The sequence below is a fragment of the Flavobacterium sp. UBA2787 genome, assembly GCA_002352205.1.
Taxonomy (GTDB): Bacteria; Bacteroidota; Bacteroidia; order Flavobacteriales; family Flavobacteriaceae; genus Flavobacterium.
Map to the genome: position 1 here is coordinate 173015 of DEHZ01000005.1, position 115343 is coordinate 288357.

Annotated in this window: 105 protein-coding genes and 1 tRNA gene (1 of these 106 cut by a window edge); 60 read left to right on the plus strand and 46 right to left on the minus strand. The window is 34.4% G+C overall.

Going from position 1 to position 115343, the window contains the following annotated elements; all coding sequences use genetic code 11:
* Nucleotides 1-945: 945 nt before the first annotated feature.
* Nucleotides 946-2598 carry a hypothetical protein gene (locus B4N66_RS04820; protein WP_291092754.1) on the minus strand — a complete coding sequence of 551 codons (1653 nt, stop codon included), beginning with the start codon at nt 2596-2598 and terminating at the stop codon, nt 946-948.
* Between the two features lie 170 nt (nt 2599-2768).
* Between B4N66_RS04820 and B4N66_RS04825 the strand changes: the two genes are divergently transcribed.
* Entirely contained in the window at nt 2769-3185 is a 417-nt protein-coding gene (locus B4N66_RS04825; RefSeq protein WP_291092755.1) for a helix-turn-helix domain-containing protein, read from the plus strand.
* 28 nt (nt 3186-3213) lie between these two features.
* On the opposite strand, the gene B4N66_RS04830 is transcribed toward B4N66_RS04825, so the two are convergent.
* Nucleotides 3214-3480 carry a hypothetical protein gene (locus B4N66_RS04830; protein WP_291092756.1) on the minus strand — a complete coding sequence of 89 codons (267 nt, stop codon included), beginning with the start codon at nt 3478-3480 and terminating at the stop codon, nt 3214-3216.
* 4 nt (nt 3481-3484) lie between these two features.
* The gene (locus tag B4N66_RS04835) at nt 3485-3676 is read right to left on the minus strand and encodes a hypothetical protein (RefSeq protein ID WP_291092757.1); all 192 of its coding nucleotides are present in this window, start codon (nt 3674-3676) and stop codon (nt 3485-3487) included.
* 109 nt (nt 3677-3785) lie between these two features.
* Here B4N66_RS04835 and dcm point away from each other — a divergent pair, with 109 nt between their 5' ends.
* Nucleotides 3786-5021: a DNA (cytosine-5-)-methyltransferase gene (gene dcm / locus B4N66_RS04840; protein ID WP_414654089.1), complete on the plus strand. Its 1236-nt coding sequence runs from the start codon at nt 3786-3788 to the stop codon at nt 5019-5021.
* A gap of 2 nt (nt 5022-5023) precedes the next feature.
* Here the strand turns inward: dcm and B4N66_RS04845 are convergent, their stop codons facing one another.
* The 6 genes from B4N66_RS04845 to B4N66_RS04870 all read right to left on the minus strand — a co-directional run bounded on the left by B4N66_RS04845 (nt 5024) and on the right by B4N66_RS04870 (nt 11140).
* A complete protein-coding gene (locus B4N66_RS04845; RefSeq protein WP_291092760.1) occupies nt 5024-5731 on the minus strand; it encodes a PmeII family type II restriction endonuclease in 708 nt (235 codons plus the stop codon).
* A 23-nt stretch (nt 5732-5754) separates the two neighbouring features.
* A complete protein-coding gene (locus B4N66_RS04850) occupies nt 5755-7164 on the minus strand; it encodes a hypothetical protein (RefSeq protein WP_291092761.1) in 1410 nt (469 codons plus the stop codon).
* 15 nt (nt 7165-7179) lie between these two features.
* A complete protein-coding gene (locus tag B4N66_RS04855; protein WP_291092762.1) occupies nt 7180-9354 on the minus strand; it encodes an ATP-binding protein in 2175 nt (724 codons plus the stop codon).
* Entirely contained in the window at nt 9354-10571 is a 1218-nt protein-coding gene (locus B4N66_RS04860) for a DNA cytosine methyltransferase (protein ID WP_291092763.1), read from the minus strand. Before B4N66_RS04860 ends, B4N66_RS04855 begins: the two co-directional genes overlap by 1 nt.
* Nucleotides 10572-10648: 77 nt before the next feature.
* On the minus strand, nt 10649-10897 hold the full coding sequence (locus B4N66_RS04865; RefSeq protein ID WP_291092764.1) for a hypothetical protein: 249 nt from the start codon (nt 10895-10897) through the stop codon (nt 10649-10651).
* 36 nt (nt 10898-10933) lie between these two features.
* On the minus strand, nt 10934-11140 hold the full coding sequence (locus tag B4N66_RS04870; RefSeq protein ID WP_291092765.1) for a hypothetical protein: 207 nt from the start codon (nt 11138-11140) through the stop codon (nt 10934-10936).
* A 149-nt stretch (nt 11141-11289) separates the two neighbouring features.
* Between B4N66_RS04870 and B4N66_RS04875 the strand changes: the two genes are divergently transcribed.
* Entirely contained in the window at nt 11290-12741 is a 1452-nt protein-coding gene (locus B4N66_RS04875; RefSeq protein ID WP_291092766.1) for a carboxypeptidase-like regulatory domain-containing protein, read from the plus strand.
* A gap of 415 nt (nt 12742-13156) precedes the next feature.
* A complete protein-coding gene (recO, locus tag B4N66_RS04880) occupies nt 13157-13870 on the plus strand; it encodes a DNA repair protein RecO (protein WP_291092769.1) in 714 nt (237 codons plus the stop codon).
* A gap of 219 nt (nt 13871-14089) precedes the next feature.
* On the opposite strand, the gene B4N66_RS04885 is transcribed toward recO, so the two are convergent.
* Complete coding sequence (locus tag B4N66_RS04885; RefSeq protein ID WP_291092771.1) at nt 14090-14650, minus strand: helix-turn-helix domain-containing protein; 561 nt, start codon at nt 14648-14650, stop codon at nt 14090-14092.
* 48 nt (nt 14651-14698) lie between these two features.
* Complete coding sequence (locus tag B4N66_RS04890) at nt 14699-15052, minus strand: cupin domain-containing protein (protein ID WP_291092772.1); 354 nt, start codon at nt 15050-15052, stop codon at nt 14699-14701.
* Between the two features lie 505 nt (nt 15053-15557).
* On the opposite strand from B4N66_RS04890, the gene ileS reads away from it, so the two are divergent.
* Genes ileS through B4N66_RS04905 form a run of 3 tightly spaced genes read left to right on the plus strand, consistent with a single transcriptional unit; the run spans nt 15558 to nt 19967 of the window.
* Nucleotides 15558-18959 carry an isoleucine--tRNA ligase gene (gene ileS / locus B4N66_RS04895; protein ID WP_291092774.1) on the plus strand — a complete coding sequence of 1134 codons (3402 nt, stop codon included), beginning with the start codon at nt 15558-15560 and terminating at the stop codon, nt 18957-18959.
* Between the two features lie 6 nt (nt 18960-18965).
* Nucleotides 18966-19346, plus strand: a complete 381-nt coding sequence (locus B4N66_RS04900) for a TraR/DksA family transcriptional regulator (RefSeq protein ID WP_248436497.1) — start codon at nt 18966-18968, stop codon at nt 19344-19346.
* Nucleotides 19347-19355: 9 nt separating this feature from the next.
* Nucleotides 19356-19967, plus strand: coding sequence for a hypothetical protein (locus tag B4N66_RS04905; RefSeq protein ID WP_291092777.1), 612 nt, complete (start codon nt 19356-19358; stop codon nt 19965-19967).
* A gap of 25 nt (nt 19968-19992) precedes the next feature.
* On the opposite strand, the gene xrtN is transcribed toward B4N66_RS04905, so the two are convergent.
* The 3 genes from xrtN to B4N66_RS04920 form a co-directional block, all read right to left on the minus strand.
* Nucleotides 19993-21234 carry an exosortase N gene (xrtN, locus tag B4N66_RS04910; RefSeq protein WP_291092779.1) on the minus strand — a complete coding sequence of 414 codons (1242 nt, stop codon included), beginning with the start codon at nt 21232-21234 and terminating at the stop codon, nt 19993-19995.
* Nucleotides 21235-23733 carry an XrtN system VIT domain-containing protein gene (locus tag B4N66_RS04915; protein WP_291092781.1) on the minus strand — a complete coding sequence of 833 codons (2499 nt, stop codon included), beginning with the start codon at nt 23731-23733 and terminating at the stop codon, nt 21235-21237.
* 265 nt (nt 23734-23998) lie between these two features.
* Nucleotides 23999-25246 carry an LVIVD repeat-containing protein gene (locus B4N66_RS04920; RefSeq protein WP_291092783.1) on the minus strand — a complete coding sequence of 416 codons (1248 nt, stop codon included), beginning with the start codon at nt 25244-25246 and terminating at the stop codon, nt 23999-24001.
* 171 nt (nt 25247-25417) lie between these two features.
* Here B4N66_RS04920 and B4N66_RS04925 point away from each other — a divergent pair, with 171 nt between their 5' ends.
* Nucleotides 25418-26053 (plus strand): lipoprotein signal peptidase, encoded by a 636-nt coding sequence (locus B4N66_RS04925; RefSeq protein ID WP_291092785.1) that lies wholly within the window; start codon nt 25418-25420, stop codon nt 26051-26053.
* Here the strand turns inward: B4N66_RS04925 and B4N66_RS04930 are convergent.
* Together B4N66_RS04930 and B4N66_RS04935 are read right to left on the minus strand one after the other, a co-directional pair.
* Nucleotides 26050-26616 (minus strand): 5-formyltetrahydrofolate cyclo-ligase, encoded by a 567-nt coding sequence (locus B4N66_RS04930; RefSeq protein WP_291092787.1) that lies wholly within the window; start codon nt 26614-26616, stop codon nt 26050-26052. The genes B4N66_RS04925 and B4N66_RS04930 overlap by 4 nt on opposite strands.
* Complete coding sequence (locus B4N66_RS04935) at nt 26609-27847, minus strand: pyridoxal phosphate-dependent decarboxylase family protein (RefSeq protein ID WP_291092789.1); 1239 nt, start codon at nt 27845-27847, stop codon at nt 26609-26611. Before B4N66_RS04935 ends, B4N66_RS04930 begins: the two co-directional genes overlap by 8 nt.
* Nucleotides 27848-27954: 107 nt before the next feature.
* On the opposite strand from B4N66_RS04935, the gene uvrC reads away from it, so the two are divergent.
* From uvrC to B4N66_RS05035, 21 genes are all read left to right on the plus strand, one after another.
* Complete coding sequence (uvrC, locus tag B4N66_RS04940; RefSeq protein WP_291092790.1) at nt 27955-29751, plus strand: excinuclease ABC subunit UvrC; 1797 nt, start codon at nt 27955-27957, stop codon at nt 29749-29751.
* A 137-nt stretch (nt 29752-29888) separates the two neighbouring features.
* Entirely contained in the window at nt 29889-32078 is a 2190-nt protein-coding gene (locus tag B4N66_RS04945) for a patatin-like phospholipase family protein (RefSeq protein ID WP_291092791.1), read from the plus strand.
* 296 nt (nt 32079-32374) lie between these two features.
* On the plus strand, nt 32375-33529 hold the full coding sequence (locus B4N66_RS04950) for a homogentisate 1,2-dioxygenase (RefSeq protein WP_291092792.1): 1155 nt from the start codon (nt 32375-32377) through the stop codon (nt 33527-33529).
* Nucleotides 33530-33698: 169 nt separating this feature from the next.
* The gene (locus tag B4N66_RS04955; RefSeq protein WP_291092794.1) at nt 33699-34064 is read left to right on the plus strand and encodes a four helix bundle protein; all 366 of its coding nucleotides are present in this window, start codon (nt 33699-33701) and stop codon (nt 34062-34064) included.
* A 90-nt stretch (nt 34065-34154) separates the two neighbouring features.
* A complete protein-coding gene (gene hppD, locus B4N66_RS04960; RefSeq protein WP_291092796.1) occupies nt 34155-35315 on the plus strand; it encodes a 4-hydroxyphenylpyruvate dioxygenase in 1161 nt (386 codons plus the stop codon).
* Between the two features lie 1029 nt (nt 35316-36344).
* A complete protein-coding gene (locus tag B4N66_RS04965; protein WP_291092798.1) occupies nt 36345-37943 on the plus strand; it encodes a T9SS type A sorting domain-containing protein in 1599 nt (532 codons plus the stop codon).
* Nucleotides 37944-37989: 46 nt separating this feature from the next.
* Nucleotides 37990-40974 (plus strand): hypothetical protein, encoded by a 2985-nt coding sequence (locus B4N66_RS04970; RefSeq protein ID WP_291092800.1) that lies wholly within the window; start codon nt 37990-37992, stop codon nt 40972-40974.
* Between the two features lie 6 nt (nt 40975-40980).
* Nucleotides 40981-44658 (plus strand): DUF6443 domain-containing protein, encoded by a 3678-nt coding sequence (locus B4N66_RS04975; protein WP_291092802.1) that lies wholly within the window; start codon nt 40981-40983, stop codon nt 44656-44658.
* Between the two features lie 12 nt (nt 44659-44670).
* The gene (locus B4N66_RS04980) at nt 44671-45054 is read left to right on the plus strand and encodes a hypothetical protein (protein ID WP_291092803.1); all 384 of its coding nucleotides are present in this window, start codon (nt 44671-44673) and stop codon (nt 45052-45054) included.
* Between the two features lie 96 nt (nt 45055-45150).
* Nucleotides 45151-45282, plus strand: coding sequence for a hypothetical protein (locus tag B4N66_RS04985; RefSeq protein ID WP_291092804.1), 132 nt, complete (start codon nt 45151-45153; stop codon nt 45280-45282).
* Between the two features lie 106 nt (nt 45283-45388).
* The gene (locus B4N66_RS04990) at nt 45389-45826 is read left to right on the plus strand and encodes a transposase (RefSeq protein WP_324522799.1); all 438 of its coding nucleotides are present in this window, start codon (nt 45389-45391) and stop codon (nt 45824-45826) included.
* Nucleotides 45796-45990 (plus strand): hypothetical protein, encoded by a 195-nt coding sequence (locus B4N66_RS16360; RefSeq protein WP_324522797.1) that lies wholly within the window; start codon nt 45796-45798, stop codon nt 45988-45990. Before B4N66_RS04990 ends, B4N66_RS16360 begins: the two co-directional genes overlap by 31 nt.
* Nucleotides 45991-46208: 218 nt before the next feature.
* Nucleotides 46209-46754 (plus strand): hypothetical protein, encoded by a 546-nt coding sequence (locus tag B4N66_RS04995; RefSeq protein WP_291092806.1) that lies wholly within the window; start codon nt 46209-46211, stop codon nt 46752-46754.
* Between the two features lie 447 nt (nt 46755-47201).
* Nucleotides 47202-47594, plus strand: coding sequence for an RHS repeat-associated core domain-containing protein (locus tag B4N66_RS05000; RefSeq protein WP_291092807.1), 393 nt, complete (start codon nt 47202-47204; stop codon nt 47592-47594).
* 121 nt (nt 47595-47715) lie between these two features.
* On the plus strand, nt 47716-48414 hold the full coding sequence (locus B4N66_RS05005; RefSeq protein ID WP_291092808.1) for an IS1 family transposase: 699 nt from the start codon (nt 47716-47718) through the stop codon (nt 48412-48414).
* A 141-nt stretch (nt 48415-48555) separates the two neighbouring features.
* A complete protein-coding gene (locus B4N66_RS05010) occupies nt 48556-49347 on the plus strand; it encodes a DUF3108 domain-containing protein (protein WP_291092809.1) in 792 nt (263 codons plus the stop codon).
* On the plus strand, nt 49347-50282 hold the full coding sequence (locus B4N66_RS05015) for a tryptophan 2,3-dioxygenase family protein (RefSeq protein ID WP_291092810.1): 936 nt from the start codon (nt 49347-49349) through the stop codon (nt 50280-50282). Before B4N66_RS05010 ends, B4N66_RS05015 begins: the two co-directional genes overlap by 1 nt.
* Before the next feature lie 19 nt (nt 50283-50301).
* Entirely contained in the window at nt 50302-51540 is a 1239-nt protein-coding gene (locus B4N66_RS05020; RefSeq protein ID WP_291092811.1) for a M23 family metallopeptidase, read from the plus strand.
* 2 nt (nt 51541-51542) lie between these two features.
* Nucleotides 51543-53186: a glucose-6-phosphate isomerase gene (gene pgi / locus B4N66_RS05025; protein WP_291092813.1), complete on the plus strand. Its 1644-nt coding sequence runs from the start codon at nt 51543-51545 to the stop codon at nt 53184-53186.
* 100 nt (nt 53187-53286) lie between these two features.
* Nucleotides 53287-53718, plus strand: a complete 432-nt coding sequence (locus B4N66_RS05030; protein ID WP_291092815.1) for a hypothetical protein — start codon at nt 53287-53289, stop codon at nt 53716-53718.
* 83 nt (nt 53719-53801) lie between these two features.
* A complete protein-coding gene (locus B4N66_RS05035; protein ID WP_291092816.1) occupies nt 53802-54308 on the plus strand; it encodes a septal ring lytic transglycosylase RlpA family protein in 507 nt (168 codons plus the stop codon).
* Between the two features lie 2 nt (nt 54309-54310).
* Here the strand turns inward: B4N66_RS05035 and B4N66_RS05040 are convergent, their stop codons facing one another.
* The 3 genes from B4N66_RS05040 to B4N66_RS05050 are packed head-to-tail and all read right to left on the minus strand — an operon-like array spanning nt 54311 to nt 55702.
* On the minus strand, nt 54311-54763 hold the full coding sequence (locus B4N66_RS05040) for a YciI family protein (RefSeq protein WP_291092817.1): 453 nt from the start codon (nt 54761-54763) through the stop codon (nt 54311-54313).
* A 1-nt stretch (nt 54764) separates the two neighbouring features.
* Nucleotides 54765-55232: a hypothetical protein gene (locus B4N66_RS05045; RefSeq protein WP_291092818.1), complete on the minus strand. Its 468-nt coding sequence runs from the start codon at nt 55230-55232 to the stop codon at nt 54765-54767.
* Nucleotides 55229-55702, minus strand: a complete 474-nt coding sequence (locus tag B4N66_RS05050) for a CYTH domain-containing protein (protein WP_291092819.1) — start codon at nt 55700-55702, stop codon at nt 55229-55231. The genes B4N66_RS05045 and B4N66_RS05050 overlap by 4 nt, the downstream gene beginning before the upstream one ends.
* A gap of 69 nt (nt 55703-55771) precedes the next feature.
* On the opposite strand from B4N66_RS05050, the gene B4N66_RS05055 reads away from it, so the two are divergent.
* From B4N66_RS05055 to B4N66_RS05090, 8 genes are all read left to right on the plus strand, one after another.
* Nucleotides 55772-57853, plus strand: coding sequence for a recombinase (locus B4N66_RS05055; protein WP_291092821.1), 2082 nt, complete (start codon nt 55772-55774; stop codon nt 57851-57853).
* Nucleotides 57813-58895 carry a DNA polymerase IV gene (gene dinB, locus B4N66_RS05060; RefSeq protein ID WP_291092822.1) on the plus strand — a complete coding sequence of 361 codons (1083 nt, stop codon included), beginning with the start codon at nt 57813-57815 and terminating at the stop codon, nt 58893-58895. The genes B4N66_RS05055 and dinB overlap by 41 nt, the downstream gene beginning before the upstream one ends.
* 90 nt (nt 58896-58985) lie before the next feature.
* Complete coding sequence (locus B4N66_RS05065; RefSeq protein WP_291092824.1) at nt 58986-59546, plus strand: hypothetical protein; 561 nt, start codon at nt 58986-58988, stop codon at nt 59544-59546.
* A 4-nt stretch (nt 59547-59550) separates the two neighbouring features.
* A complete protein-coding gene (locus B4N66_RS05070) occupies nt 59551-59988 on the plus strand; it encodes a hypothetical protein (RefSeq protein WP_291092825.1) in 438 nt (145 codons plus the stop codon).
* Between the two features lie 101 nt (nt 59989-60089).
* Complete coding sequence (gene hemF, locus B4N66_RS05075) at nt 60090-60992, plus strand: oxygen-dependent coproporphyrinogen oxidase (protein WP_291092827.1); 903 nt, start codon at nt 60090-60092, stop codon at nt 60990-60992.
* Complete coding sequence (locus tag B4N66_RS05080) at nt 60983-61924, plus strand: DUF4421 family protein (RefSeq protein WP_291092829.1); 942 nt, start codon at nt 60983-60985, stop codon at nt 61922-61924. The genes hemF and B4N66_RS05080 overlap by 10 nt, the downstream gene beginning before the upstream one ends.
* A gap of 23 nt (nt 61925-61947) precedes the next feature.
* Nucleotides 61948-62937, plus strand: coding sequence for a porphobilinogen synthase (gene hemB / locus B4N66_RS05085; protein WP_291092830.1), 990 nt, complete (start codon nt 61948-61950; stop codon nt 62935-62937).
* Nucleotides 62938-63002: 65 nt separating this feature from the next.
* Entirely contained in the window at nt 63003-63401 is a 399-nt protein-coding gene (locus B4N66_RS05090; RefSeq protein ID WP_291092831.1) for a c-type cytochrome, read from the plus strand.
* Nucleotides 63402-63408: 7 nt separating this feature from the next.
* On the opposite strand, the gene B4N66_RS05095 is transcribed toward B4N66_RS05090, so the two are convergent.
* Complete coding sequence (locus B4N66_RS05095) at nt 63409-64092, minus strand: response regulator transcription factor (protein ID WP_291092833.1); 684 nt, start codon at nt 64090-64092, stop codon at nt 63409-63411.
* On the minus strand, nt 64089-65357 hold the full coding sequence (locus B4N66_RS05100) for a sensor histidine kinase (protein ID WP_291092834.1): 1269 nt from the start codon (nt 65355-65357) through the stop codon (nt 64089-64091). Before B4N66_RS05100 ends, B4N66_RS05095 begins: the two co-directional genes overlap by 4 nt.
* Nucleotides 65358-65535: 178 nt before the next feature.
* Between B4N66_RS05100 and B4N66_RS05105 the strand changes: the two genes are divergently transcribed.
* The 4 genes from B4N66_RS05105 to B4N66_RS05120 all read left to right on the plus strand — a co-directional run bounded on the left by B4N66_RS05105 (nt 65536) and on the right by B4N66_RS05120 (nt 67562).
* Nucleotides 65536-65991, plus strand: coding sequence for a DUF1573 domain-containing protein (locus B4N66_RS05105; protein ID WP_291092836.1), 456 nt, complete (start codon nt 65536-65538; stop codon nt 65989-65991).
* A gap of 137 nt (nt 65992-66128) precedes the next feature.
* Nucleotides 66129-66605 (plus strand): hypothetical protein, encoded by a 477-nt coding sequence (locus tag B4N66_RS05110; protein ID WP_291092838.1) that lies wholly within the window; start codon nt 66129-66131, stop codon nt 66603-66605.
* Nucleotides 66595-66795: a helix-turn-helix transcriptional regulator gene (locus B4N66_RS05115; RefSeq protein ID WP_291092839.1), complete on the plus strand. Its 201-nt coding sequence runs from the start codon at nt 66595-66597 to the stop codon at nt 66793-66795. The genes B4N66_RS05110 and B4N66_RS05115 overlap by 11 nt, the downstream gene beginning before the upstream one ends.
* Before the next feature lie 53 nt (nt 66796-66848).
* The gene (locus B4N66_RS05120; protein ID WP_291092841.1) at nt 66849-67562 is read left to right on the plus strand and encodes a 3'-5' exonuclease; all 714 of its coding nucleotides are present in this window, start codon (nt 66849-66851) and stop codon (nt 67560-67562) included.
* A 29-nt stretch (nt 67563-67591) separates the two neighbouring features.
* On the opposite strand, the gene B4N66_RS05125 is transcribed toward B4N66_RS05120, so the two are convergent.
* Nucleotides 67592-70855 carry a S8 family serine peptidase gene (locus B4N66_RS05125; protein WP_291092843.1) on the minus strand — a complete coding sequence of 1088 codons (3264 nt, stop codon included), beginning with the start codon at nt 70853-70855 and terminating at the stop codon, nt 67592-67594.
* Nucleotides 70856-71043: 188 nt separating this feature from the next.
* Between B4N66_RS05125 and B4N66_RS05130 the strand changes: the two genes are divergently transcribed.
* Nucleotides 71044-72732, plus strand: a complete 1689-nt coding sequence (locus tag B4N66_RS05130; protein ID WP_291092844.1) for an ABC transporter ATP-binding protein — start codon at nt 71044-71046, stop codon at nt 72730-72732.
* Nucleotides 72733-72746: 14 nt separating this feature from the next.
* Nucleotides 72747-73136: a hypothetical protein gene (locus B4N66_RS05135; protein WP_291092845.1), complete on the plus strand. Its 390-nt coding sequence runs from the start codon at nt 72747-72749 to the stop codon at nt 73134-73136.
* 2 nt (nt 73137-73138) lie between these two features.
* On the opposite strand, the gene B4N66_RS05140 is transcribed toward B4N66_RS05135, so the two are convergent.
* From B4N66_RS05140 to B4N66_RS05175, 8 genes are all read right to left on the minus strand, one after another.
* A complete protein-coding gene (locus tag B4N66_RS05140) occupies nt 73139-74311 on the minus strand; it encodes an esterase (protein WP_291092846.1) in 1173 nt (390 codons plus the stop codon).
* A gap of 19 nt (nt 74312-74330) precedes the next feature.
* Nucleotides 74331-74990 (minus strand): CoA transferase subunit B, encoded by a 660-nt coding sequence (locus B4N66_RS05145; RefSeq protein ID WP_291092848.1) that lies wholly within the window; start codon nt 74988-74990, stop codon nt 74331-74333.
* Between the two features lie 97 nt (nt 74991-75087).
* Nucleotides 75088-75786 (minus strand): CoA transferase subunit A, encoded by a 699-nt coding sequence (locus tag B4N66_RS05150; RefSeq protein WP_291092849.1) that lies wholly within the window; start codon nt 75784-75786, stop codon nt 75088-75090.
* A 90-nt stretch (nt 75787-75876) separates the two neighbouring features.
* Nucleotides 75877-78156: a penicillin-binding protein 1A gene (locus B4N66_RS05155; protein ID WP_291092851.1), complete on the minus strand. Its 2280-nt coding sequence runs from the start codon at nt 78154-78156 to the stop codon at nt 75877-75879.
* Between the two features lies 1 nt (nt 78157).
* Nucleotides 78158-78643 carry a gliding motility lipoprotein GldH gene (locus B4N66_RS05160; RefSeq protein WP_291092855.1) on the minus strand — a complete coding sequence of 162 codons (486 nt, stop codon included), beginning with the start codon at nt 78641-78643 and terminating at the stop codon, nt 78158-78160.
* Nucleotides 78627-79802 (minus strand): PSP1 domain-containing protein, encoded by a 1176-nt coding sequence (locus B4N66_RS05165; protein ID WP_291092857.1) that lies wholly within the window; start codon nt 79800-79802, stop codon nt 78627-78629. The genes B4N66_RS05160 and B4N66_RS05165 overlap by 17 nt, the downstream gene beginning before the upstream one ends.
* Before the next feature lie 375 nt (nt 79803-80177).
* Nucleotides 80178-80609, minus strand: coding sequence for an IS200/IS605 family transposase (gene tnpA, locus B4N66_RS05170; RefSeq protein ID WP_291092859.1), 432 nt, complete (start codon nt 80607-80609; stop codon nt 80178-80180).
* A 17-nt stretch (nt 80610-80626) separates the two neighbouring features.
* The gene (locus tag B4N66_RS05175) at nt 80627-81985 is read right to left on the minus strand and encodes a rhodanese-related sulfurtransferase (protein WP_291092862.1); all 1359 of its coding nucleotides are present in this window, start codon (nt 81983-81985) and stop codon (nt 80627-80629) included.
* Nucleotides 81986-82150: 165 nt separating this feature from the next.
* On the opposite strand from B4N66_RS05175, the gene B4N66_RS05180 reads away from it, so the two are divergent.
* Together B4N66_RS05180 and B4N66_RS05185 are read left to right on the plus strand one after the other, a co-directional pair.
* Complete coding sequence (locus tag B4N66_RS05180) at nt 82151-82393, plus strand: hypothetical protein (protein WP_291092865.1); 243 nt, start codon at nt 82151-82153, stop codon at nt 82391-82393.
* Nucleotides 82394-82410: 17 nt separating this feature from the next.
* Nucleotides 82411-84474, plus strand: a complete 2064-nt coding sequence (locus tag B4N66_RS05185) for a glycosyltransferase family 9 protein (protein WP_291092867.1) — start codon at nt 82411-82413, stop codon at nt 84472-84474.
* A 52-nt stretch (nt 84475-84526) separates the two neighbouring features.
* Here the strand turns inward: B4N66_RS05185 and B4N66_RS05190 are convergent, their stop codons facing one another.
* Nucleotides 84527-84937, minus strand: a complete 411-nt coding sequence (locus tag B4N66_RS05190) for a BrxA/BrxB family bacilliredoxin (protein WP_188361462.1) — start codon at nt 84935-84937, stop codon at nt 84527-84529.
* A 113-nt stretch (nt 84938-85050) separates the two neighbouring features.
* Entirely contained in the window at nt 85051-87351 is a 2301-nt protein-coding gene (locus B4N66_RS05195; protein ID WP_291092870.1) for a TonB-dependent receptor, read from the minus strand.
* An 86-nt stretch (nt 87352-87437) separates the two neighbouring features.
* Between B4N66_RS05195 and B4N66_RS05200 the strand changes: the two genes are divergently transcribed.
* Nucleotides 87438-88091: a metal-dependent transcriptional regulator gene (locus B4N66_RS05200; protein WP_188361460.1), complete on the plus strand. Its 654-nt coding sequence runs from the start codon at nt 87438-87440 to the stop codon at nt 88089-88091.
* Nucleotide 88092: 1 nt separating this feature from the next.
* Nucleotides 88093-88914: a ZIP family metal transporter gene (locus B4N66_RS05205; RefSeq protein ID WP_188361459.1), complete on the plus strand. Its 822-nt coding sequence runs from the start codon at nt 88093-88095 to the stop codon at nt 88912-88914.
* 190 nt (nt 88915-89104) lie between these two features.
* Here B4N66_RS05205 and B4N66_RS05210 read toward each other — a convergent pair whose 3' ends face one another.
* The gene (locus B4N66_RS05210) at nt 89105-91345 is read right to left on the minus strand and encodes a TonB-dependent receptor family protein (RefSeq protein WP_291092871.1); all 2241 of its coding nucleotides are present in this window, start codon (nt 91343-91345) and stop codon (nt 89105-89107) included.
* A 291-nt stretch (nt 91346-91636) separates the two neighbouring features.
* Here B4N66_RS05210 and B4N66_RS05215 point away from each other — a divergent pair, with 291 nt between their 5' ends.
* The 3 genes from B4N66_RS05215 to B4N66_RS05225 all read left to right on the plus strand — a co-directional run bounded on the left by B4N66_RS05215 (nt 91637) and on the right by B4N66_RS05225 (nt 94554).
* The gene (locus B4N66_RS05215; RefSeq protein ID WP_291092872.1) at nt 91637-91795 is read left to right on the plus strand and encodes a hypothetical protein; all 159 of its coding nucleotides are present in this window, start codon (nt 91637-91639) and stop codon (nt 91793-91795) included.
* A gap of 91 nt (nt 91796-91886) precedes the next feature.
* Entirely contained in the window at nt 91887-93920 is a 2034-nt protein-coding gene (locus B4N66_RS05220; RefSeq protein WP_291092874.1) for a tetratricopeptide repeat-containing sensor histidine kinase, read from the plus strand.
* Entirely contained in the window at nt 93892-94554 is a 663-nt protein-coding gene (locus B4N66_RS05225) for a response regulator (protein ID WP_291092876.1), read from the plus strand. Before B4N66_RS05220 ends, B4N66_RS05225 begins: the two co-directional genes overlap by 29 nt.
* 75 nt (nt 94555-94629) lie before the next feature.
* On the opposite strand, the gene B4N66_RS05230 is transcribed toward B4N66_RS05225, so the two are convergent.
* From B4N66_RS05230 to B4N66_RS05250, 5 genes are all read right to left on the minus strand, one after another.
* Complete coding sequence (locus B4N66_RS05230; protein WP_112085242.1) at nt 94630-94824, minus strand: hypothetical protein; 195 nt, start codon at nt 94822-94824, stop codon at nt 94630-94632.
* An 18-nt stretch (nt 94825-94842) separates the two neighbouring features.
* Entirely contained in the window at nt 94843-95028 is a 186-nt protein-coding gene (locus tag B4N66_RS05235; RefSeq protein WP_291092877.1) for a Thivi_2564 family membrane protein, read from the minus strand.
* Between the two features lie 132 nt (nt 95029-95160).
* Nucleotides 95161-97266 (minus strand): ferrous iron transport protein B, encoded by a 2106-nt coding sequence (feoB, locus tag B4N66_RS05240; protein WP_291092879.1) that lies wholly within the window; start codon nt 97264-97266, stop codon nt 95161-95163.
* Between the two features lie 8 nt (nt 97267-97274).
* On the minus strand, nt 97275-97508 hold the full coding sequence (locus B4N66_RS05245; RefSeq protein ID WP_291092880.1) for a FeoA family protein: 234 nt from the start codon (nt 97506-97508) through the stop codon (nt 97275-97277).
* A gap of 77 nt (nt 97509-97585) precedes the next feature.
* A complete protein-coding gene (locus B4N66_RS05250) occupies nt 97586-98257 on the minus strand; it encodes an SCO family protein (RefSeq protein WP_291092881.1) in 672 nt (223 codons plus the stop codon).
* Between the two features lie 116 nt (nt 98258-98373).
* Between B4N66_RS05250 and B4N66_RS05255 the strand changes: the two genes are divergently transcribed.
* Both B4N66_RS05255 and B4N66_RS05260 read left to right on the plus strand, forming a co-directional pair.
* Entirely contained in the window at nt 98374-101757 is a 3384-nt protein-coding gene (locus B4N66_RS05255) for a T9SS type A sorting domain-containing protein (RefSeq protein ID WP_291092882.1), read from the plus strand.
* Nucleotides 101758-101761: 4 nt separating this feature from the next.
* Entirely contained in the window at nt 101762-103816 is a 2055-nt protein-coding gene (locus B4N66_RS05260) for a M13 family metallopeptidase (RefSeq protein WP_291092884.1), read from the plus strand.
* 176 nt (nt 103817-103992) lie between these two features.
* On the opposite strand, the gene B4N66_RS05265 is transcribed toward B4N66_RS05260, so the two are convergent.
* The 7 genes from B4N66_RS05265 to B4N66_RS05295 all read right to left on the minus strand — a co-directional run bounded on the left by B4N66_RS05265 (nt 103993) and on the right by B4N66_RS05295 (nt 109353).
* The gene (locus B4N66_RS05265; protein ID WP_291092886.1) at nt 103993-105159 is read right to left on the minus strand and encodes an iron-containing alcohol dehydrogenase; all 1167 of its coding nucleotides are present in this window, start codon (nt 105157-105159) and stop codon (nt 103993-103995) included.
* Between the two features lie 119 nt (nt 105160-105278).
* On the minus strand, nt 105279-105860 hold the full coding sequence (gene nadD, locus B4N66_RS05270) for a nicotinate (nicotinamide) nucleotide adenylyltransferase (protein WP_291092888.1): 582 nt from the start codon (nt 105858-105860) through the stop codon (nt 105279-105281).
* Nucleotide 105861: 1 nt separating this feature from the next.
* Nucleotides 105862-106440 (minus strand): guanylate kinase, encoded by a 579-nt coding sequence (gene gmk / locus B4N66_RS05275; RefSeq protein WP_291092890.1) that lies wholly within the window; start codon nt 106438-106440, stop codon nt 105862-105864.
* Nucleotides 106433-107143 (minus strand): hypothetical protein, encoded by a 711-nt coding sequence (locus B4N66_RS05280; protein ID WP_291092892.1) that lies wholly within the window; start codon nt 107141-107143, stop codon nt 106433-106435. The genes gmk and B4N66_RS05280 overlap by 8 nt, the downstream gene beginning before the upstream one ends.
* A 13-nt stretch (nt 107144-107156) precedes the next feature.
* The gene (locus B4N66_RS05285) at nt 107157-108017 is read right to left on the minus strand and encodes a YicC/YloC family endoribonuclease (protein ID WP_291092893.1); all 861 of its coding nucleotides are present in this window, start codon (nt 108015-108017) and stop codon (nt 107157-107159) included.
* 105 nt (nt 108018-108122) lie between these two features.
* On the minus strand, nt 108123-109004 hold the full coding sequence (locus B4N66_RS05290; protein ID WP_291092896.1) for a DMT family transporter: 882 nt from the start codon (nt 109002-109004) through the stop codon (nt 108123-108125).
* The gene (locus B4N66_RS05295; RefSeq protein WP_291092899.1) at nt 108997-109353 is read right to left on the minus strand and encodes an arsenate reductase family protein; all 357 of its coding nucleotides are present in this window, start codon (nt 109351-109353) and stop codon (nt 108997-108999) included. The genes B4N66_RS05290 and B4N66_RS05295 overlap by 8 nt, the downstream gene beginning before the upstream one ends.
* Nucleotides 109354-109505: 152 nt before the next feature.
* Between B4N66_RS05295 and B4N66_RS05300 the strand changes: the two genes are divergently transcribed.
* Both B4N66_RS05300 and B4N66_RS05305 read left to right on the plus strand, forming a co-directional pair.
* Nucleotides 109506-109579 (plus strand) — tRNA-Ile (locus B4N66_RS05300).
* Nucleotides 109580-109849: 270 nt separating this feature from the next.
* A complete protein-coding gene (locus B4N66_RS05305) occupies nt 109850-110083 on the plus strand; it encodes a PID-CTERM protein-sorting domain-containing protein (RefSeq protein WP_291092901.1) in 234 nt (77 codons plus the stop codon).
* A gap of 20 nt (nt 110084-110103) precedes the next feature.
* Here the strand turns inward: B4N66_RS05305 and B4N66_RS05310 are convergent, their stop codons facing one another.
* Nucleotides 110104-110694, minus strand: coding sequence for a riboflavin synthase (locus B4N66_RS05310; RefSeq protein WP_291092903.1), 591 nt, complete (start codon nt 110692-110694; stop codon nt 110104-110106).
* Between the two features lie 58 nt (nt 110695-110752).
* On the opposite strand from B4N66_RS05310, the gene pdxA reads away from it, so the two are divergent.
* The 6 genes from pdxA to accC all read left to right on the plus strand — a co-directional run.
* The gene (gene pdxA / locus B4N66_RS05315; RefSeq protein WP_291092904.1) at nt 110753-111802 is read left to right on the plus strand and encodes a 4-hydroxythreonine-4-phosphate dehydrogenase PdxA; all 1050 of its coding nucleotides are present in this window, start codon (nt 110753-110755) and stop codon (nt 111800-111802) included.
* An 84-nt stretch (nt 111803-111886) separates the two neighbouring features.
* Nucleotides 111887-112426, plus strand: a complete 540-nt coding sequence (locus B4N66_RS05320) for a YceD family protein (protein ID WP_291092907.1) — start codon at nt 111887-111889, stop codon at nt 112424-112426.
* A gap of 9 nt (nt 112427-112435) precedes the next feature.
* A complete protein-coding gene (gene rpmF, locus B4N66_RS05325; RefSeq protein ID WP_026709628.1) occupies nt 112436-112630 on the plus strand; it encodes a 50S ribosomal protein L32 in 195 nt (64 codons plus the stop codon).
* A gap of 163 nt (nt 112631-112793) precedes the next feature.
* Nucleotides 112794-113792, plus strand: a complete 999-nt coding sequence (locus B4N66_RS05330) for a beta-ketoacyl-ACP synthase III (protein ID WP_291092914.1) — start codon at nt 112794-112796, stop codon at nt 113790-113792.
* A gap of 24 nt (nt 113793-113816) precedes the next feature.
* A complete protein-coding gene (gene accB / locus B4N66_RS05335) occupies nt 113817-114314 on the plus strand; it encodes an acetyl-CoA carboxylase biotin carboxyl carrier protein (RefSeq protein ID WP_291092916.1) in 498 nt (165 codons plus the stop codon).
* 96 nt (nt 114315-114410) lie between these two features.
* Nucleotides 114411-115343, plus strand: the 5' portion of a protein-coding gene (gene accC, locus B4N66_RS05340; RefSeq protein WP_291092918.1) for an acetyl-CoA carboxylase biotin carboxylase subunit. 414 nt of this gene lie beyond the right edge of the window; the window shows 933 of its 1347 coding nt (coding positions 1-933); it begins with the start codon at nt 114411-114413; the stop codon falls past the right edge of the window.

A 115343-nucleotide genomic window follows, 5' to 3' on the forward strand; every position in this document is an offset into this window, starting at 1 on the left:
ATGGTATGGAGGAAATAGCTCTGTGCTTCGTCGTGAAATAACTTAACCTTTTGTATCTCTATACGTAGCACATTTTGTAGTTGTTGCATCTTTTTTTTAGTTTCTTTCTTCTGATTGCATGAAGTTGTTTTACAACTTGGCAGTTTGGTTGTTGCTTTTTTCTTTTTCTTCTTTGATTTTCTTTTAGTTTTTGATTCACTAGGGTGTAAAACACCACTCATTTACCGGATTCATCGATTGTAATTTTTTACTGTGCTGTTTTTTCGACGCGAGGCTATACATTTTTGTTTGTCAGTCAGTTAACACGTTTTTGCAGGTACTAAATTCGGGAATTTGGGGTATTGGATTCTAGAATCCAGCACTACATCAGTTGCGTTGTTGGGGAGGTTGCCCTAGTTTTGCTCTGCATTCGACACAATTTAGCAGTGGTGCACTTCACCACAAAAAAATTGTAAAATGCAAAAGCCGTAGTTGATTTGGAGGAATAGTATTTTGCTATTTTTTATGACTTGATTATTCTACGCCATACAGACATTTGTTAGTTGGAAAAGGCTGCTCTTCGGAGTGGCTTTTTTTGATGTGGCAATGGGGTAATTAGACAATGGGGCAATGTGGCGATGAGGCAATGTGGCGATGAGGCAATTGGGCGATGAGGCAATGTGGCGATGAGGCAATTGGGCGATGTGGTGATGGGTTAATTGGGGCTGGGAAGTGGTGGACTGTTGTTTGATTAACGATAATTTGACTTACAAATGACATGTTTTATTTGCTTTCTCTGTGATCTAAAATCTGTCCTAATCTGTTTTATCCGTTCGATCTGTGGCTTTTTTTGGTTGTGGGCTGTTGGTAAAGCGGAATAGAGAGCACTTTTAGGGGTAATTCACCACGGATTGAACGGATGAAACAGATTTAGGCGGATAACAGACAACGGATAACAGACAACCGTTACCTCTTTTCTGCGGTGGTTTTGCATTGTTCTATAAAGGTTAGGCAATGGGTTTGGAGTGTTTCATAGTCTTGTTGTGCTATTTCGGTGAAGTCATTGGCATGCCATTGGTCAAGGTGGCTGGAGAGCAGTTTAAGGAGGGTTTTGTCTTTTTCGTTATGGCGAGGGAAAGCGGTGAGGCGGTGTGGCGAACAGAAGTCGCATAAGTCAAGCAAATAGGGCAGTGAAAAGTGATTGGGGCGGTAACCGAGTATTAAACGGATTAGGCCAAGGCAGGTGTGCATGACGCTTTGGTGTAACGTAAAGAGGTATACTTTATTACCTCTTTCCGAGCCGGCAGGAAGGGTTTCCAGCAATTTGGTAACGGTGGCTTGCCGTTGTTCCCAAAAACGTTGGGCGGTGGAAAGGTCGCGAATGGGGGTATCTGTGCAGGTGAGGTAAGGCGGTGTAGTAGGATGCTGGTACAGCACTTTGCCGTGATACAGGGCATTGTAAAAGAAATGCTGTTGGTCGCCCGGTTTTTGATTCAGGGCTGTTTTTTTGTGTAAAAGGATGGTGGCGGTGTGTTGACCGCCAAATTGGTTTTTTATGCTGTTGGCAAGTTGGGCAGCGGTGCCCGGCTCGATGCGGTTGACAATGATTAGGAGGTAATGGTGAGCAGTGGACGTGCGTTGTTTGGTGGTGTTGAGGATTGTTTGGCGAAGCGACTCCCGATGGGTGCGTTTTCCAAGGCTGTAAATACCTAAAGGCTCTACCGTTTGCACGATGTAGTGAATCACTTCTTCCAGCCTATGTTGTTGTTTAGGTTCTTTTGTGTTGATGAAGCGTTGGGCGAGTTGTGCCTCGCAACGGGTTTGGGTGGCATAGAAGAGGCGGTGTACTTCTTTGCGGAGGATTTCTTTTTTTTCTTCTACGATTTTTAGTTGTGCTGTGGTGATTTGAGGAGGAGCCGTATTGTGTGTAATGGTTCGGCGGGCTTGGTTTAAGAGGTCTAGCAATTCAACGTCGGATGGAATGGCGGGGTCAAAAATTTTGCCGGCGAGCGGAGTAAAGGCGTTGAGGTAGTTTTGCTGTTCTGCTAAGTCGTTGCTGTTAAACCACTCGCCGATTAAAAAACTGGAGGCGGTGACGAACAGCCATTTGATGTTTTGGTGGGCGTTGTAGGCAGCCATCAGGGTGTTGTTCCCAGCCATGTAGTGCTTAAAATCGAGCCCGACTAAAAAGGCTGATTGGTTATCGACTTCAAAACGTCGTTCGCTGCTTTTTAGGAAGCGTTTGGTTTTAAGTTTGCTGATGTAGTGGAGTTCTTTGGTGTTTCCGCTACTGTAGATGAGGTGTTGTTGTTGGCAGTGCATCACAAAAAAGGGATTGCCGTCTTGCAGTTCTTCTTTGATCCATGAGTTGCCAAAAAGCCGAAAGGCAAATTGGGGGAAGCCTGCATACAATCGTTGAAAGTAGGTAGCCAGTTCATCCCAATCGAACGGGCTATCCTCGCTGATGATGGTGAGGAACACGCCTGCGGTGGTGCAGTCTTCAAGATGAGGTGAAAAGTAGATGGAATCTACCGGTGTAAAAAGGAGCATCTGTTCGATGGCTTTTTCCAGTGCTGCTTGGTGGGGGTGGTTGTGGCAGTGTAGATGGGATGGGTTCATAATTTTGCTTTTTAGGGTGAAACAATCGCTAAAATTTGTATTTTTGTGAGAACGCTACCGCAAGTTCGCCACAGTTTTTGCCGTAGCCAACCAGTGGAAGTAGTAGTTTACCAGCCACGTGTAGTACTTTACCAAACCCTTTTTGATTTTTATTTTAGTATTTTTGAACCATGAACACAGCAGAAAAAACAGGACATATCGGGCGAAAAATCAGCAAGATTCGCGAATTACGCGGCATGAAACAAGAAGCACTGGCCCAAGCTTTAGGCATTAGCCAGCAATCGGTGAGTGTGATTGAAAACAGCGAAGAGGTAGAGCAAGCGATGTTAGAACGGATTGCCACTGCGTTGGAAGTGAGTGTGGAAGGGATTAAACGATTTACTGAGGAAGCTGTCTTTAATTACTTTAATACATTTAACGAATCTGACTTTAGCCATAGTAATGGTGCTTTTGGAAGTAGTAATACATATAATTTTAATCCAATAGAAAAACTAATTGAAGCCTACGAAGAAAACAAAAAATTGTATGAACGCTTATTGGAAGCGGAAAAAGAGAAAGTAACTTTGTTAGAGCAATTGAAAAAATAAAAGGAAGGATAGTGAGAGCTATCCTTTTTTATTGGGCTAAATAGTAGTGGATAAAGTCGTCTTCTGTTTCTTGTTCCGAATCGAATTTAATTACAAATTGCGAAAGAAGAAAGTCAACTTTCTGCTCAATTGCTTCTTTACTTTGCAGTTCTTTTAAAAATTCAAATTGAGGGTTTTCTTCGGTAAAATCTTCGTTGAAGTAGAGGAGAATGTCAGCTTTGAATGTATCGGAATAGGATTCGTTGGATTGGTGAAGGTAACTTTCGAGGTGTTGGATTTTTTGGAGGAGGGTCATATTATTACTGGTTTTCTGATAATAAAGTTGTTATAAATACTTCTGTTCTCGTTTCAAAATCTTCAATTCTGAAATCTTCACCGCAGCAATCACAGTGGTAATAAATTACCGTTTTGTTCGGGAAATATAAATCTCCTTTCACAACAATTTCTTCCCAATCATCTTCAGGACAGTTGCATTTTTTGTGTGGAATCATAAAGAGTTTCAGTGTTTATAAAATTAGTAAAGTTTATCATATTTTTATTTTGCTACGTCAATTTTTCTTTTAAATTTGTAACCATTGTATAAGGTTAAACAATTTGGTTATGGATGAGCTATTTACACTTTCTGAGGCTTCTGAATACATTAGTAAAAGTAAAGAAACATTACGAAGATGGGACAACGAAGGTAAATTACTAGCGGTTCGAGAACCCATGAGCAATTATCGCTTATATAAAAAATCAGATTTAGATAATTTGTTTGGAGGCTTTATTGATGTAAAAGTCAAAGAAACAGTTTCCAATTATGTTGAACCTATTCACACGTATTCAGTCATTGAACTTTTTGCAGGGGCAGGCGGTTTGGCAGTAGGTATGGAAAAAGCTGGATTAAAATGTGTGGCTTTGAATGATGTGGATAAATGGGCTTGTCAAACACTACGAAACAATCGACCAAACTGGAATGTTTTGGAAGGTGATATCAAACAATTTGATTTTACAGAATACAAAGATAAAGTAGATGTGGTTACGGGTGGTTTTCCTTGCCAAGCGTTTAGTTATGCTGGTAAAAAACTTGGACTAAATGATGCAAGAGGAACACTTTTTTATGAATTTGCTAGAGTAGTGAAAGAAGTAAATCCACCTATTTGCATTGGTGAAAATGTACGTGGTTTGTTGAGCCATGAAAACGGCAAAACACTGCAAGGGATGATTTCCATTTTGGATGAAATTGGATATAATGTAGTGCCGGTTCAAGTGTTAAAAGCGATTCACTATAATGTGCCTCAAAAGCGGGAGCGTTTGATTTTGGTGGGTGTTCGAAAAGATATTGACCTACAATATGACTATCCAAAACCATATAAACGCATTTACAATTTAAGCGATGCTCTGAAAAAAGGTGATTTGTTTAGCTCAGATGTTCCAAAGTCGGAAGGTTCTAAATATCCTAAAAGTAAAGTTGAGGTATTGGATTTAGTTCCACCAAAAGGTTACTGGCGTGATTTGCCACTCGATATTCAAAAAGAATTTATGGGTGGTAGTTTTCATTTAGGCGGTGGAAAGACGGGTATTGCTCGCCGAATTGGTTGGGATGAACCGTGTTTAACCTTAACCTGTAGCCCAGCACAAAAACAAACGGAACGTTGCCACCCAGAAGAAACTAGACCTTTTACCGTTCGCGAATATGCACGAATTCAAACCTTTCCTGATGATTGGCAATTTGCAGGTTCTATTGCTCAGCAATACAAACAAATTGGGAATGCGGTTCCGGTGAATTTAGGTAAAGAGGTGGGGTATTCGATTGTGAAGTTTTTGAATGAGTATTATCAAGAAAAAACCAAGTAACCTTATTTATACTTGGCTTGGATTTCAATGGCTAGTTTTTGAATTGTGTTTTCTACAACTTGGCTCGCATCTACTTCCAAAGCCACTTCTCCAAGTGCATCAATTAACTCAAAGTAAAAGTTTTTTTCACCTGTTAGACGATGCCAAAAATCTTGACCAATAAGAACTGGGTAATGTTCACTGATTCTTTTATAATGCGAACTTAATTCTGCTGTTTCGCCATAGACAACACCTACAATCATGTCGTCTAATTCAATCTTTAACTTATTAGTTCTTGCAAGATATCTTACTCCGTTGAAATGATCTATAATTGTTTTAACATCATCATGATTAATCGTGTTTGGGCCTGCTTTTAATTGACAGTATTTTTTACGACCATCTACCTCATCAATAAATTCAATATCGATTCCTTGTGTGGTTGAGCCTAATCCTTGAAATAATGTGCTAATTAGACTCTGTATTTTCATTCCAAAAGAGGTATTGATGGAAGAACCTAATATCCTTGGTAATACCAAAGCACGAGCAATGCTTTCAGCATCATCATTACCTGTTAAAAAATTGGCTAAGTATTTAAAAAGAAATGGATTGACATTGTATTCAGACAGTTTACTTGCTCTTGCACACGCACCTTCAATATGGTTTTGTACTATTTCATTTCTGAAAAAAGTTTTTGCATTTACAATGATTTGATCTCTTTGTTTTTTGTTCATTTGGGTTACTAAATTTTAAATATTTATAAATATAAAACACCCGCTCTGTTAATGTGACTCCCCAGTTTCACCTGTATATCAGCTAATAATTGTTGTCTTAATTTAAAATCAGCAATTCTTTTCTTTGAAATTGCGTTTAGAACAGAATGTAAATATCTAAAATCAAAAACTAATAAATAATCAATTCCTCCATAATTAATTATAGCATCAGAAATATAATTAAAAGCATTTCCTCTCTCAATCGGATATTTTTTGTTTATTAGTAAACCAGGTAAAATTCTACAACAAGGCATTTTTTGCTGAGCATAATCACAAATTGGGGAAATATTTAGTTCTATTTTTAATGAGTTTTGTATAATTTCACTACGCATACCTCTATTCTCTTCTCTTAGAATTGAATTGACAATATTGTTATAATTTGTTTTTAAGGCTGCTTGTTTTAATTTCACTTTATCGATTTCCTTTACAGCTTTTTCACTTGCGTTAGCAATAATTTTTTCTCTACTTTCTTCAGGAATTTTAATGTTATCTTTGACTTTTTTCAGATTAAGTTCTATTAATTCTAGTTGATTTTGCATTTCATTTTCTATAAAAAAAAATGTTCCTGGTATATCACCAGAAAAAGAATCTTCGGATATTAGTAATTTTTTATTAATTAGAGTAGTAAAACTGTCATCACCATTTGAAGATATAACATTCATAAATTCCTCTTCTTTACCATATAAAGATTTATTAATATTATTTTCTAAAGTATCTATAAAAGTATGATTTAGGGTATAGAAAGAATTTTTAATTTTATCAATTTCACTTAATTGAGTTATTTCTTTACCACCATAAGCATTAGCTAATTTATATAGTAAATACTTTGCTGAATCATCCCAATTTTTATCTTTATCAATAAAATTTATAAAGTTATTTATCAATTCACCTGAAGAATTGTTGACAATATTTTCCCAAAATGAAAAAACTTTTAGTACTTCAAAATCTTCAGCATTTTGATGAATATTATCGATGATAAAAGCTATTGGATCTTCTTGTGTCTTTGCTTTTACTTTGTCTAAACTAATGGTTAATATTGGTTTATATTTGCTTAATCTATCTTCAAAAGCAACTTTTATTGCATTGCCGTATTTGTCTTCTTTTGTACTCCAATAAACAAGTATATAATTACTGTTAGGTTCTAAAACTTTTGTAAGTCTTGCACTAATTGCTGATATAATATTTTCTTCTTTAGCACTGTTGTCATTGACAAGTAGTAAATCTAAAAAAACTAGTCTAACATTTTCAATTTGTGTGTCAGGTAAATCAGATCCATCTTCTTCATAAAAATAAAAATAAGGTATTTTTTGTTTACTTAACGCAGTTAATAATGCTTTTACTTCTTCATATTTATCATCAAAAACTACAACTTTTCCATTAGTTGGTAGAACCATATTTTTCTTTTTTTGTTAAATAGTCTTTCTGTTTAATCTTAATACAACTACAGCTCCGTGTTCGAAATCTTCATCTAAATCATATTCTCCAACTTCAGGAAATAGAATTTGACCATTTTGAATTTTCATTACTTCACTAACAATATGCAGACCTAATCCCATTCCAACAGTTTTGTCGCTTACAAAGGGTTTGGTAAGTTGATAGGTAGGTAATCCAAAACCAAAACCATTATCTGCAATTAAAATATCAATGTGATTTTTATTATTGTATAGGTCTATTAAAATTTTCTTTTCAAATTTTGTATTACTTACATCAATTTTTTTTCTTTTCCTTTCTAACCAATAAATAGAGTTGTCAATTATATTAACTATTGCACCAAGCATTAGTCTTTTACTACATACAATCTTTTCATTTAATTTATTTTGATAATTTTTGATTATGTGAATATCATGTGCTTTAAGTCTATATTCAACATTAAATAATGCACCGTTAATTAATTTTACAGAGTCTTCCTCTTGGTTTTTTGCTTGTCTAAATAAATCACTATAATTTTCAATTAACTCATCTAGATGTTTAACTAAATTTAATATGTTTTCGGGAACGGATTCTTCTTTAACTAAATAATTTAATTCAGCTATAACTTTTTGTACTTCATGTATACCAACGCCCATTGTTAATCCAACACCTGCACTACTTAAAAGAACTTCATTAATATGATTGTAATCTTCTTCAATTTTTACAAGATGTTTTGTAATCTCAATTTTTACTGACTCTGGCTGAACTTTTGAATCAACCAAATCTCTTAACTTTCCTAAACTACTGATAACGGGCTCTTGTTTTTCTGTTGGATTAAATTTTCTTCTTATAGAGTCTTTATCATCTTTTCTAAGAGTTTCAATTATATTTAAAGTGTATAATATTGCAGTACAAAAATCATTAAATGCTTCATTTTCTATAAATCCTTCTCTGTTTGTCTTTTCAATTAAAGCAGAGCTTTTTTCTTCATTTAAATCAATTACACTAAGTATAATATTATTACTGACTCTTTTTGCGGGAATATTTACTCTTCTCATATCTAAGTTTAACCAGTCATTCCCTTTTTCTCCATATTCGTTAATTCTTATATTATTCCTATAAACCCTAATTCCTCCCTGTTCATCAAGATACTCTTTTAATAATGCAACACCTTGATGATTGCTTAAATCAAGAGTTAATTTATCTCTGTCAAAAATATATCCTTCAAAACTTATTGAACCTATGGATTTTGGATTTTCATTATCACCATAGTTTTTTGATAAATTTAAAATAGTTTCTTTCTTTTTTCCATTAATTTTTTCTTCATAAACTAAAGTTGATCTATCGCTAATATAGTCATCTTCTTCAGTTAATTTTCTTTCTTTTATTCCTGTTAAACTATCCCATGGAGTAAATTCGTATAAAAATTTTTTGATTTCATGTCCTTCAATTTCACATTTAAAATGCCACAATGCAAACTTTTGCACATCCTCCCATTTTGGCATTTTTTCAAGAGCTTTAGAGTCATCAGTTTCTAGTTCTACTTTAAACTTTCCTGTTTTGTGAAAAGGTGAATTTAAAGTAAAAACTGATTTGTATAATTCACGAATCATTCTTTTATCCCATTCACTTCTTAAACCAGAAACAACTATCTTTGTTCCGGTTTTATTTCCTTTAAAATATTCCGGATTTGTTCTTTCAAAAACATCAAATTTCGCATCTTTTAAATATTTGTTTTTTGCAAATTCATCCCAATCTATTTTTACAACAACTTCATTTTTATCTTTTCTTTTTGATACTAATTCGATCTTAGTTCCTAATTTATGAACTCCAAATCGTCCAATTCCTTTTTCTCCAATTGGCAATCTATTGTATTTTGGGGTTCTAACTTTCTTTCTAAATAAATTTTCTTTGTAATCGCTTCCGGGTTCTAACCAAACATTTTCGATTATTTCTATATCCATTCCTTCTCCTTCGTCCAAAATTTCAATATATCCGTTTTTTTTATCACCTACATTTCTTAATTTAACTTTTGCCCAACGAGAATCAGCATCATAAGAATTTTTGATTAATTCTAACAATGCGATATTTTCATTCTTAATTAACTTGTCGCCAAGCTGAAGCAATAGTCTTGCTCTGGGTTGAAAAAAATTCTTTTGCGATTTTAAATCCATTATAGTAATTCTTTCATTTTTTTAGCAATTGCATTAGCCATCAAAGGCGGTACTGCATTACCGATTTGTTTAAATGCTGCTGAACGAGAACCTTCAAAATAAAAATCATCTGGGAAGGATTGTAACCTTGCTGCTTCTCGAACAGAAATAGAACGACATTGTTTAATGTCAGGATGAATATAGTGGTGACCATCTTTTGCAATATGAGCCACTACGGTATGAGCCACTCCTGTTCCGTCAACGACTTTATATCGATCAATAAAAGAGCTTTGATTTTTATGTGATTTAAGTTCTTCTGGTAAATCTGGGTATTTCAATCGCTCTTTTCCTTTATTCCATTTTTGAATAGCGGTTTTATAGATAGCTAAATCTCTTGGATTGTGAGGTCTTGAAATGTGTTGGGTTACAAAATCAACACCATTTCGAAGTTCAAAATGTTGTAAATATTCGTTTTTATTTTCAGTGTAATTAACTTTTTTGAATCCTTCACCGGGCTTTAAAACTGGTAAATCAGCAAAAGCATCATTCACCGTAAATTGTTTTACAATCTTTTCAAATTCTGGAAATCCAAAATCTTTTTCTTTTTTCCAACCAACAATTATAATTCGCTTGCGTGCTTGAACTACTCCGAAATCGGCGGCGTTAAGTGTATCGTGATAAACTTCATAACCAATTCTTCGGAAGTAAGCTTTAAGATTTTTAAAATGCTGACCTTTGTTTGCACTTAACATTCCGGGGACATTTTCAAAGACAAATGCTCTTGGTTTAAAATGGTTTAAAAAACGACCGTATTGAATATATAATTTATTTCTTGGATCATTTTCAATGTCTTCCTGATGTCTTCCCAACAAAGAATACGCCTGACAAGGTGGACCGCCAATTATTAAATCAATTTTTTTGTTAGACGTTTTTATTTTTTTAAAAATATCTTCAATCGTATCATCATTAATCTCAATATTCAGAACACTATCAACAATTTCATTTGGTATTTCATTAAAGAACATTTCTTTCGAAATTTCTCCTTTGATATACTGATAATATAAATCAAGATTATTGTTGGATTTTAAATAATGATAGGCTGCTCTTGTCTTTATAGTTTGACAAGCTTCAGGGTTCATTTCAATGTGTGCAACAGGATTAAATCCAGCATTTACAAAACCTTCAGACATTCCAGATGCTCCTGCGAACAGGTCAATGAAGTTAAGTTCGTTAGCCATAAAAAAACATTATTAACAAAAGTATATATAAAAATCTTATAATATACAAAAAAAGCGTGTGCACGGTTAATTTTTTCTTAATAATAAACCAACTCAAAATAATTCTCTAAAGCAATTTGAAACAATTTCGTTTCAATTTTAATGAGTTCTTCTTTGAAATCCCAACCTTCAATGTACGCTTCATCTTCTGTTGAGATTGGGTATCCATGAAGTTTACGACTTAAAAGATTGCACATTGAAACATCATCACAACTGTAGTAAAGCGGGTAATATTTTTCAATAAAATCCCAGTATTCTGCGGATGAATATTTCAATAGTGGTTTCATGGTTTTTGATTTTTATCAAAATTATCAATTATTAATTTAATGAACAGCATACAATAGTATGCCACAGTAAATATTTTGCAATATTCGTAAATACAATTCGCTATTCCATTTTGGAATAATTGTGTTTTTGTAATGAGATTCCTCCTGCGTCGGAATGACAAGATGGTGGTGAGATTCCTCCTTCGTCGGAATGACAAGATAGTGTAGAGATTCCTCCTGCGAATGAATGAGAAGATTGCTCAATTTGAGTGCGATCAGATTGTGAAAATATGCATCTAACTTGCTTTGGTTTTCATTTTTTACAAAAAATAAAAACCTTAAAATAAATTTAAAACCGCACCAACCTCTTTTCCTTTTGTGTAAGTTTACGGAAGAAACCTTACAAATTAAATATGAACTATACCTTTACTTTGTTATGCTTGGTGTTGAGTAGCTGTTTTTGGTCGTGTACAAACCTTTCCGCTCAAGTGCTCAAAGGCAAAATTGTTGATGCTCAAACGCAAGAGCCCATTGGGTATGCTTCGGTGCAACTTTCACCCAATTATGGGGTCATTACCAATCAGGAAGGGGATTTTTCACTCCTGCAAAAGGATTTTCCGCCAGAAGCGTTGGTGCATATTACGCATATCGGGTACCAGGAAATACATATCGCCATCAAAGACTTGATTCGCCAACCGGTGATTGCTCTCGAACCTTCTGCGTTGTTGCTGAAAGAAGTCGTGTTGGGTCCCACCTTAACCGCTTCGCAAATTCTACAAAAGTATGTGGAGAACAGTAGTAAAAACCATGCAGTGTCCGGTGTTCGGGTGCGGTATTTCAGCCGAACCAAAGAAACATATCTGCCCAAACGGTTTGAAGTAGACCTTAAAAAAATCAGTTTTGCTAACAAAAAAGAACTGCAGGAAAAGATTGAGGCGTTTGAAAAAAAATTCAATAACAAAGAAATCACCGGCTTTACCGAAACCATTACCGATGTGTATCTCACACCAAAAGGTATGGTGACCAACCACCTGAAAGCACTGAAATTAATAGATGGCAACGGCTTGAACATGGATAATTTTCAGGATAAATTTTTTGAACATACTTTCAAGCAATTGGAATCACCTTATACCTATCGCATCAATTCGGGTATTATTCCGCTGGAAAAAAAGGCATCGATGAAGGAAATCAGCAGTGATGCCAATGCCGCCGACACACTGAAAAACAGTAACGGTTTTTATGCCTTGGGTTATGGTTTTATCGGCCAACGGGATTTTATCCGTAAGCAAGACAGTTACGAGTACACCCTTCAGGGTACGCAAACTGTAAACGGGATGTCGTGTTATCACCTCACGTTTCAACCTAGAAAGAACAAGGCCAAGTATGTGGGCGAACTTTTTATCAACACCGATGATTTTGGGTTGGTGTATTATACGTATGAACTGGCTCCTGAAAAAAGTGATTTTAAACTAAACCTCAAGTGGATGCTAGGTGTAAAATTTAATTCGTTTGACAATAAGATGGAAGTGCTGATGAAAAAAACACCGTCGGGCACGTATTATCCGCAATTTATAAAAAAGTACAATGCCAGTTATATCTATATCGATCGGAGTCTTTCATTTACAGAAAATCATCCGAAAAGGCGTGAACGCAAGAAAATGAAGCTTAACTTTTTGGTCGAAATGACCACGGGTGTTGCAGATGAAATTATCGCCGTTGAAACGGAGCCGCAAGAGGGAGAGGTGAAACCTTTTGAACCGGGCTATATTTTTTATGATGTGAAGCGGCAGTATGATCCGAAGTATTGGAGTGAATATACGATACTTGAGGCAACGGAGGCGGTGCGGAGTTTTAAGGGGGAGTAGCTTCCTTTTTTTTAACCGCAAAGAGCACAAAGGAGTTCGCAAAGGGCACAAGGACGCTTCACTTTTTTTAAATGGAACGCGGATTGAATGGATTTGCTATGCAAAACGCGGATTTTTGCGGATTTTGATAGCTTCGCTATTATGGATTGAAGCGGATTAAAAACTATTAGGTTAGTAGTGTTTTCAATGTCTCGTCTCTCCTCTCCTTTTTGTCTCGTCCGAAGGCGGATGGAGAGGGGTTGGGGGTGTGGATTCTAAATTTTTTAATGGAACGCGGATTTTTGTAGTTGACGTAGCTTAGCTATTTTTTTTCTCACAGAAATCACAGAAAACACAGAGGATTTTCAAGTCTCTTTTTTAAATTTAAGGCTGAAAGACTTTTGGAAACCTACTTCATAACGTTTACTTTTACAGCATGCAAGTCAAAACCAAAGCCATCGTTATTTCAACCTTAAAATATCAGGAAAAATCCCTGATTGTGAAGTGTTTGACACGAACGGATGGATTAAAGAGTTATTTTGTGCCTAATGCGTTTTCGGCTCGCAAGAGTCAACAGAAAATTGGATATTTTCAGCCGTTGACGTTGTTGGAAATTGAGGCGACGCACAAAAATCAAGGCAAGCTGGAGTACTTTAAGGAAATTAGAATCAGTCAGCCGTTTGTGAGTTTGCATAATGATATTGTCAAAAGTTCGATGGCTCTTTTTCTGTCGGAAGTGTTGCATCATTGCATCAAAGAAGAAGAAAAAAACGAGGCTTTTTTTGATTATTTAGAAACGGCTTTGCTGTGGTTGGATGGCCACGATGAAGTGGTCAATTTTCACTTGATTTTATTGTTGGGAATGACTCGTTTTTTAGGATTTTATCCCGATGTGTCGCAAACAGACGCTACTTTTTTTGAATTGACAGAAGGCGTTTTTACGAACTATCACGGCATCAGTTGCCTTTCGGAACACGAAACGATTTTATTTAAAAAATTGATTGAATTAAAATTCAACAGCGAATCAAAATGCTTTGTTGCTGCTGAACGACAGGTTTTACTTAAAATTCTGTTGGATTATTATGCGTTTCATTTGGATGGGTTTAAGAGGCCGAAGTCGTTGGAGGTGTTGGGGGAGGTGTTTTCATGATGAGTTGCTGAGGTTTTTTAACTACAAATGGCACAAAGACGCTTCGCTTTTTTAATGGAACACGGATTTTGCTGATTAGCTATCGCTAACCGCTGATTTTCACAGATTTGATAGCTTCTCTATAATAGATTTTCACGGATTTATTACTAGTAAAATAAATAATCTTTTATAAAAACAAAAAAACACCCAATCAAGGATGTTTTACTATTTTTTAATGAATTAAATATTCTCCAAATTTTTATTCCTTTTATACTTCATCTGTTTGAAAAAAGAGGGAGAAAGTCCGGTAATCTTTTTAAATTGATTGGACAAATGGGCAACACTACTGTAATTTAACATAAAAGCGATTTCGGTTAAATTCAATTCATCATACAACAACAACTCTTTTACACGCTCAATTTTGTGCATAATAATATAGTGTTGAATGGTAATTCCTTTGACTTCCGAAAAAATATTAGACAAATAGGTATAATCATGATGTAATTTTTCACTTATATAATCGGAATAATTCACTTTCGGAATTTCATCAGTATAGTGAACCATCTCAACAATCACATTTTTTATCCGTTCAATTAAAATAGCTCTTTTGTCATCTAATAATTCCAGCCCGGACTTGGCTAAATTCTCTCTCAACAACTCCCATCTTTCGGGTGAGATTTCACCCAAAATTTCAACCACACCTAAATCGATATTAAGATAGTCTAAGTTCAATTTTTTCAATTCTTCTCTAACCATCATTTTGCAACGAAGACTAATCATGTATTTGATATACAGAATCATAGTTGTTTAATTTTTATCAGCAACAGTAGCGTTGCTGAGTGTGCTCATTTAATCTTCATAACCACTTTTTATTACGGTTGATATCATTTTAAATTGTTCATTGGCATTGAAATGATGCTTTGAATGGGCGGGAATTACAATTCCATCTCCAAGCTTTAACATAAGTTTTTTACCTTCTAATGTTAATTCGGCCACACCATCAATGATTTGAATGTACATATCAAACGGTGATGTTTTTTCATCTAATTCTTCGCCGGCATCAAACGAGGAAACGGTTACATTTCCGGTTGTTTTTTTTATAATTGTTCTGCTCACCACGGCATTTTTCATATATTCTATAATCTCAACTACAATATGAATTTTGGCTTTTTCTAATTCTAAATTGTCATTCGGTTTTTTCATCTTATTTTGAATAATTTTTTTGTTGACTTACAGTATTATTCCTATACAAAGGTCGACTATATTTTATCTATATGATTACAATTAATTGATTATTAATTGTATAATTACCATTTAAAGGTATAATTACCTGAAGAATACATCTTTTCTTATCAAATTACTTTGGATAATCTTACTTCGGATACTATTTTTAACCCAAAAAAACGATTTTGAGAAGAAAAGGAGACAATCAAAACGCTTCACTTTGTCTAATGGAACACGGATTAAACAGATTAGCTATCGCTAAACGCTGATTTTCACAGATTTGATAGCTTCGCTATAATGAATTGAAGCGGATTTATTACCGCAAATTTAGCAGTCATTTCAACGTCAAATTATAATCTCTAAGCACATACAATTGACTCATCACCAATTGACACATTGACACATTGACTCATTGACTCATTATATTACCATATTATCTCAAAAATCATTACTTTCGCAAATTGATTTTTTAGAACGCGAGACTATGAGCACGAAATTCACTGAATACAAAGGACTTGACTTGCCAACTGTGGCATCTGAAGTGCTTACTTATTGGAAGGAAAACCACATTTTTGAACAAAGCATCACCACCCGTGAAGGGCAACAACCGTATGTGTTTTTTGAAGGACCTCCTTCGGCCAACGGTTTGCCGGGAATTCACCACGTGATGGCTCGTGCGATTAAAGATATTTTTTGCCGTTATAAAACCCAAAAAGGATTTCAAGTAAAACGAAAAGCCGGCTGGGATACACACGGTTTGCCGGTAGAATTAGGCACTGAAAAAGAATTAGGCATTACCAAAGAAGACATCGGAAAAACAATTTCGATTGAAGAATACAACGAAGCGTGTAAAAAAACCGTTATGCGTTACACCGACGTGTGGAACGACCTAACCGAAAAAATGGGTTATTGGGTCGATATGGAAGATCCGTATGTGACTTATAAATCCAAATACATGGAGTCGGTTTGGTGGTTGTTGAAACAGATTTATGATAAAGATTTGTTGTATAAAGGTTACACGATTCAACCGTATTCACCAAAAGCGGGAACAGGTTTATCTTCACACGAAGTGAATCAGCCCGGAAGTTATAGAGATGTGACCGATACAACGGTTGTGGCACAATTCAAAACAAAACCGGAAACATTACCGAACTTTCTACAAGGTTTTGGTGCTATTCATATTTTAGCTTGGACAACCACTCCTTGGACGTTGCCGAGTAATACGGCGTTAACGGTTGGACCTAAAATTGATTATGTTTTAGTAAAGACTTTTAACCAATATACCTATCAACCAACAAACGTTATTCTAGCTAAAAATTTAGTTGGTAAACAATTCGGAAAAGGATTTTTTGTTTCAACAGAAATTTCTGATTTTGAAAATTTCAAAGAAGGTGATAAAAACATTCCTTATCAAATTTTAACCGAATGCAAAGGTTCAGATTTAGTCGGAATTCGCTACGAACAATTAATGCCATTGGTTTTACCTTATCAAAACCCGGAAAATGCATTTAGGGTAATTTCAGGTGATTTTGTGACGACTGAAGATGGAACCGGAATTGTTCACACCGCTCCGACTTTTGGTGCCGATGATGCGAAAGTGGCCAAAGAAGCTACACCGGAAGTTCCGCCAATGTTAGTGTTGGATGCAAACGGAAATCCTGTTCCTTTAGTTGATTTACAAGGAAAATTCATCCAAGGTTTAGGTGATTTATCCGGCAAATACGTTAAAAATGAATATTATGATGCCGGACAAGCACCGGAACGTTCTGCCGATGTTGAAATTGCCATTCAACTAAAAGAGGAAAATAAAGCATTTAAAGTTGAAAAATACGTTCACAGTTATCCGCACAGTTGGCGAACTGATGAACCGTTGTTATATTATCCGTTAGATTCTTGGTTCATCAAAGTAACCGAAATCAAAGACAGAATGTTCGATTTGAACGATACCATCAACTGGAAGCCAAAAGCAACCGGCGAAGGTCGTTTCGGAAACTGGTTAAAAAACGCCAACGACTGGAATTTATCCCGTTCACGGTATTGGGGAATTCCGTTACCAATTTGGCGAACAGAAGACAAAACCGAAGAAGTTTTAATTGGATCGGTTGAAGAACTGTATTACGCCATTGAAAAATCGGTTGAAGCAGGTTTCCAAAAAGAAAATCCGTTCAAAGGTTTTGAAATTGGTAATATGAGCGAAGAAAACTATGATTTAGTTGATTTGCATAAAAATGTGGTCGATGCCATCACATTAGTTTCCAAATCAGGAAAACCAATGAAACGGGAAGCCGATTTAATTGACGTTTGGTTCGACTCTGGTGCGATGCCTTATGCTCAATGGCATTATCCTTTTGAAAACAAAGAAAAAATTGATGAAGGAAAAGATTTTCCGGCTGATTTTATTGCCGAAGGTGTTGACCAAACGCGTGGATGGTTTTATACTTTACACGCAATCGGAACCTTAGTTTTTGATAAAGTTGCGTATAAAAATGTGGTTTCCAATGGATTAGTGTTAGACAAAAACGGACAAAAAATGTCCAAACGTCTCGGAAACGCCGTTGATCCATTTACCACTTTAGCCGAATACGGTCCGGATGCCACACGTTGGTATATGATTGCCAATGCGAATCCGTGGGATAATTTAAAGTTTGATATTGAAGGTGTTGCCGAAGTCAGACGAAAGTTTTTCGGCACATTATATAATACCTATTCCTTCTTTTCGTTGTATGCGAACATAGATGGATTCACGTATAAAGAAGAAGAAGTTCCATTAACTGAAAGACCTGAAATTGACCGTTGGATTTTATCCGAATTGCAAACGTTGGTTCAATTGGTGGATGAAAGTTATGCTGATTACGAACCAACAAGAGCGGCGAGAGCGATTTCCGACTTTGTTCAGGAGAATTTAAGTAACTGGTACGTTCGTTTATGCCGAAGAAGATTTTGGAAAGGCGACTACGGTACCGATAAAATTGCCGCGTATCAAACCTTATATACGTGTTTAATTACGGTTGCTAAATTATCAGCTCCAATCGCTCCTTTCTTTATGGATAGGCTTTACAGAGATTTAACACAGGCAACACATTCAGAAAATTTTGACAGCGTACATTTGGCCGATTTCCCGAATTATGTTGAAAAATATGTTGATAAATCGTTGGAGAGTAAAATGATGAAAGCACAAACGGTTTCGTCGTTGGTTTTATCACTTCGTAAGAAGGAGATGATTAAGGTACGTCAACCATTGCAAAAGGTAATGATTCCGATACTTGACGAAAATCAGCGTGCAGAAATTGAAGCAGTTTCCGACCTGATAAAAGCCGAAGTAAACGTGAAAGAAGTGGTGTTATTGGATGATGCTTCCGGTGTTTTAGTAAAGCAAATCAAGCCTAATTTTAAAGCTTTAGGCCCTCGTTTCGGAAAAGATATGGGGTTGATTGCCAAAGAGATACAGGGATTTTCGCAGGAGCAAATTAATGAATTAGATCGAGAAGGTAGCTGTACGCTTGTTATTTCGGGAAATTCAATAACTTTAACACAAGATGATGTGGAGATTTCATCGCAAGATATCCCGGGTTGGTTGGTTGCCAATGCAAACGGAATTACGGTTGCTTTAGACATTACCATATCGGATGAATTGCGAAAAGAAGGGATTGCCAGAGAGTTAGTCAATCGCATTCAAAACCTTAGAAAGGACAGTGGTTTTGAAGTTACTGATAAAATAAAAGTTCAATTGATGAGAAATGGTGTTTTAGAGGAAGCCATAATCGCAAATGAAACGTATATAAAGTCCGAAACGTTAACCGAATTGCTCGTTTTTGAAGACCATCTCGAAAATGGTACGGAAATTGAGTTTGATGATATAAAAACACTAATAATAATTTCAAAATAGATTAATATGACAGATGAAGTAGTACGATTCTCAGAAGCCGATTTGGCTGAGTTCAAAGAAATTATCCTAAAAAAAATTGAGAAAGCTCAAAACGATTTGGAACTAATCAAAAGTGCCTATATGAATGATTTGAATAACGGAACCGATGATACATCGCCAACGTTCAAAGCATTTGAAGAAGGTAGCGAAACAATGAGCAAGGAAGCCAACTCACAATTAGCTATTCGTCAAGAAAAGTTTATCCGCGATTTAAAGAATGCTCTTTTTAGAGTAGAAAACAAAACGTATGGCGTTTGCAAAGTAACGGGTAAATTAATTTCAAAAGAACGTTTGAAATTGGTTCCACATGCTACGATGAGTATTGAAGCGAAGAATATGCAACGATAAATTTTCGACATGAAATACATTATAATTTTATTCCTGATGCCTTTATTTTTAGAGGCATCTGATTTTTATAAGGTAACCGTAACATTTGAAGACGGTACGGAGCAAAGAGGTTTTGCTGAATTTCCGTATGGAAATGATAGTAAATTAAAGTTCAGAACAGAACCAAAAGCTAAAACAGAAAAAATAAGTATTGACTTGGTTAAAGGTCTTTATTTTGATACGGATGATGGCGTAGGCATTCGTTATATTACAACCAAGACCTATTATCATGCGGGATTGACAGGAAAGTTAAAAGAGTCCGAAAAAGCTTGGCTAGGACTTTGTTATGAAGGAAAAAGCAAGCTTTATTATTCTTATACTACTGCTCAGGTTCCCCGCGGAAATATGATGCATACAATGACTATCAAAAATTACTTAATCATTAATGAAAAGTATGATTTGCCCTTGTTTATTTTTAGTGAGTGGATTGGTACACCTTCTTTTGCTATGGCAAAAGCCGAATTAAAAAGAAATATGAAAAATGATTGTCCGGAATTGGTTAAACTATTGGACAAAAAAGTGATTAAAGAAAAAGGCTATGCCTACATTGGTCAATTATATGATGAAAATTGTGGAAAATAGACATTAACTATTGGTTAAAAATGAATTAGTTTTCAGAATCAATTCTTTTTACTTCGTTAATCAATCGAATCGGTTTGTTGTAAATTAATTTCATTAACATTACTTCGAGAAATGATGTATATTTTTTGTTGCCACATTCATACCACCATAAAGATTCATATAAAACGGAATCTTTTTCCATTACATTAAACCATACTTTTTGAGTATCAACTAAAATTTCTTTAGCTTGAAGAATTTTGTAACCATCGCCTGTCCAACAAATAAGTGGTTTGTGCGATGGGGTTTTGATGTAAATTAGCTTTTCTTTTGTTTCAATTTTAAATACTTCGTCATTAACCCAATTTCCCTCTTTTAGGTTGTATTGTGAATCAATATCCGTAAGTAAATCATGATTTATTGGGTTTTTCATTTCAAAACTTGTCAAAAGAATAACTACGAAAGAGACAGCAATTGGAATGAGTTTTGGATTAAAATCGGATGTACTTATTTCTGCACTCTTTGGTTTGAAATATCGCATAAGAAATAGCATAGGAACAACTTGATATACAACAAAGCAAAACAATCCTATCGCATGATGAAGAAGGTTTTCTTCAGTGCATTTTAATAGAATCAAAGCAATAATTCTGAAATAATTGGAAAGAACATTTAAAAGAATTACGATTAAACAGAAAAGTAAAATTTGAATTATTCCAAAATACCGATTTTGCTTTTTTTCTTCTATTGTTAGTAGTATTGCTCCAGTAAGTAATCCGGTTTTAAACATCGACAATCCCATGCAAGCAGTATCGATTGTTATTCTTGCTCCGTTGATATAAAAATTTACTCCTTCTACTTTATCAATTTCTATGAAAGTTTTTAACGTGTGATAGACAATATTACAGAGTGATTGTTTAATTTCTGAAGTTAAATGTTCGAAAAACTTATTGAAAACGGCAGAAAACAATAGAATACAAATAAAAGCAATGAACGAAAATTTCTTAGTTAAACTATAATAAATCAAACAAATAAAAAAAGCAATCGATAGAAAATGAAGCGATTTTGTGTGGAGTCGGAAACTGATAAATTCAAACAAAATAATTAATCCAACAAGCCAATAACTAATTTTGATGTTGGTTTTTCTGCCACCAATAAAAAATAAAATTACAGAAAAAAATATCCCAAAAAAATCATTTGAAACGCCAAAACTAATCACCTCATAATTCAGCACCAATATAAAAAGGATGACGAGAATGGCAAACGCAATTTTATTTTGATATAAAAACTTCATTTAAACCGATTGTTTTTTACTCTTTTTATAATAAACAAAAAGTACAACTAAGGTTAAGATAATTAAAACCCATTCATGCGGTTCAGGGACAGCACCATCGTTATTAATAGAAGCGTTTCCTAAAGTGTCAATGTTTTTTTCGATACCGTGTTTAGTGTAATCTTCGTCTGTTTCTAAAACAATTAAAGAAGTAATTGGGGTTACAATATTAGCATCTTGAGCTAAAGTGACATATTTATTAACTGCTAAAGAATCGTTTTGAATAGTTACTTGTTCTTCTAATACTTTTCCAAAAGCATACATTCTGTAGATGTGATTTGATCCATTGCTAGAAAGTTTCTCTAACTTTTCTTTCTTATGAATTGAAATGCCGGCTGGTTCAATATTTACCCTATTTTCATCAGTTGTAAGCGAAAGAAATTGATTGTTTTTTACTAATTTCAATGCATTTTCTAAATCTGCTTGAATAAATTCAACATATTTTTGTTCTTTAATAGTTTGCCAAAACGGGTTAATTTCTGAAGAAATATTAATTGCTTTCAACTGTTTTTGCTTAGTGCCGGATTTTATTTTATTCAAGAATTCAGAGGCTTGCAATTCTTCAAAATTTGCTGAATAGGAGCCGCTTTTGGTTATAATTAAACTGTTTTCAGATAATATATACAACGGCAATAACGAATACTGTAAATTTTCAAATTGAGTAAAAACAGTTTCATAGTTTGCTGAATTGATTTCTTCTTTTTTATTATTAATAATGACCGCAAATTTGTTTTTGCTGAGATTGACGATTTTTTTGATTTCCTCTAATGACCAATTACTGTCCAAGTCCAACACAATTTCAGATGGAATAAACGAACTATTTCCGCTTTCTATCGGATTGATTTCATACAAATTATCCTTCCAAATGAACGAACTTGAATAAGTTGAATTGCCGATAGGAAGAAAGGCTTCCCATTTATCCAATCCTTTTGATTCATTGATGTAAAAGTTATTTTTTAATTCGAAATTCTTATCTGAATCAAACTTTTCATTGCCCGAAATTTGAAGTCTGGAAAGCGTTTCAGCATTTGAAATATTTGGACCTTTTATGTTTAAACTTTGGTATTTTAATTTGTCGTTTTCCACTTTCAAAGGTGTTGTGAAACCACACTTAAAAGTTCTTGGTAAATCATAACTAACAGGGAAAACTCTAACAACCACTCTGTTTCCTTCTCGCCATTGCATTAAAGATGGATCGCGAGCTTCTATACCAACGATTTGAGTGTAAGCTTTTTGAGCTTTTTCTTTCGTAGTTAAAATACCTTTTCGTTCAACTCCATTAACCCATAATGAAAGTGATGTTGCCACCGAACCTTCCGGCAGTTGAAATGAATAAATAGCTTCTTTAGGATTCCATGTCATTTCCTCAATGGCAATATCCATTGTGATTTCGGTATAAGCGAGTCTTTCGTTGGGATAAATTTTTACGTCTTCTTTGATGTTTTTAGTAATTAAATCATCACCGCTCCACAATTGCTCTTCGGTTTCAAGCCTTTTATCAAAATTTGATTTTAAAATATTTATTCGATCATCAACACTCAATCCTGAATCTTTTGTATAAAAATAAGCCACATTCACAAAAGGATTGTGCGATTTTCGTTCATTATATTGTTTAGCAGAAAAAAAACGAAACTGTTGAGAATCAAAGAAATTCTCTGTTGAAGTATAAACCAAGTCTTTTTTAAGTAAAATTTCATTAAAAAAATTGGGCTTCAAACTTTGAGAAACGATGATGTAAGTTGGCAAATCAGTGTTGGTTTCAAATGTTTTTGAAATGGAGTGACTTCTGATTTTTTCACTTTCTTTATTTAATTGTATCGTAAAAGCAACAAAACTTAGTATAGTTAAAATTATTCCACTACTGAATGAAATAATGTTACTTTTATTTTTTGGTAAAACAGTAACCAATCTAAATGTGTGAATAACAAGCACAATGAATGGAACCAAACCATAGAACCCTAGGCCTAAAGCCAAAATCCCCACAAGAGAATAGAAGGTTAATGGCATTAAATAAATAGCGTAGTAAATGATTAATAAAATTGTTATTCCATTGATAAAAAAGGATATAGGAATAATCCATTTGTTTTTGAAATTGCTATAAATGAAAAAATTTGAAAAGCAAAATAAAAAAGTAAGTACATAAACCCAAACCGGTAAGTTTTCAAAAATATTAATGAGTACATTGGTACAAAAACATCCGATAAACCAATTTAAAATCAAGAAAGGAACCAGATGGATAAATTCTTCTCTTTTTCTGATTAGTTTAAAAGAAACAATAACACCATAAACCAATCCAACAAATAAACTAAAAACACATAACGTTTGCATGGCATCGTTGTTAATTCTTAGCCCGATAAGAGCGATTGTAAGCATACATATTCCCAAAACAGTTACAGCAACACTCGATTTAACCCCAATTCGATTAAAATAATTTCTAAAATTTTCCAGATTGATTCCCATGTTTAATGTTTTTAAAGTACTTTGAAAAACAAAGTTAATTAAATATTTATTACAACCTAATTTTTTTTAATTTTTTATTCTGAGTAGATTTGATGTTAATGAAATTATGAGTTAAGCTAAATAAGAACTTTTAAATTCCTAAATGTATAACCACAAAAAACCCAAATAGTAGTCGACTATCTGGGTTAATTTTGAACGGTAATTAGTATTAATTATTTTATCAATTTCTAAAATTCACAATTTTTATGTTGGATTCAGGTGTAAATTAAAAATTCACCACACTCATCACTTCCAACGTATGATTTTCTCCATAATTATATTGGATGATTTTGTTGATTCCAACGGCAATTAAATGTGTATCTAAAGCAATCACATCTTTAACTTCATCTTCGTAGGTGTTTTCTAAGGTTAATTCAGTTGAATTTGTAGCATCAAAAACGTTCAAATTTCCATCGGCACACACATATAAAACATCATTTCTAATTCCCAAACCAAACGGCTGATTCAGTAAATAAGTTGAAATTAAGGTTGGATTTTCAATAGTGGTAATATCAATTACGTTGACTTGGTCTTCAATTGAACCACAATTTGAACCTCCACGAACAGTGATATATGCCGTATTTCCATGAACAACCACAGGGTCACAAGCTGTTGCATGAGCAAAACTAGAGACAAAATAAGGATTGAATTCGTCAAAGGCATTCACAATATACATTCCGTTAGTTGAACCAATAAAAAGAAATTCTTTTTGTTTAAATAAAGTTTCAAATACACCACCACCCAACCATTCGTTCATATAGACGGTTTTGTCATAAAAAGTTTCAGTAGGATTGGAGATGTTGAAGACTTTTAAATTATACGATTCAACCGTATATAAAGCATTGTTGTTAATTTGGAATTTGGCATACGAGCCACCGGTTCCCACATTCCCACCGCTAACACTTTCAAAATTTGCCAACGCATCATCCGCCCAAAAGATTGCATCACCAGTAGGTCTTTCACGATTTTCAATTCTAAAGCCAACCATTATTTCCCCTTCAGATGGATTTACATCGTATGCATAAAATTCTGCATCATCAGGATAAATAGGATAGAAGGAAATTACATTTTCGGCTACTCTAACCACATTGATGTTGTTTATGTCAGAAATATCAAAAACAACCAAATCCACAAAATTATCAGCATACAAATAATTGCCTTTTACAGCAATATCATGCACGCCTTCTAAATTGATGAAAGCCGTATTTTGCGGACTTGAAGGATTTGAATTATCAAAAATGTGAATTCCGGATTCTTGAGCTACATAAAAAAGCAGGTTTTCTGCAATGTAAATTTTTCCGTCCGCGTTGGTTTGTTGTGCTGAAGTCACCGAAATGTTACTTCGTAAAGCATCCAATGATTTAATTACAGGAACAGCAAATTTAGCCGTATCTGTTGATTTGTCATCTTCTTGATTACAACTCGCAAAAAAGGTCACAAACAAGGATAAGCAAAGTAGTTTTAATGTTTTCATTATCAGTTTGGTTAGGTTATACAAATGTAATAACAGTTGTGTACAATTGAGATGCAAAATCTAAAAAAGGTTGCATGAAATGCTAAATATTGTTTAAAGTTTTGTCCTCTTGTTCCATAATTCGCCTTTTGTTTGAGATAATTGTTATTTTTGCAGCATAAAATCTTAAGAATGTCTTTAAAGAAAGCCTATTTGATCGTCATAATCATCTTGTTAGTTGATCAGATATCTAAACTATACATCAAAACGACTTTTAAATTAGGTGATGAAATTGTTGTTTTCGATTGGTTCCGAATTCATTTTATCGAAAATGAAGGCATGGCTTGGGGAACCAAAATTCCGGGTGATCACGGAAAGTTATTCTTAACCTTATTCCGAATTGTAGCGGTTTTTGGTATTGGTTATTGGTTGTGGGATAGTGTAAAAAAGCACAGTTCAAACTATTTGATTGTTGCCGTTTCACTCATTCTTGCCGGAGCTTTTGGAAATATCATCGACAGTGTTTTTTATGGCGTAATTTTTAATGACAGTCATTATGCCGCTTCCACTTTGTTTTCAGACAATCCGTATGGAACTTGGTTTCACGGGAAAGTAGTCGATATGCTTTACTTCCCAATTTGGAAAGGAACTTTACCCGAATGGATTCCGTTTGTAGGCGGAAATTACTTCACCTTTTTCAATGCCATTTTTAACATTGCCGACATGGCGATTTCTACAGGAGTCGGAATTTTAATTGTTTTCAACAAAAGAGCTTTCGGCACAACGGAAAAAGAAGAAGTTGTTTCTAACAATGAAATTTCAGCTTAACCAAATTGATAAATTTTGGATGGTGTAACGCAATAATTCAGCGGAATATCTGATTCAAAAACACCGTCAATAGTATCTTCCGCTTCAAAAAAAGACAACCCAATTTTGATGGTTTCCGGTTTACATTCGGCTAAAAATTGATCATAAAATCCTTTTCCGTACCCAACGCGGTGGCCTTGTTGATCAAATGCTAAAAGCGGTACAAAAACCACTTCAATCATTGAAATAGGAACTTCCAAACCGTTCACAGGTTCAGGAATATTGTATTCGTTTTTTTTGATTTTGGTATTATCAGTCAATAAAAAATGAGTCATTTTTCGGGTTTCAAAATCACTTTTTGCAATTACAATTTCTTTGTCTTTTCCGGCTAGAATTTGCAGAATAAATTCTGTATCAATTTCTTTTTGTTTTTCAATAGTTAAAAACAAATGATAATAGGTTTTATTCCAACAATTCAAACGAAGTAATTGGTTAGCAATGGCCATACTTTTTTCTTCAATTTCTTGTTCAGAAAGAGCAGCTCTAAGTGATTTGTAATGTAACCGAAGTTCTTTTTTATGCATAAACCGAAGCTTTCAATTCGGCTATAAATGTAATTAAATGTTCGGGTTCCACATGATTCATCACCACAATTTTATACCATTTATTATCATTCAAATGCGATTGTGGCACGAGTTTAAAACGATTGGCGATTTCTGTCGAGATATATTCGGAATGAATGGTAACAATATTCATAAACGGTTCTCTAAAGTAGTTGACGCCTATTTTATCTAGTTCTCGGCATAAAAAATCGGTTCGTCCTTGCAAGGTACTTACTTTTTCAAACCAACCATGCGGACCATACGTAGAAAGAATCATCCACACAGCAATGGCATTGGCTCCCGAACGGCTTCCGCAAAGCGTTACATCCATTCCTTCCACATATTCTGCTTCTCGTGTAAGAACATGATGAATGAGGTCTTTTCGGCAAATAAAAATTCCGGTTCCATACGGAGCTTGTAGCATTTTATGAGCATCAATCGTAATGGAACTGATATCAGGATGCGAAAAATTTATAGTTGAATTTGGATTGCTAAACGGATAAACAAATCCGCCATACGCTCCATCCACATGCAATTTGAACGATAATTTCAACTCGTTCAGAATTTCGATATAATCATTCGGATTATCAACAGAACCAAACATAGTTGTACCCATATTTGATACTACAATAAAGTGTTTTTTGCCATTTAGATGAGCTTTTTCTAAAATAGTTTGCAAAGCCTTCTTGTCAATTTCACGAGTATTAAAAACAACCGGAATTTTTAACCAATCCAATTGCAATAAATTGGCTCCTTTCGGGATGGAGTAATGTGTGTCTTCTGAAGCAATGATGGCAATTTCGTTCAAATTTGCATTGCATTCCTGTTGAAAATAATTCCGATACATCCACAAAGCCTGAATATTTGCTTCGGTTCCGCCGGGTGAAATATAGCCGTCAAATGCATTGGGTTTTGATTTAAAAACATCAATGGCCATAGCATCCAAAACTTCTCGTTCCAATTGTTGTGTGCCGCTGAAAACACTCTCGGAATCACCTAATGTGTGACAGCCAATGTGGTTTGGATTGGCCACAAACGTTTGCAAAGTTGGAGCTTCTTTTAGAAACGGAGCATTGTCATAAAACACTTTTCCATCTAATTTTGAAGCCGGAAAGCCCAATGAAATATCTTTTGAAAAGTTCACGTTTTCCTCTAAAGCCAATTGAATTCGGTTCAACCGTTCTTGATGTGTATATTTTTTCCAATACGTCATAATCAAATTATTTCGGGCAAAACTAAATAGTTTATCAGAAAGGAAATATGATAAATGTTAGTTGGCGAACTATTGCACGCTCCTTTTTTTACTAATATATTTGTACAATGCAGACTAATTCTTTAGAACTCCAACTTCAAACCCTTCCCGACGGTCCGGGAGTCTATCAGTATTATGACAAAGAAGGAAAGATTTTGTATGTTGGAAAAGCTAAAAATCTTAAAAAGCGGGTTTCTTCCTATTTTACAAAATCGCATGACAATCACAAAACAGCCGTTTTAGTTAGAAAAATTGTCGAAATCAAGCACATCGTGGTTTTGTCTGAGCAAGATGCTCTTTTGCTGGAAAATAATTTGATTAAAAAGTTACAACCGCGTTACAACATCAACCTCAAGGATGACAAAACCTATCCGTGGATTTGCATCAAAAAGGAACCCTTTTCACGCATTTTTCCTACCCGAAAAATGATTAAAGACGGTTCAGAATATTTTGGTCCTTATACCAATTTCAAAATTGTCAATACACTATTGGATTTAATCAAAGAATTATATCCGTTGCGAACGTGCAATTACGATTTAAATGAGCAAAACATCCAAAATCACAAATACAAAGTCTGTTTAGAATACCACATCGGCAACTGTAAAGGACCGTGTGAAGGATTGGAAACATTGGAAAATTATCAAAAACACGTTGATGCCATCCGCGAAATTTTAAAAGGAAACTTCAAAGAAAGTCTAAAAGATTTCAAACAAAAAATGAACGCTTTTGCCGCCGACATGCAATTTGAAGAAGCCCAAAAAATCAAAGAAAAAATGGAAGTTTTGGAAAATTACCAAGCCAAATCCACCATTCTCAACCCAAAATTATCCAATATCGATGTGTTTTCCATCGTTTCAGACGAAACTATGGCGTATGTCAATTTTCTTCAAATTGCTCACGGAGCCATTATTCGTTCGCACACACTCGAACTCAAAAAGAAACTTGATGAATCTGATGAAGAACTTCTTGAACTCGCAATTGTAGAACTTCGCGAACGTTTCCATCTCACATCCAAAGAAATAATTTTACCGTTCGAACTTGATTTTGGCGACAAAATTAAAATCACCGTTCCGCAATTGGGCGACAAAAAACAAATACTCGAACTCTCGCAACGCAATGCCAAATATCATCGTTTGGAGCAGTTAAAACAAATTCAAATCGTAGATCCGGAACGGCATACCAACCGAATTATGGCTCAAATGCAAAAAGATTTACGTCTTTCGGTCGAACCGCGTCACATTGAATGTTTTGACAACTCCAACATCCAAGGAACCAATCCTGTAGCGGCTTGCGTGGTTTTTAAAGACGGAAAACCCAGCAAAAAAGATTACCGCCATTTTAACATCAAAACGGTTGAAGGTCCCGATGACTTTGCCTCGATGGAAGAAGTCGTTTACCGTCGCTACAAACGCTTGCTTGACGAACAACAACCACTACCACAACTCATCATCATCGACGGAGGAAAAGGACAATTGTCATCGGCTCTCAAAAGTTTAGATGCGTTAGATTTACGCGGAAAAATCGCCATCATTGGCATTGCCAAACGACTCGAAGAACTTTATTATCCGGGCGATTCCGTGCCATTGTACCTCGATAAAAAATCAGAAACACTCAAAATTATTCAGCAATTGCGAAATGAAGCTCACCGATTTGGGATCACGCATCATCGCGATAAACGAAGCAAATCGGCTTTGCAAACCTCGCTCGAAACCATTCCCGGCATCGGTGAAAAAACGATGATTACGTTACTAAAACATTTCAAAAGTGTTAAAAGATTAGCATTAGCTACCGAAAATGAAATTTCTGTTGTGGTTGGTACATCAAAAGCAAAAAAAATTCACGAATTTTACAAAAATAAAATCTAACTCAATACAATTTGAAGCGAATCGTTCCCGCCTTTTTGGTTTCCATTTTCCCGCTTTCGCCTATATCTCTTCACTTCGTTTCGAGGATATCGGCTCTATCGGGGCTAGGAAGGATTTGTCTTTTGTGTTTGTTATCCATGACCTTTTACCTATCACCAATCACCATTCATGCTCAAGATTCCATCCCAAAACAACCCAAAATCGGTTTGGTTTTAAGTGGTGGCGGTGCAAAAGGATTGGCTCACATTGGGGTTTTAAAAGTGATTGAAGAAGCTGGTATAAAAATAGATTACATCGGCGGAACCAGTATGGGAGCAATTATTGGCGGATTATATGCGTCCGGGTACACCGCAACTCAACTAGACAGTATCTTTAACAATACCGATTATGATGCGGTGATTCAGGATTTCATTCCACGATCATCCAAAAATTTCTATGAAAAAGCAAATGACGAAAGGTATGCCTTTGCATTACCTTTTAATAAGTTCAAAATAGGCATCCCAACCGCTTTATCAAAAGGATTGTATAATTATAATATGATTACCCGTTTAACGGCAACGGTAAGACATGAAAGGGATTTTAAAAAATTACCCATTCCGTTTTTATGTATTGCCACCGATATTGAAACAGGTCAAGAAGTTTTGTTAGATCAAGGTTTTTTAGCTCAATCCATTTTGGCAAGTGGAGCCTTTCCATCACTTTATTCTCCTTTAGTTATTGATGGAAAATATCTTATAGACGGTGGAGTAATTAACAATTATCCTCTTGATGAAGTGAAAAAAATGGGAGCCGATATCATTATTGGTGTAGATGTTCAAGACGACTTGAAAGACCGCGAATCGTTAAAAGATGCGACTCGAATTTTGGTTCAGATTTCTAACTTGCAAATGATTCAAAAAATGCAAGAGAAAAAGAAGCGAACCGATGTTTATATTCGACCAAACGTTGAAGAGTATTCTGTGATTTCTTTTGACAAAGGAACTAAGATTATTGATGCCGGTGAAGAGGCTGCCTTAAGTGTGATTGAACAACTCAATAAACTAAGTTCTTCTTACTATAAACAAAAAACAATTGTTCCTTTAACAGAAAGAGACAGTTTATATGTTTCTGCTATAACACATACTCAATTAGAAAATTATACAAGGGCCTATATTGTTGGGAAACTTCGGTTTAAACCGGGAAGAAAAATAAGTTTTGCAGAACTAAAACAGGGTATTGAGAACCTCAATGCAACGCAAAATTTTGGGTCAATTAATTATACTATCGAGGAAGATGGGGAAGGCGACCGTATTAATTTAAATTTAACTGAAAACCCATACAGAGCTTTTTTAAAATTAGGATTACATTACGATGGATTATTTAAAAGCGGCATTTTAGTCAATTTTACACAAAAGAAAATGTTGTTTAAAAATGATATCCTTTCAGCCGATTTAGTATTAGGGGATAATTTCAGGTATTACTTAGATTATTACGTTGATAATGGATTTTATTGGAGTTTTGGCATCAAGTCAAAATTTATCGGTTTTAATAGAAATGTTACCACTGATTTTAGTCAAGGAGTTTTGTTTACTTCGGAGGATGTAAATTCCATTAATGTAGATTTTTCAGATTTTACCAACCAAATATACATGCAAACGGTTTTTATTCAGAAGTTTTTGGTTGCAGGAGGTTTGGAGTATAAACACCTGAAATTAAAATCTGAAACGTTAAACACAGGAAACCCACTAATCGAAAACAGTGATTATATTAGTGCTTTTGGGTATTTAAAATATGATTCATTTGATAATAAATATTTTCCAAAAAGAGGTTGGTCTTTTAATGGAGATGTGCAAGCATTTTTCTATTCGTCTGATTATACCAATACCTATAACAACTTTTCAATTCTAAAAGCCGAAGCAGGTATTGCTCAAAAATTATTTAACAGAACTACCTTATTTATTCAAACCGATGGAGGTCTAACTATTGGGGAACAAACCGTACCCTTCTTTAATTTTGTTTTTGGTGGCTATGGTTTTTATCCCATAAATAACTTTAAACCTTTTTATGGTTATGATTTTTTAAGTTTTGCAGGGAATAGTTATGTTAAAGCACTCTTTCAATTGGATTATGAAATTTTCAAAAAAAATCATGTTAATTTCTCTGCTAACTTTGCGAATGCCGGAGATAAGATTTTTGAATCGGATGAATGGCTCACCAAGCCTTCCTACACCGGCTATGGTTTCGGCTATGGTTTAGAGACCATTTTTGGTCCCGTAGAAATCAAACACAGTTGGTCTCCAGAAACCAAAGATCACCATACTTGGTTTAGTGTAGGTTTTTGGTTTTAATTGTGTTGTATTCAAATTTTTACGATATTTGTGTTATATTTTAATAAAACCTTAAAAAATGTTTGTAATTCTTGGTTTTTTAGTAGCCTTTGGACTTGGTATTATCGTGGGCGTAAACATTAAAAAAAATCAAAACTAACCTCAAATAATTTTTGAAATGAATGCTTTTTGGCCCGGATTATTAGATTATCTTCAATTCCTCATCAAACGAAATCCGGAATGATTTGGGTTAATTAGCCAATGTGGCAATTTGTCAATATGACAATTAATAGAATGTTTAATCAAAATTCAAAAAAATGCCATTTTATCATAAATTAGGAGAAATTCCTCCCAAGCGTCATACACAATTCCGAAAACCAAACGGCGAACTTTATTATGAGCAATTGTTTGGTACTGTTGGCTTTGACGGAATGTATTCCAATATGTATCACGTTCAAAGACCAACGCAGGTCAAAGAAATCCGCAAACAATATTCGGTAGCTCCATCTATTGCCAAGGCTAATAATATGCAATCCTATAAATTGCACGGATTTGATGTAGCACCCGAAAAAGATTATCTAGAAAGCCGAAAAATTGTGTTGACAAATTCGGATTGTCACATCACTTTAGCCGCTCCACAAAATAAAACACAAGATTATTTTTATAAAAATACCGATTCCGATGAAATGATTTTTATCCATAAAGGAAGCGGAAAACTTCGTACCCTTTTAGGAAATATCGACTTTAAATATGGTGATTATTTATTGATTCCACGCGGAATTATTTATAAAATCGACTTTGATACAGAAGACAATCGTTTGTTTATTGTAGAATCAAGAAGACCAATTTATACTCCAAAACGTTACCGAAATTGGTTCGGTCAGTTATTAGAACATTCACCTTATTGCGAACGCGATTTACGTCGTCCAACCGAATTAGAAACGTATGATGAAATGGGAGATTTCATCATCAAAGTAAAGAAAAAAGACGAAATCATCGAAATGGTTTATGCTTCACATCCTTTTGATGTTGTGGGTTACGACGGTTTTAATTATCCGTATGCTTTTTCCATTCACGATTTTGAACCGATTACGGGAAGAATTCATCAACCGCCACCGGTTCATCAAACATTTGAAACGGATGCGTTTGTGGTTTGTTCGTTCGTTCCGAGATTGTATGATTATCACCCCCTTTCTATTCCGGCACCTTACAACCACAGCAACATCGATAGCGATGAAGTGTTATATTATGTTGATGGCGATTTTATGAGCCGAAACGACGTAAAACCAGGGAACATATCACTTCACCCAGCCGGAATTCCGCACGGACCGCATCCGGGAGCATACGAAAGAAGTATCGGAAAAACAGAAACAAAAGAATTAGCCGTAATGGTTGACACATTTAAACCCTTGATGGTAACGGATGAAGCGATGAAAGTTGCAGATGAAAAGTACTTTCAATCGTGGCTTTGATAATGTGGCAATTTGTCAATTCGGCAATTTGTCAATGAGGGATAGTAGTAATGAAGATATTAGAATTTATATTTAAAAAAAGATATTAATAATTTAAAAACATTTGTAAACAAATCAGTCAATTGACACATCGACACATTGAAAAATTGACACATTAATTTTATAAGCCATGATAACATTTAAAGAAAAGTACAAGGACAATTTGATTCTTGTAAAATCATTCGAATTTGCAAAGAAAATAGTTTTATACACTGAAAAATTAGAGGAAAATAAAAAGTTTGTTGTTGCCAATCAACTGCTCAAGTCTGGCACATCAATTGGAGCAAATATTAAAGAAGCTCAAAATGCAGAAAGCAAAGCCGATTTTATACACAAATTTAAAATTGCAATGAAAGAAGCTGATGAAACAGAATTTTGGTTGTTTTTATGCAATGAACTTGAACGTTATCCTGATACAGAAGAGTTGTTAATAGAATTGTTTGATATTTTAAAAATCACAAATAAAATAATAGCAACTTCAAAAATTAAAAAATAAAGCTTAACCCAATTGGTTTTTGTAATGCAATTTTAGCAGTTTTCTAAATTGACACATTGCCACATTGCCCAATTGACAAATTAAAATATTATGTCACAAGAAATAAAATCAGTAGAATACGGATTAGAAAAAATATTCGAAGGAGCTCAAGATTTCCTTCCATTGTTGGGAACCGATTATGTAGAATTTTATGTGGGAAATGCCAAACAAGCAGCTCACTTTTATAAAACAGCATTTGGATTTCAGTCATTGGCTTATGCCGGATTGGAAACCGGAGTAAAAGACAGAGCTTCCTATGTTTTGAAGCAAGACAAAATTCGATTAGTATTAACCACCGCCTTAAAAAGCGATTCTCCGATTGGTGAACACGTTAAAAAGCACGGTGACGGTGTAAAAATCGTAGCTCTTTGGGTAGAAGATGCCCGAAGTGCTTTTGAAGAAACAACTAAACGTGGAGCAAAAGTTTTTATGGAACCAACTGTTGAAAGCGATGAGTTTGGAGAAGTGGTTCGTGCCGGAATTTACACCTACGGAGAAACCGTGCACATGTTCGTAGAACGTAAAAATTACACAGGAACTTTCCTTCCGGGTTATAAAGAAATGAAATCGGATTACAATCCAACTTCGGTTGGTTTGAAATACATCGATCACATGGTTGGAAATGTGGGTTGGAATGAAATGAATACGTGGGTAAAATGGTATGAAGATGTCATGGGATTTGTGAATTTCCTATCGTTTGACGACAAGCAAATTACTACCGAATATTCAGCTTTAATGAGTAAAGTAATGAGCAACGGAAACGGCAGAATTAAATTCCCAATCAACGAACCGGCCGAAGGAAAGAAAAAATCGCAAATAGAAGAATATTTAGATTTTTATGAAGGTCCGGGTGTGCAGCACATTGCCGTTGCTACTGATGATATTATTTCAACTGTTGCCCAGATGCGTTCAAGAGGAATTGAATTCTTGAGTACTCCGCCACAAGCGTATTACGATGCCATTCCGGAACGTTTAAAAGACCACATGTCTAAATTTAAGGAAGACATCAACGAACTTCAAAAATTAGGTATTATGATTGATGCGGATGAAGAAGGTTATTTGTTGCAGATTTTCACCAAACCGTTAGAAGATCGACCAACTTTATTTTTCGAAATCATTCAAAGAATGGGAGCAAAAGGTTTCGGTGCTGGAAATTTTAAAGCGTTATTTGAAAGTATCGAGCGAGAGCAAGCCTTACGAGGAACATTGTAAACGTTATTTATAAATTAAGATCCGCTACGTTTCATAAAATCATTGTGAAACATAGCGGATTTCTATTTTATTACGACAACAACAAGTTTTTTGTGAATAAATATTAATAAAACTGTCTTAAAATTACGAATAGTGAAATTTTACACCTTCTTTCAATGCGTTTTTTGTTGAATATGTGTTAAAGTCAAAAAATAACTAACAATTTAATAACCAACTAATTACCTTTGCACTCGCAAAAAAGAAGGAGTGGTTACCTTCTTTTGAGTAATGTAAATTTTCATAATTTATAGTTTTTTTTGGTTAGTTAATAGCATACAACTCAATCGTGATCGGTTGGGTTTTGTGTTTTTATATGGTTTTGGTTAGGCAATGTGGCGATTGGTCGATGTGATGATATCTCGATAGAGCAAAGTTTTTTTGTTAATCTTAACCTTTTTTAAAAAAACCGCCTCTTCTGAGGCGGTAAAATTTCAATTACTTTAAAATTACAACGTATCCCGATGAGCTGTGATTTGAGCAATGAACACATCCGCTTCATCAAGTTGTTTTATAACCCGTTCAAGATCCAATTGTTTTTCTAAAAGTGCAACTGCCCCCTAAACTTCTTTTATCTTTTTACCCCAAAAACGCAGCAATTTCTTCCGCGATAAACCTGTTGTATTTTTAAAAGAATTCATTTTTAAAACTTATGTGTAGCAAATTATTTTTTGCTACATCATCTCCTCTTCACCCGAATTTTAACCCTTCACAGCGGCATAAAACAAATTCTACACCATGTAAGTGATTTGTTCTACCAAGTATTAAATAGAATTTTTTAATTTTTGTGATAAACTTGATGAAGGTAATGCCGTTTGGATGAAAAAAATTTCTATCAACACAAGGCATCCCCTATTCTAGATTTTCGTTTTAGTAAATTTTAACAAAAAGTGCACAAAATGTGCAATTGACTTTGTTGGGGTTTCAATAAATTGCGATTCAAATTTTTAACATTTTTAAAACCATAGTAATCAACGTTTAAGCTTAGTTTTTATGAAAAATCACTATCCCTCTTTTAAACCCCTTGTCATCCTTTTCTTCCTATGGAGTGGGCATTTGTTCTCCCAAGACATCCTTTGGGAAAAATCGTTAGGCGGCAAACATGCCGATTATTTATTTGATGCTGTTGCCACAGCAGATTACGGATTTATTCTAGCCGGAAGTTCCCTTTCGGGGAAAACCGGAAAAAAAACTGATGTCAATCAAGGTGATTTGGATTATTGGTTATGGAAGATGAACGAAAAAGGCGATTTAGAATGGCAAAAAAGCTACGGCGGTTCGGGTTCAGACCTCCTGCAACGCATTGAATTAACGAATGACGGTGGATTTATCTTGGTGGGAACGTCCAATTCTCCTAAAAGCGGAGATAAAAAAGAAGACAGCCGTGGTCAAGAAGATATCTGGGTACTTAAACTGGATGCCAAAGGTGTGGAAGAATGGCAAAAAACAATTGGCGGTTCTTCGCAAGAAATGGTTCAGGATGTTCATCAAACAGCAGATGGTGGTTATATTATTGGTGCTTCATCGGCTTCGGAAGTATCGGGAGACAAGGAAAGCAACAGCCGAGGGGCAATGGATTATTGGATTATCAAGTTAGATAAAAAAGGAAAAATAGACTGGCAACAAACCTATGGCGGATTGTACAACGACTTTTTAAAGAGCATTGAACAAACCCAAGACGGCGGTTACATCGTGGGAGGCTACTCCAATTCTCCTGAATCAGGCGACAAAACCAACCGCAACTACGGTATTGGTGATTATTGGATTTTAAAACTAGATAAATCAGGTAACCTTGAATGGCAGAAAACACTTGGCGGAGACAAAGACGATCAATTAGCCACCCTTATTCAAACCCGAGACGGTGATTTTATTTTGGGTGGTAACTCCAATTCAGGCGTATCTGAAACCAAAAGTAAAAGCAATAGAGGCGGAACTGATTTTTGGGTGATTAAATTAGATAAAGACGGAGAAGAAATCTGGCAACAAACCTATCATTTTGGAAAGTCAGACATCTTGACGTCGATTGTAGAAAACGAGGATAAAACACTTCTGATAGCCGGTTTTGCCAAAAGTGAAGTAAACGGAACCAAAAAGAGTGACAGAGAAGACATCAACGACTATGCATTCATAAAGATAAAAGAAAACGGCGAAGAAATCTTTAAACGAACCGTAGGAAGTAATGGCGAAGAGGTCATGCGAAAAGTGATTATTACCCGTGATGGAGGCTACTTGCTCACGGGAACCTCCAGCGGAGAAGCTTCCCGAGACAAAAAATCAGCTGTGGGCAGTCAAGATTTTTGGGTTGTAAAACTCAAAGACAAAAACAAACGCAAGGAAGACAAACTGGCCATCGAGGCCTTCCCCAATCCCACGGCACAGTACACCAACGTGATTATTGGTTATGAGTATGAAAAAGGCACTTGTTCGGTCTTTGATTTAGCGGGCAGACAACTCCAAAGTTTTGACATTGCCAAAGAACGCACGATTCCTTTAGATTTGGGCGGACTTCCGGAAGGAATCTATGTCATTGAAATTAGAACGGATGTACAAAAGGATGGGGTGAAGGTGATTAAAGGAATGAGAAGAAATTAAACGTATCAAAATGATGAACAAGATAATAAAACAGTTAAAATTTATAATGCTACTACTAGTAGGCATTACTTCAATATCAGGAACAGCACAAGATTATGTGCCAACAAGTCCCAGCGTAAATGCATTTGCAAAATTTGATGCCCATCCTGTTGATCTTCCAACAGGAACGCCTAACATTTCTATTCCATTAACCTATTTACCTACTTTGTCTAAAGATATTACAGTAGATTTTGATTTAAAATATCACCCTTCCAGTGTTGCCGTTTATGACACACTTTCAGGAAACACCGGAAGAGGCTGGAGTTTATATAATTCGGGCGTAATTTCATTTAATGGAACAGGGGGTCATTTTAACTTTATGGGATATACCGGAAGTATTTCAGTTGAAAGCGAAGGAATGAATCAATATACAACTTACATCTCTGAAAAAAATGGAGCAATTTTAAAGGCAAATTTAGAAGTGGACTCAAATAATTTTCCAAATTATCTATCTGCTACAATTTATGACGACAACGGGATTAAATTTGTTTTTGATCTTGCCGACAATTATATAAAAGTGAAAACAGGAGGTGATCCCCAATTTAATCCCTGGGAAACTAGAAATCTTACGAACAGTGCTTTGCATTTAACCAAGGTTATTGATACCAAAAATGGAAATTTGTTGACTTTTAACTATGATACATTTTATAAAGTGGAAGACTATCATCAAGGAAATGAAAAAAACACCTATCGCCATTTAAAGGAAGTGATTGCTCACAATGTTGGAAAAGTTACACTAGAACATTCACTTGTCAATACCACAACTTATGATCCAAAAGTAAAATATACTTCGTTAACATTACGAGACGTTCAAAACAATCAGATAAATAAGTTTCGATTTATCTATAATGGCCAAAATTTAATTGAACTGATTCAAGATAACAACGATAATACGCAAACCATCAAGCACCAGTTTTTTTACAAAGGTCCAGCAATTAACCAGTATAACCATATTGCCGATATTGATAAATGGGGATACAACAATGAATTTGATAAGTGGTGTATGTATGGTAATGAGACTCGTATTAATGTTTTAAGAAATATAGTTTATGATAGATCGGAGGAGTCAAAAGCACTTACTCCAAGACATGTTGCCAAAGGAGTACTTCAGAAAATAATTTATCCTACGGGTGGAGCAGTTTTATATGACTATGAAGCCAATACGTATTCCTATGCCAATATTCATCGTTATGAACAAAGACCCGTCCCAAATACAGAACCTCTTGAGTGGGAACATGACCCCGATTTTTTTACATCATTCACTACAGCCAATTTGCACAATTTCAGTAAAAGTTCATTTGCAGGAGGTTCTTTTACTCCCGGAGGTGCAACGTCTTTTAGTTTTACGGTACTTAACAGTCCCAAAAAATTATATTTCAAGTTTGATATAGATCAATATGAACAACAAATGGATTTGGTAGATTCCAGTGAAGATGACCCCACCATGATGAGTTTTTATCCTCAATTTAGCCTGAGACAATCTTCTACAGTCATCGAAACGTTTGCATTTGGAGAATCTGTTAACACAGGCACACCTCTTCAGCCGATTTGGAAATACAAAAGAGAGTATTATAACAACAACCAAAACTGCTGTTCCGGCCAAAGCATTACGTTAAATCCGGGCACCTACCAAATCCATTTAAACTCAAGCTACCCACACAATGGATATGCTACGGTAGAAGAAATTGCTCCGGTTTCTACACCCAAAAAATGGCATTATGGCAATGGCATCCGAATCAAACGTATTGGTTATTTTGAAGACCCTACGGTGCCGCAAAATTATTACTCACTATCCAATCCCGGTGTTACCTATACACCGGTCAAAGAATTCAATTATGACTATTCCCAATTTGATGAACCCAACAGAAGTAGCGGTTATTTGTTAGTAGACGGAATCATAAACTATGAGTTTTGGGCAAAGAAAGCAGCCTCTAGAGAGGGAATTTCTCCGGTTTGGTATCAAAATGTTCGCGTAACTCAAACAGGAGAAGCCGGAAGAACTGATTATTATTTTGTGTCTCCAAAAGATTATATGCCAGATGACCCTCATCAACCCTTAAGCTCAACAAAATATGGTAAAGCCAAAGAAGTTAGAATTTACAATGAAGCGGGGGTATTGCAAAAGAAAATAGAAAACGTTTATAATTACGATGAAGACTATCTTTCTGAACCCTCCGAAGGATTATATAATAATTTTGCAATCGGTTGGACTGCGTTAATGCAATCCAAAGAAACTTCCTATTTTTCAAATTCTAATCCTACTGAAATTAATAGCAACTATACTTATATTTTTAATAGACTCCTTGCAGAGAAATCTGAAACCAGTAGTGTAACAAACGAGACCTTAACAACAAAATATTATTATGATCTACGCAACACTCCTAGCAGTTTAAACCGAATTGCATTAGAAAAAACGGAAGTGTTTTTAAACACAAAGTTGTTAAACACCACATTTATTAATTATTCTAACCAATGGCCTGTTGTTAACTATGGCGGTTTTTTAGGTATTCCAACTATATCCTACCAAGCACAATCCACATCGGTCTCTAAACACGACAATCCGCTTGTGCAAAAGATGAAAGTAAACCTGATAGACAGCAATAATAATCCGGTGGAAATTGAGCAAGAAAACGGAATTAAAGTGTCCTACATCTGGGGTTATAATTCCACACAAGTGGTGGCAAAAATTGAAAATATGGCTTTCAATTCTATACCACCCAATCTAATTACGCCCATTATCGATGCGTCTAACACCAATAATTCTGCCAATCTTATTACTGCATTAAATGCTCTAAGAAACCACAGTTCAATGGCCAATGCGATGGTGAGTACTTTTACCTATAAACCGTTGGTGGGTGTTCAAACCGTTACCGACCCCAAAGGATTTATCATGACGTTTTTTTACGATAAGTTTAACCGTCTGGAAAAAGTAACCGATCACACAGGAAAACTATTGTCTGAAAACGAGTACCATTACCGAACTCAAAACTAAAGCCTGATGAAAAAGTTATACATCCTTTTACTCCTTCCTTTTTTGGCTTTAGGACAAAGTCAGAATCAAAATTATGTTAAAACCACTACCTACAAGGTGGCAACGGCCAGTTCAATAAGTAATCCAATGCCAAACCAAGCCACGGTTCAGGTGGATTATTTTGATGGAACCGGACGCCTAATCCAACAAAGAGCCATCAAGCAAGCTCATGGTGATGGTGATATTGTAACCCATGTGGGCTATGACAATGTTGGCAGACCAACCAAAAGTTATATGCCTTATGTTGAAACCACATCCAGTTTGTTATATAATCCAAATGCACATCAAGAAACCCTTAGTTTCTATAATACTCCAACCTATGAAAACACCACTAATCCCTACAGTGAGCAACAAATCGAAGCTTCGCCCTTGGGAAGGGTTTTAAAACAAGGTTCACCCGGTGAACATTGGATGGTCGACTTTCCCAGTAGTACAACTGATCACACTGTAAAATTTGAATATCAGTCAAACGCGGCCTCCGAAGTGCGTTTTTTTAAAGTGTCAAACACTAAAAACTCCACAACTAAATTATACGACATTGCTTTAGTTAACTCCGGATTTTATGGGGCGGGTCAATTGACCAAAACAATTGTTAAAGATGAAAACTGGACAACAGCCGCCGGTAATAATCATACTACACAAGAGTTTAAGAACAAACAGGGGTTAGTGCTACTCAAAAGAACTTTTGAAAATTCGTTGGCTCGAGATACGTATTATTTGTATGATGACTTTGGCAATTTAACCTATGTTTTCCCTCCCGGGGTGAATACCGCATCATCAATCACGACCACGATTTTGAATGATATGTGTTATCAATACAAATATGATTTTAAAAATCGGTTGGTAGAAAAAAAATTACCCGGCAAAGATTGGGAATTCATTGTGTATGACAAATTAGACCGCCCCGTGTTATCAGGCCCGGTATTAACCCCTTTTGGCGGAACACAAAGAGGTTGGATGGTTTCAAAATTCGACGCTTTTGGCAGAGTAGCCTATACAGCATGGGTGAGTGAAAACACGTTTACATCGGCCAGAAGAAACACGTTACAGAACACAAAAGATTTGGCTGCCGAACCTATTTTTGAAACAAAACTAACGTCAGCCACAACCAATAATGGCGTAAGCATTCAATATTCTAACACTGTTTTTCCTAAAACAACCTACACCATTTTATCCATTAATTATTATGACAATTACACTTATCCGGGAGCACCTGCCATACCACCAACGGTAGAAGGACAACCTGTTTTAACTAACGCCAAAGGACTCCCTACCGGAACTTGGACACGGGTTTTAAATGCGAGTTCAGTAGTGGGTGAGTTATCCTATGTGATTTATGATTACAAAGCACGTCCGGTGCGAACCTATCAATCTAACTACTTAGGCGGATTTAGTCAAACCGATTCTTATATGGAGGATGGTTTGCTCCTATACACCATTACGTCGCACAAGCGAACCAGTCAAGATAATGAGATAGCTGTACAAGAAAATTTTGAATATACTGCCCAAGGCAGACTGGTGAAACACTTGCATAAACTTCCCAACCTTGTGCAAGAGCGTTTGTCCAACAATCAGTATAACCCATTGGGTCAATTGATTGCTAAAAATGTGGGCGGAACAAACCTAACGGGTGAATTAGGCTTGCAAAAAGTAGACTACCGCTACAACATCCGCGGTTGGTTGTTGGAAATAAATAACACGAACGATTTAAGCAGTGGTGGCGGACTTTTTAACGATTTATTTTCGTTTAAAATAAATTATAACACGGTAGATAATAGTTTAAACAACACGGTAAAAGCACTCTACAATGGTAATATTTCCGAAACGTTTTGGCGTACAGCCGGAGACAATGTCTTGCGAAAATACGGCTATTCCTATGACCAGATGAACCGATTGTTGAGTGCCGTATATCAAAAACCCGGTGCAACGGTAGAAGTAACCAATAGTTATAACGAAATCCTGTCGTATGATGCAAATGGAAACATTAGCACCCTAACCCGCACGGGAGAATTTGACGACCAATTTCAAAACTTGCAAATAGATAACTTGGCCTATTTTTATCATCCCACCAAAAAAAACCAGTTGATGAAAGTCACCGATTATCAAAACAACCCCAATGGTTTTAAAGACGATAGTGATGGCACCAATGATACGGTAGATGATTATAGCTATGATGGATTTGGCAATATGTTGAGCGATGCCAATAAAAACATATCGATTATTCGATACAATCATTTAAACTTACCCACGTTAGTAGATTTTGGTGTTGCAGGAAAAATTGAATACCTTTACAATGCGGCTGGGGTAAAAGTTCAAAAAAAGGTAGCCGAAGGAACACTCATCACCATTACCGATTACCTCAATGGTTTTCAGTATGTAAAAACTGGAAGTAATGCATTGGAGTTAGAGTTTTTTCCACATGCCGAAGGCTATGTAAAAGTAACCGATGGCAATGTATATAATTACGTTTACAATTACACCGATCATTTGGGTAATGTTCGTTTGAGTTATACCAAAGACCCTGCAAGCAACGTTCTTACGATTTTAGAAGAAAACAACTATTATCCTTTCGGTTTAAAGCACCGGAATTATAATATGTCGCAAAAGCAGTATTCCAAGCTGATGAATGGTGGTGGCATTATCATTACCCCCACCAATCAAACGGTGTATGATTACAAACTCAACGGCAAAGAATACCAAGACGAACTAGGACTCAATATGTATGCCATGGACATGCGTCAGTATGATCCGGCTATTGCAAGATGGGTCGTGCAAGATCCGGTGGTACATCATAATTATTCTCCCTATAGTGCTTTTGATAATAATCCTGTGTTTTGGGCTGACCCAAGTGGTGCTGATAGTAGTATGCCTGAATTTTTTGATGGATTAGGAAGACAAAAGTATGACTCGAGAGGACAATACATTACACCATTAGATCGTGGCGATATTAGTCATGATGTGATGACGCAGCTTTTTGAGATGAGGAGGAAGTCAGAAAGAATGGGAGGTGTAAAAGAGTTTGTATTACCGCCAGGGGTTGTTGATTTTTTTGCAGAAGGTAAAGCAGAAAACGAATTGTTTAGAATTTATGATGCCGATGGCAGAACGGCTCATGTGTTTTATGCTAGTTTTTTTGGGGAAAGTGAAGATGTAAAAAGAATAGTTGGAGCTTCAACACATCAAAGATCATCTAGTTCTGGGCCTTCTCTTTTTAGTGCTTTAACTTTTGGGCTTGGTATTGGAGAAATCACCAGACAAGGGGTTTCTTATGTGCAGTACGGAGCAAGTGCAGGTCGGGTGGAGCATGCACTTACAGCAGGTAAATACATACATCGGGGACAAGTTTATTGGCAAGGGAATTATCCGAAAGTTACACAAGCTATGAAGAATAGTTTGAGTGGGGCTAAGTTTTTGCAAAATGTTGGACAAAAAATAACAGTTGCTTCCGCAGGTATGACGGTATACGATGGCCTTAGTAATGGTTGGGAAAATCATCATACAGCAGATTTAATTATTACAGGAACATTATATTTTCTTGCGGCTTCAAATCCATTAGGATGGATTGTAGGAGGTGTATATACCATTACTGACATGGCTGTTCAAGCCCATACAGGAAAATCTATTACTCAAAATTTGTTTGATTAAATTCTATAAATTATGTATTACTGGCTATTTATTAAATTTTACAATTTTTACAAGAAAAAGAATAATTATGATCCATTATTTAATAGTGTGGCTTTGATTTTTTTTGCTCAAATAGTTCATTTTTTTTTAATTTTCTTAATTCTAGGAAGTATATTTAATTTTGAAATTCCTTCATTTAGTAAAGATAGATTTGTTAATAAATTAGCTTTTCTTCCTATTTCACTATTATGGCTTATTACAATTAATAATTATTATAAAAATAAATTAAAGAAATCAGAAGCTAAGTCTGATTACAAGGTATTAAAATTGTATGAATTACTGTTGTTGATTTTTTTTATTATTATAGTACCTTTATATGTCACTATAAGATTATCAGGTGGTCAAATCTGGAAATAGGAAGAGGTAATGTTCAATGATTAGTGATGAGCAGGACGGGTATAAATACAAATTAAATGACTGAGTGTTTCAGGCAGAATTAGAACTGAAACAGCTATGGACTTCCGCCAGTATGATGCTGCGTTAGGAAGATTTATGGCCATGGATAGACTTACGGAGTTGACACCGGGTATTACGCCGTATCGTTTTGCGTTTAACAACCCCGCTCCGCAAAGTGTTCGAGCATAAAGTTCCTATGAAAAGCTCCGCAAATGTCTCCTGACTTTACGGAATTTAAAAAAATAAAATAAGAAATATCAGAAAGTTTATTATTTTTATTTAAAATTTACACGCCATGAAAGAAGGATATGTCATCAGAGACCAAAACCTGCCACATTTTTTAACTGCAACAATTGTTGATTGGATTGACGTTTTTTCCAGAAAATCATATCGAGATTGTGTTATTGATTGTTTAGATTATTGCATCAAAAACAAAGGAATGGTTCTATACAGTTATGTAATTATGACAAATCACATTCATATGATTGTTCAGTCAAAAGAAGGAAAACTGTCAGATTTAATTCGTGATTTTAAGAAATATACAGCCAAAACCATTTTAGAAAAAATTCAAAATGAACCAGAAAGTAGAAAAGAATGGATGTTAGAACGTTTTCAATTGGCGACAAAGACTCGTAGCAGAAATAAAAATTTTCAATTTTGGCAATTAGGGAATCATGCAGAAGAAATTATTCTGAAAAATTTATGTGGTCAAAAATTGACTATATTCATTTAAATCCCGTTCGTGCTGGATTAGTAGAAAAAGCATCTCACTACCTCTATTCAAGTGCTTCAAATTATGTGTGTAACGAAGGTTTGATTAAAGTTGAATTGGTTGACATATCCCTTAAAAGCAATTTAAATCCAAATTTAATTACAAAATATAGTAGTTATGATTAACTTACATTCCGCAAAGTCGGGAGACATTTGCGGAGCGTTGCTACTAAGAAGACTTTGCGGAGCGGGGTGCTTTTGATAATAATCCTGTTTTTTGGGCAGACCCAAGTGGGGCGGATAGTAGTATACCACAACTGTATGATGGGTTTGGAAGACAAAAGTATGACTCTAGAGGACAATACATTACGCCATTAGAACGAGGTGACATTAGCCATGATGTGATGACGCAGCTTTTTGAGACGAGGAGAGTTTCGGGGAATGGCGACGGAAATAGTAAATGTTCTGATTGTCCACATCCAGATAAATATACACATAAAAATAAAGAAATTTTTTCATCTAAAGATGGGAATGATTATATATTTTATAACAATGAATGGCACTTAATTGGAAAGGAAGAATTTGTTGAAGAAAAATATTGGGATCCATATGATCCAAAAGGATTTGTAAGTGTAAAAGTCAAAAGGGAAGATGCATTTGAGGCTAATTTTTTAATTTCTGAACTTAAATCTGAAGGAACAAAAAGTGCTGTAGGATGGGGTAGTTTAAAGAAAGGATTTGATTATACCTTAATAGGAAAAGAAATTATTAAAAAATCAAAAGAAGGTGGGGCTGGACAAGTGATAAAGAAGAAATTAGCTGGTACAAATATTTTTTGGATGTCATATAATTTTCATAAAGCATCAAAAGAACATGCTATTCAGATGTTTAAGTCAATGGAAAGACACGATAAAGCAGTTGAACTATTAAGAAAAAAAAATAAAATTTAAATGAAATTAAGTATTTTTTTAAAACTAATATTAGTTTTGATAATTTTTAGTTTGTTCTGGTCATTTGAATATTTGAACTCTGACTCGTTAATTTTGTTATTATTGATTTACTTCAATGAATACTTAAAAATAATGGTAATTCAAAAATTGAAATATAAATTAATTTACAGAATTTATATTTATTTTCTATTTATTAATTTAATTCTTTTTTTAATTTATTATTTTGGATATTTGGATAATTCATTTTATTTGATTCTTTTTTTATTGATACTTATACAGTGTTATTATTTGTTTAGAAATAATTATAAAAATGAGGCTAATAGGTAATTTTTCACAGTTAGTGATGTAGGTAATGTTCCAAAGTTAGTGATGAACCAAAATTCACAACTTAACCATTTGTAAAACAAACCTCATGCCGAAGGCTATGTAAAAGTAACTGATGGCAACGTGTTTAATTATATTTACAATTACACCGATCATTTGGGCAATGTTCGATTGAGTTATACCAAAGATCCGGCAATCAACGTTCTTACAATTTTAGAGGAAAACAATTATTATCCTTTTGGTTTAAAGCACCGAAATTATAATATGGGCAGAAAACAATATCTTAAACTGATGGATAATGGTGGTATTCAAATCACACCAACAAATGAGACAGTTTATGATTATAAACTAAATGGCAAAGAATACCAAGATGAGCTCGGTTTAAACACGTATGCCATGGATATGCGGCAGTATGATCCGGCTATTGGCAGGTGGGTTGTGCAAGATTCGGTGGTGCATCACAATTATTCACCGCATAGTGCTTTTGACAATAATCCGGTAATGTTCCAAAGTTAGTGATGAACCAAAATTTACAGTTTAACCATTTGTAAATCAATATTTAAATAAAAATTAAAATAAAAAGACGAACGATGCTGTTCGTCTTTTTTACATTTGAAAATGGTTTAAAACGAATGTAATGAAGAAAAGTGACACCACGTGTTTCAAAATTAGTGATATTGGAATTTGTCCACATTGCAAATCAAACCAGATTATAAAAAACGGTTTCACAAAGAACAGAAAGCAACAATTTTATTGCAAAAGTTGCAAGACAAGAAGTATTGATTTTTATTCTAACAATGCTTATTGCAAATACATAAATTCTTCGATTATACGACTAACAAAAGAAGGTGTTGGAATACGGAGTACAGCAAGAATATTGAATATTTCACCAACAACTGTTTTAAGAAGAATTATTTTAATTGCAAAAGCTATTAAATCGCCTTCAATTTCAATGGGTAAGATTTATGAAGTAGATGAAATGCGAAGTTTTATTAGTAATAAGTCTCGACCAATTTGGATAGTATATGCTTTGCAAAGAAAAACAAAAAAAGTAGTCAGTTTTGCAATTGGCAAAAGAACATTACGAACACTTGGTACGGTAATCAATACGCTACAACTTTCTAAACCTAAACGAATTTACACCGATGGTTTAAGACATTATAAATCGCTTACAGAAAAAACTATTCATTGTGTCAAAAGATATGGCACTAATCAAATTGAGCGGAACAACCTCACTCTACGCAACAATTTGAAAAGATTAAACCGTAAAACAATTTGTTATTCAAAGAGCTATTCTGTTTTGCTTTGTGTTTTAAAAATTTATTTTTGGGGATAAAGTTAATTAATCTTTCACTAGATTTACTCTCCCAAAACAATCATAAAAAAACATTAAAAGCTTCACATTTTTTGAGGTCTTTTTTAGATTTAGTACATTTGGAACAGAAATTGCAACTGCTATTGAAAAAAGACTAAGTTTATGAAAAAATTACTGCTTATATTCCTGTTTTTATCGACAGCCAGTTTCGATTCTCAATCTAATTCTCCCCGAAAAGAAGACGCGTATGATGTGGGTGAATGGTTTCAATTTAAAATTACGTACGGATTAATTAATGCCGGATTTGCCGAATTGAGCGTGAGCGAAGCCACCCGAAATAACAAAAAAGTATTTCACGCAAAAGGTCGCGGGTACACCACCGGAATGACCAAATTTTTCTTTAAAGTAGAAGACGATTACCAAAGTTTTATTGATAAACAAACCGGAGTTCCCTATCAATTTATTAGAAAAATAGATGAGGGTGGTTATACCAAAGACCAAGAAGGTTTTTTTAATCACGCTAGCAACACAGTTTTTGTTAAAGATTACAAACGAAAGACTGAAAAAACATTTCAAGTGCCGGATAAAACACAGGATATTTTATCTACGTTCTATTATTTGAGAAATCATCCCAATGTGGATAAACTAAAAGTTGGAGAGTCGATTGACATTGATATGTTTTTTGATGAAGAAATAACAAAATTTAAACTAAAATTTATTGGTCGTCAAGATATAAAAACTAAATTTGGGCTCGTTCCCACCATGATTTTCAGACCTTATGTGCAAGCCGGACGTGTTTTTAAGGAACAAGAAAGCTTAACTGTTTGGATTTCAGATGACGACAATAAATTACCTATACGAATTAAAGCCGAATTAGCCGTTGGATCGCTTAAAGCCGATTTGGAAAAATTTAAAGGATTAAAACATACATTTACCGTTAAAGCAAAACCGTGATGAATACAACTGCACACGATGAAATTCTTGAAAAATTAGAAGAAAAGTTTCAAGCAATTAACCAAAAAACTGAAACTCATTTAGAAGGACTTCTGTGGGCAAAACCTATTACTTACTGGGATTATATTCAAACAGACGCTTTACTCAATCTGCAAACGCAACGCACCACTTTGCCGGATGAAATGGTTTTTGTCATGTATCATCAAGTGAATGAATTATTGTTTAAAATGATTCTTTGGGAAATTGAACAAGTTTGTCATTCTGAAAAACCTGAAACTGCTTTTTTTACCGAAAAATTAATGCGAATTAGTCGTTATTTCGACATGCTTACCACATCTTTTACCATTATGAAAGATGGAATGGAAGTAGAACAATACATGAAATTCCGAAATACGTTAACGCCTGCAAGCGGTTTTCAAAGTGCTCAATATCGTTTAATAGAATTTGCTTCAACTGATTTGATTAATTTAATTGATTACCGTTTTAGAAGTTCAATTGATCGCGAGACACCTTACGAACACGCTCTTGAACATCTGTATTGGCAAGCAGCAGGTAAAGATTATAAAACGGGTGAAAAATCATATTTAATTTTAGAATTCGAAAGAAAATATAAGAAAGAATTTTTGTCTTTCATGGAAGAATACAACACAATTAATCTTTGGCAAAAGTTCAAGCAATTGCCGGAAGAAGATCAAAAAAATGAAGCTCTTGTAAAAGCCATGCGACATTATGATTACACGGTTAACATTACGTGGGTGATGGGGCATTTTAATGCCGCAAAAAAATACATCGAAAGTGGTCATGGAAGTGGCGAAGCAACCGGCGGAAGCGATTGGAAGAAATACATGCTTCCCAAATACCAAAGAAGAATATTTTTCCCTGAATTATGGTCTGAAGAAGAATTGGCAACTTGGGGAGAAAAAGAAAGTGTTTAATTAGATTAAAAGCAACAAATTGAAATTCAACAAAATACTACCTATACTATTCGCATTGAGTTTGTTTTCGTGCGAAAAAAAGGTTGATAAAGTCATTATAGAAGAAGATACAAAACCCAAAATTCCAATTGTCGTTGAATTCGGATTCACTTTAAACGATTATTTGGTTGTTCAAGATACGATTAAGAGTGGCGATACCTTCGGAAAATTATTAGAAAATCACAACATCGGAAACTTCAAAGTTCACGAAGTAACTGAGCAAGTAAAAGACAGTTTTAACATGCGAGATATTCGTGTTGGAAAGCCTATTACTTTACTAAAATCAAAGCAAAAGCCCAATCAACTTCAGGTTTTTATCTATCAAAAAGACAATATAAATTATAGCGTAGTCGATTTTCGGGATACCATTGTCAAGGCCTATAACAAACAAAAGCCAATCACAATCAAGCGAAGAACTATTGCAACCGCTATTCACGGTTCGTTGTCTGAAACATTGAACAAAAATGGGGTAGATGCAGGTGTGGCAAATAATTTGGCTAAGATTTACGAATATTCTATTGACTTTTTTAAGATTCAAAAAGAAGATAAATTTGCCGTTACGTTTTATGAAAAATACATCAACGATACTATTTATGCCGGTGTAGATCGATTAGAAAGTTCGTTTTTTGAACATAAAGGAAAAAAGATTTATGCCTTTCCATATAAAATAGACAGTCTTTCCAAAAAAGTAGATTATTACGACGAAGAAGGAAAAGGATTGAAAACAATGTTTTTAAAAGCTCCATTGGACTTTTTCCGAATCTCTTCCCGATTTTCACCCAAACGTTTTCATCCCGTTCAAATGACTTGGAAAGCCCACAAAGGAACCGATTATGCTGCTCCACACGGAACGCCAATTAAAACAACTGCTTCAGGTATTGTTGAACGCACTGGTTACACCGCCGGAAACGGGAATTTCGTGAAAGTAAAGCACAACGGAACGTATTCTACCCAATACCTCCACATGTCTAAAATTTTGGTCAGACAAGGGCAGCATGTAGCACAGGGCGAAGTAATTGGGAAAGTAGGAAGCACAGGTTTGGCAACCGGTCCGCACGTGTGTTATCGTTTTTGGAAAAATGGAGTTCAGGTTGATCCGCTTTCGCAAAAATTACCGAACACCGAACCAATGAATGCAAAACACAAAGCAAAATATTTAGAATATATTGCTCCTTTAAAGAAAGAATTAGACAGTATAGCGACACTAAAATTTAAATAAAAATGGCTTTAGAAAATACAAATCCGTCAGGAACAGCAGCTTGGCAAAGCTTGAGAAAACATTTTGAAGACATGCAATATGTCTCGATGCAAGAGCTTTTTGAAAAAGATTTAAAACGGGCAGCCAATTTTCATTTGCAATGGAATGATTTTTTGGTAGATTATTCTAAAAATATCATCACCCAAGAAACAATGAATTATCTTTTGGATTTGGCTAAAGAAGTCAATTTAGAAGATGCTATTAAGAAATATTTTGCCGGAGATGTAATCAATCAAACCGAAAACAGAGCGGTTTTACACACAGCTTTGCGAGCTCCGTCTGATTCAAAAATTTTGGTTGATGGTCAAAATGTGATGCCGGAAATTTATTCGGTTAAAAATAAAATTAAAAATTTTACAGATGAAGTTGTTAACGGACATAGAAAAGGATTTACCGGAAAACAATTCACCGATATTGTAAACATTGGCATTGGCGGTTCCGATTTAGGTCCGGTAATGGTGGTTGAAGCTCTTCAATTTTATAAGAATCATTTGAACGTTCATTTTGTTTCCAACGTAGATGGCGATCACGTGAATGAAGTGATTAAGAAATTAAATCCGGAAACTACTTTATTTGTCATCGTTTCAAAAACATTTACCACACAAGAAACTTTATCAAATTCGGAAACCATTCGAAATTGGTTTTTGAAATCTGCCAAACAAGAAGACGTAGCTAAGCACTTTGTCGCTGTTTCTACTAATATTCAAAAAGTAACCGAATTCGGAATTCATCCCGACAATGTTTTCCCAATGTGGGATTGGGTTGGCGGACGATTTTCATTGTGGAGTGCTGTTGGTTTATCTATTAGTTTAGCCGTTGGTTTTGATAATTTTGATAAATTATTAAAAGGTGCAAACCAAATGGATGAGCATTTTAAAACCACTCCATTTGACAAAAATATTCCGGTTGTTTTGGCTTTGTTGAGTGTTTGGTACAACAATTTCTTTGGAGCAGAAAGCGAAGCGTTGATTCCGTACACACAATATTTGCAAAAATTGTCTTCCTACCTACAACAAGGAATTATGGAAAGCAATGGGAAAAGTATCGACCGCGACGGAAACCCCGTGAATTATCAAACCGGAACAATTATTTGGGGTGAACCGGGAACAAATTCGCAACACGCCTTTTTCCAATTAATTCATCAAGGAACAAAATTGATTCCGACGGATTTTATTGGTTATGTAAAACCCCTTCACGGAAATCAGGATCATCACGATAAGTTAATGTCTAACTTTTTTGCTCAAACGGAAGCTTTATTAAACGGAAAATCGGCAGAACAAGTTCAATCAGAATTTCAAAAGCAAGGAATTGAAGGAGAAAGAGCTGCATTCTTATCGCCTTTTAAAGTTTTTTCAGGAAACCGTCCAACCAATACTATTTTAATCAATCAATTAACCCCTGAAAGTTTGGGAGAATTAATCGCTTTATACGAACACAAAATTTTTGTGCAAGGTGTAATTTGGAATATCTTTAGCTACGATCAATGGGGAGTTGAATTAGGAAAACAATTGGCTAACTCTATTTTGGATGAAATTAATTCCGGAAACATGAAAGAGCACGATAGTTCTACAAGCTTTTTATTAAAGTATTTTTTGGATAGAAAATAGTATTTTTCTAAACTTAAAAAGAAAGAGGCTTATTCATTTAAAAGATGAATAGGTCTTTTTCTTTTTTTGATTATATTTGTTATTCAAAAAAATCAACGGTATGTACGAATTATTACAAAAACTTCATTCTTGGTGGGCTTATTTGGCCCTTATTGTGCTTTTAATCGCTGTAGTGAATGCATTAATTGGCTATGCTTCCAAAAAATCATTTGAGTCTAAAGATTTAAGAATTTCGCTTTTTGCATTGATTTTTACGCATGTTCAATTGTTGTTAGGATTAGCCGTTTTCTTTGTTTCGGAAAAAGGAATTAAAGCTTTTGGCATAGAAGGAGCAATGAAAAATTCGGAATTACGTCTCACTATGTTAGAGCATCCCCTTATTAATATTATTGCGATTGTGTTAATTACAATAGGTTGGTCTAAACATAAAAAAGTGGCTCAGGAACTAAAATTCAGAAAAATTTTATTCTTCTACGGAATTGGATTATTGCTTATTTTAAGCCGACTTCCATGGAGTTCATGGTTAGCCTAAATTAATTTAAACCACGTTTATCGTGGTTTTTTCATTTTTGGAACATTATTTGTTAAATGAATCGAGCACTTAAAAGTTGGATTATGAAACATAGAACCGAACTCATCGTGTTTGGCTTATTTGCCTTACTCTTTTTCAGTAGTTTTTCATTTAAAACAAAACGTTTTGAAAAACCAACCATTCAGCGATTGATTCTTAATGATACAATAAAGAATGATAGCATCTTAATTGATAGTATTAAAGTAGAAGAAAATTATATTTTTAAACTCTATAAAAAAGGTGCTCACGCCTCCTACTATCACGATAAATTTACAGGAAGAAAAACAGCCAGTGGTCAAGTTTTCGACAATCAAAAATATACTGCTGCTCACAAAAAATTACCATTTGGAACAAAAGTTCGAGTAACAAATGAAGCAAATGGCGAATCTACAATGGTCACCATTAATGACAGAGGTCCATTTACCAAAGGAAGAGAAATCGATTTGAGCAAAAGAGCTTTTCGTGATATTGCCAGACATCACGGTTACGGTTCAATGAAAGTAACAATTGAAATTGTAGAAGAAGTGAAAGACAGTTTAAAGCTGGATTAGTTTTACTTTAATTTACTTCCTTTTGCTGCCCACCACGGTAGAACTTCAACTTCTAAACGACCCGCTTTTACTGCCGGATCAAGGTTTGCTAGACTATCGGCTTCTTTGATTGTTTCGGTATTAAAAAGTAAAAAACCTGCCACCGTTTCGTGATTTTCGGATGGTCCGGCCAAACTGATTTTTCCGGTTTTGCTCAACCAAGAAATATGAGCCATGTGTTGTTTTTGAAGTTCCGTAGCTTCTTCTTTTGAGTGGTTTCTGTTCTTTCCTTTTTTCAACAAAACCAAAAAATATTTTTGCATAACATAGGTCGAATCACCTTCTTTATACGAAAACGTTTCGTGATTTGTCTTTGTAATTTCTTTGTGAGGTGTAACCATTTTTGCAGTGTCAGTTTTAGTGCTGTTGCATCCAATAATCGTCCCTAAAAGCAGTAGTAAAACACTTTTTTTCATATTATTTTTTTTCAATTTCCTCCAAGCGTAATCCAATTCCAATGACATTTGGAAGATATTCTCCATCAAATTGATTTGAAATACTAATGCTGTGTTTTCCTTTGGTTAATGTTTTGTCACTAAAAACAACTTGTCTTAAATCACAAACATCCCCCATGCATTCTCCTCTGTCTTTGCCATTATCATCTTTTATAGATAAATTAATTTTTTCGACACTTACGGTTCCATCCGGATTTTCGATTCTAAATTGTATCGGAATTTCAGGAAATTGAAAATCATGCACATGTCTAAAATCAAAAAATAAAGTATAAGATGATTCTTTTTGAATGTCGATCGTATGTGTTTTTATTGTTGTTTTAAACCAACGATTATCTTTAAAATCGTTATCAATTTTTTGATAAACGGATGATTTATCGCAAGAAAGCAATAGAAAAAAAGCAATAAAAAATAAAGGTTTTACTAATTTCATTTTGTCCAGTTTTTATAAGGGTTTTTACTCAAATAAGCGTTATAATATTTTTCATCGTTGGTTACTTCTTCTCCCAACCAATCGGGTTTTTCAAAGCTTTCTTGTTCGGAATTTAATTCAATTTCGGCAATAATTAATCCGGCATTTTGACCCGAAAAAACATCCACTTCAAACACGTGATTCCCTTTTTTTATTTCATAACGAATTTTATCAATCACACCTTTTTCGCAAATTGACAAAAGTAGTTCGGCTTCGTTGAGCGGAATTTCCATTTCCCATTCCAAACGACTCATTCCGCATTCATTTCCTTTTCCTTTAACGGTTAAAAAACCTTTTTCGCCTTTTATTCGAATACGAACCGTTCGTTCCGGAATTGAACTTAAATAGCCTTGTACAATCCGGTTTTCACGAAAAGCTTCATCGATAAAAGCAGTAGAAATCACTAAAAATTTTCGCTCGATTTCAATCATTTAATTATTTTTTTTATATTGTAAGGTAAAGATAATTCAATACATTCGTATAATAAAAAAAAATCCTATATGCCTATTTGGTTTGCTAGAAAGAAGAAGAAACCGTTGCTTGAAATCATCAAATTTTACTTTGATGAAAATAGGCGTTGGAAAGAAACAGAAGATAATTATGATGTGTTGGTTGAAATCGTTTCATCCATTCGACCTAAAAAGCCAAAATCGGTTGTTGAAGTTGATTTGTTCGATTTGATAACTTTTTTAACTGAAAATAAATCGATTGCAAATGAACTTTCAACGTATCTAACCGAATTATTTTTTGAAAAGAAAATCAGTAAAATTTTAACTGATGCAGCCATTTTGCAAGACGCTGCCTTTTTTCATGAAGTTAAAAAAAGAGCTTTTGCCAAAATTTTGCCGTTTCAACATCCAATTGATTCATTAGAATATGTTTTAAGTCAGGTTTTTTACAGCGATACTGATCCGATTTGGATTAACAAAATTCCGCAAGCTCAAATTGAAGAACTGTATGATTTGTTAGGATTTAAATCGATTTATGAAACAATAGAACAAAATTCTGTTCTTTCTGAAATAATGATGGCGATGTCCTTAATTTCTCAACGGATGAGCGGCCGTGCGTTAGAATCAGATGTATTGAAGATGGTGCCGGAATATTTTCATTATGAAAGTCCGTTTGCCGCTTTTGAAAAAGAATTACATCTTATTAAAGATGGATTGCACGAGGAAGAAAGTAGTCATTGCATTACTTCCGATAGTTTATCGTATAAACAATTGTTGGTTTTACATAAACAATGCGAAGAATATGTAGAAAAAGCCTTTGCCAATTCATCAAAATACGGAATTACCATTCATGTAAACCAGAGTTTGCTGCGAATTCGTCAACAATTGTATCGCTTAAAAGTGCTACTTCCGCTTCTTGCGGTTGACAAAAAAATTGATAAAAAAAGAAATAGCATTCGACTTGCCTACAAACTTATCAAATACAATTGTACACGAAATAATTTACGCACATTCATCAAAGAAAGTACGCAATTAATATCTTACGAAGTAACGCAACATACTGCAAAAACAGGAGAAAAATACATTACACAGTCAAAAATTGAATATTTTAAAATGTTCAATACTGCTTTAGGTGGAGGATTTATTGTTGGGATTTTGTGTATCATCAAAGTGTTGCTTTCTAAACTGGATACTAGCGATTTTGGCTATGCTTTTTTGTATAGTATGAATTATTCGATTGGTTTTATTGCGATTTATCTTTTAGGATTCACGTTAGCCACCAAACAGCCCGCTATGACTGCCGCCGCTCTGATTAGAGCATTGCAAGAAGGAATGAAAAATGAAGATTCGGAAGAAAAACACCAAGTTTTTGCCGTGTTTTTTGCTCGCGTTTTTCGATCACAGTTTGTCGCTTTTGTGGGAAATGTGATTATGGCTTTTCCGATTTCTTTGCTCGGAATTTATTTAATCGATTTAGCGTTTGATTATAACATTGCCGAAACAAAATGGAAAACATTGGTCACCGATTTGAGTCCGATTCATTCTATGGCGATATTTCACGCTGCTATTGCCGGATGTTTTTTGTTTTTATCCGGAATTATTTCAGGAAGTGTGGCAAACCGTGATAAACACTACGAAATTTACCAACGTATTAAAGAACATCCATTTTTAAAACGAACTTTCGGAAAAATGAAAGCGGAAAAGTTTGCGAAAATATACGAGATGAAATGGGCCGGAATTATTTCTAATTTCTGGTTTGGTATTTTTATGGGAACAACCGCTTCTATAGGTGTTTTTTTCGGATTAAACTTAGATATTCGGCATATTACTTTTGCCAGCGGAAATCTTGCTTTAGGACTTTACGGTTCCAATTACACCTTAGATACTTGGATGATTTTTTGGGGTGTTTTTGGTGTTGGAATCATTGGATTAGTTAACTTTATTGTAAGTTTTAGTTTGTCGTTGGGATTGGCTTTTCGATCCAGAGATATTCCGTTTACCGAGTTACGGAGCATTACCGTTTCGATCTGGCAACATTTTAAACGCAGACCATTTTCTTTCTTTTTCCCAACCGGAACAAATGTTAAACCCAATGAAGGAGGAGATAAAATCCCGCAAAATAATTCACATTGACATGGATGCTTTTTATGCTTCTGTGGAGCAAAAGGATTTTCCAGAATTAATAGGAAAGCCTTTGGCTGTGGGCGGAAGCGAAATTCGAGGTGTAATTTCTGCTGCGAGTTATGAAGCCCGAAAATTTGGTGTTCGCAGTGCGATGAGTGGCGTGCAAGCCAAAAAATTGTGTCCGGATTTGGTTTTTGTTCGACCTCGTTTTGAACGCTACAGCGAAATTTCAAAGATAATCCGAAAGATTTTTTATGAATACACCGATTTAGTCGAACCGCTTTCGTTGGACGAAGCCTATTTGGATGTAACCCAAAACAAAAAAGGAAATCCGAGTGCTTCCTTACTCGCACAAGAAATCAGAAAACGCATTTTTGAAGAAACTGGTCTGACGGCTTCGGCAGGAATTTCCATTAATAAATTTGTGGCAAAAGTGGCTTCAGATTATAATAAACCAAATGGTCAAAAAACTGTTAATCCCGATGAAGTTGAACCTTTTTTGGAAGCATTAGACATCCGAAAATTTTATGGTATTGGAAAAGTCACCGCCGAACGTATGTATCAATTTGGCATTTACACCGGAAAAGATTTAAAAAATCGGAGTTTAGAATTTTTAGAACAACATTTTGGCAAAAGCGGAACGCATTATTATTACATCGTTCGAGGCATTCACAACAGTCCGGTTAAACCCAATCGCATTTCAAAATCGGTGGGAGCCGAACGAACATTTAATGAAAATTTGTCTTCCGAAGTGTTTATGGAAGAACGTTTGGAAAGCATCGCCAAAGAACTCGAAAAACGCTTACAAAAGCACAAAATCGCCGGAAAAACGATAACTTTAAAAATAAAATATTCCGATTTTTCACAACAAACCCGAAGCAAAACATTGCCTTATTTTATTTCGGATAAAGCATTGTTATTAGAAACTGCCAAAGAATTATTGTACCAAGAAAAATTAAAAGAATCTGTTCGTTTGTTGGGAATTTCTTTAAATAATTTAAACACGGAAGTAAAAAAAACGGTGGTGGTACAGTTGCGGTTTGAGTTTTAAATGTTTTGTATTTTTGGTTATTCTGAAATTAAAGATTTGAAAAACGTTCTAAGCAAAAAAATCAATTAGTAAAATTTCAATATGTTATTAATGATAAAAAAATATTCAAAAATTCTATTTCTTATTTTAATTCTCCAAAGTTGTGAGAGGAAGAATGATTTTGAAAAGGATAAAAATAAATATGAGAGTTATTATAAATTTTTAGACAAAAAGGGTCAGTTAAGATTTTACTTTCATAAAAAAACTCATTTTGAAAAAGGACTTAGAATAGACACTATTTTTACAATTAAAAACAATGCAACAGAACTAGAAAGAATAGAAATTTATAGATGTGATGATGATAAATTGTATCATATTGATTCTGATTATAATGAGCATTTATATTTTATAAAAAAGGATACCTGCATTCAATTAATTGTAGATGATGATCTAATTGAAACTTGTTTTATTGGTTACGAAGATATAGCTATTGACGACAAGAAATTCTATAAATTATTAAAATTCAAAAAGGAATATTTAAGTAATGACGGTATTATTACACATGTTTATTTTGATGAAAATTATAATATTATAAGAGAAGAATTTGTAGAAGGGTATAAGTTTTATTTTCGAATTGATAAAACAATGAACACAATAAAACACATAAATTAAAATTATGCGTAGAAAGTATTTTGTTACTGTATTTGTGTTTTTATTCTTGTTAGGTTGTAATAAAAACAATAATGAGTTTATTTTCATAAGTAATGAAAATAAAGTGTTTTCAACTAAAAACTTTGTTTTTTACACTAACAATAATGAAGAAGTTTATTTGTTTTTAGAAAATAAAAAAGAAAGAGATATTATTTCAAAAAAGACAATATTATCAGTTAAATATAGGTCCAATGACGAACAAATGGAAGCAAAAATCATTGATATAGTTTTTTCAAGAGAATTAAATCGAAGCCCATTTATTATAGAAGTTGATAGTAAAACAAAAACTATTGCTACAATAAAAAAAAATAATAAAGACATGTTTTATATTGGACAAAAAAGAGATTTATCACCTAATTTGTTAAAAGCAGTTGTTAGAAACACAAAAGACATTTTACCATAATTAGAATTACCATAATTTCAAAAAATAACCCTCATCCAAACCAAAATTCCCCTATTTTTGCAACACAAAGGCATTTTGCTTTAGTAAGTCAGACCATTACAATGAAAGATAAATTTTATCAATACATTCAAAATCTTCAAAATCAAATTACTTCCAAATTAGAAGAAGTAGATGGAGAAGCCAAATTTAGAGAAGACATCTGGGAACGCCCCGAAGGCGGCGGCGGAAGAACCCGAGTAATTGAAAACGGAAAAGTTTTTGAAAAAGGTGGCGTAAACATATCAGCTGTTCACGGAAAGTTACCTGATTCTATGCAAAAATTATTCAACGTGGGCGAAGCCGATTTTTTTGCCTGCGGACTCAGTTTGGTCATTCATCCCAAAAACCCGATGGTTCCCACCGTTCATGCCAATTGGCGGTATTTTGAAATGTATGATGAACAAGGATTTGTAATAAAAAGTTGGTTTGGCGGCGGACAAGATTTAACGCCATATTATCTCTTTGAAGAAGATGCAATTCATTTTCATCAAATGTGCAAAACAGCATGCGACAAGCATAATCCTGAATTTTATAAGAAATATAAAAAACAATGTGATGATTATTTTTGGAATGCTCACAGGAACGAAGCCAGAGGAATTGGAGGATTATTCTTTGATTATTGCAGAGAATCACTTGAATTTTCAATGGAACAGTGGTATGATTTTGTAGCCGAAGTGGGGAATAATTTTTTAGAATCATATGTTCCGATTGTTGAAAAAAGAGTAAATTTACCTTACTCTGATAACCAACGAAAATGGCAGGAAATTCGTCGTGGTCGCTATGTGGAATTTAATTTGGTTCATGATAAAGGAACCCTTTTCGGACTAAAAACCAATGGCAGAATCGAAAGCATTTTGATGAGTTTGCCTCCGCATGTGCAATGGGTGTATGATCATCATCCGGGAGAAGGAAGCGAAGAAGAAAAATTAATATCGGTGCTGCAAAAGCCAAAAGAATGGGCGTAAAAATTGTAATACTACTGTTTTTGGGAGGAATTAGCTGCTCGTTTGCTCAGCAGGATTCTGAACTAAGCAGTCATTTTACAAATTATGACGAAAAAGTAATAACCAGTTTATATTATTTTGATACTTCCAATAGTTTTGTATTTAACTTTAATTTAGACGGCACAGCCAATTATTTAGAATTTGAGCCCAATCGACGTGAACAAATCGGAGTGAATTTGAGTTATAAATTTATCGATGTTTCCTACGGATTTTCTCCTTCTTTTTTTGCGAAGAATAAAGATAACAGTGATTCAAAATTATTCACTTTAAGCACACGGTTGTATCATAAAAAATGGATGCAGTCGCTCACTTTTATCAATCAAAAAGGGTTTTATGTGAGTAATGATGAAGGTCAAGCTCTTTTTCCACGAATGCGAACCACAAAGATTGGCGGAACAACATCGTATATTTTCAATGATAAATTTTCATTCAAAACCATTGCCAATCAAAAAGAATGGCAATCAAAAAGTGCAGGAAGTTTTATTCCAAATCTTTCGATGTATTATACCAATTTCGATTTGAATGATGGCGGCGAAGACACCAAGAGCAATATTTTTCTGGCTTCATTGGCTCCATCTTATTTTTATAACTTTGTTATCAATAATCATTTCTTACTTTCAGGGGGAATGTCAACCGGGGCAGGACTTACGAGTGTGGATGGAGATGTTTCGGCAATTTATGAATGGAGTGCGAGCTTAAAAATTGGCTATAATTCCGATTCGTTTTTTACCTTTGTAAACCTGAATTATATCGATTTTATTCAGGACACAACCGCTCAAATTCGATTGAACGACGAAATTTCAACGGTAAAAATAACCGCAGGCTATCGTTTTGATCCACCCAAAAAAGCAAAAGAATTTTACGATAAAACAACAGAAAAAATCGGATTGTAAATCAATCAAAAAAGAACAACATTATGTTTCCACTCAGAAGAAATAGACGACTCAGAACCAACGAAACCATTCGCTCACTAGTACGTGAAACAATACTTTCTCCCAGCGATTTTATTGTTCCGCTTTTTGTTGTGGAAGGTAAAAACGTGAAAGAAGAAATTCCTTCCATGCCAAATTATTTCCGTTTGAGTCTCGATTTATTGGAAAAGGAAGTAAAAGAATTAGCCAAATTGAACTTGAAAACGGTTTTAGTTTTTGTAAAAGTTCCCGACAATTTAAAAGATAACAAAGGAACCGAAGCGTTAAACCCAAATGGTTTGATGCAACGAGCCGTGAAAGTAATCAAAAACGCCGTTCCGGATATGATTGTGATGACTGATGTAGCGTTAGATCCCTATTCTTCTTTTGGCCACGATGGTGTAATTGAAAACGGAATAATTGTCAACGATTTAACATCAGCAATATTAGCCGAGATGAGTTGTTCGCATGCCGAAGCCGGTGCCGATTTTGTAGCCCCAAGTGACATGATGGATGGCAGAATTCTTGAAATTCGTGAAGCACTGGAAGACGAAGGATACGTTAACATCGGAATTATGGCATACAGTGCAAAATATGCATCGGCTCATTATGGACCATTTCGTGATGCATTAGACAGTGCTCCTGTAGATGCTCAAGACATTCCGAAAGACAAAAAAACCTATCAAATGGATTACCATAATCGCATTGAAGCCATTCGTGAAACGAGAATGGATATTGATGAAGGAGCAGATATTGTCATGGTAAAACCGGGAATCGCTTATTTGGATATTGTTCGCGAAATTAAAAATGCGTTTGATGTTCCGGTGGCGGTTTATCAAGTTTCAGGTGAATATGCGATGATCAAAGCGGCTGCAGAAAAAGGTTGGTTAGACCACGATGCTGTGATGATGGAACAAGTTACTGCTATCAAAAGAGCCGGTGCAGATATGATTGCAAGTTATTTTGCGAAAGATGTGGTAAAAATTATTTCATAACTGATAAATATCAGATTTATACACAGATTAACGATGTAAATTTGTGTAAATCAAATTCCTAGCACATGAAAAAAATAGTTGTTTTTGTTGTTTTTGTGATGTTATTCTCTTGCCAGAATAAGAAAGAAGAATCCTTTGGAACTGATTCTAAGTCGGTTTCTGAAGTAACAGATGATTCTGTTGAGGCTAAAATTAAGCTAGGAGAAGAACTTTTTAATGGTGTTGGTTTATGCCACACATGTCACAAGCCGGATCAAAAAGTAATTGGACCAAGCATTAAAGAAATTGCTACTATTTATAAAGAACAAAATGCTGATATGGTCGATTTTCTTCGTGAAAATGCAAAACCAATTGTAGATCCAACTCAATATGAAGTGATGAAAACCAATTTTGCGGTTACCAAAAGCATGTCTGATGAAGAATTACAAGCAATTGAACTTTATATGCATAGTTTAATTAAATAAACGAAACCTAATCAATAAGTAATTTGAACCCAACTCTTGGAATATTTTCAATCCGAATGTTGGGTTCTTCTTTAAAGATTTTTCGCAAACGGGAAATAAAAACATCCAAACTTCTTCCGACAAAATAATCATCGGTTCCCCAAAGTTCCATTAGGATTTTTTCGCGTTTCAAAACGGTGTTTTTATTATCTAAAAATAATTTCAATAAAGCTGCTTCTCTTTCAGTTAAATTGGTAATTTCTTTTCCTTTGGTAACACAATAATTGGTTGGGTCAAATTCAAATGAACCAATTAAATAAGTGGAATTATTTTTAGAAGATGTTTTTTGACTTCGATTTAAGAAAACTTCAATTTTCAGCGTCAATTCTTCCATGCTGTAGGGTTTCACCAAATAATCATCGGCACCCAATTTCAACCCTTTAATTCGGTCTTCTTTCATCGTTTTTGCAGAAAGAAAAATGATGGGAATTTCTTGATTTCGTTTTCTGATTTGTGTGGCAATTTCAAACCCATCCATATCAGGAAGCATCACATCCAACACACATAAATCAAATTCATCATTACAAAAGGCATCAAAACCCGCTTGACCGTTTACGAAATGAGCCACATCGTATTGGCTCTCCAAACTGTCGGCGGTTAAAAAACCTAATGTTTCATCGTCTTCTACATATAGAATTTTCTTTTTACTCATACAATGTCTTTTTTTGGAATAAAGATAGAAACCGTAATTCCTTTGTTTGAATTATTTTTAATTGAAATTTTCCATTGATGCAAATCGATAATTTTTTTCACATAAAATAAACCAATTCCAAACCCCTCAATGTCTTTTTTATTTTCTCTGGGAACGCGGTAAAATTTATCAAAAACATAATCAATATGTTGAGGTGAAATTCCGCTTCCGTTGTCTGAAAAATTAAGTGTTATTCCTTTTTCTGTTTCTAACGATTTTATTGTTATTTCGGGGTTTTCCGTGCAATATTTTACTGCATTATCCACTAAATTAAATAGAATGTTATTAAAATGAAATTCGTCTGCCAAAATGTTTACTTTATCCGAAACATCAATATTAATAATTGTTTTTTTGTTTGATTTTAGCAACGTATTTTCTTTAACCAATTCAAGAATTTCTTTTAGATTGATGGTGCTTTTTTCTAATTCAATCCATTTAGCATCGCCTTTTGCAACATTTAGAATCCGTTCTATATGATGATTTAATTTATGACTTTGATTCGTGATAATTTGCATGTATTTTGCCAATTTCGGATTGTTTTTAATTTCCTCCTGCGAAGTAGCATACTGCGAAGCAATCAAAATTGAAGAAAGTGGTGTCTTGAATTCGTGTGTCATATTGTTGATAAAATCCGTTTGCAATTCGGTGTATTTTTTTTGTTTCAACAAAAGAATAACCGAATAAACATAAATTATCAAAACTAAAAATAAAATTCCGGTATATATCCAATATTGTCCCAACGAAGTGATGAATTTATGCTGTAAATCCGGAAATCGAATTCCGAAATAGTAAATCAAACCTTCATTCTTTTTGAAACAATTTTCGCATTTTTCCGGTTTTCCGGTATAGCTTGAAATGTAGCTGCCATAAATCATTTCATCTGTCGCACAATCATAAATGGCATATTCATAATCCAATTCAAGTTTCACTTTTTCAAATTCTGTTTTGAGATAATATTCTAATACTTCGTGCTCAAAAACATCATCAAGATTCACAATATAATAATCGTCGGTAATTTTTTTTACTTGATTAGTAATGGTTAATTGTGTTTTATTATCACGATAAATTCGTTTTACCACATCTTGAAGAGCAAAATGAATTTTTTCTTCATAGTCTTTTTTCTCAAACCTATACGCCTGGTTTAGCATAAGTAATTGCATGACCAAAACGCCTGCAATGCAGAGAAATCCAGCTAAGATGATGCTATTTAATCGTGTAAATTTCAAAGGTTTACTTGTTTTATATTGACAAAACTACACACAGAATTGTGTAAATTGAAGTTAATTTTTGCCGATTAACATCTCATTAACAAAACTTATATTGTGCTTAACAAATATCTGTTTTCTAGTCTATATATTTGCTATATCAAAATGAATAATTTAACTAATATTAAAATAATAACGTATGAAATCATTAAAAGTATCTTTATTCGCAATTGCAGCCACAGTATTATTTTCGGTTGGTGCAACTGCTCAAGAAAAGAAAGCAGAAGTTAAGCCTACTATTACTACAACTCCAGCTGCTCAAAAACCAACTTCTCCTGTTACCTGGAAAGAAGTATCGTATGATTTTGGTGAAATTAAAAAAGGAACTCCGGTTTCTCACGATTTCTCTTTTACCAATACAACTAAGCAAACAGTTATCATTACTAACGTAAAGGCTTCTTGTGGATGTACTGCAACAAACTATACTAAAACACCTGTTAAACCAGGAGCTACAGCCACAGTAACCGCTACTTATAATGCTGCAACTGCTGGAAATTTTTCTAAAACAGTTACAGTTTCTTTAAACGAAAATGAAGTGCCAAAAGTACTTACTATCAAAGGAAAAGTAATTGATACAGCTCCGGTTAGTCAATAATCTACATTCTAAATTATAATTCAATTGAACCATTTTGAGAAATCAAGATGGTTTTTTTAATTAAAATTATGTAAAGTATATTTTACATATTGGAAAAAATATTTTACATTTGAGCATTAATTTAAATAATCAATAGTATGAAGATGAATTATTTATTTCCGCATCGTTTTAAAAAGTTAGGGTGGTTTGTGTTTATTCCAACATTATTTATTTCTATTTTTTTTGTAATTTATGAAAAGGAATATGAAATGTTTGATTTAGTGGTCCCAGCTTTATTTTCAGATCAATTGTTTGGTAAAAGCGATTTGTTTTCTATGGTGAAAAATAATGTTTTTGATGAAATTTTATCTTTTCTTTTAATAACTAGCGGATTGTTGTTGGCTTTTTCAAAGGAAAAAATTGAAGATGAAATGGTTCAAAAAATTCGTTTGGAAAGTTTAGTTTGGGCAACGTATGCAAATTATATCGTTTTGTTGTGTTGTATTCTTTTTATTTATGGCTCTCCTTTTTTTACGGTTATGATTTATAATATGTTTACTTTATTATTGTTTTTTGTCATTCGTTTCAATTGGATGATTTATAAGACCTCAAAAATTAGTGAAGATGAAAAATAACATCAAAGTAGAACGAGCAATAGCCAATTTAACCCAAGCAGATTTAGCCGAAAAAATTGGCGTAAGTCGTCAAACAATAAATGCCATTGAAGCAAACAGATTTGTTCCATCTACCATTTTGGCTTTAAAAATTGCTAAACTTTTTAACAAATCTGTAAACGAAATTTTTCTGCTGGAAGATTCTGATTAAAATAAAAATAATTAGAAAGTTTTTATATCTTTATATTACTAAATTATAAAGCCATGATAGATAAAATTAAACTCGACAACATTTTATTTTTAGATATTGAAACTGTTCCGGAAGAAGAAAACTTCAAACTTTTGGATGAAGAAAAGCAATATCTTTTTGAATCTAAAACACAATACCAACGCAAAGACGAATTTACTCCCGAAGAATTTTATGATCGTGCCGGAATTTGGGCAGAGTTTGGAAAAATCATTTGTATTTCTGTAGGTTATTTTACAACCAAAGGCGACATTCGAAACTTTAGGGTAACGACTTTTTTTGGTGAAGAAAAAACGATTCTAAAAGACTTTAGTAATTTGTTAAACAATCATTTTAACCAACCTCAACATATTTTATGTGGTCATAATGCTAAGGAATTTGACTTTCCGTTTATTGCGAGACGAATGATTATCAATCAAATTGAAATTCCGTCTAAACTAAATTTATTTGGAAAAAAACCATGGGAAGTTCCGCATATTGACACAATGGAATTATGGAAATTTGGCGATTATAAACATTTTTCTTCAATGCGATTGCTAACAAAAGTGCTCCAGATTCCTTCTCCAAAAGACGATATTGATGGTAGCGAAGTGGCGTATGTATATTACGTTGAAAAAGATATCGACCGCATCATCACCTATTGTGAAAAAGATGTGATTGCCGTTGCTCAAATATTTTTGCGATTCAGAAGAGAAGATTTATTAATTGAAGACGAAATTATTCACGTATAAAAAAAAGACTCCTGATTTGTAGCCTTTCTTTATCTCTTCAACACAATTTTCTTTGTTGTTTTTACCTTTTCATTTTGAACAGAAATCAAATAAATTCCATCTGAGAATTCATTTATATCTAATTCCATATTTGATGAATTGATTTTCTTGGATAGAATAATTCGCCCCTGTAAATCAAATAAATCAATAGTAGTTTCCAAATTTTCAAACCAGGAAACAGTTAATTTTCCTTTAGATGGATTTGGGTAAATGATTGCTTGAATGCCATTATTTTCAACTAAACCAAGATTATCTTGAATTGTGATCGGAATAAGAAGATTTGGCAACCATCCCGATGAATCGTTTTCAATATTAACCAAAAAACTATCTGTTGCTTCTTCTGTTAACGAATTTGTATAGCTGATTTTATTCAAATTTACATCTTCTTGTGTAAATGTATCACCAAGAACTAAATCGACAGTTTCTTTTTTCAAAACACCAAGAGAAGGCAATTCTATTAATGTATATTCTTGATTTGAAGTTGTTTGTAAGGGAGTTTCAGCATTAATCTCTTCCGTTGAAATTATTTTTGTTGTGTTTACTTCAGTAACTATTCCGTTATTGGTAAAGTTTAAATTATTTTCAATAGAAGTAGAGTTACAAAAAGACAAACTTACAGCATTGATTGTTCCGCCATCATTATTGTATTTATCAATCACAAATAAAGTCCAAATTCCATCTGCCAATAAACCGTTTAATTCACTTAACGGTTGATTGGGTTTGATGATACCGGAAATTGCAGGATTAAATCCACAATTTAAGAAGGAACCGGAGTCATCAAGTGTAGCAATAATATCATCTTGTCCACCACATGGTTCTTCAAACAAAGTTATAGACGGACTTCCAATTTCAGGTGGACCAATCAAATAAATTGACATATCCTGCACCCAAGTGTGCGAAATATCCAAACTCACATTAATATCAGCAATCATGATTTCGCCGGAAACAAAAATTGGTATACTAGCTGTTGAATTGGCCACATTATCAATAAAGGCATCTGAAAAATCTGTAGCACTAAATTCCAGCCCGCAATCAAAAATTCCGGTTTGAAAGTTCGCTACAGCAAATGCCGTTGCATTTCCACAACGATTACTTGGTTTTACTCTCCAATAATACACTGTTTCACTGCTTAAGTCGGTTACATTTACAGTTGTGTTTTCTGTAGTTTCTGTCCAAAATATAGAATTAAAAGCAACATCAGTCGAAACCTCAACAACATAATTTTCAGCATTTACATCCTCTTCCCAAGTTAAATTTACCGAAGCCGCAACAGCTGTTTGTCCATTTAAAGGCAAGATGGTATTTATCAATTCAAATTCAGAACTCAATATCTGTAAATTCACATATCTTGTTTCAGATTCATTTGTATTGGAAGCTACAATGCCAATTGCATAACTACCGGGTTCAACAGCAGTTAAATTAGAAACGATTAGTTCGAAATTTCCACTGCTATTCAATGTTGTCTCGCTTAAATTTATAACTGCACCATCCGGAACATCTATCACGGAGAACGAAACATTTCCACTTTCATTACTAGTAAATGTGAATGAAAAAGTGGCATTTTCATTTGAGCAAACGGTTTGGTCATAGCCAAGTGGTACAAAACCAAAGTCAGAATCAATTCCTGAAATGATAAGCGAATAATCTTGTTTGTTGGTTTGTAAAGTTCCTTTGTGCGAAATGGTGATAGTATAATCTCCTCCATTTGCGTTATCAATTGCAACTGTTTCAACAGTATCTACAAAATTATCTGCGTTTCTTAGTGCTAATTGAGCTGCATCTGCTTGCAATCTCCAAGGATAAAAAGTGGTTGAACCTTGCGAGATTCTAATATCTAAATCGTGAACAATTGCTGGTGTTGGGTCGTTTAAAGTTCCAGTATTGGCTATACCGGGAATATCTGTCCAACAAATTGTAGCCACCAAAGGTTGTCCGGCAATTGATTTAATAGTTTTTGTATAAATTTGATTTTGAGTAATACTTTCCTCCGAAATCCAAGTGTTCAATCCATTGTTTGAAATGGCATTTGCAGCTGTTTTAGCATTAAGTAATCCCCATCCAAATACAGCATCAGGTCCGGGATTTCCGGCATCGTCTGCAGTATGACAAGCCAATCCTTTCAAAGTGGCCGATTTCATAAATTTTTGATATAAATTGTTGTAATGTTGCTGAAGCAATAATAAAGTTCCCATCACATTCGGACTCGCCATGGAAGTTCCGGATAGGGAAGAGTATTCTTCATCGCCACTACTGTTGGTAGAATAAACTCCGGTTCCGTTTCCGGTGATATCAGGTTTAATTCGCAAATCATCGGTTGGCCCCTCGCTGCTGGCAGAATTTATATTAACCGAAATCAAGTTGCCATTAGTATCAATTTCAGCATCTTGACCATTAGCAACTACCAAATTATTTTTACCATTTTTATTTCCGGTCAATTTATCAAAATCAACAGTGGTAGGATTTTCGTTAACGATATTTCCGTCATTTCCGGCTGCAACAACCATTAAATAATAGGGCGAAACATAATGAATCGAGTCCCATTCAAGTGCATCTTGGGAATAAGCTCCGGCATACCAACTTGGCACATTGATTAACCGAGTTCCATAAGAATGATTGGAAAGTAAAAGACCGTTTTGAATCTCTCCTAAAACCTCAGCTTCATCTTGTGTCCAATCAAATGTTTTTACCGTTGCTTGAAACGCCATTCCTTTGGCATCCGCATCTACTCCGGCAGCACCAACTGTTCCTGTTACGTGTGTAGCGTGGAAACTATTGCCGTTTAGTTCGGTTGCATCGTCTCCCACAATCATTCTTCCGCCGAATTCTTGATGTGATGTTCGTGTTGGACCTCCGTCCCAAACACCGCCAATCATTCCTTGTCCGTTGAGATTTAATCCTAATCCACCACCGGAATGCAACTGATTTGCTCGTGTGGAAATAGCCGCATTGATGTTGTTGACTGAAAAATATTTTGGCTTTCCATCAGGAAATAAACCCATTAACTCATCTACGCTTCCGTCTTCATTTTTTTTGAAAACTTCCCACTGATTTGCTTTTGCAGAAAAAAGAGCTTTTTCTTTTTCTGCTTTTGCTTTTTCAGAAAGTTCAGCTTGCAATTGTTTTATTTTTGCTAAATCATATTGTTCTAACAAGGCTTTTTTCTGTTCTTCCGTCTGACCAATTACAGAGAAGGAAAAGAGCAGTATAAAAAAACTTATACAGAAGTTTATTTTTGATATGTAGAGGTTTTTCATTAGTTGATTGGGAAATTTAATGATTCAAAGATATAAATTTAATTTTTTCTACTGATTTACTTAAAAAAATATACATTATTTAACAATGGTTGAATGTTGAGATTGTCAATTCAAATGAGTTGTTTCTTTAAATTACGAAAAAAAGCAATTTACAGATGTAAATAAAAAAAATGGATTAATTTTAAACAATGGAAAACAGCATTCTTTTATCGGTAAAAAAACTCACTATTTCTTTTAAAAAAGAGAAAGAACTTGTTCCCGTTGTTCACAGTTTAACCTATGATTTATTTGAAAATGAAATCGTGGGAATCGTGGGAGAATCCGGTTCAGGAAAATCAGTTTCGTCACTGGCAATCATGGGTTTGCTACCTCTAAAGATTTCAAAAATTACGAATGGAACAATTCTTTTTAACGAAAAAGATATTACCAATTTATCCGATAAGGAATTTCAAAAAATAAGAGGAAACGATATTGCGATGATTTTTCAAGAACCGATGAGTTCGTTAAATCCATCCTTAAAATGTGGTTTTCAAGTAGCAGAAATTTTAGAAAGACATACATCACTATCCAAAAAGGAAATTAAAACGGAAGTAATTTCGTTGTTTGAAAAAGTGAAACTACCTAATCCCGAAGAACTATTTAATAAATATCCACACCAAATTTCAGGTGGACAAAAACAACGCGTGATGATTGCGATGGCAATTGCCTGCAAGCCAAAAATTTTGATTGCCGATGAACCGACAACTGCTTTGGATGTGACTGTTCAAAAGGAAATAATCCAATTATTGAAGGATTTGCAACAAGAAACCAAGATGAGTATTTTGTTTATTTCCCATGATTTATCTCTGGTTTCAGAAATTGCCAATCGGGTTTTGGTAATGTATAAAGGGGAAATTGTGGAACAAGGAAATGCCAAAGCTATTTTTGAAAATCCACAACACAATTACACCAAAGCTTTAATTGCTTCCAGACCGTCGTTGGAATTTAGGTTAAAAAGACTTCCGACAATCCAGGATTTTTTGAGTGAAACAAGTAAAAGCGAAATTGTTTCTGCCGAAGAACGAAAAGAAAATCAGGAAAAAATTTATGCAAAAACTCCTCTTTTGGAAGTAAAAAATGTAGAAAAAGAATACTTGTCAACGGTTGGTTTATTCGGAAAAAAATTGTCTTTTAAAGCTGTTAATGATGTAAGTTTTAAAATTTATGAAGGCGAAACAGTTGGTTTGGTGGGCGAATCCGGTTGTGGAAAATCAACGTTAGGAAACGCTATTTTACAATTAGACAAAGCAACTGCCGGACAAATTTTTTACAAAGGAAATGATATTACAAAACTGAATAAAGACGAAATCCGAAAACTCAGAAAAGAAATTCAAATTATTTTTCAGGATCCGTATTCCTCGTTAAACCCCAGAATTCCAATTGGGAAAGCAATTATGGAACCGATGAAAGTGCACGGGTTATATAAAAATGACACGGAACGAAAAGCACAAGCAATTGAAATTTTAGAGCGAGTGGGGTTGGGTGAAGATTTTTTTAACCGTTATCCGCACGAATTTTCCGGCGGTCAACGGCAACGAATTGGAATTGCCAGAACGATTGCTTTGCAACCAAAATTGATTGTGTGTGACGAATCAGTTTCTGCGTTGGATATTTCTGTGCAAGCTCAGGTTTTGAATTTGTTGAATGAATTAAAAGAAAACTTCGGATTCACCTATATCTTTATTTCCCATGATTTAGCTGTGGTGAAATACATGAGCGATCAAGTTTTGGTAATGAACAAAGGAAAGATTGAAGAAATAGCTGATGCGGATGAACTGTATGCCAATCCAAAAAGTGCTTACACAAAAAAATTAATTGAAGCGATTCCGAAAGGATAAAAAATAAAAAATTTATGTTATTTACAGCAACGTTTTCTGAGTTTTATGAGCAATTTAAAACCAGTCTTTCTAACGGAACTTTTGCCAAACTTACTTTTGCGAAAACCATTGGCAACACCGAAATAAAAAATATTTTTATACGACCCATTTTAGAAGAAAACGAATTAAAATTGGAACTGAAATTCCGCTTTCAAAGAGAAGAATTGTTTGAAATTCATACTATTGATAGTGCTTTTGATCGTTTACTTCCTTTTATCAATAATCCGTTTTTATCGGTTATTTTGTTTACTACAGAATTTGATTTGACATATAAATTAAACAAAAAAAGAGTGGTGAGTGTAACCGATCAGCCTCCTACTTTTGGCAATGCAAATGAGGTTTTGTTGGCATTTTTGAATAAATGAAATTATCTAAATAATAAAGGTGCAAATTCTGAAAGATAATCTCGCCAGTTTGACCAAGTATGCCCACCTTCCGATTCTTTGTAGGTATAGTTGAAATTCATCGAATTAAGTAGATTTCTAAAATCGGTGGCTTCTTTGTATAAGAAATCCGTTTTGCCAATCGCTTTCCAATATAATTTATAATTATTCTCTTTTTGAGCTTTTAGCTTTTTTTCGATGTTTAAATACATTTCACTCTCAGCTTCTTTAGGTTGAAAAAGAGCCGCCGAAAACACGCCCATATAATCAAATGTTTTTGGATAATTAGCAGAAATAATGATGGTATGAAATCCTCCCATCGATAACCCTGCAATGGCTCTTGATGATTTTTCTTTTTTTACACGGTATTCCGATTCAATAAATTGAATTACATCGCCGAATGCTTTTTCGGTGTTTCCCGAAAACATATCCGGTTGAATAAAGTCCGGAGTATAAAAACCTTCTTTTGACTCTCCGGGAGCTGCTGATTGACTGGCATTTCCGTTTGGCATGACAACTATCATTGGTTTTGCTTTTCCTTGAGCAATTAGGTTGTCTAAAATTTGAGCAGTTCTTCCCAGGGTTATCCAAGCCTCTTCATCACCACCTGCTCCGTGCAATAGATAAAGAACAGGATAATTCTCCTTACTTTCTTCATATCCGGGCGGAGTATAAACCGTTAATCTTCGGTTCATTTTTAAAGTAGGCGATTCATACCATCGTTTTGAAACTGTTCCGTGTGGCACATCATTTACTTTATATAATTCGGCTTTTCCACCGGGAACAATAAAAATATTGACAACAGTTGCCACATCTCTACTAAAATGAACGTTATTTGGGTCGTTAACAGCCAAACCATCTGCTATAAATTTATAACTGTATAATTCGGGCTGAAGAGTAGAAGTCGTAAAAGTCCAAATTCCTTTTTCATTTTTTTTCATTTCGGTTTTTCCTTCAAGCAATCCTTGTTGATTAAGAAAATCTCCTTCTAAAAATACTTTCTTTACGTTCGGAGCTTCAAAACGAAATGTAACGGTATTATCGCCATGAATTTCGGGCGAAATAATTTTTTTCTCACCCGAAAAATCTACATTTTCCTGAGCATAAATGATTGAAAAGCAAAGTGAAAGAAGAAGCGAATACGTAGACTTTTTCATTTTTATAATTTTTTAAATTTTAATCTAAAACCATCTCCGGAATTTCTCCTTCCACAATCAATGTTCCTTCAGTAGCTTTGATAATTTCTTCAACAGAAACACCGGGAGCTCTTTCAAGAAGTTTAAAACCGTTTGGTGTCACATCCATGACGGCTAATTCGGTGACAATTTTTTTTACGCAACCCACACCCGTTAGTGGAAGCGTACAGTTTTTTAAAACTTTTGATTCACCGGCTTTGTTCACATGCATCATGGCAACGATGATATTTTCTGCCGAAGCGACTAAATCCATTGCTCCGCCCATTCCTTTCACCATTTTTCCGGGGATTTTCCAGTTGGCTATATCTCCGTTTTCGGAAACTTCCATAGCTCCTAAAATCGTTAAATCTACTTTTTTACTTCGTATCATTCCAAAACTAAAAGCAGAATCAAAAAAGGAAGCTCCTGGCAACGTGGTAATAGTTTGTTTTCCTGCGTTGATGATATCCGCATCTTCTTCTCCTTCATACGGAAATGGTCCCATACCAAGCACGCCGTTTTCACTTTGAAATTCAACTGAAATATCGGTTCGAACAAAATTGGCAACCAACGTCGGGATTCCGATTCCTAAATTTACGTAGTAACCGTCTTTTACTTCTTTTGCAATTCGTTTTGCAATTTGATTTTTATCTAAAGCCATTTTTTTAATGTGTCAATTTGTTAATTAGTCGATGTGTCAATGTGGGAAGATGTGTGAGAAATTAATTGACTCATTGCCACATTTTCTTATTGCCACATTATCTCTGTCTAACTGTTCTTTGTTCGATTCTTTTTTCAAACTTTTCGCCTTGAAAAATTCGGTTCACCATAATTCCGGGAATGTGAATTTGATTTGGGTCTAATGTTCCGGCGGGAACCAATTCTTCCACTTCTGCAATGGTAATTTTAGCCGCACCAGCCATACAAGAATTGAAATTCCTAGCGGTTCCTTTAAAAATTAAGTTTCCGGCTTCGTCTCCTTTCCATGCTTTTACGATGGCGAAATCGGCTTTATAGGCTTCTTCCATCACATACATTTTTCCGTCAAATTTTCGTATTTCTTTATTGATGGCAACTTCAGTTCCAAATCCGGCAGGTGTAAAAAAGGCTGGAATTCCGTGTTGAGCGGCTCTACATTTTTCGGCTAATGTGCCTTGAGGTGTGAGTTCAACATCTAATTCTCCTGAAAGCATTTGACGTTCAAATTCGGCATTTTCACCAACATAAGACGAAATCATTTTCTTAATTTGTTTCTTTTGAAGCAATAATCCTAATCCAAAATCATCCACACCGGCATTATTGGAAATGCAAGTAAGATTAGAAACGCCCATTTTTACTAATTCAGCGATGCTGTTTTCAGGAATGCCGCAAAGGCCAAAACCCCCGAGCATAATGGTCATATTATCGGTAATTCCAACAAGAGCTTCTTGAACAGAATTTACTTTTCGTGTAATCATATCGTTTGTTTGTTTTTCGAATTTTAAAGGTATAAAAAAATGGGCTTTTTGCAAAGTCCATTCTTTTATTATTGTTTTTATGTGAATTTTCTAAAAATTGAATTCATCTAAATCCTGATCAAAGTCTAATGTGTCTTTTACGGTTTTCCAACAATCAACTTTCACGGTGATGTTTTCCGGTCTTTCAAATGGGTCTTTGGAAACATTAAGTTTTTTGTCTTTATAACATTTATCCATATAAATTCCCCAAATTGGCAAAGCCATTGTGGCTCCTTGACCCATGGCAGTTGTGTTGAATCGGGCGGATCTGTCTTCACATCCTACCCAAACACCGGTGCATAAATTGGGTACAAACCCCATAAACCAACCATCAGAGTTATTTTGAGTGGTTCCGGTTTTTCCTGCAATTGGGTTGTCTAATTTATAGTCGTAACTTCTAAAACCTGCTCTACCAGCACGTAATCGAGTTCCTGTTCCGTCTTCAGTCACGCCTTCCATTAATTTCACAACCGCATATGCAATGTCTTGACTGAGTACATCGTGACTTTCCGGAATGTTTTCATAAATGATGTTTCCATTTTTATCTTCGATACGGGTAATTAATTGCGGTTTTATATAAATTCCTTTGTTTGCAAATGTACTGAAAGCGGCAACCATGTCTTGAACGGTAATTTCTACCGCTCCTAAACAAATTGAAACTTGTTCCGGAATATCAGCAGAAACACCTAATTTATGTGTTAAATCAATAACAGCTTTTGGTCCCGTTCTGTCGATTAATTTTGCAGAAATGGTATTGATAGAATTAGCCAGTGCTTTCTTTAAATTAATCATTCCACGGTATTTTCCGTCTGAATTTCTTGGTGTCCAATTAGCACTAACATTGTGTCTTCCTCTTGGAATTGTAAATGGAGAATCAATAATTGAGTCACATGGCGACATATTCAATTGTTCGATGGCTGTGGCGTAAACAAAAGGTTTAAAAGTAGATCCAACTTGTCTTGCACCTTGTCCGGCATGGTCGTACTGAAAATGTTTGTAGTTGATTCCGCCTACCCAAGCTTTCACATGACCTGTTTGTGGTTCCATTGAAATCATTCCGCTTCTTAGGAAATGTTTATAATAACGGATGGAATCCATTGGAGTCATAATTGTGTCGCGTTCACCTTTCCAAGTGAAAACTCTCATTTCTGTTTTTATGTCAAACGATTTGATGATGTCTGCTTCACTTTTATCTTGAGCTTTCATCAATCGCCAACGTTCAGAATTTTTCATTGCTCTTTTTAGCAAATTCTCCGTTTCATCGTCAGTGATTCTGTAAAATGGAGCATTTTTATTTCTTTTCTGACTTTTAAAAAATTCTACTTGAAGGTTTTTTAAATGTTCGTGCACTGCTTCTTCGGCATGTTTTTGCATACGCGAATCAATGGTGGTGTAGATTTTTAAACCATCATTATAAATATTGTATTCTGAACCGTCCGGTTTTTTGTTTTCTTTGACCCATTTTTTCATGTAATCGCGAAGATATTCTCTGAAATAAGTAGCGATTCCTTCTAAATGACTTTCGGGGTTAAAATCTAAAACGATTGGTTTTTTTTCTAATTGTGCTTTTGCTTCCGGTTCTAAAAAGTTGTTTCTAACCATTTGATTTAGCACAGTATTTCTTCTGTTTAAAACCAATTCTTTTCTTTTTTCTCTGGTAGGATTATAAAGCGATGGATTTTTTAACATTCCAACCAACAAAGCACTTTCTTCAATAGATAAATCACGTGGTTCTTTTCCAAAATAAACTTTAGCGGCAGATTTTATTCCCACAGCCGTATTAACGAAATCTGCTCTATTTAGATAGAGTGCAATAATTTCATTTTTAGTATATTGACGTTCTAGTTTGGTAGCAATAATCCACTCTTTAACCTTTTGAACTAATCTAAAAAGAATAAATTTAGAACCTTCTCCATGAAATAGAAGTTTCGCTAATTGTTGTGAAATAGTACTTGCTCCACCGTCTGATCCAAGTCTTAAAGCCGCTCCAAAAGTTCTTCTGGCATCAATTCCTGAGTGTTCGTAGAAACGTTCATCTTCTGTAGCAACCAATGCATCAACAAGGTGTTTTGGCAATTCATCAAATGTTACAGGTGAACGGTTTTCACGGTAAAATTTACCTAAAACCACACCATCTGAAGAAATGATTTCAGTAGCTAAATTTGAATCCGGATTTTCCAATTCATCAAAACTTGGCATGGATCCAAACAGTCCGAAGCTGGCAAAAACAAAAAATAAGATTACACCAGTTAATCCGATGAAAAATACTTTCCAGAATTTTTTTTGATAGTAACTTATGTCTTTAACGGTAGAATTATTTTTCTTAGCCATATTATTCTGCTTTTTCTATTCGTAATCCAACATCGGTTACACCTTCCAGTGCTGTGATGCCTTCAATTTTTCCTGATTTTCGTAAGGCTTGTTGAATGTAAATTTGATATTTACCTGATTTTGGGAACACAAAATTTTCTTTGTAATATAATTTATTCTCTTTCGTATCGGTTAAACCTTCGCCCATTAAAGTTCCGTCGGGTTCGGCCATTTGATATTCCAACGTGTCAACAATTGTTTTTTTGTTGGGTTGTTCCATTTCAACAATTAGAAACAAATTATTGAATTCATAATTTTTGTTGTTTCGTATGTTGATGTAAAGATTATGTTTGGCAACTGTATCTTTTTGTTCCACAGAAAAAGTTACAATACTGTCTTTGTGCCACACTTTTCCAACTTTTTTATATTCGTCAAAAAGTCTTTTTTTGTCACAAGATGTCACAAAAATCAATAAAAAAACTAAAAACAGACTATTTTTTAGGGTCATTTTTAACAATTTTATTTGGTCTTCTTTTTTTGTTATTATTGTTGTTGTTTTTCTTTCTTTTTGGTTGATCAAAACGGGTTAAACTCTCTTGGCCCATTGCGTTGTTGAAATCTTGTTTCGGTTCTGCCACAATTTCTAACGCAAAATCTTCCAAGGAAGAAATTCTTTTTCGCTGTTTATTTTCGGCTACAATTTCTTTTACTTGATCAATGTGAATTACGTGCCAATTCGCAATATTATCTGCATAAGCAAACCACATTAAACCTTTAAAAATATCTTGTTTTTGACAATAAGCAACGCCTCTTTCGGTTTCGATTTTAGTATCAAAATCAGGAAAATCTTTTAACGCATCCATGTAAGTATCCAACTCGTAGTTTAAACAACATTTGAGTTTACCACATTGTCCGGCTAATTTTTGAGGATTTAAAGAAAGTTGTTGATAACGTGCAGCAGAAGTATTCACACTTCTAAAATCGGTGAGCCATGTTGAGCAACATAATTCTCTTCCGCAAGAACCAATTCCACCTAAGCGAGCTGCTTCTTGACGAAACCCAACTTGTTTCATTTCTATTCTGGTTTTAAAAGCCTGAGCATATTCTTTGATTAATTGACGAAAATCAACTCGGTCTTCGGCAGTGTAATAAAAGGTAGCTTTGGAACCATCACCTTGAAATTCGATGTCTGAAATTTTCATTTGTAATTGAAGCTGAATAGCAATTTCACGGGCTCTCACTTTCATGGGCTCTTCTTTTTTCTGCACATCGGCCCAAATATCAATGTCTTTTTGAGAAGCTTTTCGATACACTTTTGCAACATCTGGACTTGTATGATTCACTCCTTTTTTCTTCATTTGAACTTTTACTAATTCACCAACAAGGGTTACAATTCCTACATCGTGACCAGGAGAAGCTTCTGTGGCAACAATGTCGCCTATAATTAAAGAAAGTTTTTCGGTGTTGCGGTAAAATTCTTTACGTCCGTTTTTAAAACGCACTTCCACACAATCAAATTGTTCTTGACCACTTGGCAAACTCATGTTTGCTAACCAGTCAAAAACCGTTAATTTGTTGCAGCTATCGGTGCCGCAAGTCCCTTTATTTTGACATCCTTGAGGGGCACCACCGGTTTTGCTCCCCGTAGAACAGTTTGTACAAGCCATAATTTATATATATTGGTCACCCCTTTTTATCAGGACTACTGACATTAAACGTTAAGTTTGTAAAGATAGTATTTTTTTGATAGAAGTTGCAGTGGTAAGATTTTACAAATTTTTTACTTTTCCACGGTTTCAATTTTTTCTTCATTCTTCCCACGGTTGAAACCGTGGGTTAAGTTGTTTTGCGTTAACCTTGTTTGCGTAAAGATTCGTCATCTACTTCAAACTTCGCCCACAGTTTCAATTTTTTCTTCATGCTTACCACGGTTAAAACCTTGGGTTAAGTTGTTTTGCGTTAACCTTGTTTGTTTAAACATCCGCCATCTATTTCAAACTTCGCCCACGGTTTCAACCGTGGGAAGTTAAAATGAATCTAACTTACTCCTTAATGTCATGCAACTTCAAAAGCACTTTTTGCTCTTCATCAAAGTTCATCTTTGAGTGATGATTTTTTTGATTTTTAATATAATCATGCACTTTTTGTAATTGTGATTCACTAACAGAGAATGCGGCATAACCAGTTTGCCATGCAAATTTTCCAGGCAATAAATCACTACCGTTTAAAGCATGTGAAACACTTCCTTTGACTTGTTTTAAAACATCAGCTAAAGATTTTTGAGAATTTAATAAAAACAAAGTATGAACATGATCTGGCATTCCATTGATAATTCTAGTGGGGCAATTGAGTTCCTTTAATTCATCATAAATTAAATTATAAACTTTCTTTTCGATAGAATAATCAATTAGTTCAATTCTGCTTTTTGTTGTCCAGATGGCGTGTATCCAAATTTTCGTGAATGAGTGTGGCATATATTTTTTACTGGTTTTTAAGTCATAATCTTGAACAATTTATCCGACAATCGAATTCTAAACGGAACTGCAAAAGTCAATTTATCTCCTACATTTGCTACAGAATTTTCTTTGCCATTGACAAAGATTTTCTCTAAAACCAATTCCTGATTTCCTGTGGTTGGACCTGATATTAAGATTTTGTCTCCTGATTTTATTTCTTGGTTTTCAATTAAAAATAAGCCAATTTGTGCTTTGGTGTAATAATGTTCTGCTTTGCCAACCAATATTTTTTTCTGTTTGATGCGTTCGCGAATGGGTTTTGGTTTTTCGGCTGTAGCTAATGATTTATCGCTCAATTCACCGGAATGCTTGAATTTAAGTGCGTCGGATTTTCCTTTTTTGAAAATCATATTTCCTTTTTGAATTCCACGACGTAATTTCACTTGTTCTGCTAATGGTAAATGAGTGATTTCCTGACATTCAGATGAACAGCAATTTTCCATTTTTTCTTTACATTCCTCACATTGAATGAACAATAAATGGCAACCATCGTTTACACAATTAGTATGATTATCACACGGTTTTCCACATTGATGACATTGCGAAACAATATCGTTTGTGATTCTTTCGCCTAAGCGATGATCAAAAACAAAATTTTTACCAATGAATTTACTTTGTAAACCTTCTTGCTCAATTTGACGAGCATATTCAATAATTCCACCTTCTAATTGATATACGTTTTTAAAACCTTTGTGTTTAAAAAACGCACTGGCTTTTTCGCATCGAATTCCGCCCGTGCAATACATCAAGAGATTTTTATCTTCTTTAAAATTTTTCAATTGCTCTTCAATAATAGGTAGCGATTCTCTAAACGTATCCACATCCGGAGTGATTGCTCCTTTAAAATGACCAATTTCACTTTCGTAATGATTTCTAAAATCGACTACAATTGTATTTGGATCTTCTAAAAGTTGATTAAATTCTTTCGCTTTTAAATGAATTCCTTTGTTGGTTACGTCAAAAGTGGAATCATCAAGCCCATCAGCTACAATTTTATGTCTCACTTTGATGGTTAACTTCAAAAAGGAATAATCATCGTGTTCACGAGCGACATTGAGGCGAATTCCTTTCATAAAATCATACGCTTCAATAGTGTCTTTAAACGAATAAAAATTGTCTGCCGGCAACGAAATTTGGGCGTTAATTCCTTCGTGAGCCACATAAATTCTTCCCAAGACATCCAACGGATTCCAGGCTAAGAATAAATCATCTCTAAATTTTTTAGGGTCTTCAATTTTGGCGTAGGCATAAAAAGACAACGTAAGTCGTTGTTTGCCGGCTTGATCAATAAGCTCGGCTCTTTCTTCTGCCCTCATCGTGTTATACAGTTGCATGCTATAAACGTTTTTGGGTTAATACAATAAGATGAATTCTAAATGGAAGAATTCGCTACAAAAATAAACATTTTAGATTAAATATAAATAGTAGGGTTTTTATTTAATCACTTGTTTTATAAAATAAAAACAATATATATTTGTTTAACCTAACTAATTGATTTTATGAACAGACGTAATTTTTTAAAGAATTCAGGAAAGGTGATACTAGTCAGTTCGGCTTTAGTGATCACAGGGAATTTAGTTGCCTCCTGTTCGTCAGACAGTGATGATTCTTATGATGACGGTTATTACGATGATGGATACTATGATGATGGATACTATGACGACGGTTATTACGATGATGGCTATTATGACGATGGTTATTACGACGACGGTTACTACGACGATGGCTATTATGATGATTAATCTCCTATAATTATTCATTGAAGAAAATACTTTTTTTACATGACACCTACACCTCCTTAAAACGTGGTGCTGAGTTAACTATAACCCAATTGGTCGCTCTTGGCAATCAATTGGGTTACTTTGTTGAAGTTGATTTGTTGACTGATTTTGAGTTAACAAAAAGTAAAATTCAGCAATCGGATTTAATTGTGTTGAATAGTACTTCTCGATGCCGATTTGAAAAAAAGTTGCTTAGTTATTTAGTTGATAAAAAAATAAACTACGTCAAAATTGAATTTGATTACAATTTTTGTATTCGAAGGAATATTTTATGCACAGTTGACAGAGGAATTAGAAACTGCTGTGACAACGAAAAATACCATTTATATCATGAAGTTTTTGGAAATGCAAAGTTGAATGCGTTTCAATCACCAAAACATTTTGAAGACCATTATGCTTTTTATGGCGAATCGGTTGCCAATAAAATTATAATGGCACCCACAGTTGAAGTTGATAAATTGCAAATTTCTGAAATAAAAAACGATAGTATAATTCCTTTTTTTGGAGATATTAGCTATTTAAAAGGTGGTGAAGCTTTGCTTGATTATGCTCTGGAAAATCCGCAATTTACCTTTCAAGTGTATGGAAAAAATGAGTTAAGAAGGGATTTACCTTCCAATGTTTTTTTGAATGATTATATCCCAAATGAAGAAGTTCTAAAAATTCTTGGTCAATCAAAGCACTTTTTCTGTAAACCGGTTTGGCCGGAACCATCCGGAAGATTGGCTGCAGAAGCTTTTTTGTCGGGTTGTGAAATGATTACAAACGACAGAGTAGGAACGTGGTCGTTTGATTTTTATCCCAATGATAAAGAAAGAGCCGAACAGGAAATGAAAGAAACACCACAAATTTTTTGGGATAATATAAGTCGTATTTTAAATCAAAATGAAACCGAAGATGTTCCCGATTTAGGCAATGTTTTGGTCTATAAAAGTTATGGTGGTTTGGGCGATATTTTCTTTTGTTTGCCCAGTTTAATCAATTTAAAAGAAGTTTCTAAATCGGTAAGTTTTGCGGTTCATCCAAGATTAGTTTCTTTCTTTACGAAGTATTTTAAAGAGATTATCATTGTTGATGAAGAAAAAATCAAAGAAAAAGAAGCCGATTTTGATAAAATCATCGAATTAGGAAATTATCCTGCTTTTCGTGGTTATGATTTGCCTCATGCAATCAGATATTCAACACATAAAAAAGTTAAACAGCATTCCATTCAGCATCATATTGACGGATTAGCAAAGTTTCATAAAAATTATTCTAATCAAAGTAAAGGTTATCCTTATTTTGAAAGAGATACAGATTATGAAAATCCGTATTATACCGTTCATCCGGGTGCCGGTTTTCTATTAAAAATTTGGCCAACAGAAAATTATGCTAAATTGATTGAAGAACTCCATCACTTATTTCCAAAACTAAAATGTAAAATTATTTTAGGGAAAGAAGATCCAAATCCTGCTGATTTTTTCACTAAAGAAATGCCTCATATCGACTATGTTACAGGAGGTTTAGACGACATTGGAAAAGCAATGGAGTCCGCTTTTTTCCACATTGGAAACGATGCCGGAATTACCCACGTCGCCGGAGCATTCAACGTTCCAACAGTCGGAATTTATGGTCCAACTGGCCCAGGTTCTTGGGGAAGTTTTGCCAAGTTTAATGAAATCATTTGGGGCAAAAAAGGCAATTGCGATTTGCGATGCAACTATGATGTGATTCTAAATTGTCCTGACAGGGTTTGTTTGTCTTCCACAACGGTTCCGCGTGTTTTAAATGCATTGTATTCACTTTTACAGAAAGCCTATGAAGAAATTGCTTTCGATTTAAAAGTGAATCCACTTTTAGAAGTTGATTTTTCTGAAAAAGATTGCTTACTCAAAATCAATGAGAACGAATTGTTGATTGAGTACCGCGACTTATCTATGAAAAATTCCGTAGAAGAAATTTTAAAAGGAAACTTCAAAGACGATTTTTCGGAGGAAGAAGAATCGCTTATTCATGTTTTTATTGAACAACAAGTAATATTCTGTATTCCTGAATTGAAATAAAAAATCCTTTCAAATTTACATCTGAAAGGATTTAATTTTTATAAAATAGAGCTTAACAAAACTCGTTATAAGCATCTTTTAAATTCTCAGCAATCATTTCCGCCGGACGGCCTTCAATGTGATGCCGTTCTAACATATGAACCAACTCACCATCTTTAAACAATGCCATACTTGGCGACGATGGTGGAAAAGGAAACATGTGTTGTCTAGCCGCATCAACCGCATCTTTGTCAACACCGGCAAAAACAGTCACTAATTGGTCTGGTTTTTTAGCACCGTCTAAACTCATTTTTGCTCCTGGTCTTGCATTTCTGGCAGCACATCCGCAAACAGAATTCACAACTACCAACGTTGTTCCTTTTTGTGAAATTGCATTTTCTACTGCTTCTGCACTATATAATTCTTGAAAACCTACTTCCGATAATTCGGCTCTCATTGGTTTTACCATTTCTTCTGGATACATATCTATTCTTATTTTAGATTATTGATGTAAAATTTTTCAATTGCAAAGTTACTAAGAAATCATTTTCATTTGATGATTTCAATCATAAAGATTTGTTATGATTAAATAAGTTTTTACAACAAATCTGTTCCGATTTTTAATCCTACAAAAATAGTTCTTGGTCGAGATGGACCGTAAATATAAGTTGCATCTCTATTTACACCTAAATCAAAATCTTTTTGGTATTGATTGAATAAATTCTGAATTCCACCACTTAATTGAAGGTGCAATTTTTCTTTTACCACAAACGTATACGATGATTTTAAATTGACTTCATAAAAATCACCTGTTGTTTCCAAACGATCTTCGGCAATAAATCCGGCATAATGCTGAGCATACATTTTTCCTGTGTAAACTACAGAAATATTGTTTTGAAATGCTTTTTTAGGCGAAAATGTTGCCATTAAATTTCCATACACATTTGGCGAACGGAAGAAATTTCGATTTGTATTCGTCAAGTTTTCACTCCATTGAACCGCTTCGTCATACATCGCTTTTTGAATCGTAGCACCTGCTTGAAACTGCCATTTTTGTCCCGGTGCATATTTTGCTTCCAAATTCACACCATACACATCAGCTCCTTTTCCGTTGCGTTTTTCCCAGATCGTTTCTGAAAGTTGTTCCAATACAAAAGGGTCGTTTAATCGGGTGTAAAAAGCTTCAAATGTCAATCCGGCCTCAGAGTTTGGAGTAACTTTATTCCAATCTAAGGACGTTAAAAACGAATGTGATGTTTCCGATTCCAATCCATCCGCTAGTTCAACCAATGCGACTTCTCCGGCAGCAATTCGGGCGTGAATGTCTTCCGAAAAGACTTGTGGGGCTCTAAAACCTTTGGCATAACTGTTTCGCCACTGCAAATTTTCTTTAAAATTATAGAGTATATTTAGTCTCGGATTAAAAATCACAGCCTCATCGGCAGCATTGTGAAAATCGGCTCGTAATCCGCCTAAAACTTTCAATTTTTCATTGACTTTCCATTCTTGTTGAGCATAAATTCCTAAAATATCTAGTGTTTGATTTACAAATGCATTATAACCCGGTTTTTCATCAACCATCATTTCTTTTTTGTATTCGGCTCCGGTTGTTAAGGTTGCCGACCCGCCTAAAAATGACTCTTGTTTTCGGTTGTATTGAGCTCCACCGATCCAAGTTACAACTTCAGTATTTCCGTAACCGCGAATGCTTTCTTCATAGTCGATATTTCCAAATTCATCATCGGCTCGACCACCATAAAAGTTATCATTTTTAGATTGTTGGGTGTTGAAATAAACAGCATATTTGTTCTTTTCATCTTCCGAATAATTCTCAAATGTGAGTCCGCCACCCACCATTTTGGAAGTAATTTGTTCTGTCGTAAGAGCTTCAAACGGTTGTAAATCAAAACGGTTTTCGCCGCCTCTTCTAAATTCGTTTACAGTATGAAATTCGGCTGTAATTTTACTTCGTTCAAACGGACGATAAAACGATTTGAATCCGAAAGTTCGGTTTTGCATTGTCGTAATTTCCGTAAAATTATCATCATTGGCATCAAAAGGTTCACGGTCACGGAGCATCGCAAAAATCTGAATTCCTAAATTCAAATCTTCTGATAAAACTGTTCCGTTTAACGTTAATGCTTTGTCGGGCACATTTCCGTCAATTAAACCTAAATGCGAATTAATTTCAAACGAATTTTCAATCGGATCTTTTGTAATAATGTTGATGGTGCCCGCAATCGCATTCGATCCATATAAAGATGAACCGCCACCACGAACCACTTCAATTCTTTCTATCATATTGGTCGGAATTTGATCTAAACCATATACACCATTTAAGGCAGAAAAAATCGGTCGACTATCCATTAAAATTTGAGAATAAGCTCCATCCAAACCATTCATCCGAACTTGAGAAAATCCACAGTTCTGACAATTGGTTTCCATTCGCAATCCGGGTTGAAAACTCAATCCTTCCGATAAACTGATGGCTTGTGCTTTTTGTAAAACTTCCGAATTTGTAACGGTTACAATCACAGGAGCTTCGGTTCTTTTTTGCAATCCACGAGTGGCTGAAACAACGACTTGATTGAGTCCGAAAACACTTTCTTCTAAATTAAAATCCAAATGAATTTTTCCTCCGGAAGGAACATTTATATTTTTTTCTTGATTTTTAAAACCAATGGCTTGGACGATGATGGTTTGCTTACCCGACGGAACTTCAATGGAATAATTTCCGTTTTCATCAGACGAAGTTCCTGTTGTTGCATTTTTCAAAAGAATGCTAGCAAATGGAACCGCTTGACCTTCAGATAAAATATGACCCACAACCGTTCCTTTTTCTTGAGCTTGTGAAATTAATGTAAAAGATAAAACAACTAAGAGCAGAATTTTTTTCATACCAAAAAATAAATTTAGACAAAACTAAAAATTATTTTACTCATATCAAATTATCTTAGTATATTTGTTTTCAATTAATTGAATTTATGACCTATTCGGAAGAAAATTATATCAAAGTAATTTATCATTTATCGTTGGTTTCGCCCAAAGGAATTAATACCAATGCGATTGCGGGTATGATTGAGAGTAAGGCATCTTCGGTTACGGATATGGTAAAGAAATTAGCCGAAAAAGAATTGGTTGATTACCAGAAATACCAAGGTGTGACGCTCACTCAAAAAGGATTGCACGCTGCCAAAATGATTGTAAGAAAACATCGTTTATGGGAAGTTTTTTTGGTAGAAAAATTAGATTTTACGTGGGATGAAGTACACGATTTGGCGGAAGAATTGGAGCACATTAAATCGGAGAAATTGATTAATCGATTGGATGAATTTTTAGGCTTCCCTAAAGAAGATCCTCACGGTGATCCGATTCCTGATCGATATGGACAGATGATAAAAGTGGAAAAACAATTACTTTCTGAAGTGGGTTTGAACAAAAAAGTGATGTGTTTAGGTGTTAAAGATAGTTCGCCGAGTTTTTTGCAGTATTTAGATAAACATCAAATTTCGTTAGGTTCGGAAATTGAAATTATCAATAAAGAAGCCTTTGATATGTCGCTAACTATTTTAATGAATGGAAAAGAGATTTTAATTTCGAATAAAATTGCCGGTAATTTATTTGTAAAAGTGATATAATATGTTTGATAGCATTGTAGACTATTTATCGAGTATTGACCCCATTTTGGCGGCTTTATATGCCACGTTATTTACTTGGTTTTTAACGGCGTTAGGAGCTTCAGTTGTGTTCTTTTTTAAGACGATGAATCGTGCCGCTTTAGACGGAATGCTTGGTTTTACGGGCGGAGTTATGGTTGCTGCCAGTTATTGGAGTTTGCTTGCACCTGCCATCGAAATGTCGGAAGGAGAAGGTTTTGTAAAAGTAATGCCGGCAGCAGTTGGTTTTCTTTTAGGAGCCTTTTTCTTGTTTGGTTTGGATAAAGTTTTACCGCATTTACATATCAATTTCAAAGAAACAGAAGGTGTAAAATCGCCTTGGCAAAAAACGACACTTTTGGTTTTGGCCATAACATTACACAACATTCCGGAAGGATTGGCGGTTGGTGTTTTGTTTGGTGGCGTTGCTGCCGGAATTCCTGAAGCCTCTATTGCAGGAGCTACTATTTTAGCCATTGGAATTGGGATTCAAAATTTTCCCGAAGGAATTGCCGTTTCTATGCCGTTGCGACGAATGGGAATGAGTAGAAAGAAAAGTTTTTTATACGGACAATCGTCTGCTTTAGTTGAACCCATTGCCGGAGTTTTGGGAGCAGTTGCGGTTACGTTTTTTACCCCAATTTTACCTTATGCTTTAGCATTTGCTGCCGGAGCCATGATTTTTGTGGTAGTAGAAGAAGTAATTCCGGAAACGCAACAAGACAAACATACGGATATTGCCACTTTAGGTTTCATTGGCGGATTTGTTGTTATGATGAGTTTGGATGTGGCATTGGGGAGTTAATGACAACCGCAATCATCACTACTGCAATTTTTCTTCGATTTCTTTTTACCAAAAAAATGAAAATAGAGAACAACAATTGCAATTCCTAAAATGATAAACGCGATTATTTCCTGAAAATCAATCATAGTACAAAGATAAAAGGTTCTCCATCAAAAACAGAGAACCTTTAACAAACAAATAAAAACATTTTTTAAAATTGTGCTGAAATTCCGAAATGGATTCCAAAAGGCATTCCCGGACGTAATCCAGCAGGAACTCTTGAAACAGCATATTCTTTATCTAATAAGTTCACGATATTACTCATCAAACTTACTTTTTCGGTTAAATGATATTTGGCAGAAGCATCAATAATGAAGTTGCTTTTCACCAATTCGTTATCCGGAATTGAACCTTGTCCGGCAACGGTTCTAAATTGATCATTGTATTTTCCACTGATGGAAACATTGAATTTTTTATGATCTAAACCGGCAATAATCGAAAATTGATTTTTTGCGATGTAGGGAATTTCATCACCAACTTCAATTTCTCCCCACGCTTCGGTATCACTTTCAAAATTGTTTTTTAATTCAGTATCAGTAAAAGTGTAGCTGAAAGTAATCGGCAATTTAAACGCTGCATTATCATTATTCAAAAGATCATACGAAACCAAAACTTCTAAACCTTGTACTTGAGCTGCTCCGGCATTAAACAAATCGCCCGTTCCGGTTCCACCTGCTGCATTGGTATCGGCACCTTGCAAACGATTAAAATCATTGTAAAAAGCGATGATTTCTCCGTTTAATGCTTTTTTGGTAAAACGGAATCCGGCTTCATAATTCATGCTGCTTTCACCTTTGTCTTCTTCATTAACTCCCGGAGGCGAAAAACCTTTGTGTAAACTGGTGAATGCCGTGTAACTATCATTAAATTTATACAAAACGCCTAAACCTGGAATGTATTCTTCTGTTCTGTTTTGTCTGTGATTTAAGTTTACACCGGTTCTGTCTAAATCTGCTGTACCGTAATTTAAACTACGACGAATGATGTTTTCATAACGAATTCCGGGAGAAAATGTAAACTTTTTATAAGTTAAATTATATAAGATGTGAGCGGAAACTGCTTCTGCACTTTCTACACGATTATCTTGTGTACCCGGAGTTCCGGTAGAAGTTCTGAATAATGCATTATTTTGAATTTTATAACGATCATCCCATTGAAAACGATCTTCGCTGTCTAAATGATAACGAACTCCAAAATCAATATCGTGTGTGACAACATCACTGTTTAGTTTGAAATTTAATACGGTTTGAATTCCTTCTGCCAAATAACCACGATTGTTATTTCGTAATCTTAAAGCGTTATCTGCTGTGTTTACTGCTCCGGTAATAATGTCGTAACCCGCTTGATTTTCCTCTGGATTATCTAATATTGATGCTAAAGAAACATTTGAACCACCTACATTCACATCGTGTAATTTATACCAATTTCTTTTAAAATTATTGCGGTATGCTTTAGTTGTAATCGTTAAATAATCAACCGGAATGAATAAATGCGTTAACATTAATTGGTCGTGTTTCGTATCAATTTTATCCGCTTCGGAAGATAAATAACGACGGTATGGATTGTTGTCAAAATCGTTTTGCGTCAAACCTAAATACGTTTCATCTGAGTATTCATTGGATAACTGAGCTTTTAACGTCAACGATTGAAACATTTTTGCTTCCGGACTAGTGTTCACTCTAAATTTTGCCACATAATCATTTCCGTTGTAGCCGGTTGTTCTGTTGCTAAAATCGATGGTTTTAAAACCTTCAGAATTACGATTGTTGTATTCTATTAAATAACCGAAGTTTTTGAAATTATCACCAACATTCACATACGTATTTTTGGTATCAAAACTTCCCATCGAGGCGACAACTTTACCTGAAAATTGAGAAGGAATTTGGTTTGAAACCATATTAATTGCTCCACCGGTTGTGTAAGGACCGTATTGAATTTGACTTCCTCCTTTTAAAATTTCAAAACTTTGAATTCTACTAACGGTTGGAAAATAATACGCTGCCGGAGCAGAATAGGGTGCCGGTGCAATTAAGATTCCGTCTTCCATCAAGGTGATTTTTGATGCTCTTGACGGACTTGTTCCCCTTAATCCGATGCTTGGTCGAAGACCGAAACCTTCTTCTTCTACAATGTTTACACCAGGAACACTTCTTAAAATTCTATTGATATCTGAATAATTGAAAGTTTTTAATTCTTCAGGAGAAATAAAATAAGTTGAACCCGCTTTATTTTTTGCTTTGAATTTACTTCCCACCAAAACATCAGCGTTTACCGTAACTCCGTCTAATCTTCTAACGGTGTCATTTAAAGCTAAATCGTCTTGTGATTCTGAATTTTGAGCAAAAGAAAAGCTTGTCAAAGCAAGCAGGCAAAGTGTAAATGTGGTTTTCATTATTGTTATTTAGATTTAATCTACGTTGCAAAAGTAATTATAGATTTTATTTAGACAAAATATAAATAAGGAAAGTTTTTTAATTTTTTTTAATGTATTGAAAATGAATAAGTAGGCTTTTTCAACTTTTTTACAGAAACTTAAAAACCAATTGATTAGGTTGATTGAACTTTAACAAAATAGGCACAAAATGTGCAAAGAACCATCCCTTAGATGCTATACTTTTGACAAATAATAAGGAAAACAATCTTTATTATCCAAAAACACTAAATAACTTAAAAACACAATACCATGAAAAAAGCACTATTTATTTTAGGAATGATTTTGATGACTTCAACTTTTGTAGTTTCTTGTACCACAGATGATATGGAAATGGAAACTCAAGGAAATACAGCTATCACTGAAAATAATGACCAAACAAATATTGACCCTAAGAAGGGAGGAAATTAATTTTTCCAATTTGCATTACATCGAAAAGTAGCGTTTACCGCTACTTTTTTTTGTTTAAAAAAGTACCTTTGTTACAATTCAACTAAAAATTATGACAAAGTATCTCACGATAAGTGTAATGCTATTTTTTATATATGCCTGTAATAATAAAGAAAACTATTTAAGTGGTTATGATCGTATAGACAGTTTAATTACTTCTGTAAAAACTCAAAACCACTATTCTGATGAGATAAATAATTCTTTGGATTATACATTTAGGCTTCTGGCAGACAAACCAAATGATTCGCTCAAGCGACTTTATTTACTCAAATTATCCGATCAATATTATAATTTTGGTCTTCAGGAAGATTATATCAAAGTATGTAAATTAAATTTAGAATTGTCTTTACAAGCAAAAGATAGTTCTCGTTTAGGAATCATCTATTATGACATTGCCGATTATTACAGAGGTAAATCTTACAATGATACGGCTTATGTTTTTTACAATAAATCATTGCATTTTCTCAAACCAACTAATTTTGAAAAAAGAGGGCGAACCATTCTCAATAAAGCCTATTTGTTGCGTTTTGAAAACAGTTTAGTAGAAAGTGAAATTCAAACTATCAAAGCACTTGAAGTAGCAAAACAATCCGGCAACGAAAGATTAATTTACGATTGTTTAAATAATCTAGGGATAATTAATAACGATATAAAAAACTTCGATTTAGCGTTAGATTATCATAAACAAGCCCTGAAGCAATTAGATAATTTAAAAACTGATTCTCAACATTCCATTTTGGTGGCTCAAACCAAGAATAATATGGCGGTTTGTTATCATCGTTTGAAAAATAATTCGAAAGCAATTTCACTGTTGGAAGAAGCCACAAGTTCCAAAAATTTAAAAAATGAAAGCATCCTTTTGTATGCTGTTTTAAAGGATAATCTGACGTATTATAAATTCAAATCCAATCAAAATGTTAGAGAAGATGAATTTGATATTCCATTAAAAATTAGAGATAGTTTAGATAATAAACTTGGCGTAATTGTCAGTAACACAAGAAAAGGAGAGTTTTTTTTAAGTCAAAAAGATACTGCCAAGAGCGTTTCCTATTTTTTGAAAGCAAAAGAAATAGCACGAGATATCAAAAGTCATCGTGACGAATTACTGCTTTTAAATTTTTTAGCAGAAGCAGAACCTAAAAATAGATTATTTTACAAAGAAAATTACATTAAACTGAGCGATAGTTTGATGGAATCTGAACGAGCTGTCAGAAATAAATTCACTCGAATTGAGTATGAAACAGATGAAATAATTCACGAAAAAGAAGTCTTGGCAAAACAGCAACAACTCATCGTTTTTACTTCCATTTCAATTATTGTTTTGCTTATTTTGGTTTATATTATTTTCCGTCAGAAAGCGAAGCAAAAAGAATTACTATTGATTCAAGAACAGCAAAAAAGCAATGAAGAAGTATATCAATTGATGATCGATCAGCATCATAAAGTGGAAGAAGGAAGAGCTTTAGAAAAAAACAGAATTTCACTCGAACTTCACGATGGAACGTTAAGTATGTTGGCTGGAATTCGATTTAATTTATACGGTTTTCAAACAGAGGAAGATTCCGAAAAAAATGAAAAATTCCTTGATCAAGTTGATCAAATTAAAACAGTGGAAAAAGAAATTAGAAACATAGCACACGATTTAAAAAATAATTTATTTATAAAAAAAGAAAGTTTCTTAATGCTTTTGAATGACTTTATTGAAGACCAAAAAATCATTTCCAAAATCAATTATAAATTAGAACTTGACTCTGATATTGAATGGGAAAGTCTTCCTCAATCATTAAAAATAAATTTTTTCAGAATCATTCAGGAGGCGGTTTACAATAGTCAGAAATATGCTAAAGCAAAAAATATTTCGATTTCTATCCAAATCAATAAAAAGAATATTGAACTTTGTATTAAAGATGATGGAGTTGGGTTTAATTCGGAAGCTAAAACAAAAGGCATCGGTTTAGAAAACATCAAACAAAGGGTTTCAGCAATGGATGGCTTTGTCAAAATAAAATCAATCAATCAAAAAGGAACGCAAGTTTTTTGTAAAATACCATTTCACTATGAATATCAAAATATTGATGATAGATGATCACCCACTTATTTTAGAAGGTTATAAAACAACTTTAGCTCAAAATAAGTTAGGAATTACTTTGTCTGCCAGAACGATAACTTCGCTGGAAGAAGGGTATAATTTATCTCAAAATAAAGCAGAGTTAGCCGAATATTCCATTTGTTTCATCGACCGAAATATGCCACCTTTTCTTCAAAAAGATGTAGAAAATGGTGAAGATTTGGCAGCTTTACTTAAAGCTACAAATCCGGAATTAAAAATAGTAATTCTTACTTCACACGATGAACCGATTTTATTGTATGAATTAAAAAACAGACTCCGACCGGAAGGAATTTTAGTAAAAAGCGATTTGGATTACAGAAGTATGCAAGACGCTTTTCAAAAAATAGTAGAAGGCCAAAATTATTATAGTGCCGTTGCAAGTAAAGGTTTTGAAACCATTAAAAAATATTTGAATGATTTTGATCAAACTGATCGAAGAATAATATTATTACTTTCACAAGGTTTGCGAACAAAGACATTACCGGAATCATTAGACCTAAGCTTAAGTGCTATAAACAGCAGAAAAAAAATAATAAAAGATAAACTAAGAGTGCCACACGGTGATGATGAAGCCATTGTAAAGGCAGCAAGAAGATTTGGTCTTCTTTAAATAAACAAAGCTCCCAAATATTCGGAAGCTTCATTACAAACTAAGGGCAAAATCATGTTATTTTAGATGAATCAACTACGATTCATCTTTTGTTGTTTTAATCAATCCAATTCCTGATACAAAGAAAACCAAACCTAAAATACCATAAACTAATGCTGTCTTGAGTGTTTGATTGTTTTCTCCTAAAGTAACCGTTAAATAAGCAGTATAAATTAATCCCGCTATTCCTAATATAGTGAGTATTGTTCCGAAAATTCTTTTTAAGTTCATACGTTTTTAATTTATTGTTTAAACAGTTACGTTACTCATTGAATCAAATAATCCAAAAACTTTTAGTAACCAGATAATTACTGCAATCACAACAACTAAATTAAAAATGCTTTTAATTTTCTTATCCATGGGGATATAAGTGTTTACCGCCCAAAGCAGAAATCCAACGATGATTAACACTATTAAAATGTTTAGAATTGGCATGTTTATTTTCTTTAAAGTTAGATTTCAAAGGTATAAGCATGTTTGTCGATTAACTTTATACAACTATGGTTAAACATTGTATAATTCCCATGTTATGAAAACATGATGATTAAAAAGAATAAAAAGTGTTAATTAATCTAACAATTGAAAAGCAATAAACGCCATTAAATAAGCAAATCCGCTCATTACAAAGAGTTGAATCATTGGCCATTTCCAAGAGTTGGTTTCTTTTTTAACAACAGCCAACGTACTCATGCATTGCATAGCAAAGGCATAAAATAGTAAAAGTGAAATTCCCGAAGCAAACGTATAAATTGGTTTTCCTGTGATGGAATTGACTTCATTTCTCATTTTTTCTTTGATGGTATTTTCTTCTTCGCCATGACTTCCAACGCTGTAAATGGTAGCCATTGTTCCCACAAAAACTTCTCTGGCAGCAAACGAAGCAACAATTCCAATTCCGATTTTCCAATCGTAACCCAAAGGTTTAATTATCGGTTCGATTGATTTCCCAATGATGCCGATATAAGAATTTTCTAATTTATAGGATGCGATTTTGTCATTCAAATCATTTTCTGCCAATGATTGATTTTGTGGTTGGGAAGTGATGATTTCTTTCGCATTTGCAAAATTATCAGTTGGACCATACGATGCCATGAACCATAAAATAATGGATAACGAAATAATGATTTTTCCTGCTCCAAACACAAAAGCTTTTGTTTTTTCAATCACATTCAAACCCACATTTTTATAGTATGGAATTTTATAATTAGGCATTTCTATTACAAAGAAACTTTTTGATTTGAGTTGTAGAATTTTATTCAAAATCATTGCTGAAATCACCGCCATAAAAAATCCCAACGCATACAGCAACATCAACGTTAATCCTTGAAGATTGAAAATTTCGAGCACTTTTTCATTCGGAATTATGATTGAAATTAAGATCGTATACACTGGAATTCTCGCAGCACAAGTAGTAAATGGCGTGACTAAAATGGTGATTAATCGTTCTTTCCAGTTTTCAATATTTCGAGTTGCCATAATCGCCGGAATAGCACATGCAGTTCCTGAAATTAAAGGCACAACACTTTTTCCGCTAAGGCCAAAACGACGCATCGTTTTATCCATCAAAAAAACTACTCTGCTCATATAACCGCTTTCTTCCAACAACGAAATAAAAAGAAATAAAAACGCAATTTGAGGAATAAAAATAAGCACTCCACTAATTCCGGGAATGATTCCTTGCGAAACTAAATCGTTTAATTTTCCGGCCGGTAAATGTTCACTAACCCAGGTACTCAATGAAGCAAAGGATTCATCAATAAATTCCATTGGAACGCTGGACCATTCAAAAACAGATTGAAAAATTAGAAATAAAATGGCAAAGAAAATGACGTACCCACCAACTTTATGAGTCAGAATTTTGTCTAATTTACTTCGTAAGTCTTTTGCTTTTGAAACATCAACTTTTTTACCAATTTTGAGTAAATCATTGATAAATTGATAGCGTTTTACGGTTTCTTTGTGTTGAAGTTTTTTTAATTCTTCATCCGATTTTGAAAAAGAATTATCCAAAATTACATTTTTAGTCAATTCTCCAAAATTCACATCTTGCGAAATAACTAACCAAAGTTTATACAATTGTTGGTTGGGAAAAATTCGTCGTAAATTATTAAAATAGTCCGAATCAATTTCAGAAGCATTCAAACACGCTTCGGTTGAAAGATTTTTATAGTCAACAATTAAATTTTTTAATTCGCTAATTCCGGTTGCTTTTCTGGAACTGACTAAAGCGATTTTGGTTTTTAAGGTTTCTTCCAATGCCGGAATATCCAATGAAATTCCTTTCAACTCCATTTGATCAGCCATATTGATGACTAAAATCGTTGGAATTTCAAGGTCTTTAATTTGTGTAAAAAGGAATAAATTTCGCTTTAAATTTTCAACTTCGGTTACAACTACAACGACATCGGGATAATCTTTATCGTTTTTGTTTAAAAGCAATTCAATGACTAAATTTTCATCTAACGAATTGGCATTTAAACTATAGGTTCCGGGCAAATCCAGTATTGTAGCTTTTTGATTTTGAGGTAAATTACAAGAGCCAACTTTCCGCTCCACGGTAATTCCGGGATAATTTCCAACTTGTTGTTTTAATCCTGTAAGCTGATTAAATAACGACGTTTTTCCGGTGTTTGGATTTCCGACAAGGGCAACTTTTATTGGCAAATCTTTCATATCAATGATTAATTTTCAATGATTTCAACAATAATATCACTTGCCATTTCTTTTCGAATAGCCAAATGAGTACCATTGATGTTTAAATAAAGTGGATCTCCGAAAGGTGCAGTTTGAACCAATTCAATCATATGGCCTTCCATGCAACCCATTTCAATTAATTTTAATGGAATTGTATCTAAATTAAAAGAAATAATGATAGCTTTTTGCTCTTTTTGAAGAAGATTTGCGGTTGTTTGCAACTTTATTTAGAATTGATATAAACACAAAAGTACATTATTTTGAACACATTTTGTTGAAGAATTTTCATAAAAAAGCATTAATTTTTTTCTGTCAACAAAAAACGAATATCTTCAATTAATCGATTTATTTCTTCTGTATTTGTTCCGTCATAAAAACCGCGAACTCTTCTTTTTTTATCAACTAAAATAAAATTTTCGGTGTGAACCATATCATATAATTCCCCTTCGGTTTCTGTTTTTACAGCCAAGTAGGATTTTCGGGCAATGTAGAAAATGTCTTTTTTATCGCCGGTGACCAAGTTCCATTTTGAGTCAATTACTCCTTTTTCTAATGCATATTTTTTTAGAACGGGGACACTATCAATGTGAGGCATAACCGTATGTGATAACAACATCACATCCTGAACATCTTTAAAAACATTTTGAACTTTTACCATATTGTCTTGCATAATCGGACAAATTGTAGGACAAGTCGTAAAGAAAAAATCCGCTACATAAATTTTTTCTTCATAATTTTTTTGGGTTATAATTTCTCCGTTTTGATTGGTAAATGAAAAATCGGCAATCGTGTGGTATTTACTCACATGTTGAACGGTACTGTCAACCAATTCAGGATTCACATCGGAAGGGTTGAAAATAGGAAGCTTTTTATTGGGAGTTAACAAATAAATAGAAATCGAAAGAAAAACAGCAGAAAAAACTAGAAAACCTAAAATTTGAAATTTGTAACGTTTAATGAAGGATAGCATTGCATTATTTTTTGCAAAGGTAAAAAAGATATTGTCAAAACTTCTGCTTATACAACTGTTAATTAATAGTTATCAATTGAAAACGTTTTTCTATTTTTGATTAAAATTCAACATAGATGAAGAAAATTCTACTCGCATTGTTAATAATTCAATGTTCGTTTACTTTTGCTCAATTTAATTCAACCGCTCCATGGATGGATAATATTCAAAAAGATGAAAAAAAGGATGCAACCATTGATGAAATAAAATCTGCTTTTGATGATTATTGGCAAGATAAAAATCACAATGCAAGAGGAAGTGGTTACAAACCTTTTATGAGATGGGAAACCCATTGGCGAAATAAAGTAGACGAAAACGGAAACCTATTGACCCCTACTCAAATGTGGGAGGCTTGGAATCAAAAACGCAACAGAGTTTTAAGCCGTGACGAAACGCTAAACGACGTTAGCAATTGGGAACCTCTTGGTCCTTTTAATCATATCAATACTGGTTCATGGTCTTCGGGTCAAGGAAGAGTAAATGTGGTTATGGTTGATCCAAATAATGCCAACACAATTTACATTGGTGCACCCGCAGGAGGAATCTGGAAATCTACTGATGCCGGTCAAAATTGGATTCCATTATCAGATTATTTGCCTCAAATTGGTGTTTCTGGAATTGCCATCGATCATACAAATTCTAATATAATTTATATTGCTACCGGAGATAAAGATGCCAGTGACACCTATTCTATTGGAGTTTTAAAATCAATTGATGGTGGACTAACTTGGAATACAACCGGTTTGACTTTCAACAATACATCAACCGTTGCAGCAGATATTTTTATGCACCCAAATGATCCATTAACCTTATGGGTTGCAACTAGTGCCGGACTTTATAAAACATCAAATGGAGGAACAACTTGGACAAACAATCTTAATGGAAATGTAAAAGACTTGAAACTTAAACCCGGTAATCCAAACATCGTTTATGCAGTTACTAACAATCGATTTTATCGCTCAACCAATGGAGGAAATAGTTTTACGATGATTACCTCAGGTATGCCGGCCAATTCAGGACGTTTAATTATTGATGTAACTCCTGCCAATCCGGAATATGTTTATGTGCTAAGTGCTAGAACAAATTGGAGTCATCAAGGGCTGTATAAATCAACAAATTCGGGATTAAATTTTAACATTACACAAAATACAGTTGATATTTTTGAAGCTAATCAAGCTTGGTTCGATTTAGCATTAGCTGTTTCAGATACTAATCCGGAAGAAGTTTATACTGGTGTGTTGAATGTATGGAAATCGTCTGACGGAGGAAATATTTTTTCTAAAATAAGCAATTGGTCAAATCCGTTTGAACCCACTTATACCCATGCAGATATTCATTTTTTACGGTTTTATGACGGAGTTTTATATTGTGGAAGCGATGGTGGAGTATATGTCTCTAGCGATAATGCGGCCTCCTTCACCGACTTAACTTCAACTGCTCAAATTGGTCAGTTTTATCGAATTTCTGTATCTAAACAATCAAGTTCTAAAATTGCCGGAGGACTTCAAGATAATGGTGGATATGCTCTTAGCGACAATCAATGGAAAAACTTTTACGGAGCTGATGGAATGGAAACGGCCATCGATCCAAACAATAGTAACAAATATTACGGTTTTATACAAAATGGTGGCGGATTATATTATACCAACAATGCCGGAGTTTCACTTTCAGGAGCTGTCGGTTCACCTGAGGGAGAGAGTGGCAATTGGATTACACCATTGGTCTTTAATTCGGCTGGAGAATTATTTGCCGGATACTCTAGTTTATACAAATTAGTCAATGGTTCTTGGCAAAATATCTCCATAAATTCTTTCTTTAATGGAAATATTGAATTGGTTGTGGTTGATCCTTCAAATGATGACATTATGTATATTGGAGATGGTCAGAATTTATATAAAAGCTCAAACAGAGGAGTAACATTTGATTTTCTTTTTTCGTTCTCATCTGAAATTACATCTATTGATGTGAATGTTCACGATAACAACATAATTTATATTTCAACCGCCGGTACAAATGGATTAGTAAGAAAGTCAACTAATGGCGGAATTTCATTTACAAGTATATCACAAGGTTTGCCCGCTATTGGAAAAAATGTTGTTAGACACCAATCCAACCATCCTTTAAATCCAATTTATGTTGGAACAAGTTTAGGCGTATATTACCGTGATGATTCTTTAAATTCATGGATTCCATATGATACCAATTTACCAAATGTAACCGTAACAGATTTAGAAATTAATGTTTTAGATGGAAAAATTGTGGCTTCAACTTACGGAAGAGGAGTTTGGCAATCTACTATTCCAACTCAATTAGCAGAAAATGAAATCGCTTTGTTGAGTATAGAAAATCCTTCAACTTTGAATATTAATTGTGGTACAGACGTTCTTTCGTTTTTAGTCAAAAATGCCGGATCTTCTACAATAACTAATTTTACCTTAAACTATGCCATAAACGGAGAAGAATCAGTTTATGAATGGAATGGAAATTTACCTTCTCAAGCTAACACAATTGTAGAAATTCCCAATGTTACGCTAATTAGAGGAAACTCAACAATTCAAGCTAATGTGATTATGGCCAATGACGCTTTTAGTAATAACAATACTTTAAATATTCAAGTTTTAAATAACGATAGCGGTGAAGTAGGAGTAGTCAATACATTTGAAACAGAAGACTCTGCTTTATTATCCAATTACTCAGAAGGCCCTGAAAACACTTGGCAACGAGGTGTGCCAATCGGCTTAACCTTAAATCAAACTTCATCAGGTTCAAATGTGTATGGAACAAATCTAAGTGGAAATTATTTAGATTTTACCAAAGCTTATCTTTATTCGCAATGTTATGATTTAACACAAATTACAAATCCTGTCATGCGTTTTAAAATGGCGTTTGATATAGAAGAAAATTGGGATGTACTTTATGTAGAATACTCTACAAATTTTGGTGAAAGTTGGGCTGTTTTGGGAACTGCCGATGATCCAAATTGGTATAATAGTGACCGAAATCCGGAAACTGCCAATGATTGTGATATTTGTCCCGGAGCTCAATGGACAGGAATTAACACGAATTTATTGGAATACAGCTATATGTTAAATTCATTTACTGATGAAAGTAATATTATGTTCAGATTTGTATTTCATTCCGATTACACCATCACTAGAGAAGGTGCTATTATTGATGATTTTGTAATTGATGGAACCTTATCAAATCAAAATTTTGAAGTTAATTCAATAGTGGTTTATCCTAATCCAACAAAAGGTTTGTTTACATTATCGTATGGGAATTTCAAACCACAACAAATTGAAATTTATGATGTTACAGGAAAAAGAATACTTTCTGTTGACAATACTAAATTAAACGAAAATCAAACAGAATTAAATTTATCAGATGTTTCTAATGGAATTTATTTTATCAAAATTTCACACGAAAATGGTCAAACAGTTAAACGAATAATTAAAAATTAATTAAATGAATACTATTAAAAAAAGTCTTTTGTGTGTTTTGACAGTTTCTGCTTTTACAGGCGGATTTGCTCAAGAAACTAAAAAAGAAACAATTGGAATCAACTTGGAATATATGGATAGATCTGTTAAGCCAAGTGATGATTTCTTCAGATTTGTAAATGGAAATTGGTTAGATAAAAATGAAATTCCAGCCGACAGAACTCGTTGGGGAAGCTTTGATGAACTTCGTAAAAAAACAGACGATGACATGAAAGTAATTCTCAATGAAGCATTACTTAATCCGGCTTACACGGCTCACACCGACCAAGGAAAAGCATTAAATCTTTACCGATCAATTATGGATACGGTTTCAAGAGATCGACTTGGAATTAAACCGTTGGAACCGTATTTGAAGAAGATAAATGCGGTTAAAAATGTTTCCGATTTAAAGAAGCTTTTAATCGAAATGGAAACCCAAGGCGGAATCGGATTTTTTGGTGTTGGTGTTGGCACAGATGCGAAAAACAGTAACCGAAATGTTGTAAATGTTGGTTTAGGAAGTCTTGGTCTACCTGATAGAGATTATTATGTTTCCGATGAAAAAGACAGCAAAGAAAAAAGAGAAAAATACCATGCTCATATCATTAAAATGATGAGTTATTTGGGAGAAAAACCTGCTCAAGCAAAAGCAAGTGCCGACAAAATTTTAGCACTTGAAATCGCCATGGCAACACCTCGTTTAGATCGAGTGGAAAGAAGAGACAGAAGAAAAACATACAACCCAATGACGGTAGGAGAACTTCAAAAATTAACGCCAACGATTAATTGGGCAGAGTATTTAAAAGGAGTTGGTTTACCGGTTGTTGATACATTGATTGTTTCTCAACCCAAATACATGACAGCATTAGAAACTATTTTCAAAGAAAATAAAGTGGAAGATTGGAAAGCTTATATGCGTTGGACATTATTAAACCGTTCTGCAGGAATGCTTTCCACCGAAATCGGAAATGCAAACTGGGAATTTTTCGGAAAAACATTAACGGGAGCAGTAAAACAAAGACCACTTGACGAAAGAGCCTTACAAACCGTGAATGGTTCATTTGGTGAAGCATTAGGTAAAATTTATGTTGAGAAAAAATTCCCACCTGAAGCCAAAGAAAAAGCAAGAAAAATGATTGATAATGTGTTTTTAGCATTTGAAAACAGAATTAATAATTTACCTTGGATGGCACCATCAACAAGAGCAAACGCAATTGCAAAATTGAAAAAATTCAACGTAAAAATTGGTTATCCTGATAAGTGGAAGGATTATTCTAAAGTCACTATTGTTAGTCCAAAAGATGGGGGAACCTATTTTGAAAATTCAAAAAGAATTACCAAATGGCGTAACGATGAAAATTTTGCCAAATTAGGTAAACCGGTTGACAAAACTGAATGGGGAATGTCGCCACAAACCGTAAACGCTTATTATAGCCCGTCGTTTAATGAAATCGTTTTTCCTGCAGCAATTCTTCAACCACCATTTTATGATTACAGAGCAGATGAAGCTGTAAATTATGGCGGAATTGGAGCCGTAATTGGTCATGAAATTTCACATGGTTTTGACGATAGCGGTTCGCGTTACAACGCCGACGGAAATTTAGTAAACTGGTGGAGTGATGAAGATTTAAAACAATTTACAGAATTAGGCGGAGCTTTGGCAGATCAATATTCGCAATTAGAACCTTTACCGGGAATTTTTGTGGATGGTAAATTTACTTTAGGAGAAAATATTGGCGATTTAGGAGGAGTAAGTGCAGCATTAGACGGACTGAAAATCCATTTGAAGGAAAGTGGAAATCCGGGTTTAATTGATGGTTTCACGCCTGAACAACGTTTCTTTATTTCATGGGCAACCATTTGGAGAAGCAAAGCCAGAGATGAAGCGATAAAAAACTTAGTTAAAACTGATACGCATTCTCCGGGTCAGTACCGAGCCTATGTTCCGCTTCAAAATGTAGATGCTTTTTATGAAGCGTTCAACATTAAACCTGGCGACGGAATGTACATTGCCGAAGACAAAAGAGTGCGAATTTGGTAATTATTATAAAATATTAAAAATCAATACAATAAAAATAAAAACACTACGTTTTAACTCAACAATCATTTGCCTAATGGCAAGTTAGAGTTAGTTAAATTTTGTTTTGGTGTTTTGAAAAAGGCGTTCCGGAAATTACTTCTGGAACGCCTTTTGAATTTTTTTCTGAGTAACTCTTCTCAATAACTCATCTCCACAATTTGTCTCACTTTTTCTAACGTGATATTTTGTTTTTCTCCCATCGCTTTCCAACCTCTTTCTTCAAATCGATTTACAATAAAATCAGCTGTTTTTTCATAGTCGGATGTGTAATTTGAAAGTTTAGTTTCCATTCCCATTTGATGTAGAAACTGAACCGTTTTTTCAATGGCTTGCGTTGCTTTTTCTTCAATAGAATTTCCTTCTACATTCCAAACACGTTCGCCATATTGAGCTAATTTTTCTTTTTTGGTTTCAAACATTGTGCGGTACAAATTCGGACCAATAATTGCCAAAGTTCTCGCGTGATCAATTTCATATAAAGCAGTTAATTCGTGACCAATCATATGCGTAGCCCAATCACTCGGAACACCTTTCTGAATCAATCCGTTTAACGCCATTGTTGCACACCACATAAAGTTGGAGGCCAGTTTATAATCGGATGGGTTTTGAACTACATCGGGACCAATTTCGATCAGTGTTTGCAAAATACTTTCGGCAAAACGATCCTGCAAAAGTGCATCGTGCGGATATGTGAGGTATTGTTCCATAACGTGTGTAAAAGCATCTACCACACCATTTTCCAATTGTCTTTTTGGTAAAGAAGCTACCACAGTTGGGTCACAAATGGAGAATTTTGGAAACAACGCACTTCCACCCAACGTTAATTTTTCCTGAGTAGCTTCGATGGTTACTACTGCACCGGAATTCATTTCGCTTCCGGTTGCCGGTAAAGTTAAAACCGTTCCAAACGGAATGACTTTGGAAACATCTTTAAATAAAATTCTTTTCTTTAAAATTTCAACCGCATCGCCTTCAAAATTCACGGCTCCGGAAATAAATTTTACCCCATCAATCACACTTCCGCCACCAACGGCTAAAACAAAAGTGATTTTTTGGTTGCGAATGATTTCTACCGCTTTCATCAACGTTTCAAAACGAGGATTGGGTTCAATTCCACCAAACTCAACGATTTCAAAACCGGAAAGTGCTGATTTTACTCGGTCGTAAATACCGTTTTTAAAAATACTTCCACCGCCATAAGCCAATAGAATTTTGCTGTTTTTCGGAATTAACTCGGATAATTTGGCTATTTGACCTTTACCAAAAATATAATTGGTTGGGTTGTATAAATCGAAGTTTGTCATTGTAAGATTGTTTAAAAGTTTAAAAAGTTTAAGGGTTTAAATGGTTTAAAACTTAAACGCATACAAAGTTACAAAACGATTGAAGGAACAAGTGGTAAAGGAGTGTTAAGAGTAGAGAATTACTTCTTATAAAACAAATTATGATCTAAAAAAGCCCACACGTTTTCTGGCAAAACAGCTCTTACATTTTTACCGTGTTTGATGCTTTCGCGAATGAAAGTAGAAGATAATTCAATCACCGGAGCACCCACACGATGAATTTTTGGATGATTGATAAACTGTTCGTCAATTAAACCGGAATTCAATCTTGGATAAACAAAAATGTTATGGTTTTGAAGGATTACTTCATAATTTTTCCATTTATGAAGCGAATTCAGATTGTCTTCGCCCATAATCAAAGCAAATTCATAGCTAGGATATTTTTCCTGAAGATGAGCTAATGTATTGATGGTATAATTCGGCTGAGGTAATTTGAATTCTATATCGGAAGGTTTTATTTTCGGATAATCTTTTGTCGCCAAATGAACCATTTCCAACCGATGATAATCATCTAATAATGTACTTTTTTGTTTGTGTGGATTGTGAGGCGTAACCACCATCCAAATTTGATCTAAATCGGAATACTCGGCCATGTGATTGGCAATGATTAAATGCCCCACATGGATAGGATTGAAGGTGCCGAAATAGAGACCGATTTTCATTTTAATCATTTTGATTTATAAATTGTTTCACCAATTCATATGCTTCCGCTTTCGCAACCTCTAAATCATAATTTTTAATCACTTTATCAAATTGTGGTGCGGTTGCTAATTCAACAGATGCTTTGGCAATTCGCATATTAATTTTGTCCTCACTTTCGGTGGAACGCTTTTTTAAACGGATTTTCAACTCGTCAATGCTTGGTGGTTTTACAAAAACGGCTAATGTTTCGGTTTTAAATTTCGATTTTATTCGTAATCCACCTGCAACATCAATATCGAAAATTACGTTTTTTCCTTTTGCCCAAATGCGTTCGACTTCACTTTTTAATGTTCCGTAGAAATTATCGCGGTACACTTCTTCCCATTCTACAAACTCTTCGGCTTTGATATGGTTTTTAAATTCTTTGAGCGAAATAAAATAATAATCTTTTCCGTGCACTTCTTCGTCTCTTGGTTCTCTCGTTGTACAGGAAACCGAAAATTCCAAATTTAATTCGGGTTGAGCCAACAAATGCCTTACAATTGTGGTTTTTCCCGATCCGGACGGTGCAGAGAAGACAAGTAGTTTTCCTTTATTCATTGTGTTGTTTCTTTAATGGTAATTTACCAAAAGTCATATCGATGGTTTTTCCTTCTTTTTTAAATTTAACAGGTAATTCTCCATTTTTTTCCAAACCCCATTCTTCTAACAAATCGGTGTTGACCAATATAATTTCGATTGGAATTGTAGAATTTTTCTTCAAATCATATAACCAATTAATGTCTTCTTTCAATCTTTTTGATGACGATGAATATTTATTCCAACTTTGAAAAATATAATATTCTGCTGATGGCAAATCGTTACTGTTTAATGGCTTTCCATTTTTATCAACTAATTTATTTATGAAAGAAGAAAGCGTTGTCGTTGAATCATTTGTGCAAGGAGCGTAATTTTCATCAAAATTTTTAAAAGCACTTGTCATTTGAACTCCAGAGCATTCTTCAGTCCCCAGATAACAATATTTTTGACCACTTTTACTAAACATAAATAGATCCGAATTAAATCCGAACAAGAAATTTCTGTAAACGGTGGCACTATCTCCAATTTTATCCGCTTTCAAAAAATAAGTAGTTTCGTTTTCTTTTACTTCTGATAAATAACTCAAAAGTGATTCTTTTGTTTCTACTTTTGGATTTTTAAAACCCACCAATGTTTTTATTGCACTTCCACACGAAAATAATGTCAATAAAAATAAAATAAAGGCGTAACTTTTAAAATCTTTAGTAAATTTAAATAATGGCATCGAGGTAATTATTTTATAAAACGTTCAAAACTTGTTCTTTAATTTTCTCTAGTTCATCCTTCATCATCACTACCAATTTTTGCATTTCCGAATGATTCGATTTGGAACCCATCGTATTAATTTCACGACCGATTTCTTGCGTAATAAAACCTAATTTTCGTCCATTCGCCTCCGTTCCGGCAATGGTTTCGATGAAATAATTGAGGTGATTTTCTAGGCGAACACGTTCTTCGGTAATGTCATATTTTTCAAGATAGAAAATCAATTCTTGTTCAAAACGGTTTTCATCCACGTTGGCTTCTAATTCATCTAAAGCGGTTCGAAGGCGATTTTTTACGGTTTCAATTCGTTCTGTATCCATACTTACGGCTTGATTCATAAAATTTCGAATATTTTCGATTCGCATTACAAATTCGTTTTCAAGCGATTTTCCTTCATCCATACGAAAAGAAGCAATGTTTTTCATGGCATCATCAACTACTTTTAGAATTTCATTCCATTCGTTTTCATCAATTTCGTCGCGTTCTGTTTTCAACGCATCCGGCATTCGAACGGCCATTTTCATCAATTCCGTTTCGTCTGCATTCGGAATCACAGCTTTCATTTGGTTGATGTAACCTCTCACAATGGGCACATTGATTTTAGAAGAAGTTTCTTCACCGGTTACTTCAATAAAAATTGAAAAATCGACTTTGCCTCGTTCCAACTTTTGCGAAATCACATTGCGTAAACCCAACTCCATTTCACGATAAACAGATGGCATTCGGACATTCAAATCCAAACCTTTGCTGTTTAACGACTTAACTTCTACGGTGATTTTTTTGGTTGAAAGTTGCTTAGACGCTTTTCCAAAACCAGTCATTGATTGTATCATAAATTATAAAAAATGTTTTCAAAGATAATTAAAAGTTTACAGTCTCAGTGGCAGTTTTCAGATTTACTGTGACTGATCCCGATATCTATCGGGGGCGACTGAAAACTACTTTTTCTTCTGTGTTACCAAATAAACCCCCACAAAAATTAAGATGGCCGAGCCAATTTTTACCCAACTCAAATCGTCTTTACCTAAACTGATGGCAAAAATAGTTGCAAATAGCGGTTGAAGGTAGATAAAAACTGCAACTGTGGTAGGTTTTAATTCCCGCATGGAGACTAAGTTTAATAAATAAGTTAAGAAGGTTGAAAAAACCACCACAAAACCAATTTTCCAGTAAATATCGGTAGGAACTAATGACCAATTCACTGCATCAAATTCGCTCCATCCAAAAGGTAAAACCATTATGAATCCGAATGTATAAATCCATTTTACAAAAGTGAAAGCATTGTATTTATCCATTAATTTTTTAACGATGATGAGGTAAAAACCATACGATATGGCATTGATAAACACCAACAAATTACCAAGCATTTCATTGGGAGCATTAATCATTGATTTGCCGTAAAGTATGAGTGAAACAGTCCCAGCCAAACCCAAAACGATACCAAAAACTTTTCTTTTTAGCATGCGTTCCTTCATGATAATTGCCGAGAGAATGAGCACAATCATAGGAGTGGTAACCATTAAAACAGCTCCCATAATAGGCGAGGTGTAGCTTAAACCTTTAAAAAATGTTAGCATGTTTAACGCCACACCAAAAAAAGCTGCAGCAATAATTCTGGGAAAATCAGATTTTGCAATTTTTTCTTTTGGTCCAAAAAAGGAAACCATCCAAAAGAGTAAAACAGAACCGCCAACACGAAGTAAAATGAATCCAAATGGTTCAATAAATTCGGGCATAACGTCTTTGGCAATGGTAAATGTAACACCATAAATAATGGAAACCAAGGTGGCCGCCATTAACGCCCAATGTCTTTTACTCATTTGCTAAAAAATCGATGGCAGCTTGAACGGTTTTGGGACTGTTTCCGATATAAATAGTTTTATCGATTACAATTACGGGACGATTTAAGAAGGTGTAATGTTCTAATATATATCGTTTGAAATCTGATTCGGAAAGTTTTTCATCTTTCAGACCCATTTCTTTGTATAATTTGGCTCTTTTGCTAAAAAGTGCCTCGTAATTTCCGGTTAGTTGATGAAGTTCTTCTATTTGTTTGACAGTTATTGGTTCTTCCTTAATATCTTGAAAGATAAAATCCTTTGTGTTGGGAAGTGATTTGATGATTCTTTTGCAAGTATCACAGGTTTTAAGATAGAAAATTTTACGCATCGCACATTTTTTTGCAAAAGTAAGTACTTTTTGAATATTCTAAATCAATAAATTGAGGTGATGATAAGGTTTGTAATTACTAAAGTCTGTAATAAAATCAATTTATATTTTGAGTAAATCAAAAATAGTAGTAATATTGCACTCTCTAAACCGGTCCTATAGCTCAGTTGGTTAGAGCACCTGACTCATAATCAGGTGGTCCTTGGTTCGAGCCCAAGTGGGACCACAAAAAGCCTTCCGACTTGGAAGGTTTTTTCTTTTTAATAGCAGTTAAAATGTTTTTTTCTTATAAATTTTAAACCAAAACCAAACATTTTACGTTAATATAATTTTGAAATCAAAGAAGTTAACAAAAAAAATGTACTTTTGGCGATGATTTGAGAATTTCATAGACTTGAGTCAAAAAAAAGTCAACTAAGTTTTCGTTTTATAGAGATTTTTACTTTATTTGTCAAAATATTTTGTTAAAGAAAAAATTTATTTACATTTACACCCTATGAGAATTGTTCCAAATAAGTTTTTAATCGCCTTAATGGGTTGCTTTATAGGAATGGTTTCGGTATCGTCTTATGCGTCTGCTGTTTCGAATATCCAAAACCCTCCACCTCCTACACCACCTCCACCGGGTTTGCCGATTGATGGGGGAGTTGTTCTTTTGTTATTAATAGGCTTAGTATTTGCTTTTTATAAGTACAGCCAAAATCAAAACATAAAAAAAACGCTGAAATAATTCAGCGTTTTTTGTCCTTTTTATTTTCTTAGTTCGTTTAATCGCGAAACATATTTTCCAATCACATCAAATTCTAAATTAACAACGGTTCCTTCTTTGAAGGAGTGAAAGTTCGTGTGTTCAAATGTATACGGTATAATTGCAACACTAAATTCATTTAATTTTGAATTAACAACCGTTAGGCTAACTCCGTTTACAGTTATTGAGCCTTTTTCAATCGTAATATTATTTAAGGAAGAGTCGTAGTTGAATGTGAAATACCAACTTCCGCTTGCTTCTTCAACAGCAATACATTTTCCAATTTGATCCACATGACCTTGCACAATGTGTCCATCCAATCGATCACCTAATTTCATTGCTCTCTCCAAATTAACTGAATCGCCTTCTTTCCAAGTGGCTAAATTCGTTTTGTCTAGTGTTTCTTTAATGGCTGTAACAGTGTAGTTATCATTTTCAATAGCTACAACGGTCAAGCAAACGCCATTATGAGCAACACTTTGATCAATTTTTAATTCGGAAGTAATGCCGGAAGTGATTGTAAAATGAACATTCTCTTGCTCTTTTTCAATCGATTTTATTCTTCCGAGAGTTTCTATAATACCAGTAAACATTTGTGGTTTTATTTTTGTAAATTTGCACTTCAAAAATAGCAATAAATTACGTCTTGTCATGGTTAAAAAAGCAGAAAATATTCTTGTGGGAATTTCAATCGGAGATTTAAACGGAATTGGAAGCGAAGTTGTTCTTAAAACATTTGAAGATTCAAGAATGTTAGAACTTTGCACACCGGTTATTTTTGCTAATGTTAAAATGTTGTCTTTTCTTAAAAAAAGTTTTGAATCAACAACAACTCTTCACGGAATTGACAATTTAGACCAGATCATCCCCGGCAAAATAAATGTTTTTAATCTTTGGAAAGAAAGTTTTAATTTGGAATATGGTGTTGCGAATGATATTGTTGGGAGTTATGCTGTTAAATCGTTTGTTGCCGCTACAAAAGCATTAAAAGAAGGTGTTGTTGATGTTTTAGTTACGGCACCAATCAATAAATATAACATTCAATCAGAAGATTTTAAATTTCCGGGTCATACCGATTATTTAAACCAAGAATTAGAAGGTGATGCTTTAATGTTGATGGTAAATGATTCATTGCGAATTGGATTGTTAACCGATCATATTCCGGTGACTGAAGTTTCTAAGCATTTGACCGAAAAATTAATCAAACAAAAAATTGAAACAGTCAAGAAAACGTTAATCCAAGATTTCAAAATCGGGAAACCAAAAATTGCGGTGTTAGGATTAAATCCGCATTGTGGCGATAATGGTGTGATTGGTAAAGAAGACGATGAAATCATCCGACCAACCATCAAAAAAATGTTTGATTCAGGCACATTTGTTTTTGGACCTTATGCTGCGGATAGTTTCTTCGGAAATAAATCACACGAAAAATTTGATGCCGTAATTGCCTGTTATCATGATCAAGGTTTAATTCCGTTTAAAACATTATCGTTTGGAAATGGCGTAAATTACACTGCCGGATTAAACAAAATCAGAACATCACCCGATCACGGAACCGCATTTGAAATTGCCGGAAAAAATCAAGCGGATTTTAATTCGTTCAAAGAAGCCGTTTATTTGGCAATAGACATTTATAATTCCAGAATAGAATATAACCAAATTACCGAAAAACCCCTGAAAACAAAGGAAAAACAGTTTTAAACAAAAAAATGTTCATAACTGTCTTGCATTTGCGATAATTTTATATCTTTGCAAACCGAATTTTTGGGACAAATTGCTGTTGAGATGAAAGTATCGAATGAATATTTAATTCCGTTTATCGGATTAAAGCAGGGAAAACATCAATTTGACTATCAAATAGATAAAACGTTCTTTGATCGCTTCGAATACGATGAATTTGAAAGTTGTAATGTAAAAGTAGATGTTGTTTTAGATAAAAAATCAACAATGCTCGAGTTACATTTTAAACATAAAGGAACTGTTCATGTGCCTTGTGATTTGACTGGAGAGCCATTTGATTTGCCAATAAAAGGTAAAATTAATGTGGTAGTTCAGTTTGGTGATGCTTTTAACAATGAAAATGAAGAATTGCTCATCCTTCCGCACGGCGAACACCAAGTGGATGTGTCACAGTATATTTATGAAATGATTGTGCTTTCAATTCCATTAAAAAGAATTCATCCCGGTGTAAAAGACGGAACATTGAAATCGGAAGCAATCGAAAAATTACAAGAACTGACAGTCAAAGCGAAGAAAGAAGAAACAAAAAGTGAAGAAACTGACCCTAGATGGGATCAATTAAAAAAACTATTAACGGATAAATAATATAGTAAAATGGCACATCCAAAGAGAAAAACCTCGAAAACCAGAAGAGACAAAAGAAGAACTCATTATAAAGCAACTGCAGCTCAAATTGCAACTTGCCCAATTACAGGTGAGGCACATTTATACCACAGAGCGTATTGGCATGAAGGTAAAATGTACTACCGTGGACAAGTAGTAATCGACAAAACTGAAGCTGTTGCTTAGTACTTTCTTATCGTATATAGATAAACTCTCACCTTGTGGGAGTTTTTTTGTTATACCGCTATTTTAACATAAATAAGCCATCTCAAAATAATCAAGTTTAGATTTTTTTTTGTAATTTCCACCTCTTTTATCCTTTATGGGAAAAGAAAAACAATCAAACCCTATGAGTAAAACAACAGCCGCCATAACCGCAGTGGGTGCTTATGTTCCAGACTTTGTATTATCTAACCAAGTGCTTGAAACCCTTGTGGATACAAATGATGAATGGATTACGTCCAGAACCGGAATAAAGGAAAGAAGATTATTAAAAGAAGAAGGAAAAGGCACTTCCTATTTAGCAATCAAAGCTGCCCAAAATTTAATTGAAAAAAGCAACATCAATCCGGAAGAGATTGATATGGTCATCGTAGCAACTGCTACACCCGATATGCTCGTAGCCTCAACCGGCGTTTATGTAGCCACACAAATTGGAGCAGTAAATGCTTTTGCCTATGATTTGCAAGCAGCATGTTCCAGTTTTCTTTTCGGAATGTCAACTGCCGCAGCCTACATTGAATCAGGCAGATATAAAAAAGTACTTTTAATTGGAGCAGACAAAATGTCTTCCATTATAGATTATACCGACCGTGCAACCTGCATTATCTTTGGAGATGGTGCAGGTGCTGTTCTTTTTGAGCCTAACCATGAAGGTCTTGGTCTTCAAGATGAATACTTGCGAAGCGACGGAATTGGTCGTGAATTTCTAAAAATTGATGCAGGTGGATCAATTCTTCCTCCATCAGAAGAAACAGTGAAAAACAGACAACATTATGTTTTTCAAGATGGTAAAACGGTATTTAAATACGCCGTTTCCGGAATGGCAGATGTGAGCGAAAAAATCATGCAACGTAATAACCTTACGCAAGATAGTGTAGATTGGCTGGTTGCACATCAAGCCAACAAACGAATCATCGATGCAACTTCTAGCCGAATGGGTGTTGATGACAGCAAAGTATTAATCAACATAGAAAAATACGGAAATACCACTTCGGCAACATTACCCTTATTATTGAGTGATTTTGAACATAAATTCAAAAAAGGAGACAACCTTATTTTTGCTGCTTTTGGTGGCGGATTCACTTGGGGTTCTATCTATTTAAAATGGGCATACGATAAAAAATAAAAACTAAACTAAACTAAAAATATCATGGATATTAAAGAAATTCAAAACCTAATTAAATTTGTGGCCAAATCAGGAGCTACCGAAGTAAAATTAGAAATGGACGATTTTAAAATCACCATCAAAACAACAGAAGCCGGTGCCGCTGAAGCTTCTTACTTTCAAAATTATCCTAATTCGCAACCGATGCAAATGGTTCCGCAACAACAACAGCAACAACAGCAAGCTCCTGTTCAAGCCGCTCCTGTTGCCACACCAGTAGTAGAATCGGATGAGAATTCTAAATATGTAGTTATAAAATCGCCAATGATTGGAACACTTTACAGAAAACCTGCACCGGACAAAGCTCCTTTTGTAGAAGTAGGTGCAACAATTTCTAAAGGTGATCCGGTTTGTGTGATTGAAGCAATGAAATTATTCAACGAAATTGAGGCTGAAATTTCAGGTAAAATTGTTAAGATTTTAGTGGATGACATGTCTCCTGTTGAATTTGACCAACCTTTATTCTTAGTAGATCCATCTTAATTTTAGATTTTTAGATTTTCGGATAATTAGACTAGTAAATGTCTAATGTCTGAAAATCCAACAATCCAATTATCTAATAATCTAAATTAAAAAAAGATGTTTAAAAAAATATTAATTGCCAACCGTGGAGAAATTGCACTTCGTGTGATTAGAACCTGTAAAGAAATGGGCATTAAAACCGTTGCGGTATATTCTACTGCCGACGCTGAAAGTCTTCACGTGAAATTTGCTGATGAAGCTGTTTGTATCGGTCCGCCACCAAGTAATTTGTCATATTTAAAAATGTCAAATATTATTGCTGCTGCAGAAATTACCAATGCTGATGCGATACATCCGGGTTACGGATTTTTGTCTGAGAATGCAAAATTTTCTAAAATATGTCAGGAACATGGTATTAAATTTATTGGTGCTTCGCCTGAAATGATTGATAGAATGGGTGATAAAGCATCCGCGAAAGCGACCATGAAAGCAGCCGGAGTTCCTTGTGTTCCCGGTTCTGAAGGGTTGCTGGAAAGCTACGAACAAGCCGAAAAAATCGCTAAAGAAATGGGTTATCCCGTGATGTTGAAAGCGACTGCCGGTGGTGGTGGAAAAGGAATGCGTGCCGTTTGGAAAAAGGAAGAACTTTTGAAAGCATGGGAAAGTGCTCGTCAAGAATCAGCAGCAGCGTTTGGAAATGATGGAATGTATATGGAGAAGTTGATTGAAGAACCTCGTCATATTGAAATACAAGTAGTGGGTGATGCGTATGGAAAAGCATGTCATTTATCTGAAAGAGATTGTTCGGTCCAACGTCGTCATCAGAAATTGACAGAGGAAACTCCTTCTCCTTTTATGACAGATGAATTACGCCACAAAATGGGTGAAGCTGCGGTAAAAGCGGCTGAATTTATTAAGTATGAAGGAGCCGGAACAGTAGAGTTTTTGGTGGATAAACACCGTAACTTTTACTTTATGGAGATGAACACACGTATTCAAGTGGAGCATCCTATCACGGAACAAGTGGTGGATTATGATTTGATTCGTGAG

Bases quoted from the DNA above. Each gene is read 5' to 3' on its own strand.
- B4N66_RS04820 (WP_291092754.1), bottom strand. From the start codon at position 2,598: ATGAACCCATCCCATCTACACTGCCACAACCACCCCCACCAAGCAGCA.
- B4N66_RS04825 (WP_291092755.1), top strand. From the start codon at position 2,769: ATGAACACAGCAGAAAAAACAGGACATATCGGGCGAAAAATCAGCAAG.
- B4N66_RS04830 (WP_291092756.1), bottom strand. From the start codon at position 3,480: ATGACCCTCCTCCAAAAAATCCAACACCTCGAAAGTTACCTTCACCAA.
- B4N66_RS04835 (WP_291092757.1), bottom strand. From the start codon at position 3,676: ATGATTCCACACAAAAAATGCAACTGTCCTGAAGATGATTGGGAAGAA.
- dcm (WP_414654089.1), top strand. From the start codon at position 3,786: ATGGATGAGCTATTTACACTTTCTGAGGCTTCTGAATACATTAGTAAA.
- B4N66_RS04845 (WP_291092760.1), bottom strand. From the start codon at position 5,731: ATGAACAAAAAACAAAGAGATCAAATCATTGTAAATGCAAAAACTTTT.
- B4N66_RS04850 (WP_291092761.1), bottom strand. From the start codon at position 7,164: ATGGTTCTACCAACTAATGGAAAAGTTGTAGTTTTTGATGATAAATAT.
- B4N66_RS04855 (WP_291092762.1), bottom strand. From the start codon at position 9,354: ATGGATTTAAAATCGCAAAAGAATTTTTTTCAACCCAGAGCAAGACTA.
- B4N66_RS04860 (WP_291092763.1), bottom strand. From the start codon at position 10,571: ATGGCTAACGAACTTAACTTCATTGACCTGTTCGCAGGAGCATCTGGA.
- B4N66_RS04865 (WP_291092764.1), bottom strand. From the start codon at position 10,897: ATGAAACCACTATTGAAATATTCATCCGCAGAATACTGGGATTTTATT.
- B4N66_RS04875 (WP_291092766.1), top strand. From the start codon at position 11,290: ATGAACTATACCTTTACTTTGTTATGCTTGGTGTTGAGTAGCTGTTTT.
- recO (WP_291092769.1), top strand. From the start codon at position 13,157: ATGCAAGTCAAAACCAAAGCCATCGTTATTTCAACCTTAAAATATCAG.
- B4N66_RS04885 (WP_291092771.1), bottom strand. From the start codon at position 14,650: ATGATTCTGTATATCAAATACATGATTAGTCTTCGTTGCAAAATGATG.
- B4N66_RS04890 (WP_291092772.1), bottom strand. From the start codon at position 15,052: ATGAAAAAACCGAATGACAATTTAGAATTAGAAAAAGCCAAAATTCAT.
- ileS (WP_291092774.1), top strand. From the start codon at position 15,558: ATGAGCACGAAATTCACTGAATACAAAGGACTTGACTTGCCAACTGTG.
- B4N66_RS04900 (WP_248436497.1), top strand. From the start codon at position 18,966: ATGACAGATGAAGTAGTACGATTCTCAGAAGCCGATTTGGCTGAGTTC.
- B4N66_RS04905 (WP_291092777.1), top strand. From the start codon at position 19,356: ATGAAATACATTATAATTTTATTCCTGATGCCTTTATTTTTAGAGGCA.
- xrtN (WP_291092779.1), bottom strand. From the start codon at position 21,234: ATGAAGTTTTTATATCAAAATAAAATTGCGTTTGCCATTCTCGTCATC.
- B4N66_RS04915 (WP_291092781.1), bottom strand. From the start codon at position 23,733: ATGGGAATCAATCTGGAAAATTTTAGAAATTATTTTAATCGAATTGGG.
- B4N66_RS04920 (WP_291092783.1), bottom strand. From the start codon at position 25,246: ATGAAAACATTAAAACTACTTTGCTTATCCTTGTTTGTGACCTTTTTT.
- B4N66_RS04925 (WP_291092785.1), top strand. From the start codon at position 25,418: ATGTCTTTAAAGAAAGCCTATTTGATCGTCATAATCATCTTGTTAGTT.
- B4N66_RS04930 (WP_291092787.1), bottom strand. From the start codon at position 26,616: ATGCATAAAAAAGAACTTCGGTTACATTACAAATCACTTAGAGCTGCT.
- B4N66_RS04935 (WP_291092789.1), bottom strand. From the start codon at position 27,847: ATGACGTATTGGAAAAAATATACACATCAAGAACGGTTGAACCGAATT.
- uvrC (WP_291092790.1), top strand. From the start codon at position 27,955: ATGCAGACTAATTCTTTAGAACTCCAACTTCAAACCCTTCCCGACGGT.
- B4N66_RS04945 (WP_291092791.1), top strand. From the start codon at position 29,889: ATGACCTTTTACCTATCACCAATCACCATTCATGCTCAAGATTCCATC.
- B4N66_RS04950 (WP_291092792.1), top strand. From the start codon at position 32,375: ATGCCATTTTATCATAAATTAGGAGAAATTCCTCCCAAGCGTCATACA.
- B4N66_RS04955 (WP_291092794.1), top strand. From the start codon at position 33,699: ATGATAACATTTAAAGAAAAGTACAAGGACAATTTGATTCTTGTAAAA.
- hppD (WP_291092796.1), top strand. From the start codon at position 34,155: ATGTCACAAGAAATAAAATCAGTAGAATACGGATTAGAAAAAATATTC.
- B4N66_RS04965 (WP_291092798.1), top strand. From the start codon at position 36,345: ATGAAAAATCACTATCCCTCTTTTAAACCCCTTGTCATCCTTTTCTTC.
- B4N66_RS04970 (WP_291092800.1), top strand. From the start codon at position 37,990: ATGCTACTACTAGTAGGCATTACTTCAATATCAGGAACAGCACAAGAT.
- B4N66_RS04975 (WP_291092802.1), top strand. From the start codon at position 40,981: ATGAAAAAGTTATACATCCTTTTACTCCTTCCTTTTTTGGCTTTAGGA.
- B4N66_RS04980 (WP_291092803.1), top strand. From the start codon at position 44,671: ATGTATTACTGGCTATTTATTAAATTTTACAATTTTTACAAGAAAAAG.
- B4N66_RS04985 (WP_291092804.1), top strand. From the start codon at position 45,151: ATGGACTTCCGCCAGTATGATGCTGCGTTAGGAAGATTTATGGCCATG.
- B4N66_RS04990 (WP_324522799.1), top strand. From the start codon at position 45,389: ATGAAAGAAGGATATGTCATCAGAGACCAAAACCTGCCACATTTTTTA.
- B4N66_RS16360 (WP_324522797.1), top strand. From the start codon at position 45,796: ATGTGGTCAAAAATTGACTATATTCATTTAAATCCCGTTCGTGCTGGA.
- B4N66_RS04995 (WP_291092806.1), top strand. From the start codon at position 46,209: ATGACGCAGCTTTTTGAGACGAGGAGAGTTTCGGGGAATGGCGACGGA.
- B4N66_RS05005 (WP_291092808.1), top strand. From the start codon at position 47,716: ATGAAGAAAAGTGACACCACGTGTTTCAAAATTAGTGATATTGGAATT.
- B4N66_RS05010 (WP_291092809.1), top strand. From the start codon at position 48,556: ATGAAAAAATTACTGCTTATATTCCTGTTTTTATCGACAGCCAGTTTC.
- B4N66_RS05015 (WP_291092810.1), top strand. From the start codon at position 49,347: ATGAATACAACTGCACACGATGAAATTCTTGAAAAATTAGAAGAAAAG.
- pgi (WP_291092813.1), top strand. From the start codon at position 51,543: ATGGCTTTAGAAAATACAAATCCGTCAGGAACAGCAGCTTGGCAAAGC.
- B4N66_RS05030 (WP_291092815.1), top strand. From the start codon at position 53,287: ATGTACGAATTATTACAAAAACTTCATTCTTGGTGGGCTTATTTGGCC.
- B4N66_RS05035 (WP_291092816.1), top strand. From the start codon at position 53,802: ATGAAACATAGAACCGAACTCATCGTGTTTGGCTTATTTGCCTTACTC.
- B4N66_RS05040 (WP_291092817.1), bottom strand. From the start codon at position 54,763: ATGAAAAAAAGTGTTTTACTACTGCTTTTAGGGACGATTATTGGATGC.
- B4N66_RS05045 (WP_291092818.1), bottom strand. From the start codon at position 55,232: ATGAAATTAGTAAAACCTTTATTTTTTATTGCTTTTTTTCTATTGCTT.
- B4N66_RS05050 (WP_291092819.1), bottom strand. From the start codon at position 55,702: ATGATTGAAATCGAGCGAAAATTTTTAGTGATTTCTACTGCTTTTATC.
- B4N66_RS05055 (WP_291092821.1), top strand. From the start codon at position 55,772: ATGCCTATTTGGTTTGCTAGAAAGAAGAAGAAACCGTTGCTTGAAATC.
- dinB (WP_291092822.1), top strand. From the start codon at position 57,813: ATGAAGGAGGAGATAAAATCCCGCAAAATAATTCACATTGACATGGAT.
- B4N66_RS05065 (WP_291092824.1), top strand. From the start codon at position 58,986: ATGATAAAAAAATATTCAAAAATTCTATTTCTTATTTTAATTCTCCAA.
- B4N66_RS05070 (WP_291092825.1), top strand. From the start codon at position 59,551: ATGCGTAGAAAGTATTTTGTTACTGTATTTGTGTTTTTATTCTTGTTA.
- hemF (WP_291092827.1), top strand. From the start codon at position 60,090: ATGAAAGATAAATTTTATCAATACATTCAAAATCTTCAAAATCAAATT.
- B4N66_RS05080 (WP_291092829.1), top strand. From the start codon at position 60,983: ATGGGCGTAAAAATTGTAATACTACTGTTTTTGGGAGGAATTAGCTGC.
- hemB (WP_291092830.1), top strand. From the start codon at position 61,948: ATGTTTCCACTCAGAAGAAATAGACGACTCAGAACCAACGAAACCATT.
- B4N66_RS05090 (WP_291092831.1), top strand. From the start codon at position 63,003: ATGAAAAAAATAGTTGTTTTTGTTGTTTTTGTGATGTTATTCTCTTGC.
- B4N66_RS05095 (WP_291092833.1), bottom strand. From the start codon at position 64,092: ATGAGTAAAAAGAAAATTCTATATGTAGAAGACGATGAAACATTAGGT.
- B4N66_RS05105 (WP_291092836.1), top strand. From the start codon at position 65,536: ATGAAATCATTAAAAGTATCTTTATTCGCAATTGCAGCCACAGTATTA.
- B4N66_RS05110 (WP_291092838.1), top strand. From the start codon at position 66,129: ATGAAGATGAATTATTTATTTCCGCATCGTTTTAAAAAGTTAGGGTGG.
- B4N66_RS05115 (WP_291092839.1), top strand. From the start codon at position 66,595: ATGAAAAATAACATCAAAGTAGAACGAGCAATAGCCAATTTAACCCAA.
- B4N66_RS05120 (WP_291092841.1), top strand. From the start codon at position 66,849: ATGATAGATAAAATTAAACTCGACAACATTTTATTTTTAGATATTGAA.
- B4N66_RS05125 (WP_291092843.1), bottom strand. From the start codon at position 70,855: ATGAAAAACCTCTACATATCAAAAATAAACTTCTGTATAAGTTTTTTT.
- B4N66_RS05130 (WP_291092844.1), top strand. From the start codon at position 71,044: ATGGAAAACAGCATTCTTTTATCGGTAAAAAAACTCACTATTTCTTTT.
- B4N66_RS05135 (WP_291092845.1), top strand. From the start codon at position 72,747: ATGTTATTTACAGCAACGTTTTCTGAGTTTTATGAGCAATTTAAAACC.
- B4N66_RS05140 (WP_291092846.1), bottom strand. From the start codon at position 74,311: ATGAAAAAGTCTACGTATTCGCTTCTTCTTTCACTTTGCTTTTCAATC.
- B4N66_RS05145 (WP_291092848.1), bottom strand. From the start codon at position 74,990: ATGGCTTTAGATAAAAATCAAATTGCAAAACGAATTGCAAAAGAAGTA.
- B4N66_RS05150 (WP_291092849.1), bottom strand. From the start codon at position 75,786: ATGATTACACGAAAAGTAAATTCTGTTCAAGAAGCTCTTGTTGGAATT.
- B4N66_RS05155 (WP_291092851.1), bottom strand. From the start codon at position 78,156: ATGGCTAAGAAAAATAATTCTACCGTTAAAGACATAAGTTACTATCAA.
- B4N66_RS05160 (WP_291092855.1), bottom strand. From the start codon at position 78,643: ATGACCCTAAAAAATAGTCTGTTTTTAGTTTTTTTATTGATTTTTGTG.
- B4N66_RS05165 (WP_291092857.1), bottom strand. From the start codon at position 79,802: ATGGCTTGTACAAACTGTTCTACGGGGAGCAAAACCGGTGGTGCCCCT.
- tnpA (WP_291092859.1), bottom strand. From the start codon at position 80,609: ATGCCACACTCATTCACGAAAATTTGGATACACGCCATCTGGACAACA.
- B4N66_RS05175 (WP_291092862.1), bottom strand. From the start codon at position 81,985: ATGCAACTGTATAACACGATGAGGGCAGAAGAAAGAGCCGAGCTTATT.
- B4N66_RS05180 (WP_291092865.1), top strand. From the start codon at position 82,151: ATGAACAGACGTAATTTTTTAAAGAATTCAGGAAAGGTGATACTAGTC.
- B4N66_RS05190 (WP_188361462.1), bottom strand. From the start codon at position 84,937: ATGTATCCAGAAGAAATGGTAAAACCAATGAGAGCCGAATTATCGGAA.
- B4N66_RS05195 (WP_291092870.1), bottom strand. From the start codon at position 87,351: ATGAAAAAAATTCTGCTCTTAGTTGTTTTATCTTTTACATTAATTTCA.
- B4N66_RS05200 (WP_188361460.1), top strand. From the start codon at position 87,438: ATGACCTATTCGGAAGAAAATTATATCAAAGTAATTTATCATTTATCG.
- B4N66_RS05205 (WP_188361459.1), top strand. From the start codon at position 88,093: ATGTTTGATAGCATTGTAGACTATTTATCGAGTATTGACCCCATTTTG.
- B4N66_RS05210 (WP_291092871.1), bottom strand. From the start codon at position 91,345: ATGAAAACCACATTTACACTTTGCCTGCTTGCTTTGACAAGCTTTTCT.
- B4N66_RS05215 (WP_291092872.1), top strand. From the start codon at position 91,637: ATGAAAAAAGCACTATTTATTTTAGGAATGATTTTGATGACTTCAACT.
- B4N66_RS05220 (WP_291092874.1), top strand. From the start codon at position 91,887: ATGACAAAGTATCTCACGATAAGTGTAATGCTATTTTTTATATATGCC.
- B4N66_RS05225 (WP_291092876.1), top strand. From the start codon at position 93,892: ATGAATATCAAAATATTGATGATAGATGATCACCCACTTATTTTAGAA.
- B4N66_RS05230 (WP_112085242.1), bottom strand. From the start codon at position 94,824: ATGAACTTAAAAAGAATTTTCGGAACAATACTCACTATATTAGGAATA.
- B4N66_RS05235 (WP_291092877.1), bottom strand. From the start codon at position 95,028: ATGCCAATTCTAAACATTTTAATAGTGTTAATCATCGTTGGATTTCTG.
- feoB (WP_291092879.1), bottom strand. From the start codon at position 97,266: ATGAAAGATTTGCCAATAAAAGTTGCCCTTGTCGGAAATCCAAACACC.
- B4N66_RS05250 (WP_291092881.1), bottom strand. From the start codon at position 98,257: ATGCTATCCTTCATTAAACGTTACAAATTTCAAATTTTAGGTTTTCTA.
- B4N66_RS05255 (WP_291092882.1), top strand. From the start codon at position 98,374: ATGAAGAAAATTCTACTCGCATTGTTAATAATTCAATGTTCGTTTACT.
- B4N66_RS05260 (WP_291092884.1), top strand. From the start codon at position 101,762: ATGAATACTATTAAAAAAAGTCTTTTGTGTGTTTTGACAGTTTCTGCT.
- B4N66_RS05265 (WP_291092886.1), bottom strand. From the start codon at position 105,159: ATGACAAACTTCGATTTATACAACCCAACCAATTATATTTTTGGTAAA.
- nadD (WP_291092888.1), bottom strand. From the start codon at position 105,860: ATGAAAATCGGTCTCTATTTCGGCACCTTCAATCCTATCCATGTGGGG.
- gmk (WP_291092890.1), bottom strand. From the start codon at position 106,440: ATGAATAAAGGAAAACTACTTGTCTTCTCTGCACCGTCCGGATCGGGA.
- B4N66_RS05280 (WP_291092892.1), bottom strand. From the start codon at position 107,143: ATGCCATTATTTAAATTTACTAAAGATTTTAAAAGTTACGCCTTTATT.
- B4N66_RS05285 (WP_291092893.1), bottom strand. From the start codon at position 108,017: ATGATACAATCAATGACTGGTTTTGGAAAAGCGTCTAAGCAACTTTCA.
- B4N66_RS05290 (WP_291092896.1), bottom strand. From the start codon at position 109,004: ATGAGTAAAAGACATTGGGCGTTAATGGCGGCCACCTTGGTTTCCATT.
- B4N66_RS05295 (WP_291092899.1), bottom strand. From the start codon at position 109,353: ATGCGTAAAATTTTCTATCTTAAAACCTGTGATACTTGCAAAAGAATC.
- B4N66_RS05305 (WP_291092901.1), top strand. From the start codon at position 109,850: ATGAGAATTGTTCCAAATAAGTTTTTAATCGCCTTAATGGGTTGCTTT.
- B4N66_RS05310 (WP_291092903.1), bottom strand. From the start codon at position 110,694: ATGTTTACTGGTATTATAGAAACTCTCGGAAGAATAAAATCGATTGAA.
- pdxA (WP_291092904.1), top strand. From the start codon at position 110,753: ATGGTTAAAAAAGCAGAAAATATTCTTGTGGGAATTTCAATCGGAGAT.
- B4N66_RS05320 (WP_291092907.1), top strand. From the start codon at position 111,887: ATGAAAGTATCGAATGAATATTTAATTCCGTTTATCGGATTAAAGCAG.
- rpmF (WP_026709628.1), top strand. From the start codon at position 112,436: ATGGCACATCCAAAGAGAAAAACCTCGAAAACCAGAAGAGACAAAAGA.
- B4N66_RS05330 (WP_291092914.1), top strand. From the start codon at position 112,794: ATGAGTAAAACAACAGCCGCCATAACCGCAGTGGGTGCTTATGTTCCA.
- accB (WP_291092916.1), top strand. From the start codon at position 113,817: ATGGATATTAAAGAAATTCAAAACCTAATTAAATTTGTGGCCAAATCA.